At 50.0% G+C, this 115,343-nt stretch carries 105 protein-coding genes and 1 pseudogene (2 of these 106 cut by a window edge); 58 read left to right on the top strand and 48 right to left on the bottom strand.

What is annotated here, in order from left to right:
- From ABWW03_RS17455 to ABWW03_RS17440, 4 genes are all read left to right on the top strand, one after another.
- On the top strand, positions 1–931 hold the 3' end of the coding sequence (locus ABWW03_RS17455) for a TonB-dependent receptor domain-containing protein (protein WP_353410497.1). The gene continues 983 nt to the left of window position 1, outside the view; 931 of the gene's 1,914 nt are visible here — the last part of the coding sequence; its start codon lies off the left edge, out of view; it ends in the stop codon at positions 929–931.
- Between the two features lie 107 nt (positions 932–1,038).
- Complete coding sequence (locus ABWW03_RS17450) at positions 1,039–1,689, top strand: response regulator transcription factor (RefSeq protein ID WP_353410495.1); 651 nt, start codon at positions 1,039–1,041, stop codon at positions 1,687–1,689.
- A complete protein-coding gene (locus ABWW03_RS17445) occupies positions 1,682–3,058 on the top strand; it encodes an ATP-binding protein (protein ID WP_353410493.1) in 1,377 nt (458 codons plus the stop codon). Before ABWW03_RS17450 ends, ABWW03_RS17445 begins: the two co-directional genes overlap by 8 nt.
- A gap of 40 nt (positions 3,059–3,098) precedes the next feature.
- Positions 3,099–3,659 carry a hypothetical protein gene (locus ABWW03_RS17440; RefSeq protein ID WP_353410491.1) on the top strand — a complete coding sequence of 187 codons (561 nt, stop codon included), beginning with the start codon at positions 3,099–3,101 and terminating at the stop codon, positions 3,657–3,659.
- 60 nt (positions 3,660–3,719) lie between these two features.
- Here the strand turns inward: ABWW03_RS17440 and ABWW03_RS17435 are convergent, their stop codons facing one another.
- On the bottom strand, positions 3,720–4,400 hold the full coding sequence (locus ABWW03_RS17435) for a TetR/AcrR family transcriptional regulator (protein WP_353410489.1): 681 nt from the start codon (positions 4,398–4,400) through the stop codon (positions 3,720–3,722).
- Positions 4,401–4,496: 96 nt separating this feature from the next.
- On the opposite strand from ABWW03_RS17435, the gene ABWW03_RS17430 reads away from it, so the two are divergent.
- The 6 genes from ABWW03_RS17430 (at position 4,497) to ABWW03_RS17405 (ending at position 8,895) form a co-directional block, all read left to right on the top strand.
- Positions 4,497–5,288, top strand: coding sequence for an alpha/beta hydrolase (locus ABWW03_RS17430; protein WP_353410487.1), 792 nt, complete (start codon positions 4,497–4,499; stop codon positions 5,286–5,288).
- Between the two features lie 225 nt (positions 5,289–5,513).
- A complete protein-coding gene (locus ABWW03_RS17425; RefSeq protein WP_353410485.1) occupies positions 5,514–6,542 on the top strand; it encodes an AraC family transcriptional regulator in 1,029 nt (342 codons plus the stop codon).
- A 149-nt stretch (positions 6,543–6,691) separates the two neighbouring features.
- Entirely contained in the window at positions 6,692–7,291 is a 600-nt protein-coding gene (locus ABWW03_RS17420) for a hypothetical protein (protein WP_353410483.1), read from the top strand.
- A 235-nt stretch (positions 7,292–7,526) separates the two neighbouring features.
- A complete protein-coding gene (locus tag ABWW03_RS17415) occupies positions 7,527–7,997 on the top strand; it encodes a VOC family protein (protein WP_353410481.1) in 471 nt (156 codons plus the stop codon).
- Between the two features lie 29 nt (positions 7,998–8,026).
- Positions 8,027–8,314 carry a glutaredoxin family protein gene (locus ABWW03_RS17410; RefSeq protein WP_353410479.1) on the top strand — a complete coding sequence of 96 codons (288 nt, stop codon included), beginning with the start codon at positions 8,027–8,029 and terminating at the stop codon, positions 8,312–8,314.
- Between the two features lie 122 nt (positions 8,315–8,436).
- Positions 8,437–8,895 carry a methylglyoxal synthase gene (locus ABWW03_RS17405; RefSeq protein WP_353410477.1) on the top strand — a complete coding sequence of 153 codons (459 nt, stop codon included), beginning with the start codon at positions 8,437–8,439 and terminating at the stop codon, positions 8,893–8,895.
- 62 nt (positions 8,896–8,957) lie between these two features.
- Here the strand turns inward: ABWW03_RS17405 and ABWW03_RS17400 are convergent.
- A pseudogene (locus tag ABWW03_RS17400) lies at positions 8,958–9,086 on the bottom strand (RbsD/FucU domain-containing protein); the annotation flags it as partial.
- Between the two features lie 32 nt (positions 9,087–9,118).
- Positions 9,119–9,508 carry a winged helix-turn-helix transcriptional regulator gene (locus ABWW03_RS17395; protein ID WP_353410473.1) on the bottom strand — a complete coding sequence of 130 codons (390 nt, stop codon included), beginning with the start codon at positions 9,506–9,508 and terminating at the stop codon, positions 9,119–9,121.
- 139 nt (positions 9,509–9,647) lie between these two features.
- On the opposite strand from ABWW03_RS17395, the gene ABWW03_RS17390 reads away from it, so the two are divergent.
- Positions 9,648–10,265 (top strand): NADPH-dependent F420 reductase, encoded by a 618-nt coding sequence (locus ABWW03_RS17390; RefSeq protein ID WP_353410471.1) that lies wholly within the window; start codon positions 9,648–9,650, stop codon positions 10,263–10,265.
- Positions 10,266–10,680: 415 nt separating this feature from the next.
- Positions 10,681–11,553, top strand: a complete 873-nt coding sequence (locus ABWW03_RS17385) for an alpha/beta hydrolase (protein WP_353410469.1) — start codon at positions 10,681–10,683, stop codon at positions 11,551–11,553.
- Here ABWW03_RS17385 and ABWW03_RS17380 read toward each other — a convergent pair.
- Positions 11,550–11,903 carry a nuclear transport factor 2 family protein gene (locus tag ABWW03_RS17380; RefSeq protein ID WP_353410467.1) on the bottom strand — a complete coding sequence of 118 codons (354 nt, stop codon included), beginning with the start codon at positions 11,901–11,903 and terminating at the stop codon, positions 11,550–11,552. The two genes, ABWW03_RS17385 and ABWW03_RS17380, sit on opposite strands and share 4 nt — an antisense overlap.
- A gap of 715 nt (positions 11,904–12,618) precedes the next feature.
- Here ABWW03_RS17380 and ABWW03_RS17375 point away from each other — a divergent pair.
- From ABWW03_RS17375 to ABWW03_RS17360, 4 genes are all read left to right on the top strand, one after another.
- Entirely contained in the window at positions 12,619–13,944 is a 1,326-nt protein-coding gene (locus ABWW03_RS17375) for a hypothetical protein (protein WP_353410465.1), read from the top strand.
- Between the two features lie 646 nt (positions 13,945–14,590).
- Positions 14,591–17,284: a DNA mismatch repair protein MutS gene (gene mutS, locus ABWW03_RS17370; protein ID WP_353410463.1), complete on the top strand. Its 2,694-nt coding sequence runs from the start codon at positions 14,591–14,593 to the stop codon at positions 17,282–17,284.
- Positions 17,285–17,475: 191 nt separating this feature from the next.
- A complete protein-coding gene (gene fdxA, locus ABWW03_RS17365; RefSeq protein WP_166848450.1) occupies positions 17,476–17,799 on the top strand; it encodes a ferredoxin FdxA in 324 nt (107 codons plus the stop codon).
- A gap of 65 nt (positions 17,800–17,864) precedes the next feature.
- Positions 17,865–18,404, top strand: coding sequence for a histidine phosphatase family protein (locus ABWW03_RS17360; protein ID WP_353410460.1), 540 nt, complete (start codon positions 17,865–17,867; stop codon positions 18,402–18,404).
- A gap of 93 nt (positions 18,405–18,497) precedes the next feature.
- Here ABWW03_RS17360 and rpoS read toward each other — a convergent pair whose 3' ends face one another.
- The 12 genes from rpoS to tilS form a co-directional block, all read right to left on the bottom strand.
- Positions 18,498–19,451, bottom strand: coding sequence for an RNA polymerase sigma factor RpoS (rpoS, locus tag ABWW03_RS17355; RefSeq protein WP_353410458.1), 954 nt, complete (start codon positions 19,449–19,451; stop codon positions 18,498–18,500).
- Positions 19,452–19,599: 148 nt separating this feature from the next.
- On the bottom strand, positions 19,600–20,436 hold the full coding sequence (locus ABWW03_RS17350) for a peptidoglycan DD-metalloendopeptidase family protein (RefSeq protein ID WP_353410456.1): 837 nt from the start codon (positions 20,434–20,436) through the stop codon (positions 19,600–19,602).
- 198 nt (positions 20,437–20,634) lie between these two features.
- The gene (locus ABWW03_RS17345; RefSeq protein ID WP_353410454.1) at positions 20,635–21,588 is read right to left on the bottom strand and encodes a DUF368 domain-containing protein; all 954 of its coding nucleotides are present in this window, start codon (positions 21,586–21,588) and stop codon (positions 20,635–20,637) included.
- Positions 21,581–22,225 (bottom strand): protein-L-isoaspartate(D-aspartate) O-methyltransferase, encoded by a 645-nt coding sequence (locus ABWW03_RS17340; RefSeq protein ID WP_353410529.1) that lies wholly within the window; start codon positions 22,223–22,225, stop codon positions 21,581–21,583. Before ABWW03_RS17340 ends, ABWW03_RS17345 begins: the two co-directional genes overlap by 8 nt.
- A 128-nt stretch (positions 22,226–22,353) precedes the next feature.
- Positions 22,354–23,325, bottom strand: a complete 972-nt coding sequence (truD, locus tag ABWW03_RS17335; protein ID WP_353410452.1) for a tRNA pseudouridine(13) synthase TruD — start codon at positions 23,323–23,325, stop codon at positions 22,354–22,356.
- 47 nt (positions 23,326–23,372) lie between these two features.
- Positions 23,373–23,858 carry a 2-C-methyl-D-erythritol 2,4-cyclodiphosphate synthase gene (ispF, locus tag ABWW03_RS17330; RefSeq protein ID WP_353410527.1) on the bottom strand — a complete coding sequence of 162 codons (486 nt, stop codon included), beginning with the start codon at positions 23,856–23,858 and terminating at the stop codon, positions 23,373–23,375.
- 50 nt (positions 23,859–23,908) lie between these two features.
- Entirely contained in the window at positions 23,909–24,613 is a 705-nt protein-coding gene (ispD, locus tag ABWW03_RS17325; protein WP_353410450.1) for a 2-C-methyl-D-erythritol 4-phosphate cytidylyltransferase, read from the bottom strand.
- On the bottom strand, positions 24,610–24,900 hold the full coding sequence (gene ftsB, locus ABWW03_RS17320; RefSeq protein ID WP_353410448.1) for a cell division protein FtsB: 291 nt from the start codon (positions 24,898–24,900) through the stop codon (positions 24,610–24,612). Before ftsB ends, ispD begins: the two co-directional genes overlap by 4 nt.
- Before the next feature lie 156 nt (positions 24,901–25,056).
- Positions 25,057–26,346: a phosphopyruvate hydratase gene (gene eno / locus ABWW03_RS17315; RefSeq protein ID WP_353410446.1), complete on the bottom strand. Its 1,290-nt coding sequence runs from the start codon at positions 26,344–26,346 to the stop codon at positions 25,057–25,059.
- A gap of 63 nt (positions 26,347–26,409) precedes the next feature.
- Positions 26,410–27,267, bottom strand: coding sequence for a 3-deoxy-8-phosphooctulonate synthase (gene kdsA / locus ABWW03_RS17310; RefSeq protein ID WP_353410444.1), 858 nt, complete (start codon positions 27,265–27,267; stop codon positions 26,410–26,412).
- An 8-nt stretch (positions 27,268–27,275) separates the two neighbouring features.
- Entirely contained in the window at positions 27,276–28,907 is a 1,632-nt protein-coding gene (locus tag ABWW03_RS17305; RefSeq protein WP_353410442.1) for a CTP synthase, read from the bottom strand.
- 184 nt (positions 28,908–29,091) lie between these two features.
- Positions 29,092–30,510: a tRNA lysidine(34) synthetase TilS gene (tilS, locus tag ABWW03_RS17300; protein ID WP_353410440.1), complete on the bottom strand. Its 1,419-nt coding sequence runs from the start codon at positions 30,508–30,510 to the stop codon at positions 29,092–29,094.
- Between the two features lie 232 nt (positions 30,511–30,742).
- On the opposite strand from tilS, the gene ABWW03_RS17295 reads away from it, so the two are divergent.
- Positions 30,743–32,743, top strand: coding sequence for a S9 family peptidase (locus ABWW03_RS17295; RefSeq protein ID WP_353410438.1), 2,001 nt, complete (start codon positions 30,743–30,745; stop codon positions 32,741–32,743).
- Positions 32,743–33,240 carry a transcription elongation factor GreB gene (greB, locus tag ABWW03_RS17290; protein ID WP_353410436.1) on the top strand — a complete coding sequence of 166 codons (498 nt, stop codon included), beginning with the start codon at positions 32,743–32,745 and terminating at the stop codon, positions 33,238–33,240. Before ABWW03_RS17295 ends, greB begins: the two co-directional genes overlap by 1 nt.
- Before the next feature lie 82 nt (positions 33,241–33,322).
- Here the strand turns inward: greB and ABWW03_RS17285 are convergent, their stop codons facing one another.
- Both ABWW03_RS17285 and ABWW03_RS17280 read right to left on the bottom strand, forming a co-directional pair.
- Entirely contained in the window at positions 33,323–33,652 is a 330-nt protein-coding gene (locus ABWW03_RS17285; RefSeq protein WP_353410434.1) for a hypothetical protein, read from the bottom strand.
- Between the two features lie 192 nt (positions 33,653–33,844).
- A complete protein-coding gene (locus tag ABWW03_RS17280; protein WP_353410431.1) occupies positions 33,845–34,888 on the bottom strand; it encodes an HDOD domain-containing protein in 1,044 nt (347 codons plus the stop codon).
- Between the two features lie 282 nt (positions 34,889–35,170).
- Between ABWW03_RS17280 and ABWW03_RS17275 the strand changes: the two genes are divergently transcribed.
- Both ABWW03_RS17275 and ABWW03_RS17270 read left to right on the top strand, forming a co-directional pair.
- Positions 35,171–35,626 (top strand): MaoC/PaaZ C-terminal domain-containing protein, encoded by a 456-nt coding sequence (locus tag ABWW03_RS17275; protein ID WP_353410429.1) that lies wholly within the window; start codon positions 35,171–35,173, stop codon positions 35,624–35,626.
- A complete protein-coding gene (locus ABWW03_RS17270) occupies positions 35,619–36,116 on the top strand; it encodes a MaoC/PaaZ C-terminal domain-containing protein (RefSeq protein ID WP_353410427.1) in 498 nt (165 codons plus the stop codon). Before ABWW03_RS17275 ends, ABWW03_RS17270 begins: the two co-directional genes overlap by 8 nt.
- A gap of 189 nt (positions 36,117–36,305) precedes the next feature.
- Here the strand turns inward: ABWW03_RS17270 and ABWW03_RS17265 are convergent, their stop codons facing one another.
- Complete coding sequence (locus ABWW03_RS17265; protein WP_353410425.1) at positions 36,306–37,067, bottom strand: SDR family NAD(P)-dependent oxidoreductase; 762 nt, start codon at positions 37,065–37,067, stop codon at positions 36,306–36,308.
- Between the two features lie 253 nt (positions 37,068–37,320).
- Here ABWW03_RS17265 and ABWW03_RS17260 point away from each other — a divergent pair, with 253 nt between their 5' ends.
- The 4 genes from ABWW03_RS17260 (at position 37,321) to ABWW03_RS17245 (ending at position 40,676) form a co-directional block, all read left to right on the top strand.
- A complete protein-coding gene (locus ABWW03_RS17260) occupies positions 37,321–38,151 on the top strand; it encodes an enoyl-CoA hydratase family protein (RefSeq protein ID WP_353410423.1) in 831 nt (276 codons plus the stop codon).
- Positions 38,152–38,162: 11 nt separating this feature from the next.
- A complete protein-coding gene (locus ABWW03_RS17255; RefSeq protein WP_353410421.1) occupies positions 38,163–39,326 on the top strand; it encodes an acyl-CoA dehydrogenase family protein in 1,164 nt (387 codons plus the stop codon).
- Positions 39,327–39,357: 31 nt separating this feature from the next.
- Complete coding sequence (locus ABWW03_RS17250; protein WP_353410419.1) at positions 39,358–39,750, top strand: RidA family protein; 393 nt, start codon at positions 39,358–39,360, stop codon at positions 39,748–39,750.
- 191 nt (positions 39,751–39,941) lie between these two features.
- Positions 39,942–40,676 (top strand): tetratricopeptide repeat protein, encoded by a 735-nt coding sequence (locus tag ABWW03_RS17245; protein ID WP_353410417.1) that lies wholly within the window; start codon positions 39,942–39,944, stop codon positions 40,674–40,676.
- Positions 40,677–40,799: 123 nt separating this feature from the next.
- Here the strand turns inward: ABWW03_RS17245 and ABWW03_RS17240 are convergent, their stop codons facing one another.
- Together ABWW03_RS17240 and fldB are read right to left on the bottom strand one after the other, a co-directional pair.
- On the bottom strand, positions 40,800–42,191 hold the full coding sequence (locus ABWW03_RS17240) for an MATE family efflux transporter (RefSeq protein WP_353410415.1): 1,392 nt from the start codon (positions 42,189–42,191) through the stop codon (positions 40,800–40,802).
- 413 nt (positions 42,192–42,604) lie between these two features.
- Entirely contained in the window at positions 42,605–43,150 is a 546-nt protein-coding gene (gene fldB / locus ABWW03_RS17235; RefSeq protein ID WP_353410413.1) for a flavodoxin FldB, read from the bottom strand.
- Between the two features lie 308 nt (positions 43,151–43,458).
- On the opposite strand from fldB, the gene ABWW03_RS17230 reads away from it, so the two are divergent.
- Together ABWW03_RS17230 and ABWW03_RS17225 are read left to right on the top strand one after the other, a co-directional pair.
- Positions 43,459–44,163 (top strand): response regulator transcription factor, encoded by a 705-nt coding sequence (locus ABWW03_RS17230; protein ID WP_353410411.1) that lies wholly within the window; start codon positions 43,459–43,461, stop codon positions 44,161–44,163.
- 6 nt (positions 44,164–44,169) lie between these two features.
- A complete protein-coding gene (locus tag ABWW03_RS17225; protein ID WP_353410409.1) occupies positions 44,170–45,567 on the top strand; it encodes an ATP-binding protein in 1,398 nt (465 codons plus the stop codon).
- 79 nt (positions 45,568–45,646) lie between these two features.
- Here ABWW03_RS17225 and ABWW03_RS17220 read toward each other — a convergent pair whose 3' ends face one another.
- A complete protein-coding gene (locus ABWW03_RS17220) occupies positions 45,647–46,297 on the bottom strand; it encodes a transglutaminase-like domain-containing protein (RefSeq protein ID WP_353410407.1) in 651 nt (216 codons plus the stop codon).
- Between the two features lie 34 nt (positions 46,298–46,331).
- On the bottom strand, positions 46,332–47,294 hold the full coding sequence (locus ABWW03_RS17215; RefSeq protein WP_353410405.1) for a LysR family transcriptional regulator: 963 nt from the start codon (positions 47,292–47,294) through the stop codon (positions 46,332–46,334).
- A 108-nt stretch (positions 47,295–47,402) separates the two neighbouring features.
- Here ABWW03_RS17215 and ABWW03_RS17210 point away from each other — a divergent pair, with 108 nt between their 5' ends.
- Together ABWW03_RS17210 and ABWW03_RS17205 are read left to right on the top strand one after the other, a co-directional pair.
- Entirely contained in the window at positions 47,403–48,737 is a 1,335-nt protein-coding gene (locus tag ABWW03_RS17210) for an aspartate aminotransferase family protein (protein ID WP_353410403.1), read from the top strand.
- 60 nt (positions 48,738–48,797) lie between these two features.
- Positions 48,798–50,294 (top strand): CoA-acylating methylmalonate-semialdehyde dehydrogenase, encoded by a 1,497-nt coding sequence (locus tag ABWW03_RS17205; protein WP_353410402.1) that lies wholly within the window; start codon positions 48,798–48,800, stop codon positions 50,292–50,294.
- Between the two features lie 361 nt (positions 50,295–50,655).
- Here the strand turns inward: ABWW03_RS17205 and ABWW03_RS17200 are convergent, their stop codons facing one another.
- From ABWW03_RS17200 to ABWW03_RS17165, 8 genes are all read right to left on the bottom strand, one after another.
- Positions 50,656–51,357 carry an RDD family protein gene (locus tag ABWW03_RS17200; RefSeq protein WP_353410401.1) on the bottom strand — a complete coding sequence of 234 codons (702 nt, stop codon included), beginning with the start codon at positions 51,355–51,357 and terminating at the stop codon, positions 50,656–50,658.
- 60 nt (positions 51,358–51,417) lie between these two features.
- Positions 51,418–51,735, bottom strand: coding sequence for an antibiotic biosynthesis monooxygenase family protein (locus tag ABWW03_RS17195; protein WP_353410400.1), 318 nt, complete (start codon positions 51,733–51,735; stop codon positions 51,418–51,420).
- Between the two features lie 98 nt (positions 51,736–51,833).
- The gene (locus tag ABWW03_RS17190) at positions 51,834–52,334 is read right to left on the bottom strand and encodes a GNAT family N-acetyltransferase (RefSeq protein WP_353410399.1); all 501 of its coding nucleotides are present in this window, start codon (positions 52,332–52,334) and stop codon (positions 51,834–51,836) included.
- A 421-nt stretch (positions 52,335–52,755) separates the two neighbouring features.
- Positions 52,756–53,094 (bottom strand): acetyl-CoA carboxylase biotin carboxyl carrier protein subunit, encoded by a 339-nt coding sequence (locus tag ABWW03_RS17185; protein WP_353410398.1) that lies wholly within the window; start codon positions 53,092–53,094, stop codon positions 52,756–52,758.
- A gap of 35 nt (positions 53,095–53,129) precedes the next feature.
- Positions 53,130–53,573 carry a protein tyrosine phosphatase family protein gene (locus tag ABWW03_RS17180; RefSeq protein ID WP_353410397.1) on the bottom strand — a complete coding sequence of 148 codons (444 nt, stop codon included), beginning with the start codon at positions 53,571–53,573 and terminating at the stop codon, positions 53,130–53,132.
- Between the two features lie 40 nt (positions 53,574–53,613).
- Positions 53,614–54,402, bottom strand: a complete 789-nt coding sequence (locus ABWW03_RS17175) for an MBL fold metallo-hydrolase (RefSeq protein WP_353410395.1) — start codon at positions 54,400–54,402, stop codon at positions 53,614–53,616.
- 584 nt (positions 54,403–54,986) lie between these two features.
- Positions 54,987–56,222, bottom strand: coding sequence for a dipeptidase (locus ABWW03_RS17170; RefSeq protein ID WP_353410393.1), 1,236 nt, complete (start codon positions 56,220–56,222; stop codon positions 54,987–54,989).
- A 245-nt stretch (positions 56,223–56,467) separates the two neighbouring features.
- Positions 56,468–57,274: a universal stress protein gene (locus ABWW03_RS17165; RefSeq protein WP_353410391.1), complete on the bottom strand. Its 807-nt coding sequence runs from the start codon at positions 57,272–57,274 to the stop codon at positions 56,468–56,470.
- Positions 57,275–57,587: 313 nt separating this feature from the next.
- Between ABWW03_RS17165 and ABWW03_RS17160 the strand changes: the two genes are divergently transcribed.
- Together ABWW03_RS17160 and fnr are read left to right on the top strand one after the other, a co-directional pair.
- Positions 57,588–58,883: a hypothetical protein gene (locus ABWW03_RS17160; protein WP_353410389.1), complete on the top strand. Its 1,296-nt coding sequence runs from the start codon at positions 57,588–57,590 to the stop codon at positions 58,881–58,883.
- 159 nt (positions 58,884–59,042) lie between these two features.
- The gene (gene fnr / locus ABWW03_RS17155) at positions 59,043–59,789 is read left to right on the top strand and encodes a fumarate/nitrate reduction transcriptional regulator Fnr (protein WP_353410387.1); all 747 of its coding nucleotides are present in this window, start codon (positions 59,043–59,045) and stop codon (positions 59,787–59,789) included.
- Positions 59,790–59,876: 87 nt separating this feature from the next.
- Here fnr and ABWW03_RS17150 read toward each other — a convergent pair whose 3' ends face one another.
- From ABWW03_RS17150 to ABWW03_RS17110, 9 genes are all read right to left on the bottom strand, one after another.
- Positions 59,877–60,596, bottom strand: a complete 720-nt coding sequence (locus ABWW03_RS17150; protein WP_353410385.1) for an OmpW/AlkL family protein — start codon at positions 60,594–60,596, stop codon at positions 59,877–59,879.
- A 198-nt stretch (positions 60,597–60,794) separates the two neighbouring features.
- Complete coding sequence (gene msrB / locus ABWW03_RS17145) at positions 60,795–61,385, bottom strand: peptide-methionine (R)-S-oxide reductase MsrB (protein ID WP_353410383.1); 591 nt, start codon at positions 61,383–61,385, stop codon at positions 60,795–60,797.
- Positions 61,386–61,501: 116 nt separating this feature from the next.
- Positions 61,502–62,368 carry a carbon-nitrogen hydrolase family protein gene (locus ABWW03_RS17140; protein WP_353410381.1) on the bottom strand — a complete coding sequence of 289 codons (867 nt, stop codon included), beginning with the start codon at positions 62,366–62,368 and terminating at the stop codon, positions 61,502–61,504.
- Position 62,369: 1 nt separating this feature from the next.
- Positions 62,370–66,638, bottom strand: coding sequence for a YhdP family phospholipid transporter (locus ABWW03_RS17135; RefSeq protein WP_353410379.1), 4,269 nt, complete (start codon positions 66,636–66,638; stop codon positions 62,370–62,372).
- A 3-nt stretch (positions 66,639–66,641) separates the two neighbouring features.
- Positions 66,642–68,120, bottom strand: coding sequence for a ribonuclease G (gene rng, locus ABWW03_RS17130; RefSeq protein ID WP_353410377.1), 1,479 nt, complete (start codon positions 68,118–68,120; stop codon positions 66,642–66,644).
- Positions 68,121–68,197: 77 nt separating this feature from the next.
- Entirely contained in the window at positions 68,198–68,800 is a 603-nt protein-coding gene (locus tag ABWW03_RS17125) for a Maf family protein (RefSeq protein ID WP_353410375.1), read from the bottom strand.
- A 92-nt stretch (positions 68,801–68,892) separates the two neighbouring features.
- Positions 68,893–69,384, bottom strand: a complete 492-nt coding sequence (gene mreD, locus ABWW03_RS17120) for a rod shape-determining protein MreD (protein WP_353410373.1) — start codon at positions 69,382–69,384, stop codon at positions 68,893–68,895.
- Positions 69,384–70,283 (bottom strand): rod shape-determining protein MreC, encoded by a 900-nt coding sequence (gene mreC, locus ABWW03_RS17115; protein WP_435372766.1) that lies wholly within the window; start codon positions 70,281–70,283, stop codon positions 69,384–69,386. Before mreC ends, mreD begins: the two co-directional genes overlap by 1 nt.
- Before the next feature lie 69 nt (positions 70,284–70,352).
- The gene (locus ABWW03_RS17110; protein WP_166848583.1) at positions 70,353–71,387 is read right to left on the bottom strand and encodes a rod shape-determining protein; all 1,035 of its coding nucleotides are present in this window, start codon (positions 71,385–71,387) and stop codon (positions 70,353–70,355) included.
- A gap of 617 nt (positions 71,388–72,004) precedes the next feature.
- On the opposite strand from ABWW03_RS17110, the gene gatC reads away from it, so the two are divergent.
- The 5 genes from gatC to cysZ all read left to right on the top strand — a co-directional run bounded on the left by gatC (position 72,005) and on the right by cysZ (position 76,480).
- A complete protein-coding gene (gatC, locus tag ABWW03_RS17105; RefSeq protein WP_353410371.1) occupies positions 72,005–72,286 on the top strand; it encodes an Asp-tRNA(Asn)/Glu-tRNA(Gln) amidotransferase subunit GatC in 282 nt (93 codons plus the stop codon).
- A gap of 30 nt (positions 72,287–72,316) precedes the next feature.
- Positions 72,317–73,771, top strand: a complete 1,455-nt coding sequence (gene gatA, locus ABWW03_RS17100) for an Asp-tRNA(Asn)/Glu-tRNA(Gln) amidotransferase subunit GatA (protein ID WP_353410369.1) — start codon at positions 72,317–72,319, stop codon at positions 73,769–73,771.
- A 12-nt stretch (positions 73,772–73,783) separates the two neighbouring features.
- A complete protein-coding gene (gene gatB, locus ABWW03_RS17095; protein WP_353410367.1) occupies positions 73,784–75,238 on the top strand; it encodes an Asp-tRNA(Asn)/Glu-tRNA(Gln) amidotransferase subunit GatB in 1,455 nt (484 codons plus the stop codon).
- Between the two features lie 91 nt (positions 75,239–75,329).
- Positions 75,330–75,626 carry a PA4642 family protein gene (locus tag ABWW03_RS17090; RefSeq protein WP_353410365.1) on the top strand — a complete coding sequence of 99 codons (297 nt, stop codon included), beginning with the start codon at positions 75,330–75,332 and terminating at the stop codon, positions 75,624–75,626.
- A gap of 59 nt (positions 75,627–75,685) precedes the next feature.
- Positions 75,686–76,480, top strand: a complete 795-nt coding sequence (gene cysZ, locus ABWW03_RS17085) for a sulfate transporter CysZ (RefSeq protein WP_353410363.1) — start codon at positions 75,686–75,688, stop codon at positions 76,478–76,480.
- Positions 76,481–76,771: 291 nt separating this feature from the next.
- Here the strand turns inward: cysZ and ABWW03_RS17080 are convergent, their stop codons facing one another.
- Entirely contained in the window at positions 76,772–78,205 is a 1,434-nt protein-coding gene (locus ABWW03_RS17080) for an FAD-binding oxidoreductase (protein WP_353410361.1), read from the bottom strand.
- Positions 78,206–78,823: 618 nt separating this feature from the next.
- On the opposite strand from ABWW03_RS17080, the gene ABWW03_RS17075 reads away from it, so the two are divergent.
- The 4 genes from ABWW03_RS17075 to sthA all read left to right on the top strand — a co-directional run bounded on the left by ABWW03_RS17075 (position 78,824) and on the right by sthA (position 84,044).
- Entirely contained in the window at positions 78,824–80,098 is a 1,275-nt protein-coding gene (locus ABWW03_RS17075) for a TonB family protein (RefSeq protein WP_353410359.1), read from the top strand.
- A gap of 68 nt (positions 80,099–80,166) precedes the next feature.
- Entirely contained in the window at positions 80,167–81,588 is a 1,422-nt protein-coding gene (locus ABWW03_RS17070; protein ID WP_353410357.1) for a protein adenylyltransferase SelO family protein, read from the top strand.
- Positions 81,589–81,774: 186 nt separating this feature from the next.
- Complete coding sequence (locus ABWW03_RS17065) at positions 81,775–82,656, top strand: HDOD domain-containing protein (protein ID WP_353410355.1); 882 nt, start codon at positions 81,775–81,777, stop codon at positions 82,654–82,656.
- A complete protein-coding gene (gene sthA, locus ABWW03_RS17060; RefSeq protein WP_353410353.1) occupies positions 82,653–84,044 on the top strand; it encodes a Si-specific NAD(P)(+) transhydrogenase in 1,392 nt (463 codons plus the stop codon). The genes ABWW03_RS17065 and sthA overlap by 4 nt, the downstream gene beginning before the upstream one ends.
- Before the next feature lie 144 nt (positions 84,045–84,188).
- Here the strand turns inward: sthA and ABWW03_RS17055 are convergent, their stop codons facing one another.
- Both ABWW03_RS17055 and ABWW03_RS17050 read right to left on the bottom strand, forming a co-directional pair.
- Positions 84,189–85,031, bottom strand: a complete 843-nt coding sequence (locus ABWW03_RS17055; RefSeq protein WP_353410351.1) for an alpha/beta hydrolase family protein — start codon at positions 85,029–85,031, stop codon at positions 84,189–84,191.
- 99 nt (positions 85,032–85,130) lie between these two features.
- Positions 85,131–86,309, bottom strand: a complete 1,179-nt coding sequence (locus ABWW03_RS17050) for a thiolase family protein (protein ID WP_353410349.1) — start codon at positions 86,307–86,309, stop codon at positions 85,131–85,133.
- Positions 86,310–86,832: 523 nt separating this feature from the next.
- Here ABWW03_RS17050 and ABWW03_RS17045 point away from each other — a divergent pair.
- The 3 genes from ABWW03_RS17045 to glpK all read left to right on the top strand — a co-directional run bounded on the left by ABWW03_RS17045 (position 86,833) and on the right by glpK (position 91,046).
- On the top strand, positions 86,833–87,429 hold the full coding sequence (locus ABWW03_RS17045; protein ID WP_353410347.1) for a LemA family protein: 597 nt from the start codon (positions 86,833–86,835) through the stop codon (positions 87,427–87,429).
- 87 nt (positions 87,430–87,516) lie between these two features.
- A complete protein-coding gene (locus ABWW03_RS17040; RefSeq protein WP_353410344.1) occupies positions 87,517–89,496 on the top strand; it encodes a M48 family metallopeptidase in 1,980 nt (659 codons plus the stop codon).
- Between the two features lie 68 nt (positions 89,497–89,564).
- Positions 89,565–91,046: a glycerol kinase GlpK gene (gene glpK / locus ABWW03_RS17035; protein ID WP_353410342.1), complete on the top strand. Its 1,482-nt coding sequence runs from the start codon at positions 89,565–89,567 to the stop codon at positions 91,044–91,046.
- A gap of 25 nt (positions 91,047–91,071) precedes the next feature.
- Here glpK and ABWW03_RS17030 read toward each other — a convergent pair whose 3' ends face one another.
- Entirely contained in the window at positions 91,072–92,055 is a 984-nt protein-coding gene (locus ABWW03_RS17030) for a pyridoxamine 5'-phosphate oxidase family protein (RefSeq protein ID WP_353410339.1), read from the bottom strand.
- 149 nt (positions 92,056–92,204) lie between these two features.
- On the opposite strand from ABWW03_RS17030, the gene ABWW03_RS17025 reads away from it, so the two are divergent.
- A complete protein-coding gene (locus ABWW03_RS17025; protein ID WP_353410337.1) occupies positions 92,205–93,236 on the top strand; it encodes an AraC family transcriptional regulator ligand-binding domain-containing protein in 1,032 nt (343 codons plus the stop codon).
- A gap of 51 nt (positions 93,237–93,287) precedes the next feature.
- Here the strand turns inward: ABWW03_RS17025 and ABWW03_RS17020 are convergent, their stop codons facing one another.
- On the bottom strand, positions 93,288–93,905 hold the full coding sequence (locus tag ABWW03_RS17020; RefSeq protein WP_353410335.1) for a Yip1 family protein: 618 nt from the start codon (positions 93,903–93,905) through the stop codon (positions 93,288–93,290).
- A gap of 285 nt (positions 93,906–94,190) precedes the next feature.
- On the opposite strand from ABWW03_RS17020, the gene cysK reads away from it, so the two are divergent.
- The 4 genes from cysK to ABWW03_RS17000 all read left to right on the top strand — a co-directional run bounded on the left by cysK (position 94,191) and on the right by ABWW03_RS17000 (position 97,897).
- Entirely contained in the window at positions 94,191–95,159 is a 969-nt protein-coding gene (gene cysK / locus ABWW03_RS17015) for a cysteine synthase A (RefSeq protein WP_353410333.1), read from the top strand.
- Positions 95,160–95,437: 278 nt separating this feature from the next.
- Positions 95,438–96,715 (top strand): diguanylate cyclase, encoded by a 1,278-nt coding sequence (locus ABWW03_RS17010; RefSeq protein WP_353410331.1) that lies wholly within the window; start codon positions 95,438–95,440, stop codon positions 96,713–96,715.
- 116 nt (positions 96,716–96,831) lie between these two features.
- Entirely contained in the window at positions 96,832–97,149 is a 318-nt protein-coding gene (locus tag ABWW03_RS17005; protein WP_353410329.1) for a hypothetical protein, read from the top strand.
- Between the two features lie 67 nt (positions 97,150–97,216).
- Positions 97,217–97,897 carry a helix-turn-helix transcriptional regulator gene (locus ABWW03_RS17000; RefSeq protein ID WP_353410327.1) on the top strand — a complete coding sequence of 227 codons (681 nt, stop codon included), beginning with the start codon at positions 97,217–97,219 and terminating at the stop codon, positions 97,895–97,897.
- A 110-nt stretch (positions 97,898–98,007) separates the two neighbouring features.
- Here ABWW03_RS17000 and ABWW03_RS16995 read toward each other — a convergent pair whose 3' ends face one another.
- Entirely contained in the window at positions 98,008–98,217 is a 210-nt protein-coding gene (locus tag ABWW03_RS16995; protein WP_353410325.1) for a hypothetical protein, read from the bottom strand.
- A gap of 17 nt (positions 98,218–98,234) precedes the next feature.
- A complete protein-coding gene (locus ABWW03_RS16990) occupies positions 98,235–98,690 on the bottom strand; it encodes a helix-turn-helix domain-containing protein (protein ID WP_353410323.1) in 456 nt (151 codons plus the stop codon).
- 300 nt (positions 98,691–98,990) lie between these two features.
- Between ABWW03_RS16990 and ABWW03_RS16985 the strand changes: the two genes are divergently transcribed.
- Genes ABWW03_RS16985 through ABWW03_RS16975 form a run of 3 tightly spaced genes read left to right on the top strand, consistent with a single transcriptional unit; the run spans position 98,991 to position 104,296 of the window.
- The gene (locus ABWW03_RS16985) at positions 98,991–99,746 is read left to right on the top strand and encodes a hypothetical protein (protein WP_353410321.1); all 756 of its coding nucleotides are present in this window, start codon (positions 98,991–98,993) and stop codon (positions 99,744–99,746) included.
- Positions 99,743–101,182, top strand: coding sequence for a Y-family DNA polymerase (locus ABWW03_RS16980; RefSeq protein ID WP_353410319.1), 1,440 nt, complete (start codon positions 99,743–99,745; stop codon positions 101,180–101,182). Before ABWW03_RS16985 ends, ABWW03_RS16980 begins: the two co-directional genes overlap by 4 nt.
- Before the next feature lie 33 nt (positions 101,183–101,215).
- Entirely contained in the window at positions 101,216–104,296 is a 3,081-nt protein-coding gene (locus ABWW03_RS16975; protein WP_353410317.1) for an error-prone DNA polymerase, read from the top strand.
- Between the two features lie 47 nt (positions 104,297–104,343).
- Here ABWW03_RS16975 and ABWW03_RS16970 read toward each other — a convergent pair whose 3' ends face one another.
- Entirely contained in the window at positions 104,344–104,985 is a 642-nt protein-coding gene (locus ABWW03_RS16970) for a TetR/AcrR family transcriptional regulator (RefSeq protein WP_353410315.1), read from the bottom strand.
- Between the two features lie 345 nt (positions 104,986–105,330).
- On the opposite strand from ABWW03_RS16970, the gene ABWW03_RS16965 reads away from it, so the two are divergent.
- From ABWW03_RS16965 to ABWW03_RS16930, 8 genes are all read left to right on the top strand, one after another.
- Entirely contained in the window at positions 105,331–106,185 is an 855-nt protein-coding gene (locus ABWW03_RS16965; protein WP_353410313.1) for a 3-keto-5-aminohexanoate cleavage protein, read from the top strand.
- A 43-nt stretch (positions 106,186–106,228) separates the two neighbouring features.
- Positions 106,229–107,104 carry an SDR family oxidoreductase gene (locus ABWW03_RS16960; protein ID WP_353410311.1) on the top strand — a complete coding sequence of 292 codons (876 nt, stop codon included), beginning with the start codon at positions 106,229–106,231 and terminating at the stop codon, positions 107,102–107,104.
- 35 nt (positions 107,105–107,139) lie between these two features.
- Positions 107,140–108,753, top strand: coding sequence for an acyl-CoA carboxylase subunit beta (locus tag ABWW03_RS16955; protein WP_353410309.1), 1,614 nt, complete (start codon positions 107,140–107,142; stop codon positions 108,751–108,753).
- Positions 108,754–108,772: 19 nt separating this feature from the next.
- A complete protein-coding gene (locus ABWW03_RS16950; RefSeq protein ID WP_353410307.1) occupies positions 108,773–109,930 on the top strand; it encodes an acyl-CoA dehydrogenase family protein in 1,158 nt (385 codons plus the stop codon).
- Between the two features lie 12 nt (positions 109,931–109,942).
- Positions 109,943–110,755 carry an enoyl-CoA hydratase/isomerase family protein gene (locus ABWW03_RS16945; RefSeq protein WP_353410305.1) on the top strand — a complete coding sequence of 271 codons (813 nt, stop codon included), beginning with the start codon at positions 109,943–109,945 and terminating at the stop codon, positions 110,753–110,755.
- 36 nt (positions 110,756–110,791) lie between these two features.
- The gene (locus tag ABWW03_RS16940) at positions 110,792–112,798 is read left to right on the top strand and encodes an acetyl/propionyl/methylcrotonyl-CoA carboxylase subunit alpha (RefSeq protein WP_353410303.1); all 2,007 of its coding nucleotides are present in this window, start codon (positions 110,792–110,794) and stop codon (positions 112,796–112,798) included.
- A gap of 18 nt (positions 112,799–112,816) precedes the next feature.
- Entirely contained in the window at positions 112,817–113,641 is an 825-nt protein-coding gene (locus ABWW03_RS16935) for an SDR family oxidoreductase (RefSeq protein ID WP_353410301.1), read from the top strand.
- 168 nt (positions 113,642–113,809) lie between these two features.
- Positions 113,810–115,343, top strand: the 5' portion of a protein-coding gene (locus tag ABWW03_RS16930) for an AMP-binding protein (protein ID WP_353410299.1). 50 nt of this gene lie beyond the right edge of the window; the window shows 1,534 of its 1,584 coding nt (coding positions 1–1,534); the start codon lies at positions 113,810–113,812; its stop codon lies off the right edge, out of view.

Genomic DNA, 115,343 nt, shown 5'->3' with positions numbered 1-115,343 from the left:
AGTTGAGTACCGCGATGATCGGGGCTATTACATCAACCCGAACATCGAAGAAGATGCCAAAATCTACGGCCTATATATTCAAGACTTGTTCGACGTGAACGAAGTGCTCAGTGTCAGTTACGGTGTGCGTTACGACCGTTACACACTGGATGATGTAGACCAGCAACGTTTTTCCTCGAGCGGCTTCAGTCCCAACGCCAATGCCGAATATAAATTCACCGAACAATGGTCTGTTCGACTGGGTTATTCGACCGCCTTGCGTGGCCAGAAAATCAAAGAAGCCTATTTGATTGGCTTTCGCGCCAACCATCCGGATTTGAAAGAAGAAAAAGCCAACAACACAGAACTGTCTGTTAACTATCAAGGTGACAGTGTTCGTGGCAGCGTTGAAATTTACCGCAGCGAAATCAAAGATGTTGTGGGCACCGTTGGCACCCGTGCAACCGGAAGATTTTTCGGCAATGCAGGTGATCTACTCACCAAAGGCTTTGGCATCAATATTGCCAAACACTGGGAGCGCGGTGAAGTCAGCATCAGCTATTCTCACAACAAACCAGAACTGGACGGCCAGCCACTGGACGATGGCAATCTCGGTATCGGAACGGCCTTCGGAGACGCGTTGGTGGTCAACGCCAATTACCGTTTCCCGGAACAGAATCTGGAGCTCGGCTGGAGCGGACGCTTTGTTCAGGAAATGGATGACGTACAAGAAAACTATATCCCAAAACCTGCCTTCAACACACAAGATGTTTACCTGGAATGGTTGCCCATGGGCACCGAGCAATTGTCAATTAACTTGACAGTAAGCAACGCGTTCGACAGGTATTATCTTGATCACGGTACTTATGGATATGACCCGGATTCACAGCGCACTATCGGGCTGCCAGAACCGGGGCGGGATGTGCGCCTGACCCTGGGGTGGAAATTTTAGATTCTCCTCCATTGAGATATTCGCCCGGCATTGCCCGGGCTTTTTTGCGTTTAGCCTGCCCATTTAATCACCTTATTTAATTAACAGCACGAGTATCGATCAACACCATGTCTCGACGCATTCTAATCATAGAAGACGACCTCCAAGTTAACCAACTCCTGCAAGACATGCTGAACCAACAACAGTTCCAAACACAGGCCTGTTTTGATGGGCGGCAAGGGCTGAACACCATTCGAAAACAGGTTTTTGATTTGATTCTACTGGATGTCATGCTGCCTAACATCACAGGGCTGGAAGTATTGAATCAGCTGCGAAAACTATGCGAGACACCGGTAATCCTGTTGACGGCCCTCGGCGCAGAACAAGATCGTATCGAAGGTTTCAAAAGTGGCGCCGACGATTATCTGACCAAACCTTTCAGCACCGCCGAGTTGTTGTTGCGAATCGAAGCGATACTTCGCCGTACCCAAGTTCAACAAAACCAAACACACAAGAACGCACTGAATGCTGAGCAACTTGATACGCTCTCACTCACACCGGTGGAACAACGGATCGTCAATTTCTTTCTGGAGAATGGCGAACAAACACTGAGCAAACCTCTTTTGTATCGTCAGGTCCTGCAAAAAAGCTTTAACCAATACGATCGATCATTGGATATGCACATCAGTAAAATTCGGAAAAAGCTTCAAACTCTGGGCACTTGCCCGCTGGCGATTCAAACCGTACACGGCAAAGGTTATAGGTTACACCGTGTATAAATTAAGACTCTTCGGAAAACTGAACCTCTGCATTGCTTTGTGCGTCACCGTATTCTACTGGCTACTCACGGAATGGAATGAACGGGTAGAAACACAGTTCAGCTATATTGCCGGCGAACACATCCAGCAATTGCACGATTACGCCGTCCAGGTTGAAGACATGATTTCAGCCGGTCAGTTCAATGAACTGCAACAATGGAAAGATGAACTCAGCTTACGCGAAAATACGCTGGTGGCGGTCATTCAAATTGATATTGATGACATCGTCAGCACAGAATGGGACAGTACGCCATACGATGGAGCGTATGTCGGGCGTCCCATTCAATACCCGATTCACCTCTACCATGCAGAAAACCCTTTAATGGATATCCCACTGAGTATTGAGGGTTACCATCTTTTAATTCGCCTTCCTCAAAGAATGCGTCCCGGGGCCTTTTGGAACGAGCTGTATTTTGCCAGCCAAACACTGTTGCCCATACTCTTTGCGATGCTGCTCAGCTATTTATTGTACCGCTACCTGCTTTCCCCCTTGAGAAAACTGGAATCCGCCACACGACGATATGCAGATGGCGACTTCAGTACCAAAATCTACCCGGATATGGCTCGCCGTCAGGATGAAATTTCCGATCTCGCCGCCAGTTTTGATGATATGGGCAGCAAACTCGCCGCTGCAATTTCACAGCAGCGCCAGCTCATTCAGGATATCTCCCATGAACTTCGCACACCATTAACTCGCATGCAGCTCAGCTTGGACGGTGACAAGACCGAAGAAGTACTCACCCGTGTGACCTTGGAAGTTGCCGGAATGCGCAATCTGGTGGAAAGTACGTTAACACTGGCTTGGCTGGAAAATGAAAAGCCCCAACTGAATAAAGACTGTGTCGAACTGGCCCCCTTGATCGAAAGTATTGTGGAGGATGCTCGATTTGAATTCCCACATCACTCGATCCACTGTAAGTTGGATGATATTCAAACGCTGCAAAACAGCAGTCATCTGGCCTTATCTCAATCCATCGAGAACATCGTTCGAAACGCCTGCAAATACACCCCCGAAGGAAAGGATGTTCTGGTGGCACTACAGCAACAACAAAACGATGTGTGTATTGAGGTCGCCGATCAAGGCCCTGGAGTTGACGAAGAGCACCTAGACAATATCTTCAAGCCCTTTTTTCGCCTGGAAAAATCCCGCGATCGACTACAAGGCGGCTTCGGTCTCGGACTCGCGCTTTCCAAGCGCCAGGTTGAAGCCTGCGGAGGGCGCATTTCTGCACACAATAAACCCCCTCAGGGTTTGGTCATTAGAATTGAACTGAGTAATTGTAAAAAACGTAAAAGCCTTAGCAAGGCCGACCACGAAAACTTAAAATAAAAGCGTTATTAATCCGCAAGTTACTAAGCCGAAAAACGCAATGAAATCCAAACATCGACTGGTCTGGATGAAGTGGCATGCCTATCTGGCGTGTTTTTTCCTTCCCCTTGCCCTGCTTTATACACTCACCGGCACCCTCTATATGTTGGATATTCATGGCGGTAACCGTGACGAAATTCAGATTGAGTTGACTCACGTACAACACTGGCCTGAAAACGAAATGGCCGCCTATCAATTGGCGAGCGAACGATTGCCAGACATCTACGGAAATATTTCAGGAAAGTACTTTCGCTTTGACGGCGGCCATAGCTGGTACAGCTTTAACCGAGAAGTCCTATTGTTGACCGAGAAGAAAACCTTGGAAATTCACGTCCACGGACTGTGGAAAAAACTCATCATGATTCACAAAGGTCATGCCCATATTGGCTTTTGGCTTGTTGGCATTGCCTTGGGGTTCAGCCTGTTGTTCAGCCTGCTGAGTGGTGTGGTGCTGGCCTACAGTAATCCTCGTTATCGGCCGTTTGCCAATCGTTGTATGGCACTTGGCAGTCTACTGTTGCTCATTCTGTATCTTGCGCCCATTCATCAATCTGCACTTTAGAGGTTACTAATCAGCAAACCCAACCGGACTGCCTCCGATTGAGCACGGTCTTGACGCTCATTAACCCCGTTCAAGCAAGCTGGCCGAAACCGATTTAAACATAAAACTGGCGCTTTGCAGCACCGACTCCAGCGGCATTTCAAAATTACTGAGTAGCCAATGCACCAGAATGGCATTCACACCACCAACCAGACCGATCGCCACAAGCTCAGCGTCATCAACACCCAAATGCTTATCCGGATAATAGTGCTGTAACAGCTCAATAAACATGATCGCGAAACCGTGGGTAGTGCTCGCCACCAGATCATCCATTTCAGGACTGACACCGCTGGTTTCGATATACAAAATACGGGCAATCTTGGGATTCTCACGCATGTCTTGGTAAAAAGCCCGCAGGCCCAGTTCAACCCTCAGCGCCAGCTGATCCGTCTCACCGTTCATAACAGCTTCCGAAATCAGAGCCATTATTCGCTCAGAGTGTTCTTGGTAGATCGTTTGGAGCAACGCTTCGCGGTTTGCAAAACTCTGGTAAAAGTAGCGCTCCGTCAGGCCCGCTTGATTGCAGATCATTTTGCAAGAGCAACTCGCATAGCCCTTGCTACCCATCACATCAATGCCCGCTTTCATCAGCTGTGTCCGGCGCAGAGCCTTTCTCTCACTGGTGTTGAGGCCCTTATAGGAGCGTTCAGCAGCGATCTCGCCTTGCTCTTTCTCTGCCTTATCTTGGCTTTTTCCTTGCATCTTTACACTCTCAATGGAATCCATCCATGTTGACATGCCACCATGTCAAAAGTAAAGTGACACGAATTCATGTCAAAATAAAAAGGTCAATCGCTCATGAAGCAAGAGCAGGAAAAACACATTGTTTTGATCCATGGCACTTGGGGTAACGCCAGCAACTGGGACGAAATGAAAGCAGAATTGGACAAACGAGGTTTTACGGTGCACACCCCGACCTTGCGCCATCACGAACTGGGCTTTCTGGAATGCGCCCTAGAGATTGGCTCCGTTTCTCTGCAGGATTACGTAGATGACGTCGTCGCGTATATTGAAGCCCTTGATGATGCGCCGATCATTGCCGGCTTATCCATGGGGGGCCTGCTTTGTCAGTTGGTTGCTGCGCGATGCAAGCACCGTGGTGTTGTGTGTTTCTCTCCCGCTCCGGCCTGGGGTATGTTTAATCTGTACCCTTCCATGGTTCGCACCTTCCACTACTACACTAATCAATGGGCCTTCTGGCGAAAACCTCTCTATCCATCCTGGGAAGAGTTTCGGTGGGGGGTTGTAAATGAACAGACTGAAGAAAAAGCCAAAGACTATTTCCTGGCCTGCGTTCCCGAATCTGGAAAGGCTTATTTTGAGATGGGGTTCTGGTTTTTCGATCGCAAACGCCGCAGCCATGTCAACGTCGATGCAATCCAATCTCCGGTTCTGATCTTCATCGGAAAAAAAGATCGCGTTGTCGCTCCCAGAATCGGCCGCTTAACCGCCAAACGCTACGGCGAGCGAGCCACCCTAATCGAGCTGGCACATGCCGATCACTGCATGGTCATCGGTGAACAGTTACAGAATGTGATGCCAGAGTTTGAACGCTGGCTTGAGAATAATCGTATCTACAGCGATCACTAACAAAAAACAAAAATCCATCAACATTACAGACGCCCGCCAGCAGTTCTTGTTCACCAATACAACGGGTCAGGCTTATTCACCGGAGGGACGAATCTTTTCAGTGCAAACAACAGTCATCCCTATCACCTGCCCCTACCTCTCTTATCATGTAGAATCGAACCATGAGCAACCTGAAACGCTCATTCGCTTCAGGCAATCAATGGGTCAGGAAATAGAAACACGGATATGAACAATACTTTGCAGCCAACTGTTTCCGGCAGTGCCCTCCAGTCGATACTCACTGCCTTCCAACAAATGAATTTGGACGTGAAGGAAATCAAGGCTCGCGCTGGCATAGATCAGTTTGATTTGGCAGATCCGCACCTCAGGGTATCTTGTCACTATGCCAGCCGCTGCTATCAAATCGCCCAGCAGCTTTGGAAAGGTGAACACTTTGGCTTGCAGCATGGCCGCATGTATCAACCCTTCAGCCTGGGGATCATTGGCCACTTGTTAGCTACCGCCGACAACTGTCAGCAGGCCCTGAATTGCTACGAGCGTTATCAACGTGCTTTTGGCGAGGGGCTTATCTTTGAATCCAGGCCTTACGATATTGACCAATGCCGCTCGAATTTATATCTCATCGAGTTGGATATACATCCAAAGCTGAGTGGCTCAGTCGATTCTTTGATGATTGATTCGTTTTTTGTCGCGCTCAAAAACTGCGCCAGCTTGCTTACCGGTATTGCCAAGCCACTTGCCTATGTCGAATTGCGCCGGGAGCCTCCAGTTGACCCGGAAACCTATACATCCGCCTTACAGTGCCCGGTCTATTTTTCTCAGAAACAGGATCGAATCTTTATATCATCCGAATTGATGGAACAGCCCTTGTTATCGGCCAATTCATCTCTCTTTATTGCTCTGGAAGACCAGATGCTAAAGAGCAATCTGCACGGTGAAGGATCATTCGCCGAAACAGTGCGTACTGCAATATTAAAGAGCATCGATGGCCGAAAAATCACACTGGCTCGCATCGCTGAACAATTGGCCATGACACCTCGAACCTTGCAGCGCAGACTCAAGCAATCTGAGCATCGATTTCAGGATCTTCTCGACAAGGTACGACTTGATTTTTCTGTCAAAGAGGTTCGCGAAAATAAAATCAGCCATGAAGAGCTCGCCTATCTTCTTGGCTACTCTGAGCCAAGTACATTTCGTAAAGCCTTCAAACAGTGGACGGGAAAAACGCCAAGGGAGTATCAACAGCAGCATTAGGCTCAGCATATGTCGTCATTTCTCATCAACTGACATTATTTCTCATATTCTCTCAAGTCTGACAGATCCATAATTCAGTCGTTCATTGATATCGGAGTGCGCCCTGAATGCTCAGACTCTCATTACCATTATGCCATCGACTCTCAGCTATGGTACTAGGTATCTTTATACTGCTTCACCTGGCCAATCACGCCCTCATCTTCGCCGGTGCTCAGGTGCACATCAACGCGATGAACACGCTCCGAGGTATCTATCAACATCCTGTTATGGAGTGGCCACTGCTGTTTTTCTGTGGGTTTCAAATCATCAGCGGGCTGGTCCTCGTTTACATACGAAGGGGGCAGCGACGTTCCATGCTGGATCGCGCACAGGCCTTGTCAGGCGTATATATGGCGTTCTTCCTGAGCAATCATCTGGTCGCTGTTCTCTACGGCCGAATCGCTCTGGAACTGGACACCAACCTCTATTTCGGTATTGCAGGCATTCATAGCTCACCTTACTTCCTGTTCTTCATTCCTTATTATTTTCTTGCGGTACTGGCGATATTCATTCATATCAGCGCAGCCGTTCACTGGCTTCTGAGAAATCGTTTCGAGAGAGTCATCAGAAATCGTATTTCCATGACCATGATCGCAGCGGGCGGTATTTTCGCGACCCTATTACTTTTAGCATTCGCAGGCGTAAACCAGGATATTTCCATTCCCGAAGAATATCTGGCGCCCTATACCCAGGCTCCCACACAAACCTGAGCCCGATACCAAGCATCCCAATTTAGGCTTTCAATCCGCTTTCTGTTTGCCGACTACCCAACTTAACATTGCCGCTTAACTCAATTCCTCCACGAGAGACACCAGGTTCCTTTAGAAGATATAACTCGAGACACTAAGCTAATTCCCAAGTAAACGCCTGTTGTTATGATTTTGTGATGATTTCATTGGCACTTCCGCCAAGAATGCTTCTTTTCTTCCAATGAGGAACAAGAGAATGCCTATTTTGCGCTCATTATTCGCAGTTATTGTTATGAGTTTTTCCCTGCAGGTCGCCGCTCAACAAACCGCTGTTACGGGTGTCGATCATGTTGGCCTGGTCGTCAAAGACATCGAAGCCAGTAAATCTGTGTTCGTGGATGTATTAGGTTTTTCAGAACGTGGAAGTGACCCCAGTTATCCGGCCTATTTTCTCTCGAATGGCAAGACGACCATCACCCTGTGGCGTGCAAGCCACCCGGAGAAAGCTACCCCCTTCAATCGTAAAACCAATGTCGGCCTGCATCACCTGGCATTAGGAATCAGCAGTGAAGCTGAACTTAATCGCCTCTATAAAGCTTTGAAGGACTTCCCCGGCGTGAATATCGAGTTCGCACCTGAGCTGGCTTATGGTGGCCCCAGCAAACACATGATGTTCTACGAGCCCAGCGGTAATCGCATTGAGCTGGTCCATCGCCCTCAAAAGTAATCCCTATCGAGATTTAACGAGCAGCTACCATGTCCAGAATGTCGACAAGCCGAACCCTTACTTTGTATCAAAGCAGTCTCTGCCCATATTGCATCAAGACTCGAAAAGCCATGAAAAAACTGGATTTAAACATTCCAATGAAAGACGTAGGCTTCTCGGGGAAAATTCGCCAGGAACTCATCAAAGGCGGTGGTAAACCCCAGGTGCCCTGCCTGCGAATTGAGATCAAAAATCAGCCTACACAATGGCTGTATGAATCGACGGATATCATTCGCTATTTGGAAGCCTATAAGTGTACTGATCACCGCGTGGTTTGAGGCCACGCATCGGTTTGGGGCCGGGTGATATTCGCAGATATTTCCTGATCCCAATGCTGAAAGCGTTAAGTTATCAGGTACAATCGGAGGATCAACCTAAGCTGCACAGAGCAAGCCCTGTAATGAACTACAAGACCGTACAGACTCCAGCGAAAAAAGCCATCGCCTTGGTTGCCCACGACAACCTGAAATCCTCTCTTATCGATTGGTGCAAGAAACACGAAACATCACTTGCCCAGCACCGAATTTGCGCCACGGGCACGTCGGGCCAACTTATCGAAAAACACTGTAAATTAAACATTGAAAAGCTGATCAGTGGTCCGCTCGGGGGCGATCAGCAAATTGGTGCGAAAATCAGCGAAGGTGAAATCGATATGCTGGTGTTTTTCTGGGATCCTTTTGAGCCTATGCCCCACGACCCAGATGTGAAAGCCCTATTGCGCATCGCGGCCGTGTGGAATATTCCAGTTGCTTGTAACTTTGCCAGTGCCGACATGATGATGGCGTCCAGCTTGTTGGACCAGTCTTTTTCCAAGCGCGTGCCGGATTATGAGCGCTACATACAAGACCGCAGCCAGTAAATTCAACACTCAACTCAGGCCAGAAACGCTCTCTGGCCTGAGAGACAGATGAAGAAAAAACCCTAAACCGGTGTCACGCCCTTTTTCAGCAGAATATTTCCGTATTTACGGGTATCGCCCGTCATGACCACCGCAAATGCCTTCTCCGCACGCTGATAGAATTCAAAACGTTCCGCAAAAGTCATGTCGGGATTGAGCTCGCTGTGGCGCTTACGCTACAGGTTTAACAAGCCCCGGACTGATCATAAGCATCACGATGACTTTCAATTTCGGGCAAGTGACTTTCAGACCAGGATTTTGCCATTTTAACAATAGGGACCAACGACTCCCCCAATGGGCTCAAAGAGTATTCGACTCGTAACACCCGCTCATCGTCATAAGCACAGCGAACGACAAGACCATCACGCTCGAGTTTTCGCAGTGACTGGCTCAGCATTTTTTGAGAAATTCCCTCACAGACTCGTTTGAGCTCGCCAAACCTCAAAATACGCTGATCCAAAGCCCCCACAATCAGAGACACCCATTTTTCACCAATCAAGGCAAGTACTTCCCGCGATGGGCAAATCGCCGCGTACACATTAGGCGCGAGATTTTGCTCGCTTTCCTCTGACATGGTTACCTCCAGGTACCTAATTGATTTAAGACTTCCTAGCTCATAGTCTTACCAGTATACATTGGTTACTAGTAATTTATAGATACTAGCAGCACAGGTATACCAACCGATTATTGAAAACCGCAAAAGGTAAAGACGAATGAACACAATCTCTATATATGGTTTCGGCAGTGTTGGGCAGAAACTCGCTAAATTATTCAGCGATGCCGGCAGAACAGTCATTATCTGCTCTAAAGATGGCAGCAGTGGCCGCGAGGAATACCAAACAGCCAGTTTTGCTGAAGGCGCCAAATTGGCGGATGCTGTAGCACTTGCCATTCCCTTTACTGCCGCTCAGGAGCTGCTTATTAAGCACGCCGATGAACTGACTGGAACAACCATCATCGAGTGCACCAACCCTCTGAACGAAGATTGGTCTCCTCTGTTGCTGGGAGAAAATACATCCGGTGCCGAAGAAATCGCCAACGCACTGCCAAATGCAAAGGTCGTTAAAGCCTTCAACACCATCTTTGCCGATGTGATGCCAAAGGAACGACACGACCGTGCTGGTCAGGCGATTACCGCATTTGTGTGTGGCAGTGATGACCATTCTAAAAACGATGTCCTCAAATTGGTTGTCGATTGCGGTTTCGCTCCCGTAAACGCAGGAAGCCTCAAAAGCGCACGCTATCTCGAAGCCATGGCTCACCTCAACATTGAAATTGCTGTCGGGCAAGGCGGCAGCACCAATGCTGCTTTTCTGTACCACCAAGCTTAACGGCTGTCAGACTGCAAGACTGAAAGACACCAGAGGCTCGTCCTTCTTTTGCGAGGACGAGCTTATCTTTTCCAGCAAGCACCGAGGACAAGATGCACCATGTGAATCAACCCCAACAAAAGATACCAGTACGCTGGAAGCAATGGCTCATGATCAGTTTGTACATCTGGCCATTGTCCTACGTCATTCCCGCCTATTTGAGACGGTTGATAAACCCTCAATGTCTTTGGTCAGATTTTCTGGTTCAGGGACTGGCGACCGCCATCGTGGTATTTATGCTTGTGTTTATCTTGCTGCCTTTATCGCAACGTAAGCTATCACACTGGATTTATTCAAACAGGCCCGATAAATCTTAATCCCAACAACACCGTGTTCTTCAGCAATATCACACTCGGCTTTATAAAGGTAAGACCCGATGAACATAGAAAAGAAAAAAATACACTTTAACATTGCAAATGAAACCATCATTGGTCACCTGTACATTCCACAGGGCGGGAAGCAGCCCTACCCTGCGGCTGTTGTCGTCGGCCCGATGACCAGTGTTAAGGAACAAGTTGCTGGGTATTACGCACAAAAAGCGGCAATGAAAGGGCTAGTAACATTAGCCATTGATCACCGACACTACGGAGAGAGCTCGGGCGAGCCCAGACAATACGAATACTACAAACACAAAATTGACGATGTCGTCGAGGCCGTGAATTTCCTCGCTCATCAAGAGGAAGTGGACACTGAAAATATTGGCCTTATTGGTGTCTGTCTTGGTTGTGGTTACGCCAGCTGGGCCAGCATCAAGACAGAAAAAGTAAACTGGTTGAAACTGGTTGTCGGGTACTATCGATCGCCAAAGACAATGAAACTGAACTCCCCACAAGACTATGAGGGCAAAATTGATCAGGGCGTAAAAGCCAGAATTGCTTATGAGGAAAAACAAGAAACCATCATGATTCCGGCCGCTGCCCTGGAAGGTGATGCCGCCATGTCATCAAGTAATCTGGTCGACTACTATGGTAACCGTGCCAAGGTAGACAACTACATCAATGCCTTTGCCGTGATGTCGAGAGAACATTTTGTCCCCTTTGACGTTCAAGAGGCTGCACCGCAACTCAACGTTCCCGTAGTCATGATTCACTCCAAGCAAGCGCTTTCTCCGACCCTTGCTCAAGAATACTTTGATAAAATCAGAAGCCCCAAACAGATGCATTGGCTGGAGGGGAAAAGTCAGGATGACTTCTATGACAACCCTGACTTGGTGGATGCTGCTCTCACGGTGCAAATGGAAAAGACTTAGCCGGTGATTTCAGCGTTACCGACATTATAAAAAGAGCGGATGGATTTTATTATGTCGCCTTCCAGCTCATACCATTCGCAAACCGTCATCTCTAGACCTGTATTTGCATTACTTTGTTCAAACTGGACACAAACACTGTTGCCATCATTGATCTGCTTGATGACGGTTAGGGTATTACCCAAAAAATCCTGTTTATTTTTAGCCACAATCTCCAGATAACGCGCTTTTCCATCAATCAGACCAAATGGGCTAGTATGAGTAAAATCATCCGCGATGGGGAGGTTGTCTAGATCCCCCGAGCGCCAACACTCAAACCATTGTTCAACAGCGGGACTCTTTAGTTTTATCATACGACCTATCCTATTTGGTATAATATTCGACAACAACAGCATACCATCACTGCAATGGCACGGCCGATTCGAATAGTCTAAAAGCTTTTTGAGCCTGACCAAATTGTCCTTTTGGCGTTACACATACTTACAGGCACCAAATGATTATTCTAGGCATCCGCTGCGCCTTGTCAGATAACCTCTAAACAACTGTGCCCCTAAGCTCGCGTGCCAAATAGCTTGCTTTTATTCTGTGATTGACTCATTTCGTTTGAAAATTGACATACCCTTCTCTTTACAAAATTTAAAGACCGCACAAATTTCACTTTAATTAAACATAGAAGCATATCGAGTAAGTCTGCAACAATTAAGTATTCTAAAATTTTTCGCACACCGTCAATGCATCCAAGAATATTTCCATTTTCTCAACGCGCCTTCTCTGAAAATGTGCCGCCTTAACCGACCGAGAAACTGAAGCGTAGAAACATTATTGGCGCATCGGTCATCATTTTATTTGTCATACTTTCCGGCCAAAGGTTTTGCAACTAAATTGAAAGCCAGTTACATTCATTATCTACTAGCACAATAAACACTCCTTCTTTACAGTTTGGAAATTTATTATTGAAATTTGAATCTACTTTAGAGGAAAGTTAAATCTTGCTATTACCATTATGGTGTGAATCTTAAACCTTCATTCACTTATGTGATCCGATAGGTCTGCGGGATAAGGAAAATCATGACAAAGAAGAAACAAGCTTTATTACTGATTCATGGCATTGGTGATCAAAAGCCGATGGATACTCTACGGGGGTTTGTGAATGCTGTCTGGTCTACCAATACGGAGGTACACCACCCGCACATTCCCAATTCTAGCTTATATTGGAGCAAACCTGATCGATTATCTGGCAGCTTTGAGCTCAGGAGGCTAACAACGCCCTCAAATAGAAGTGGAATTAGAACTGATTTCTTTGAATTCTATTGGGCTCACTTGATACAAGGAACGAACACCTCTCATGTAATCAGCTGGGCAAAAATGCTTTTGTTCAGGTTACCTTCCACTGTACCAGAGCGACTTCATCAGCTTTACTGGGGATTGTGGGTAATCATACTGATTTTTCTATTCTGTTTCATAAGAGCAATATATTTGGGCACTAGTACAGCAGATCAAGGGCTTCAGGCTGTTGTATTTGCAATGTTAAGTGTCTTAATTCTGCCCGCCACAGGGTGGGCCATTAGGGAAATACTTGGCGATGCAGCACGCTATTTATACCCTGCACCCACTAACATTCATACACGCTCTCAGATAAGAAATGCGGGTGTAGAGCTTATAAAATCATTGCATGACAGAGATTATGAGCGAATCATTATTGTTGGGCACAGTTTAGGCTCAGTAATTGGATACGACATTTTGACTCATGCTTGGGCGCAAGTTCATGACCAAATTCACCTAGAAAATAAACATAAGACATGTGCCCTAAAAGCCCTCGAAGAGGCCCTTCAGAATAATACAAGTGAAAATCTGGAAAATACTGAAAAGTTACAAAGAGATTATCTAAAAGAGCTTTCGGATAACGGCTGCCCCTGGAAAATTTCAGACTTTATTACTTTAGGAAGCCCCTTGGCACACGCAGAAATTCTTCTTGCAAATAATGAAGAGGAGTTTAAATTAAGAAAAACAAACCGCGAGCTTCCAACTTGCCCTCCCGAACCTGAAACTAGAACAACTAGAAAAGGAAAAAGTGAACACTTCTCGTTCGAAAAGAAGTACAAACGAGATGGCAACTCAGAAATCAAATGTGAAATACCTCACCACGCAGCCTTGTTCTCACCAACAGTATGGAAAAATATCTATTTTGACAGCCCCTGGCTTCTTAAGGGAGACTTTATAGCTGGCAAACTAGCTCCTGTACTAGGAAGAGCAATACAAGATTTTAAAGTCTCGACTACGCAAAAAAATGGATTTTTATCGCATACATTATACTGGTCACTCGGAGAAAATGAAGAGCAGGAAGGCAAAACCCCTCCGCATATTCAGCGTTTACGACAGGCAATAGACTTATAGCCACATAAATAATTTCATGTTTCCAACTGAACTGTAACTCATATGTCGTGCTGCATGAAAATCTCATCCAGCAAGGGGTTCTAATTCTGGGGAAAGGTCAAAGGTATAAGTCGATCATCTTAGTTATGGTGAGAGCCTGTGCTTGTTTGTTAAGCACAGGCTCTCGAGCCCTTTTTTCCCTCAGCGCCATGGCTTTGTCACGCTCAGTTTTGGGGCATATACCATTCTTTCGTTTGATTTTGAGCCGCTCAACCTCCACGCGTGCCCCAACCAAGGACATTTCCGGAAATGTTATTGGCCTTCCTCACTATCAATAGCCGTGGGGCTTCTATATCGATACCATAACGTCTTAGTTCCACCCTTGCTACAAATCACTCTAAGGCCTGAGTTTTCTCCCACATCGACCAAAGGTTTACACTCGGGCTTCATAGCTTCTATAGCCTTAACCGATAGTGGTTTACAAGCACTTTTGGTATGCTGCACTGCTTGCGATTTGCTGCTTTTTCTTCGTCGTGCAAAACCACAACACACAATACAAAAGTACTATTTCTGGCACTTTTGCTTCGTGTTTCCCAGCCTCGAAAAAGAAATTCAAAACAGCCAAAACTCATAACTTATTGATTTTTATAGACTAAAAGCCATTTTAATGACCAAAAGCACTTCAAAATCCAGCTCCGCCAAAACCACTCACACACCCATGATGCAGCAGTACCTTAAGATCAAGGCAGAGCATCCCAATGAGTTGGTGTTTTACCGCATGGGGGATTTCTACGAGCTGTTTTATGACGATGCCAAGAAAGCGGCGCGTTTGCTGGATGTAACGCTCACCGCGAGGGGGAAATCCGGCGGAGACCCCATTCCCATGGCTGGGATTCCGTTCCATGCGGCGGACAATTACCTGGCGAAAATCGTGCGGGCGGGTGAGTCCGTCGCTATCTGTGAACAGATTGGCGACCCTGCAACCAGCAAGGGGCCTGTTGAGCGTAAAGTCGTCCGTGTTGTAACTCCCGGTACCATCAGTGATGAAGCGCTGCTGGATGGCAGCCAGGACAATCTGTTGGTCGCGATTCATTCCGAGCCCAGTGAGGACCGCAGTGCTTTTCATTACGGCATTGCGGCTCTGGATATTGGCGCCGGGCGCTTTTGGATATTGCAGGTTGAGGGCGATGATGCCTTACAAGGTGAAATTCAACGCCTGAATCCGGCAGAACTCCTGGTGGCGGAGGAGTTGGCCGATAACCCCATGTGGGCTCAACGGCCAGGTTTGCGTCGACGCGCGCCCTGGGAATTTGAACTGGAAACCGCCGAGCGTCTATTGAGCCAGCAGTTTGAAACCAAAGATCTCAGCGGTTTTGGTTGCGCGCATCTACCACTCGCTATCGCGGCGGCGGGCTGTTTGTTTGCCTATGCCCAGGAAACCCAGCGCACTGCACTGCCCCATATTCGTTCTATTCGCGCAGAAGACCGCGATCAAGCCGTCGCGATGGATGCTTCCACACGTAAAAACCTGGAACTGGATTGCAACCTCAATGGCGAACAGGACAACACACTGTATGAGGTACTGAATCAAACGGGGACCTCCATGGGCGGCCGCTTGCTGCGCCGCTGGCTGCATCGTCCACTTCGCGATTTGGATACCCTGCAACAACGCCAGGAAGTGATTGCTCAACTGCAAAACGGTTATCGCTACGAGTTGTTGCAACAACAGTTAAAAAATATCGGTGATCTGGAACGAATTTTAGGCCGCCTTGCCCTGCGCTCGGCTCGCCCGCGAGACCTGTCCAGATTACTGAGTTCACTCGCCTGCTATCCGCAAATCCAACAACAGATCGCTGAGTTGGATACGTCACGAATGAAGAGCCTGGCCACACAAATTTCAGAATTCCCCGAACTGGTCAGTCTGTTGGATAAAGCCATCGAAGAGAACCCACCCGTGGTGATTCGAGATGGCGGCGTCATTGCAGAGGGCTATGATGCTGAACTCGATGAACTGCGCAACATCAGCAACAATGCCGGACAGTTTCTGATCGACCTGGAAACCCAGGAGCGCGAGCGCACCGGCATTGCAACGTTGAAAGTCGGTTATAACCGAGTGCACGGCTACTTTATTGAAATTTCAAAAGCGCAGGCTGAATCGGCGCCTGCTGAATACATTCGCCGACAAACCCTGAAGAATGCTGAACGTTTCATTACCCCTGAATTAAAAGAATTTGAAGACAAAGCGTTGTCCGCGAAATCCCGCGCGCTGTCACGTGAGAAAGCCCTATACGAAGAATTGGTTGAAATCATCAATAAGGATTTGCTGCCTCTGCAAGATTCAGCCGCCGCCGTTGCCGAATTGGATGTGCTCAATAATTTGGCCGAGCGTGCCGACCAATTGAGTTTGGTTCGGCCAACATTAAAAGAAGAAAGCGGCATTGAAATCGAACAAGGTCGTCATCCTGTAGTGGAACAAGTGCTGGACGGCCCGTTCGTTCCAAACGATGTTAACTTTCACGATGATCGTCGCATGTTGATTGTCACCGGCCCGAACATGGGCGGTAAATCGACGTATATGCGTCAGACCGCTTTGATTGTTTTGCTCGCGCAAATTGGCAGTTTTGTGCCCGCACAAGCCGCCAATATTGGTTTGGTTGATAAAATTTTTACGCGTATTGGCTCTTCAGATGATCTCGCTGGTGGCCGCTCAACCTTTATGGTTGAAATGACCGAAACCGCCAATATTCTCCATAACGCCAGCGAACACAGTCTGGTGTTAATGGATGAAATCGGACGAGGCACGTCAACCTTCGACGGCCTGTCCCTGGCCTGGGCCTGTGCCCAACACCTTGCCAGTAAAGTACGCGCCTTTACTCTGTTTGCGACACATTACTTCGAAGTGACTCAGCTGCCTGAGACCTTAGCCAGCGTGGCAAATGTGCATTTGTCTGCAACCGAACACAACGACAATATTATTTTCCTGCACAACATTGAAGAAGGCCCGGCAAGTCAAAGCTATGGTATTCAAGTAGCCAAGCTGGCGGGCATTCCCACCGACGTGCTTAGCGAAGCGAAAGCGCAATTGGCTGCCCTGGAAGCCGACGCCAATCATCAATTGCAGACCATGACGAGCGACGACACCCCGGCTCAAGAAAACAGTACGGTCATAGTCGATCAGCCGAACTCGGTCACTGAAGATCTACCGGGCGCGGTAACACCTTCAGTCGACCCGAATCCTCAGCAGTCGGATATGTTTGCCAGTAATCACGCCGCAGTTGACGCTTTGTCCACTCTAGACCCGGATGATTTGACCCCACGTCAGGCCCTTGAAGCGCTGTACCGTTTGAAATCGATGATGTAGAAGCGGGGACTAAATCTAAGTGATTCTTAGTTCGCGAAATTTTATGCTGTTCTGAATCAAGTAGATCAAATGTGTCTATAATTAGACCGAATTGAACCAACAAAGCGGCACAAAATACTGCTAAAATGCGCGCCGATTTGTAAAAAGGCCGACAAGAGCCGGATTAGCCTAAGCATAATTAAGGAGCTAGCATGACATTTATCGTTGCCGACAACTGTGTAAAGTGTAAACACACAGATTGCGTTGAAGTCTGCCCGGTAGACTGTTTTTATGAAGGCCCAAATTTTTTGGTCATTCACCCCGACGAGTGTATTGATTGCGCTCTGTGTGAGCCCGAGTGCCCTGTAGATGCCATCTTCTCAGAAGATGAAGTCCCAGAGGGTCAAGAGGTGTACGTTGAGCTGAACGCGGAATTGGCCGAAGTCTGGCCGAACATTACCGAGAAAAAGGACGCTCCAGCCGACGCTGAAGAATGGGATGGCGTCGAAAACAAACTACAATATCTCGAACGCTAAGAGATGATATAAAAGGGCCAGAACCCCACAGGTTCCGGCCCTTTTTTTATGCCTGTTGAAAGCCTATGAGCAAGATCATATTAGTGCGCCACGGCCAAGCAGCTGCCAGCTGGGGCGAAGAAACCGATCCAGGGCTCAGTGAGACCGGTCGACTACAAGCCGCCAGCATTCAGGAGGCCTTAACTCCTTTTGTGGGTGCGGCGATTCTGAGTAGCCCCAAGGCTCGCGCGCAGGAAACAGCCTGTATTGCCCTGCCCGGTATCCAGCCGAGTATCGATACTCGTTTCACTGAAATTCCTTCCGGCGATCGAAGCCTGGCCGATAGAGGCCTGTGGCTACGCCAGGTATTCAGACAACATTGGTCCGAACAGGAACGTCAGGTTAAGGGCTGGCGAGAAGGCATTCTCAACGCGCTGTACGAGCAACCAGACAGCATAATTTTTTGCCATTTTGTGGTGATCAATGCCGTCGTCTCTGTCGCGCGTAACGACGACCGAGTCATGCAGTGCCGGCCAGATTATTGCTCGATGTGGGAATTTGAAGTAACCGATCAATCCATCCGTCTGCTCAAGGGCGGCAAAGAGGATGAAAGCCTGGTCTTGTAAAGTGGGGTATCCATGTCATCACCCAATGGTCACCCATAAAAAAAGCCGCTTCAAAAGCGGCTTTTCAAACCTAGGAGTCGTCAAGCAGCGAGGTTAGCCCAGAGAGCCAAACAACGCTTCAGAGTTCAAACCTTGCTGCTCCAAAATACCGCGTAAGCGCTTCAGTGCTTCAACCTGAATTTGACGGACACGTTCACGGGTCAATCCAATCTCGCGCCCAACTTCTTCCAGTGTGCTGGTTTCATGGCCACGCAGTCCGAAACGACGTGCAACCACTTCACGTTGCTTTTCAGTCAATTCGTCCAACCAGGAATCCAGATTCTGATGCAGGTCGCTGTTTTGCAATAATGTCGATGGATCCGATACGTGTTGGTCGGGAATCGTTTCCGACAAGGTCTTTTCTGAACTTGGCCCCACTGGGTTATCAATGGAGGTGACGCGCTCATTCAAACCCAGCATTTTTTCAACATCGGCTACCGGCTTATCCAGCAGCTTAGCGATTTCTTCCGGGCTTGGCTCGTGATCCAACTTCTGAGTTAATTCACGGGCCGCACGTAGGTATACATTCAATTCTTTGACCACATGAATCGGCAAACGAATGGTTCGCGTCTGATTCATAATGGCACGTTCAATAGTCTGGCGTATCCACCAGGTGGCGTAGGTGGAGAAGCGGAATCCACGTTCCGGGTCAAATTTTTCGACCGCTCGAATCAGCCCCAAATTGCCCTCTTCGATTAAATCCAACAGTGCCAGGCCACGACTTACATAACGACGAGCGATCTTCACTACCAAGCGTAAATTACTCTCAATCATACGCTTACGCGCTGCCTCATCGCCCTTTAGAGCCAAACGTGAGAAGTATACTTCTTCTTCTGCACTAAGCAGGGGGGAGAAACCAATCTCATTGAGATACAACTGGGTAGCGTCAAACGACTTACTGTCGCGCTCATCTGGTGGAAGGGTGGTTAATGCCTCTCCACCATCAGCTTTTACAATAGGATCCGACTCTGCTTTACCAACATGTGTTTCTTGATTCTGGACTGCCATGTCGATACCTGTACCTTATTTCAAATTAGTGTTTGTGGAATCTGGCTTCCACACCTAAGACTCGCATGCACCCACCCTTCCTGGGTCGCTAGCAATGCCTGTGGTGTCTCAATCGGCAACGCTGGTCTTAACTCTCCACATCAACCCATTAACGTTTGGGTAAGTAACTTAAGGGGTTGACCGATTTGCCGTTTTTTCGAATCTCGAAGTGCAACTTCATTCGATTAGCACCACTTGATCCTATGTCGGCAATTCTCTGCCCGCCTTTAACGATATCGCCTTCCTTTACACGCAACTTATTATTATGGGCGTAGGCACTAAGGTATTGTTCATTGTGTTTGATGATCAATAACAAGCCATAACCCCGCAATCCATTGCCGGCGTATACAACGCGTCCAGAAGCGGCAGAGACAACAGGCTCTCCCAAATTACCGGCAATATCAATACCCTTGTTCAGCCCGTTCGGCCCGCTAAAGCGCGCGAGTAAGCGCCCCTTAGCGGGCCAACGCCAGGAAATTCCAGCTTGGCTCTGAGTTTGGCTTTTCTTAGGAGACCCGGGCCGTGTGTTTGTTTTTGAACGCGGCTTGCTTGTGGCGCCTGAAGCCACTTTGGGAGCCGATTTAGTTTTCGTCTTCGGTTTTTTAGGTTTACTGCTGCTGGATTTAGGAACTGCTTTGGGGGCGCTTTTGCTGGTTTTCGCAAGCTGACGAGGCGTTTTGCGACTGGAATTGCTGGTCCAAAGGGACAGCTTTTGACCGGGGAAAATGGTGTAAGGGCTTGATAAACCGTTACGTTGAGCTAAAGTTTTGACATCCACCCCATAGCGCCACGCGATCGCGTAGAGGGTTTCGCCTTGGCTGACGACATGGTGTCCAATCTTTTGGCTCGGAGGTTGTTTTCTTTCTTGAACAGGGGCAATATGCCCGCCTGTTGAGCAGGCAAGCAAAAGCAGAGTGATCAATATATTGAACAGCCCTAACTTCATGGCTCTCCCCCGTTTCATACTAAAGTTGTGATTTAAGTCACTACTACAGTCAGAACTCTAGCAAATTATTATGATTTTCTGTGATTAAACAGAACAATCAATAACAAAACAATCTAAAAACACCCTAGCAAAAGTCGTTAATTTCAGGAACTAAAGTCGTTTTTCCGAGATACATCGTTTTAGTGATCGTTTTCTCGATCAGAAATTTTGCTCTTTATTTCCCCATTTCTCCAAAAGTATCACTAAGAGCAAGCCTATGGCGCAAAAACAACCCGCCAATAGGGAATGTGATGGCATGCCTGTCAGCAACTCAAATTGACCAGGCAACACATTCTCCTGAAGCAGTGGCACCTCAATCCCTTTGCTATTGATTCGAGCGCTGATGACCTGCTTCCAGGGCCAGATTAAATTTAATGATCCGAACAGAAAACCGGTCAAGCTGGCCATGGTCAGTGCACGAAAGCGGTGCAATAAAAACGACAACACGTGGGAAAAAGCGACAAGTCCTATCGCTGCACCAGCGGCGACATAGAGTAGATTGAGAATCTCAAGGTTCTTAATGGAATCAATAACTGGCTGGTACAAACCCAACATCAACAAAATAAAACCACCGGAGATGCCCGGTAAAATCATTGCGCAAATGGCCAGGGCGCCGCCTCCGAACAAGACCAGCGGCGACACTTCCAACTCACTAAACCCCAATTTGGATACCGCATAGGCCGCAAACGCACCTAAAACCAATGCCCCCATGGTCGCTAAACTGTGTTCCGATATCTGTCGCCAGAGCAGGACCGCCGATGCCAGGATCAAACCGAAGAAGAAAGACCAGATAAAGATAGGATAGTGAGCCAGGGCTGCACTGATCAGTTTGGCCAGTGAGAATACGCTGAGCAAGATTCCGCCAAATACCGCCGCCAGAAAAGGGCCATTCACTTCTCGCCAGACAGCTAAGGGGCCTTCTTTAAACAGGGTCAGTACCAGGCCGGGCTTGATGGAGCGAAGGGAATCAATTAACTCAGTGTAGATGCCACTGATAAACGCTACCGTACCGCCAGATACCCCCGGTACCACATCTGCCGCGCCCATTGCCATGCCTTTGGCAACCAGACCGACGTATTGTTTAGTATTGCGTCGATGGCCGAACTCAGGCATCGATCGTTCCAGACTTCAGGGGCACGAATTTAACCGGCTCAAGTATCTGGGTAATAAAGTTATCACTGTCGCCATCGCGCATGACTAGATGCAACTCCTGTTGCTCCCCCCCGATCGGAATCACCAGCACCCCATTGGGCGCCAACTGAGCCAGAAGTTCTTTGGGCATAATCTGAGGTGCAGCGGCACTGAGTATGGCATTAAACGGACCCACTTCAGGCCAACCAAAGCCGCCATCCGTGTGCTTGAAACGTACATTGCGCAATCCCAGATCACGCAATCGTTGCTTGGCTTTGTCCTGCAGGGGCTTAATGCGTTCTACGCTGTAAACCTGTTTCACGAGTTGCGCTAGAACGCTGGTTTGAAAACCGGAGCCGGTGCCAACTTCAAGCACTTTATCCAAACTGCCAGCGGCGCCGAGCAGTATTTCAGTCATGCGGGCAACGATATAAGGCTGGGACAGGGTTTGCCCAAATCCGATGGGCAAGGCCGTGTCTTCGTAAGCTCGGTGTGAGAGCGCTTCATCCAGAAAGATATGGCGCGGGGTATTGCGCATTACATCCAACACTTCCCAATTGGAGACGCCCTGGTCCATCAGTCTTTGCACCAAACGCTCTCGGGTACGCTGGGAGGTCATCCCCAAGCCTTGCAGTAAATTCTGGTTCACACACTGTCCTTAATTAACACTCTTACCACGCCCTCGCTGTTCTCTCACAACTCTCACCAACAGCTGGCGGCTAAACCCCGCAATATACCATAGTTGCCCTACTCTTCGACTATTTCGGGCTGCTCCAAATGACATAATTCGCGCAATAATGACGTCGCATAAGCACCGGGCGGCAGCCTGAACTGCAACTCCAGATCTCCATCCTGCCACTGCCATTTCAAATCGATGGCTCGCAGAGCCAAAGCTCGCCGGTCCTGGCGCAGGCCCAGGTGCTCCAGGCGTTCACACCAGTTCCCCATAGAGGCGAGCACCCGTTCTTCCAATGCCAGCACCTCAGCCGTGGATTCCAGGCGTCCGCGCCCCCACATCGGCCCAGAGGCCTTACCGTCAAGTAAGCATTCGCCTGCCAAGATGCTCTGCCAGCTGCCGTTCTGAACACGTTCGCTCAAAACGCGATTGAAGAGGTAGGAACGTGCCGCCGACACGATGAATTTCTTTTGTTGACGATTGCGAATGCTGACGCCTTCATCAAACCACTGGGCAGCACGTTGGAGGTTTCCGCCATCGGCGCCAAAGCGCTGCTCACCAAAATAATTGGGCACACCTTGAGCAAGCAAAGACAAACGAGCTTCCAGTGCCTCCAACTCGGCATCGGGTTGACGCAAGCGGATTACAAAACGGTTATCAGCATGATCGCCCCGGCGTAATTTGCTGCGACCACGGGTGACCGTCAGCACCTCGGTGCCCTGGATGTCGAGATTTCGCCAATCCGGTTCAATGCCTTTAGGCATGTACAGACTAAACCACTGCTCTGTCACCGCACGGCGATCTTTCAGCCCGGCGTAGCCCACATCCATATTCTGGATACCCGCGGCTTTGGCGAGCTGTTTGGCAATCCAGGCCGTGTTGTTATTGGTTTTGCGAACATACAGATAGACATGCTCCCCCTCACCTTCTGGCTCTCGAGGCAGCCGCTCATAGACTTGAAAGTCTTCAAATTCACAGCGAAAGCCGGCGCTCCCCAAAGGCTCACCATAGGCATACGAAAAATTTACATTCAGTTCGGTCACGTTGTTCGATCCAGTAGGACTCTGTTTCCAAAGGCTGGGGTTGGCGGTTACGCCTTTTCAATCAGGACGACGGCATAAGCGGCGATACCTTCCTTGCGTCCAGCAAAGCCCAACTTTTCAGTAGTGGTTGCTTTCACATTGATGGCCCCAGGGTCGCAGGCACAATCCGCACTAATGCGTTCGCGCATGGCAGAAATATGGGGAGCCATTTTGGGCGCTTCAGCCACAATAGTCATGTCGGCATTGACCAGCTGATACTGTAACTCGGACAATTTCTGGACCACTAATCTCAGCAACTCTCGACTATCAATGCCTTTGTACTGCGTATCGGTATCCGGAAAGTGCTTGCCAATATCCCCGAGCCCTGCCGCGCCTAAAAGCGCATCACAGAGGGCATGCAATAAAACGTCACCATCAGAATGTGCTTTCAGACCACGCTCATGATCAATGCTGACCCCGCCAATCATGATATGCGTTTTGAACGGCTCGTTCGCTTCAAAGGCGTGGACATCATACCCCTGTCCAACTCGTATTGCTGTCGCCACACTGGCTCCTTTCTTATTTTCCAGAAGAGGCCTCTGATTTAAAGAGGCGGTCGCTGGCGCCCCAGAATAAATTCTGCCAAAGGCAAATCTTCAGCACGTGTAATCTTGATATTGTCACTCGGGCCATTAATCACTTTAGCGGAGTACCCCGCCCATTCTATGGCACTGGCTTCATCGGTAATGTTCGCGCCGGCCTCTAATGCACCTTGTAAACTGTCTCGCAATCGCCCGAAGCGAAACATCTGTGGTGTCTGAGCCTGCCATAACTGACGGCGATCAACCGTCTCACGAATCTCATTGCCCTGCACCACTTTTTTAATCGTGTCATTCACTGGATTGGCCAGGATACCCCCGGTCACGTCTTCGCTCAGCTGGCGAATCATCTGATCCAGGCTTTGCGCTCGCAAACACGGGCGAGCGGCATCGTGCACCAGCACCCAGTCCTGCTCAGCCGCCACATGTCCAATGGCATTCAAGGCATTCAAAACCGAATCGGCTCGCTCTCGACCGCCCGGTAAGGATTTGATTTTGGGGTGATGGCTGATCGTCAATTCAGACCAGTAGGCATCGTGTTCAGCCAAGGGCACATACACCGCTTCAATCATTTCATGGGAAAGCAGATGCGCCAGGGAATGCTCAATAACGGTTTTAGACTGCAAAGACAGGTACTGCTTGGGACGATCGCTGGCCATGCGCGAACCTATCCCGGCGGCGGGCACCACCGCCCAATATCGGGTGCTCATGAATCCTTGGGCTCCACAACCATATAGAAGGTTTCGCCTTCCTTGATCATGCCCATATCGCGGCGGGCTTTTTCTTCGATCGCTTCATTGCCTTTACGCAGCGCTTCCACTTCGACTTCCAGCAATTTATTGCGTTGCTTGAGGCGTTCATTGGTCTGCTCCTGCTGCTCAAGTTCACGCTCCAGTCGAGCGATATGCGCCAGGCTTCCCTCGCCCACCCACAAGCGGTACTGCAGCCCCAAAAAGAGCAGCAATAGCAGTAGGCTTATCCATTTAACGGCATTCACAATTGAGGTACCTGATGGTGTTCAAGGGTTTCCAGGGAACAGTTAATTGGCATTAAGGGTAAACAGTTTTGCACAAACTGTGAATAGCCATAAAACACAATCGGCCAGCCCGCGTATGCGAGCTGGCCGATGGAGAGCGAAAATAGAACTTTACGCTTAGGCTTTGAATTCTGCGCGGCCGCGATACGGCGCCTGCTCAGCCAATTCAGCCTCGATGCGCAATAAGCGGTTGTACTTCGACACGCGATCAGAACGACACAGAGAACCGGTTTTGATCTGGCCAGCAGCCGTGGCAACCGCCAGGTCTGCAATCGTGGTGTCTTCGGTTTCACCGGAACGGTGGGAAATCACTGCAGTGTAACCTGCATCTTTCGCCATTTTGATGGCGTCCAGCGTTTCACTCAGAGAGCCGATCTGATTGAATTTGATCAGAATGGAGTTTGCGATGGACTTGTCGATGCCTTCTTTCAGAATCTTGGTGTTGGTCACGAACAAGTCATCACCCACCAGCTGAACACGCTCGCCCAGTTTTTCGGTTTGGTATTTCCAACCGTCCCAGTCAGATTCATCCTGACCGTCTTCGATGGAAATGATCGGGTAGTCATCACACAGGCCCGCCAGATAGTCACTGAAACCAGCCGCATCGTAGACTTTACCTTCACCGGAAAGATCGTATTTACCATCTTTGTAAAATTCAGAAGCCGCGCAATCGAGAGCCAGAGTCACGTCTTCACCCAGCTTATAACCAGCGGCTTCGGTCGCTTCTTTAATTACCGCCAGAGCATCGGCATTCGAGGCCAGGTTCGGCGCGAAACCACCTTCATCACCTACGGCAGTATTCAGGCCTTTTGCGCTCAATACTTTTTTCAGTTGGTGGAAAATTTCAGCACCCACCTGCAACGCTTCGGTGAAGGTTTTGGCCGCAACAGGCTGCACCATAAATTCCTGAATATCCACATTGTTATCGGCGTGCTCACCACCGTTGATAATGTTCATCATTGGCACAGGCATGCTGTATTGACCCGGCGTACCATTAACGTCGGCAATGTGCTGATACAGTGGAATATTTTTATCCGCAGCTGCCGCTTTCGCCGCTGCCAGAGAAACAGCCAGAATGGCGTTTGCGCCAAAATTGGCTTTGTTGTCGGTGCCATCGGCGTTAATCATCGCCTCATCCAGACCACGCTGATCAGCAACGTCCATACCAAGCAGCAAATCTTTAATCGGGCCGTTCACATTGGCAACCGCTTTCAAAACACCTTTACCCAGGTAACGACCTTTGTCGCCATCACGAAGTTCCAGAGCTTCACGGGTTCCGGTTGAGGCACCAGAAGGTGCACAGGCGCTACCCACAACGCCACTCTCCAGAACAACATCGGCATTCACCGTTGGGTTGCCTCGGCTATCCAGTACTTCAAAGGCTTTAATATCAACAATCTTAGTCATAGCTAAAGATGCTCCTGCTATAGGTGTGTATCAGTTTTAAACGAATAAGTATTTGTGCTTGCTCTACTGGATATCCAGCGTCGGCAAAGATTTCACCAAGTCATCAACGGCTTTCATCTGGGCCAGGAATGGCTCCAGCTTGTCCAGCGGCAAGGCGGACGGGCCATCACATTTGGCTTGATCGGGATTCGGATGCGCTTCAAGGAACAGGCCACCCAGTTCCAATGACATGCCAGCACGGCCAAGTTGAGCAACTTGAGCACGACGACCGCCAGAAGCGGCGCCCATTGGGTCACGACACTGCAACGCATGTGTCACATCAAAAATGATGGGGGCACCATTGCTCACTTCTTTCATGGTTTCAAAACCCAACATGTCGACAACCAGATTATCGTAACCGTGACAGGCGCCACGCTCACATAACATAACCTGCTCGTTGCCACACTCACGGAATTTTTCCACGATATTTTTCATCTGTGGCGGGCTCAGGAATTGTGGTTTTTTCACATTAATTACAGCGCCGGTTTTGGCCATGGCCTCGACCAGATCAGTCTGGCGAGCCAAAAACGCAGGCAGCTGAATCACATCACAAACTTCAGCTACAGGGACAGCCTGGTGCACTTCGTGTACATCGGTAATCACCGGTACATTAAAAGTCTGTTTGATGTCGGCAAAAATCTTCAAGCCTTCTTCCAGGCCCGGGCCACGGAAAGAATGAATAGAAGAGCGATTGGCCTTATCAAAGGACGCTTTGAAAACGTAGGGAACGCCCAGCTTTTGACATACCGTCACATAGTGCTCAGCGATACTCATAGCGAGATCGCGGGACTCAAGAACGTTCATTCCGCCAAATAACACGAAGGGCAAATCGTTGGCCACTTTAATGCCGTGGCCTGGCAACTCAATCACTTGCTGCTGCATAGCTAACCTTATTTATTGCCTGCCGCTTTATTGGCCGCCTGAATATAACTGGTGAACAAGGGGTGGCCATCGCGAGGTGTCGAGGTGAATTCAGGGTGGAACTGACACGCCACAAACCAGGGATGATCTTCGATCTCAACCACTTCGACTAATTCATCATCCGCAGACCAACCACCAATTTTCAGGCCGGCGTTCTGCAAGCGCTCTACGTAATTATTGTTTACTTCAAAGCGGTGACGATGACGCTCTACAACCAACTCGCTGCCGTAAATCTCAGCCACTTTTGACGATTTTTCCAGGCGGCATTCCTGACCACCCAGACGCATGGTACCGCCCAAATCGGAATTTTCATCACGACGCTCGACAGAACCTTCTTCGTTAATCCATTCGGTAATCAGACCCACCACAGGATCTGGAGTGCTGGGATCAAACTCGGTGCTGTTGGCTTTTTTCAGGCCCAGAACATTACGAGCAAACTCAATCACCACCGATTGCATACCCAGGCAAATCCCCAGATAAGGAATGTTGTTTTCACGTGCATGGCGTACCGCCATCAATTTGCCTTCCAGGCCGCGCTCGCCAAAGCCGCCGGGCACCAGAATCGCATCGGCACCATCCAGCAGGCCCAAGCCTTGCTCTTCAACGTCTTCGGCGTTGATGTAATTCACATGCACTTTGGTGCGAGTGTGGATACCAGCGTGTTCGAGAGACTCATTCAACGACTTATAGGCATCCAGCAGATCCATATATTTGCCCACCATCGCAACGGTAACACGGCGCTCGGGGTTCAACTTGCCATCGACCACTTTATCCCACTCGGATAAATCGGCTTCTGGCTGATCCGCCAAACCAAATTTTTCCAGAATAATATTGTCCAGCCCCTGGGATTTTAATAAGCCTGGGATGCTGTAGATTGTATCGGCGTCGGGCAGAGGTACAACCGCGCGTTCTTCCACATTCGTGAACAACGCAATCTTGCGGCAGGAATCCTGATCAATCATCTGTTCGGAACGGCACAGCAATACATCAGGCTGCAAGCCAATGGTGCGTAGTTCTTTTACCGAGTGCTGGGTAGGCTTGGTTTTGGTTTCGCCAGCCGTCGCAATATAAGGCACCAATGTCAGGTGTACGAGCTGCGCACGATTACTGCCCAACTCAACCTTCAACTGGCGTACCGCTTCCAGAAATGGCTGGGATTCGATGTCACCCACGGTACCACCAATTTCCACCAAAGCGACATCGACGTCTTTACCGCCTTCCATCACCCGACGCTTGATTTCATCGGTGATATGGGGAATAACCTGAACCGTCCCGCCTTGATAGTCGCCGCGACGTTCTTTTTTCAGAACCGTCTCGTACACGCGGCCAGTGGTGAAATTATTACGCTTGCTCATACGCCCGCGAATAAAACGCTCATAGTGGCCCAGGTCGAGATCCGTCTCGGCACCGTCTTCCGTCACGTAAACCTCACCGTGCTGGAAGGGGCTCATTGTGCCCGGGTCTACGTTGATGTAAGGATCCAACTTGAGAATGGTCACGCTCAGGCCACGAGCTTCGAGAATGGCAGCCAGAGACGCCGAGGCAATGCCCTTACCTAATGAAGAGACAACCCCGCCAGTAACAAATATAAAACGCGTCATGCAAAAGCCCTGATGTTTGCAGTCAGTATTGAAGTAGTGGATGGAGAATCGCTTTTAAAACGGCAATAGACATGAGTCCCCGGTGATTTGGCCAGGGTCAATACATGTTTATTTCGGGTTTCAAGAACGCTCTCAAGATGGGACGCCAGATTACCAGAAAAGACCGGTAGACTCAATTGATGACTTAGGGGGATTTAGGGGCATTATTGCGTCCGTGATGGCGCCAGCTCAGCTGGCAATAACGTGCCCCTGGCACCCCGCGACAATGGTCAATGCCTGCCTTCTCGATCCACAAATCACCGACCGCCAGAAGCTGGCCATCGTAGGCGATAAACGGTATATGCTTGCGCAACCAGGGCTCCAGACCCTGCTCCTGCAGGAGTTTCTTGGTGCTCTGGGAGTGCTGACGCCAGGTGGGTTGAGCTCGCTTAAAGGCCTCACGCCCTCTCAGCTCCAGTTCCGGTGCCAACCAAACACCCGGCTCGGTCTGGTCCACCTCATGGGCGAGCAATTCCCAACCATTCCCCTGCCTCAGCGCTTGACCCGATTGCCAGACCTCGGGCCACCCTTCGGACAAAGCCTGTTGTGGCCAGCAGAATAGGCGGCCCTTATGGGCAGCAAAGCTGCAGGCACCGGTATGCACCATCGCCTCACTGTCCTCACGAACCGCCCCCAGAATCTGAGTCCTCAACTCCGCAAGCTGGGCCCGACTGGGCATGGCCAGCCCAAGGCGGGATAAGGCTGAGCGGATCAATCCTATCTGAGAATGTTCCGGGAAGGTCCGCAATGTTGACAGACACAAGCTGCTGCCCAAACGCTCCGAGCGCCAGTCACAGCGATCCAACTCCTGTGCTTGATACGTTGCAAGTTGCTCCTCATTTTGCCGACAGAGATCCGCCGTCGCCGCCCAACGTTCGGCAAAGCCCGGCCAACGTGTTTCCAAAAGCGGCAAGATGTCCTGGCGCAGATAATTGCGTTCGATCCGAATATCTTGATTGCTGGGATCGTCCACCCAGCTTAGGGACACCTCCTCGGCACAGCGTTGCAGCTGTTCGCGCTTGAGATCCAACATTGGTCGAACAAGCTGCCCCTTTGCCAGCGCACGGCAGGCAGGCATACCCGAAAGCCCTTTTGGCCCAGCCCCACGCATTAACCTGAGCAATAAGGTTTCCGCCTGATCGTTTTGGTGATGCGCCTGGAGCAACACATCCCCCTCACCCATCAATCGTTCAAACGCTAGGTAACGACCTTTTCTCGCCGCCGCTTCCAGCCCCCCGGCGTCATTGGGAAGGGCTTTGTCCACAGTCAGTGTGGCACTGTGAAATTCCACGCCCAACGACTCGGCCTGCTCTTTACAGTGCGCCTGCCATTCATCAGCCTGCACCGACAAACCATGATTGACGTGCACGGCCTTAAGCCGTCTGTTACCCAACGCTCCAGCGCTCCAGAGATACGCCATAGCATGCAACAAGACAGTGGAATCCAAACCACCAGAATACGCCACAATCAGTGAGCCATGATTACCCCACCCATCCGGCAGTAAGGCCCGAATGCGGAGCAGGCAATGATCGGCAATAGATTGTAGTTCAGAGCTCTTTGGCATATACAATTGCTGTTAAAAGTGTATTTAAAATCGAGGCACCCTCTACAGGGAACCTCGTGCAGGCATTAAACCCTAAAGCCCTATGACAAGGCAAAAGCGAACAGTGATAAAGCCTGAATGACGAGGTACAATTTTATCCATTCCGTGCTTGATCAGATCCATTATTTGGCACTCTGCGATTTAGAAATGCGCAAACCAACAACGCCCATATTGAGAATACAATAGAAACCTTATGACAAGTTCAAACCATAAAACCGCCGCCCCCTCTGGCAGCTGGGCCTCCCCAATTTCTGCATCACTGCTCGTGGCTGACAGCGTTCGCCTCAGCGAGCCCCGTATTTATCAGGACTATAATTATTGGCTTGAAGGCCGCCCCCAGGAGAAAGGACGTTCTGTGCTGGTTCGTGCTCCCCAGAACAATCCCGCGCAACGTGAAGATTTGAGTCCTCAGCCCTACAGTGTTCGCTCGAGCTGCCACGAATACGGAGGCGCCAGCTATTGCCTCACTGAAGATGCTGCCTTTTTTGTCAACGCGAAAGATCAGGACATTTATCGTTTAAACTTGGGCGATAAAACTATCACGAGAATAACGGAGCTTGAACACGTTCGCTTTGCCGACCTGATTTGGGACGCAAGCCGACAGCGCCTGATAGCCGTTGCTGAAGATCACGCCGCTTGTGCCGAAGGAAATGAACCCACTAATATGATTGTGGGCATCCGTTTTCATCAAGCCTCAAAAGCTACGCTTGAGACGCTCTTCAGTGGTGCGGATTTTTATTCAAATCCATGCCTGAGTCCCGACGGGAAACGTCTGAGCTACCTTTGCTGGCACCATCCCAATATGCCTTGGGACGCGACAGAATGTTATGTCGTGCAGCTCGATGCCCAAGGAAATGCCGGCAATCAACAGAGAATGTCGGCGCTCGCATCTTCAGATTTACACGCTCGACAGGAATCCATTTTCCAACCCAGCTTCGGGCCTGATGGCAATCTGTATTTCGTTTCCGATTGCAACGATTGGTGGAACCTTTATCGCTATTGCTTCGAGCAACAGAGCCTGGAAGCCCTGCAACCAATGAATGCTGAATTTGCTACTCCTCAATGGGTATTCGGCATGAGCTGTTATGGCTTTTTAGACAACGAGACCCTGGCCTGTTGCTACACACAGAATGGCCGTTGGCAATTCGCCGAGCTGGACATCGAGCAAAAAACACTGCGCCCCATCGAAAGCCCATACGATGACATTTCCATGATCCAATGCGCGGAAGGACGTGCATTGTTTTTTGCAGCCAACAGCCAATCGGCCAGCCAACTTTGCCAATGGCACAAGCAAAACATCACTTCGGTTTGCAGCAGCAGTAGCATCGAACTGAATCCAGACTACATCTCAACACCACAGCCCTTGAGCTTCGCCGCAGGTGGTGAAACCGCTCACGGTTTTTATTACGCCCCCTGCAACCCGCAATATCAAGCAATGCCTGGTGAGAAAGCACCGCTAATCGTGTTGTGTCATGGCGGCCCAACCGGCGCCACTGAAACCGCACTGAGTGTAAAAATTCAGTTTTGGACCAGCCGCGGCTTTGCCGTGTTTGATATCAACTATCGTGGCAGCACGGGTTACGGGCGACCGTATCGTGACAGCCTCAAAGGACAGTGGGGCATTAAGGATGTAGAAGACGTTTGCGCCGGCGCACAATATCTGGTCGACAAAGGTCTGGCCGATCCCCAACGTCTCTGCATCAAAGGTGGCAGCGCAGGCGGTTACACAGTGCTCGCGGCCCTGACCTTTTCCAATACCTTTGCTGCTGGTGCCAGCCACTATGGCATTGGCGACCTGGAAACTCTCGCGCGAGACACCCACAAATTCGAGGCGCGCTATCTCGATTCCATTGTTGGCCCATACCCTGATGCTCAAGAGATATACCAGCAGCGCTCACCAATTCATCATGTCGAAAAGTTGAATTGCCCGGCCATTTTTTTCCAAGGACTGGAAGACAAAGTCGTCCCGCCCAATCAAGCAGAAGCGATGCTCAAAGCACTGGACAATAAAAAAGTGCCCGTCGCCTATGTGCCATTTGAGGGCGAAGGTCATGGTTTTCGAGGTGCCGAGGCAATTGTGGCATCGCTCGAAGGCGAGTTGTATTTCTACAGCCGTCTGTTCGACTTTGACGCCCATGAACTCCAACCAGCATCCATCAACGCAGTGAACATTTTAAATCTGGAGGCCTGTTGATGGGTCGTTGGCGTCCCCCTAGTCGCAAAGGCTCTCCGTATATTACTCGCGAAGGTGCCGATGCCTTGCAAGCCGAACTCAGTCATCTGTGGAAAGTCGAACGCCCGGAGGTCACCAATGTGGTTCATGAAGCCGCGAAGAATGGTGATCGTTCAGAGAACGGTGATTACATCTACGGCAAACGTCGTCTTCGTGAAATTGATCGACGCGTCCGATTCCTAAGTAAACGTCTCGACGAACTGACCATTGTTGACCGAGCCCCCGCCGAGCGGGACAAGGTGTTTTTCGGGGCTTGGGTCACCTTAGAAGATGAAGAAGGCGAAGAGCAACGATTTCGCATCGTTGGCCCCGACGAATTCAATGTCGCCGAAAGCAAGCTGAGTATGGACTCACCACTTGCCAAAGCAATGCTGGGCAAGACATTAGATGATGAAGTGATTCTGCGAAAGCCCGAAGGCGAAGAAGTTTTTTATATTGTTGCAATCGATTACGAATAATAACCAGACTGAGTCATCGTTAAGACGCTCCAGGTTTCTGGGTACACTGGAGCGCCTTAAAAGCTAAGACAATCGATTCACTTTATTGGCTGCTTTGTGATTTGGAAGTTTTGCTTTTGGATTTTTTCTTAGCCTTAGCTTTGGTTTTAGCTTTTGCTTTGGATGCACTGGATTTCGCTTTTTTCTCTGCAGATTTACTTTTTGCAGAAAGTGAATTCTTGGCTTTCCCAGCGCTGACTCGACAGTATCCTTTTACTTTTTTTCCGTCCTTTCGCTGATATCCGTCCACCCAGCTACAGCTGCCGCTTTTGCCGCAGGCCGATTGGCTCTGGCCTTTACAATCCTTGCTGTAACCCAAAGAGCTGAGCGACAGCGCCAGCACCGCCAATAGTGTTGTCATCAATGTTTTCATATTTTCTTTCCTATGAGTATCGTTTCCTGGTGGCCGCTACCCTTTTAGAATGGAGGATACCGGTGAGCAAAGCTCATCTTATATAGCACTTGAAGCGATGCTAGAGCCATTAGTCTTAACTGCCACTGAATCATACCTATGGCGGTATAAACGACGAGAAAATCGAATGTGTTATAAGACAGGAAAATGAAATCAGAATGCGCTCTCGGACAACTGGCCCAACAGCCCCGAAGGTAGACTGTCGCTTTCACACAACTGATCCCAGAGAGTATCGGCCAGTAAACCCTGCTGTTCTAAAGCGTACAATCGACTGATGTAAACCGCTTCTTGCAGGAGTGCAACGTAGGCACACGGCTCGATCATCTCGCCCTTACTTGAAACTTTCACTGAATCACTGAAGTCCATTAAGCGTTGTCCCAACGCCGAGGGCATTGGCCAGTCTGAAACAATTTCAGCGCTCAACTCATTGCCAAAAATCAGGCAAGCTCGAGCAATCAAAATATTGTTTGGAGTGCGTTTTTGTTCGCGCCAGTATTTTACAAACTCATTGTAGAGCGTTGTGTAGCCGAGGCCCTGGCAGAGCCCAAGCAAATAGGCCACAAAGGTATCCAAACCACGAACCTGCGCCAGCGCTTCGGCTGCCAGTGCAGTACGCAGACTATACTGCCAAATATCACCGCCAGTATTTTCCCGGTGAGCATCCGCGCGTTTAGCGATCGGTTTAACCAATGCGGCGCACACAACTCGACGCAGGCCTTCGATACCCAGGCTGACCACCGCTTGCTCAATCGTCAGCGCCTCTCCCCCACCGGGCCGATAAAAACTGCTATTGGCGATCTGCAGAACCGAGGCCAGCAAAGCCGCATCCTGCTTGATTAACTCAATGCAATCGCGAGCCGTCGCTTCTGAATCACGCAGGGTGCGCATCAATTTGGGCAAGACAGCAGGCAAACGAGGTACGGCTGCTTGACGATATTGCTCATCCAGCAGCTTTTGCTTTAACGGGCCAGGTATCGCAGGAGACACATCACTCGATGAGTCGATTTTCAGCCAAGCGCACAAAAACTGCCGCTCAGCTTCAGCATGGGTAAAGCCAGGCAGGCCATTGTCTTCACACCGAAGGGGTAAACATGTCGTTAAGGACGGGCCATTTTCTTCAGGCATCGTAAGACGGTCGACGGGTGCGGCGTCTTCTCTCTCATGAAATAATGTACTCAGCTTTGCCCAAAGTCCCATCACATCTCCATTATGCCGACGTCAGATCTGCTGACATCCAGGTGTCCCTCAGCCACCCATCTCATCCGTTAAGTGTGTATTTTGCTGAGAAAATCCCTTTTCAGGTTCAATTGACCAATTGTCGGCCGCCCCGATATAGTAAGCGCCAAACAATCATATATGCAGAACATGTGCACTTCAGGCTAGTCCATAATTGAGTAATTCGCAAAGCGTCCCCCTTAAACCATGGGACTCACAGCCAATCCACACCTGAACACAGTCTGCCAACACCGAGAGCAAAGCATGCAATATTGGCAAGATATTCCCATTGGCCAACGCTACCGAGCCGGACCAATCACCCTCCTCAAAAAGGACATTCTGGAGTTCGCAGCAGAATTTGATCCACAACCTTTCCACCTCAGCAGCGAAGCCGCCGACGAATCCATCTTCGGTGGCTTATGCGCAAGTGGCTGGCAAGTTTGCGCACTGATGATGCGTTTATTAGCGGATACCTTGAACCAGGAAAAAATCATGGCTTTAGGGTCGCCAGGGGTCGAACAATTACGTTGGTTGAAGCCGGTTTTTGCCGACGATCAACTCTACGCTGATATTACGGTCGACAGTAAAATCAAACATCAGGAATACGGCGACCTCCTATGTAACATCAGTGTTTACAATCAGGATGAAAAGTGTGTGATGAATTTAAGCAGCCCGATCATGGTTGCTTATCAGGATCAGGACGAGGTGCACAATGACTGAACAAATGGTCTTTCGCAGCCGCTGGTTTGAAGATATCCCCGTCGGTGAATTTCACGTTTTTGGCAGCCACACCTTTGGCGAAAAAGAAATTATCGATTTCGGAAAACGCTACGCCCCTCAACCCTACCACACAGACCCGGAAGCGGCTTTGGATACACGTTATCGTGGCCTTGTCGCTTCGGGTTGGCACATCAGCGCTATTTGGATGAAGCTGATGGTAAATTACATGGAACGTTATGCAACGGCTGTGCGAGATGGTCGTCGTAACGGCGCTGGCGTCGGCTTCCAGAATATGAAGTGGTTAAAGCCGGTACGACCTGGACACACTCTCACATACACCTATGAAATCACCGATAAGCTGGACAAAATTGTACGCGGTCAGTGGGGCATTATTCGCAGCCGCAATGAGGCCTACAACCAATATGGGGAGTTGGTGTTTACCTTTGAAATTGATATTTTGGCGGAGTTAAATCCAGAGAATCGCGATTGAGCGCTTAGTGTCAAACCCATCTTCATGCCGAGAGGAGCCCACGGGGAATGATACCTACCCTTTGTAGCTCTTCTCGGGCATCTCCGCCCCCAAAGCCTTTCTCAGCATAAAGCGCCAGGGCAGATATTAATGCAAACAAACCGTTAACTAACACGGGAAATTAAAAGGGCTTATATTCCCGCTCGGGCACTACATCACCTCGCCACCGGCGACCGCAATCGCTTGCCCGGTGATCGATCCACTGCCATCCTGGCATAACCACAATACGGTATCCGCCACTTCCTCGGGTTGAATCAAACGGCCTTGAGGGTTGCTCTTAGCCAGCTCCGCTCGGGCTTCTGCTTCACTGCGACCGGTTTTATCCATAATGGTCTGGATGGAATCGCGCACCAATTCCGTTTCCGTGTAACCCGGACACACCGCATTTACGGTAATGCCATGCTGCGCCGTTTCCAGGGCCAACGCTCGTGTTAAACCCAAAACCCCGTGTTTAGCCGCAACATAGGCCGAAACGTACCCGTAGCCTTTTAACGCGGCGGTACTGGCGATATTAATAATGCGACCCGATTTGGCTGGACGCATGTCCGCTATCGCTTCTTGACAACAGTAAAAAACGCTGTCGAGGTTCACCCCCATCATTTGACGCCAGGTTTCATTATCCATTTTGTGAAACGGCGCGGTGGCGGCCTGTCCCGCGTTATTGACCAGTATATCGATCGGACCAAAGCCTTCGCGGGCTTTGGCAAAACCTTGGGCAACAGCCTCTGGGTCCATCACATCCACCGCCACGCATTGAACTTTGCTCAAACCCTCGGCTTTCTTTTCCAGCCCCGCGAGACTGCGTCCCATAATCGTCAACCTGGCCCCTTGGGCAGCCAAAGCATCAACAATAGCGGCACCAATCCCCTTGGATGCACCTGTCACTACAATATGTTTATTGTCCAAACTCATTTCCGTTTCTACTGTGTTGGCGCCGCGAATCTGCCTACATAGGCAACGGCAGAGGTAAACAAACCACTGTTTAGGAGCATATGAGCCCAATTTGACCCATTTATTGACATATTCAACCAATCTTGCCCCAAGCTCTTGATTAAAACCATACAAACTATTACTTTACTTGTAAATATCTTTCATATTAATTTATTTTGCCGGTAGCTATACCGCAAAAGAATAAACAACAAGCGAGTAGAACAAGGGGCCCATCATGATTCGAGACGCCAACCGCTTTGATCCCAGCCAATATCAGCCCGAGCATTTCCTTTGGAGCTACAGCGAAGGCGTGGCCACCATTACCCTGAATATTCCGGACCGCAAGAACCCACTAACTTTCCAATCCTATGCCGAGTTACGTGATCTGTTTCGTGATCTGGTGTACGTCGATGACGTGAAAGCCGTTGTCATGACCGGCGCCGGTGAGAATTTCTGTTCCGGTGGGGATGTGCACGACATCATTGGGCCTCTGACCCAAATGGATATGCGCGGCCTACTGGACTTTACTCGCATGACCGGTGACCTCGTAAAAGCCATGCGCGCTTGCCCGCAGCCCATCATTTCTGCCATTGACGGCATTTGTGTAGGCGCTGGCGCAATCATTGCCATGTCTTCAGATTTTCGTTACGGCACCGAACGCACGAAAACCGGATTTCTATTTACCCGCGTCGGCCTGGCCGGTTGTGATATGGGTGCCTGTGCCATTCTGCCACGCATCATTGGTCAGGGGCGTGCCGCCGATTTGCTGTATACCGGCCGTATGATGAGCGCCGAAGAAGGCGAACGTTGGGGGTTCTTTAATCGCCTGGTGGCACCTGAAGAGGTACTGCAAACCGCCGAAGATATGGCCCACACGCTTTTGCAGGGCCCCACTTTCGCCCACGGCATTACCAAAACCATGTTGCATCAGGAATGGAACATGAGCATCGATCAAGCCATTGAGGCCGAAGCACAAGCCCAGGCGATTTGCATGCAAACCGAAGACTTTACCCGCGCCTACAACGCCTTCGTCGCAAAAGAAAAACCCGTATTCGAAGGTAACTGAGGAGAGGCATTATGAGTGATAAATCCTATTTGAGTTGGCCTTTTCTGGAGCCTAAACATCGCGAACTGGCCGAGACTCTCGACGCCTGGGCCGCTGAGAATATCGACAGTAACCCGCATCCGGGGCCCGATGTAGACGATGAGTGTAAAGCACTGGTTCAAAAACTCGCTGAAGGAGGCTGGCTGAACTATGCCGTCGCCCTGCGCAGCGAAGGCCAAAAGCTTGATGTACGCTCCCTGTGTTTGATTCGAGAAACTCTCGGTCGTTATTCCGGCCTCGCCGACTTCGCCTTCGCCATGCAAGGCCTGGGCAGTGGTTCTATCAGCTTGTTTGGCAGTGACGCGCTGCAACAGGAATACCTGAGCGCTGTTCGTGAGGGTCGTAAGATTGCCGCCTTCGCTTTAACCGAACCCGATGCCGGTTCCGACGTTGCTGCGATGAGCACCGGCGCGGAGGATGCGGGTGATCACTACATTGTAAACGGCGAGAAAACGTTCATTTCTAATGGCGGCATCGCGGACTATTACGTGTTGTTTGCACGTACCGGAGACGCAGGCGCCAAAGGCATCAGTGCCATGATTCTGGACGCGGACACCGAAGGTCTGGAAATTGCTGAACGCATTCAAGTCTGCGCCCCCCATCCCTTGGCGCGCCTGACAATGACGAACTGCAAAATCCCCAAGAGCAAGCTCCTGGGCAATGAAGGCGAAGGTTTCAAGATTTCCATGGCGACACTGGATGTCTTCCGCTCCACCGTCGGCGCCGCCTCGCTCGGCTTCGCTCGCCGCGCATTGGATGAAGCCATTGATCGCACCACCAGCCGGGAATTGTTTGGTGCCCCTATGGCCGATTTGCAGTTGGTACAAACTCAATTGGCGGAGATGGCGTTGGATATTGATGCCTCGGCGCTGCTGATTTACCGCGCAGCCTGGACCAAAGATTGCGTCGCTGAACGCGTTACCCGTGAGGCGGCCATGGCCAAACTTTATGCCACGGAAGCTTCCCAAAAAGCCATCGACACCGCCGTGCAACTGTTTGGTGGTCTGGGCGTGACGGTAGGCATGCCCGTCGAAGAGTTGTACCGCGAAGTACGCGCCTTGCGCATTTACGAAGGTGCATCCGAAGTGCAAAAACTCATCATTGCCAAACAAACACTCATGAACGAAGGCCATTAAGGCTCGCACTATTTTATAAGCAGGTATCAGTATGGAATTTTTACAGCCAGAAAATTGGGTTAAACCGAAAGGTTATGCCAACGGCGTTGCGGCCCAGGGTCGTATGGTGTTCACGGGTGGTTTAATCGGCTGGGATGAAAACGAGCAGTTTCCCAGCGGCGATTTCGCCGAACAGGTGCACCAAACGTTCAAAAACATTGTGGCAGTACTTGCCGAAGCCGGTGCCAAACCCAGCGACATTACCCGTTTAACTTGGTACATCACCGACAAGAAAGCCTACCTGGCGTCGCTGAAGGACATCGGAGCCGCGTATCGCGAATGCTTTGGTCGCCATTTTCCAGCCATGGCCGTGGTTCAAGTGGTTGCATTGATGGAAGACGAAGCGATGGTCGAAATCGAAGCCACCGCGGTTATCGAAGAGTAAGCACTTGCCCTGCAGCTTGAATGGAACTCAGGCTGCTTTTTATTTCCGGATCCAGTTCCCATTTTTTTCATCCCCTGTCTTCACAACGGTAAATCCCTACATTTTGAGGTGAATATCCTACCGACGTTCGATAGAATTCCTGCGCCTACTGATTTTTAATGGCGTTTTGCAAACGAAGGAGTGTTTCAAGCATGGTGTTTCTCATTTTATCGGTCCTTATTCAATTTGCGTTTGTTGTGCATATTGTTAAAACCGGACGCAGTACAACCTGGATATGGATCGTCTTGGTGTTACCCGTGGCGGGCATGCTCGCCTACTTAGTTCTTGAAGTGCTCCCTGATCTGGGGAATACCCGCCAGGGTCGCAAAGCCAGCCGTAAGGTCAAAGAAGCGCTCAATCCCAACAAGAGCATTAATGAGGCCTCCGCACGTTATCAACAATCGGATACCGTCGAGAACGCCATGAATCTGGCCAATGCCTGTCTGGAGAAAGGACTCCATGATGAAGCCAGGCAGTTGTTTGAAAAATGTCTGAATGGCCCTCTGTCCGACGACCCCAATATAATGTTCGGTTTGGCCACCGCTGAATTCGGCCTCGGTAATGCCGAACGATCCAAACAGATTCTCGATGAACTGATTGAAAAGAATCCGGAATTCAAACATCAGGACGCCCACCTGCTGTATGCTCGATCGCTGGATAAACTGGATAAAATCGCCGATGCCCAGCACGAATACGAAACGCTCTACAATTATTACAGCGGCCCCGACGCAGCCTATTATTTCGCGAAATTTTTATCCGCCAATCATTCCTACGAAAGAGCCCAGGAGATTTTTGCTGAAATTGTCAACTCTGCACAGACACAGAGTCGACACTATCGAGATTTGCACCAAAAGATCATTAACAAGGCCAAAGCTGAATTGACATAAACCGGCATAAACCATCAGCTGAAAAAATATCGCTGATCAAAATACCATTAAAATCCGGTTCCGTACTGCTTTCGGGATCATCATCGTCAGTCAATGCCCACAATTCAGCGCCAGGCGGAAATTTTAATCCGGCAGCAGCTCAGGCGAGGTAGGTTCGACCAAACGCCTCAACATAATTTGTAAGCGTATATTCAACAGAATTGCACTGACGATAATGCCCGCCAGGAAGCCAGACCAATAACCGTAAATGCCATAGTTCTCGCCCCAATAATCCGTGGCACCTAAACTGTAACCCAAAGGGAAGCCCAGGCACCAATAGCCAAACACTTGAAACATCATCGGCACTTTGGTGTCTTCAAATCCCCTGAGTATTTGTGCAACACTCACCTGCGCCGAATCGATCAACAAAAACATAGGCGCAAATACCAACATCGCCAGTGACAAATTCGCAATGCCACTGTCTTGCGTAAACAGCGAAATGACCATTCCCGGCTGCCAAGCAATCAGCAAACCAAACACAAAGGCATAGGACAGGCAGATGCTTAAACCGACTTTTGCCTGCCGCGCAGCCAGCAGTGGTTTTCCAGAACCAATGCTGCTGGATAAACGAATCGAAGTTGCCTGCCCCAATCCTAAACTGAGCATCAACACCAAGGCCACGATTTGCAAAGTAATCTGGTGCGCACCCAGAGGATCAGTCCCCAGTGGCGCAATCAGCAAGGCTGTCACGCTGAAAAAACCTTCTTCGGCAAGCAGCGACAAACTGATCGGCAAGCCCAACATAAAAATGGCCCGCCAACGCGGCAAATCCAAACGCGGTAAGCTTCGGAACACCTTCATCGCTTTGAATTCAGGCACAGTTTCAATATACGCCACGCCCATCATTGCCCAGAGAAAATAAATACTCAGGGTGGTCAGCGCGCAGCCCACCGCCCCCATAGCCGGCATGCCGAATTTACCAAACACAAAGATGTAATCCAGTACGGCGTTCAATGCCAGCACAATTAAGCTGGAGCCCAGTGAAAAACGAATATCGCCACAGCCTTCACACAAACACAACATCACCCAAATGACGCCGCTGGCAGGCATGCCCCAGGCAATAATTGAGAGATAAGACTGTGCAATCTCGGTCACCTCGGAGCTGGTGCCCAGATGAGACAGCAGCGGCACGATGGACCAGATCAGTAACATGGCCAGCGTACCGATGCCCAGCGCCATCAGTATCGCCTGTTGGGCTTCATGGCGAATTTCAGACGGTTTGCCTGCGCCTTTCAAGCGAGCAAAACGTGGCGTGGTTGCGCTGATCCAGCCTCCCATAAACAGCTCGATAACCAACCAGATGTTGGCACCCACGGCAAGGCCAGCCAGTTCCGTACTGCTGACCTGGCCAGCCATCATGGTATCCACGACTTCCAGGCCAACCATAGCGACATGAGCAATCATTAAAGGAATGCCCAAGCGCATTATATGCAGGGCTTCACGCCCAAAAAATGAGAAAGATTTATTCACAAACATAGTTCAAGGCTCGTTATAAACGATAGGGCGAAGACGGAGCATCAATGCTCGGCCTTCTAATGTTGTAGCGCTTGAAAAAGTAAGCTATTCAGGAGGCCAGCAATCTATTTCCAGATTACGGCGGGTATGAGCAAACCCGGCCCACATAGCAGCGGCGCTACGCAGATAGAAATTGTGGCAGGCAGCCACTTGTTTCACCGGAATTAGCATGGGAATACGCCTCAGAGGCAAATTTGAATTATTGTTTAAATCTTAGCGACACCAATCTGTATTAGCAAGCCAGATTCCTTTCAGAGTTCCATCTTATAAAGCCATAGCAACTCTATGACTCTATTATGATTCGTTTTCAGAAAGGCTTAACAGGCGCTCATGTACCAACGGTGGATATAAACAGACAGAACGCGTTTCCAAGCTCAGTCGTCCAAGGATTCGACGGGAATCTCCAGCTCAAACTCAGCCACAATCTGCTCGCACCATCGATTCAAACGCGCAGCGGTCATCTCTTCCTGCTGGTCTTCATCAATGGCCAGCCCCATAAACAAATTCTGTTCAGGGAGTAAGGCTTTGGACGCCTCAAAGTCATAACCTTCTGTTGGCCAGTACCCAATGATCTGAGCGCCCTTGGATTTGACGACATCGTGCAACATGCCCATCGCATCCAGAAAGTAATCCCCGTAGCCAAATTGATCGCCCAGGCCAAACAGAGCAACACACTTATTGCTGAAGTCGACCTCGGACACATCATCCCAGAATTCCTCCCAGTCTGACTGAATCTGCCCGAAGTCCCAGGTTGGGATTCCCAGAACAATGCGCTCGTAATCGGCAAACTCCAGCTGGGTGACATCGGCAATATCCATAACATCCACAAACTCCTCGCCCAAACGCTGCTGGATACGGTATGCCACGGCCTCGGTATTACCTTCATCACTGCCGAAAAATAAGCCAATTGCTGCCGTCATGTATGTCTATCTCCTGGGTTTACCCTGCTGGAAGCCCGAACGGACCCCAATAATCGAGCTGCGGATTTTGGCAGCTAAAAGCATTAGGTGCAAACCCCTCTCAATTGGCTCTGAAATGCCGCCAGGTTTTGGCAAAAATAGACCCTCTAAAACTGTATACAATGTGCCAGAATACAAGCCCCATGCGGCTTGTAGCTCTATGACCTTACAATGTTAAGAGCTATGTTAAGAAGAGTAATAGGCACTGACGGCACAGAACGAGTCAGGCAAACTAGCGCCCTGTGATTAGATCGATAGCGGAAAACCCTATGGCAAAACTGTTACTTGTGGACGATGATCAGGAGCTTTGCGCCCTATTAGGTGAGTTTTTATCCACCGAAGGCTTTGAAACCACCATGGTGCATGACGGACAAGCGGCTTTGGACGCGACGGCCGAAGGTAGCTTTGACTTGATCGTTCTCGATGTAATGCTGCCGATATATACGGGCTTCGAGGTTCTGCGCAAGCTGCGTGATTACTGTCAAACCCCAGTATTAATGCTGACCGCCAAGGGTGAAGATGTGGATCGCATTGTGGGCCTGGAAATGGGCGCTGATGATTATCTGCCCAAACCCTGCAATCCCCGCGAACTGGTCGCCCGTATTCGCGCGATTTTGCGTCGTGTCGACCAGACCCAGCCCGAACAGCCCAGTGACCATCTTGTCGTCGATCAATTAGAGCTGCAAATCAGCGCTCACTCTGCCAGCTACAGCAACAAACCACTTACCCTGACCGGTGCCGAATTTACCGTTCTGGAACTGTTGATGCGCTCCTCCGGGCAGGTCATCAGTAAAGAAGCCCTGACCGAACAGGCCCTGGGCCGAAAACTCACCCCCTATGACCGCAGCATTGATGTCCATGTAAGTAATCTGCGCAAGAAGCTCGCTGAAAAAGGCGCTTCCAAAGAGCTGATCATCAATATCCGTGGCGCTGGCTATATGCTGACCGTCAGCGGCAAGCTCAGCAACGCCTGATTCGTCATGACCAAAGTCTACGTTAAACTGTTTATCGGTTTTTGGTGCATCACCATTTTAATGATTGTGGGCACCGGTCTGGCCACGCATTGGCTGGATTTACGCCCTGACAAGCACCTCTCTTCCAATTCCGATATTGAACAAACAACCGCCGCTGCGCGATTACTGCGCGAGGTGGTCCGCGAGGCGGTAAACTACAGCCTTGACGATATCCGTTCGGGCATGGAGTCCATGCAGGACAACGCCACTCGCCTGGTATTCGTTGTTGATCAATACGGTGAAGATTTACTGCACCGGCCCATCCCCGCAGGGGGCCAACGCATTTTGAATCAACTGAGTCCGGAACAGCCCTTTGCCCATTTCAGCAAAGACGGGAGTTCCTATGTTGGTCGCCAGGTGTTGTTGCCCGACGGTGACTGGGTAAAAATCATTACCTACGATACACCGGATGATACTGGCCTGTGGTGGCAACTGTATTTTTACAACATCTGGCTACCCCTGCTGATTTCCATTCTGATTTCCGGTACGGCTTGTTTTATTCTCGCCAAGCGCATGAGCCGCGGTATCGACATTATGCGTCAGGCAACACGCCGCATCGCCGCAGGTGATTTGAGCGTTCGCATCTCCCAGGAATTCACGACCTGTAAAGTGAAGAACCGCGATGAAATCGCTGAGCTCAGTCTCGAATTTGACCATATGACTGCCCGCTTGGATAAATCCATGCAGGAGCAGCAACGCCTGATCAAAGACGTGTCCCACGAGTTGCGCTCACCCTTGGCACGCTTACAGTTTGCGTTGGCCATCGCCCAATCTCGTTGCTGTGGCTCAGACATCGATAAAGAGCTGGTGAAAATTAAAGAATCGGCCGATTACCTGAATGAAATCATTTCCGACATCCTCTCGATGCCGATGACCGATACAGCGGCCTGGGAATTGTGCGACACCATTGACTTGAAAATTCTGCTGGAAACCCTGGTCGAAGAATATCGCTGCGGCGCCAGTGAAAAAGGCGTAACCCTCGCCTTGGAAACCCCCATTCAGGACGCCTTAGTTGCCACACACGGCAACAGCCTGATTGGTGTTTTTGAAAATATTGTGCGGAATGCCTTGCACTACACACCCAAAGATACCACCGTTTCCGTCGAGCTTGATGACACGAACAACAAGCACTATAAAATTACTGTTCGCGATCAAGGCCGTGGCGTTCCTGCCGGAAATCTGGACGACATCTTTAAACCATTCTTCCGCACGGATGAAGCCCGTGCTCGCAGCAGCGGCGGCTATGGCTTGGGCCTCGCCATCAGTAAACGCACTGTTGAACTGCACGATGGCTCGATTCGTGCGTACAACCATGCCAATGGCGGACTGTGTATTGAAGTTCGCTTAAAACGTGGAAAGTTTTAAGGCTTAGCGAAAGATGCAAGCACACACAAAAAAGGCCGCTATATGCGGCCTTTTTTGTGTGTCTTATCCCAGCGTTACCTCACTGCACTTCTAAGGCCACTTCCTCGTCAAAGCTCAATCCGTATAGCGCACTCATTTTGGGATAGTATTTATGGAAGTCAGCAATTAACTCATCATAAGGCAGGTCTGCATATTCGCCGCGCTCATTGAGATATTCCATGTGCCGGTTCCCCGCTTGATCAAACTCATGGTACAGAGAATCATCCACGCCATTAAATTCAAGGGGCTTCAAGCCAAACTTGGTGCACAATTCAATATTGAATGCCGGCGTTGCTTTCACCCACTTGCCTTGCAAATAAATCGAGGTATAACCGTGCCAATAAAACACATCGGTTTCCATCGCTTGTCGCATTTTTTCGGTCGACAAATGATTGGTGACATCCGCAAAGCCCAATCGCGCAGGCACGCCAATGGCACGACAACACGCCGCTAACAAAATAGCTTTAGGCACACACCAACCTCGTTGCACCTCCAAAAGGTGACTGGCTTTAAACCCCTGTTCTTTCAAGTCCGCCGTGAAGGGGTCATAAAAAATTTGATCGCGCACGGCATAGTACAACGACAATACCTTTGACAATTCGTCTTCCCCACTCATGTGTTGATCAACAAAAGCCAATACATCCGGGTGATTGCTCTCAATAAACTCAGTCGCTTGTAAATACTCTTGCATAGTCGCCGTCTTATCTTTTCAAGGTTAATACGAATTATTCAAATGGATGCTCAGCTGCGAGGCATTCAATAAAACCTTGCAGAATACGCGAGGGCTTGGGTGATACTCGACTGATGGCCAGAAACTGACACAAATATTGAAATTCGTCACAGGCGAGCGCACGCATCTCGCCTCGCCTGACCCAAGGAGCGGCATAGTGTTCTGGCAAATACCCGAGGTAACAATTTGATAGCACCAGATGCACAATCGCTTCCTGATCATAGGCCGTTGCACTGCGCTGCATGGACAGTCGCTGCCCCACTTCCATATTCGGAGAGTGGTAACCCAAACCAGCATAGGGATATTGCAACACCTCACTATTGCGAATCACAGTGTCATCTTGATCAAACAATGGATGATTTTTGCCACAGTACAAGTACATCTGCTCATCGAACAAAGGCACATAATTCAAACTGCTGGACTCACGGTGGGCAGGAATTACGCCTAATTGAAAACGCCCTTCCATCACACCTTTTTCGATGACATTGATCGGTTCAACGTGTAACTCAAGTGCAACTTCCGGGGCCATCGAAACATAGCGGGCGATAGCCTTATCAATATGGCAAGCAGGGTTTCCAGCCGTTTTGTCGAACAAAGCGATACTGAGCTTGCCAGTCAAACTCTGCTGAATGCCATTCACTTCATTGCGAAAGCTCTCGATGGAGCCCAGTAAATTCAGAGTCGCGCGATATATGTTGCTTCCCTCCTCGGTCAGCGCGAACCCTCCACGCCCCCGTTTCGCCAGATTCATTCCCAGACGTATCTCAAGGTCTTTCAGGTGACGAGAAATCGTCGAGCGCCCGATATTAAGTTCCAGTTCTGCCGCACTGAGCCCGCCCGCCTCCACGACGCTTTTAAACACCCTGAGTAAGCGCAGGTCGATATCGCTCAATTGCCCCAAAGGGCTGGCCTTTGGGGCCTTTGTAGCACGTGCACTGGGGTTAACTTTATGTTTCATAAACATCACACTAAAGGTTCAATATGTAGCATTTATACAACATTAGTAAGTCACTACACTAGCGCCAATTTCAATAATTACCCTCTGTTCAAGATTGAGATGTGAACCATGAGCCATAAAGACCCCAAAGCCGGTTTGAGCCAGGCCCAGCTGGATGCCCACTGGATGCCCTTCACAGCGAACCGCCAATTCAAACAAGACCCTCGCCTAATCGTGTCGGCTGAAGGCAACTATTACTATGACAGCGAAGGCCGCAAGATCTTTGATGGTCTTTCCGGGCTATGGACTTCCGGCCTAGGCCACAGTCGACAGGAAATTACTGATGCGGTCTCCCAGCAGGTTAAACAGCTGGATTATTCCCCCGCCTTCCAATTCGGTCACCCGAAAGCATTTGAACTGGCCCACCGTATCGGTGAGTTTATGCCAGACGGCATCAACCGCGTCTTTTTCACCGGTTCCGGTTCTGAATCCACCGAAACAGCACTAAAAATTGCTCGGGCTTATTGGCGAAAACGCGGCCAAGCCAGCAAGACCAAATTAATCGGTCGCGCCAAGGGCTATCACGGCGTGAACTGGGGTGGTATCAGTGTCGGTGGTATAGGTGCCAACCGCGCCCTGTATGGCACAGCAGTCGATGCCGACCACTTGTCGCACACCATGACAGTCGAAAATCGCTTTAATAAAGGGCAACCCGAACAAGGCGCCCATCTGGCAGATGAGTTAATCGAAATGATCGCCCTGCATGATGCCAGTAACATCGCCGCGGTTATTGTGGAACCGTTAGCAGGTTCTGCGGGTGTCATTCCACCACCACAGGGCTATCTGCAGCGCTTAAGAGAAATCTGCGACCAGCATGACATCTTGCTGATTTTCGATGAAGTTATTACTGGCTTCGGCCGCATGGGAGCGAACACTGGCGCTGAAGCGTTTGGGGTCAAACCCGACATCATCAATATGGCGAAGCAACTCACCAATGGCGCCATCCCAATGGGTGCCGTTGCCGTAAAGCAGGAAATCTACGATTGCTTTATGGAGACCGCTGGTGCCGAGTACATCCTCGAACTGCCTCACGGTTACACCTATTCTGCTCATCCCGTTGCTTGTGCCGCCGCTCTGGCCGCTTTGGATGTCCTGGAAAAAGAACAGCTGCCCCAGCGTGTTGCCAGCCTGTCGCCCTTATTGGAAGAAGCTATTCATGGTTTGAAAGGCTGCCAATACGTCAGCGACATTCGCAATTACGGTTTTGCTGCCGGCCTGACCTTTGAAGCCGCTCCCGGTGAACCCTTGTTACGCCCCTACCAGGTCGCCATGAGCATGTGGGAAAAAGGTTTCTACGTACGCTACGGCGGCGACACCATTCAATTGGGCTTGCCGTTTACGACCGAAGCCGAAGAGATCGACAGCTTAGTGAATGCACTGGGCGAATCAATTCATGCGCTGTAAAACCGTTACGAATTTCGGGTTTGTGCTTAAGCAAACCTTTTAGCTAATTTGGAAGAGACTATGAACACTGTTGGACATTTTATTAACGGCGAATACATTGCCGATACCGAACGCTGCCAGGATGTTTTCAATCCGGCGACAGGCAAAGTCAGCAAGCAAGTTGCCCTGGCGAGCCAGGCTACTGTGCGGCAAGCCATTGATGCAGCACAAGCAGCTTACCCGGCTTGGAGAAATACGCCACCTCTCAAGCGTGCGCGCGTTATGTTCAAGTACAAAGAGTTATTGGAAGCGAATGCCGACAAAATTGTCGCGGCGATTACCGAAGAACACGGCAAAGTATTGAACGATGCTCACGGAGAATTTATCCGTGGCGTCGAAGTGGTGGAGTACGCTTGCGGCGCGCCTGAGTTACTAAAGGGTGAACACAGCAAAAACGTTGGCCCGGCAATTGATTCCTGGAGTGAATTTCAACCGCTGGGTGTGGTTGCGGGGATTACCCCCTTTAACTTTCCAGCCATGGTGCCAATGTGGATGTTCCCAATGGCGATTGCCTGTGGCAACACCTTCATCCTGAAGCCCTCTGAACGCGACCCCAGTTGTGCCATCTTGCTCGCCGAACTGCTGAAAGAAGCCGGCTTGCCCGACGGTGTTTTCAACGTGGTCAATGGTGATAAAGAAGCTGTCGACAGTCTTTTGGAAGCCCCAGAAGTACATGCCGTTTCTTTTGTCGGTTCAACGCCAATCGCAGAATATATTTACAACAAAGGCAATAGTGCGGGCAAACGCGTTCAGGCCTTGGGCGGAGCGAAAAACCACGCCATTGTCATGCCAGATGCTGATCTCGATAACGCGGTGAATGCTCTGATGGGCGCGGCTTACGGTTCATGTGGTGAACGTTGCATGGCCATCTCGGTAGCTGTAGCGGTCGGTAATGACACCGGTGATGCTCTGGTAGCCAAACTGAAGCAACAACTGGACACTCTGAAAGTCGGTCCGGGTACCGACAACAGCAACGATATGGGCCCCCTCATCACCAAACAACATTTTGAAAAAGTAAAAGGCTACATTGATGCCGGTGAAGCCGCTGGCGCCACTGTCGTAGCCGATGGACGAGGCCTGGTGGTTGAAGGCAATGAAGATGGATATTTCCTGGGCGGCACATTGTTCGATCACGTCAGTGCCGACATGAGCATTTACACGGACGAAATCTTCGGCCCGGTGCTTTGTGTGGTTCGTGTCGAAAACATGCAAGAGGCCATGGATTTGATCGATGCCCATGAATTTGGCAACGGCACCTGCATCTTTACGCGTGATGGCGAAGCGGCGCGCTATTTCACCGACAATATCAAAGTCGGCATGGTCGGTGTAAATGTTCCTTTGCCCGTACCCGTAGCATGCCACAGCTTTGGCGGTTGGAAACGTTCCCTATTCGGAGACCTTCACGCTTATGGCCCTGACGCCGTACGCTTCTACACCAAGCGCAAAACAGTGACCCAACGTTGGCCGAGTGGTGGGGTTCGCGAGACGGCTCAATTCTCTTTCCCTAGCAATCAGTAAGCACGGACAGCTCCTCAAAAGAGATCAGGTCAACCTAAGAGGTCAAAGCACATGCTTTGGCCTCTTAGGTTTTGCGAGAACACACCTTCAACCTGAGATCTCATTCTTTACGAGTTCTGCCCTGTGAACGAGGCTTAAATAACGCCATCCAGAATAGCCCTTCAAATACCAAACCTATCATGAGGAACAGCAAGGAGAAGGGACGTAAAGCGACAGCCGAATAAAAGAACAATGCACCCAGAATACAAACGAACATGATGATATAACGATATTCAGACAAGGCGGCGGCCCCTTAGAAACTTTCTCGAATGCATCAAGACTAATCAAAATATTCCAGCCCGCCAAGCACACTTATATATCTTTACTCACGGAGTATTCTACGACAGCCAGGCATGCGTCCGATCCAACAGCGGCTTACCAGTACAAACAGCGCCACCCAAAAACTGGTCGACAACAGGAAATTGAGCATTTCCTCCCGTAAAGAGCAGCGATTGTCATCCAGACAAGCATCACTGAACGAAAAATACGTAGAAATCGACAGAACGATAAACAGCAATAAAATGTAGACAAACATCATGGCAATACGTCGCCAAGCGGGTGGGTAATCGTATAACTCCGTTTGTTCTGATCGTTCACTAAGACGATAAGAAGCCTTCGAAACACCTTTAGGAGTCAGTACCACAATCGACGACACCAACATATCGTGAACAGCCTGATACCGACGGCTGCTCAACACTGTAATGAGGGATAAAAACCCAAATACGATTTTTGTGGCGCTACGCCAGTATGCCTGCAACAGGCTAAGCTTTTCATCCTCAGCGAGCTTTCGAACCTTTATTTTTAATAGGTGCTGTCCCAATGTCGCACCGCTGAAGGCAAGCAAAAAAGGCTCAATCGAAAGGCAAATACCGATCACTAAAAGGCTCTCAAGCTTTCCCGATGATAGAGTAAGCGAACGAATCAGCAGTAAAGTAAGCGCAAAATAAAAGGCCATAAAGACACTGTCGAACAACAGTGCCGCAATGCGCTTGGAAAGTGGTGCAAAAGCTGTGGGAGTTTCCACTGAGACTTGTCCTTAAGCGAAGAAAACGGATCGCTCTACACTAAGCTTCCGAAGAGTGAGTTATATACCATAATCACGCTCCACCTTGGCAATTCGAGTTTTAAAGCTTGAGTACCACTGCTTATGTCCCAGACGCTGGGCCTCAAGATGCTCGGCATTTTGTTTCCAACGTTTGATGGAATCCAAATCCATCCAATAGGATACGGTAATTCCCAGTTCCTCTCTTGCGGATTCAACACCCAGAAAGCCCTCTTGTTGCTTCGCTAACTCCAGCATTCTGTCTGCCATATTTCCGTAACCTTGATCACCTTCGGTTCGAACAGAACTGAAAACAACGGCATAGTATGGCGGCTCGGGGGTTGTCGCGATCAGAGACATAGTCACTCCTTAGGGCTATAGGATAGTTCGGCCACCTGGATAAAAGCGACCTTCACGGTATAGCTTATTTCTTATAAAAACGGCATTTAAAAACGACGCTACAACAAGGTTTTTCGCAAACCCACACAATCAAGACTTTTGCCCTGAATATCAACAAACCCAGGCAAAGACTCAAACTGAACAAAGCCCTGCTTTTGCAGAACTCTCAAGGATGCAGGGTTATTCTCCAGCACTCGAGCCTGCAGCTCGTTCAGCTTATAAGTATTTTTAGCTTCAGATATTAAATGCGATAGGCACATGCCGGCCAGACCTTTGGAACCATGATTTTCCGCAACTCGATACCCAACTTGTGCCGTATGACCGGATATCGCTTTCAGGTTTCCTCTGGCGAGAACTTCACTTCCTTCGAGCAAAAGCACCGAATAGGAACGCCTCTGCTTCGCAGCCTCCAAATAGTCACTGATATGCGTCGCAATGCCATCAGGCGAATAAAAGGCTTCAACACGTGGTTCAATCAACGATTCGAACCACTCTTTATTAAGCTGTTCAAACTGGAACAAGGCCGGTATATGATCAAGGGATAGTACTTCAAACCTCATTGCCAGATCCTTCAAGACAACTTAATTCACAATTTATTAGGGAAGTTGAGCTTACTACGCCCCGTTGCTTTACTCAAACTCAGCGCACAGTACTCTCTCTGGCGACGAATAGGAGCCATGACTGGCAGACTACTCCTAAACTTACGGATTTCAAGTGTTAAAGCGACCGGGTCAGTTGTGGGGTGTTGTTTTTTTAGATGGGTAGAATCCATATACAATAAGGATGACACCGACCAAAAGAAAATAAGAAAAATAACGGTCATCTCCTTCTGACGAAACGGTGCGATAAAAGGTATCTTGACCAGTGCCTGAAAACCAGCCAGACATGTATTCCGTTAGATTCAGTGTTGCACTTATCAAGAACGGGAAAACATCAAAAGCAACACATATACAACCAAGCAGAAGGGATGCTTTTTTCACCTTACTCAAGCACTCTTTGACCTGGGCGGGTAAGCTTCACTAAAGCTTGTTCTGGAGCAATGGGATTCCCTGTAACATACAACTCTTCAACAACACCACTACAAGGACTGACAAGCTCATAAATATACATCGACATTTCAAGTTCAAGCAGAACCTCTCCGGCGGCAACTTGATCCCCAACAGACACTAGGACATGGCAGGTTGGACTGTGAGTTGCTTCATCGAAGTCGGGCGCGTTTACAAGGCCGTCCTCAGGCCAAACGTCATCTTCAGAAGTGATTTGAATGTCTTCTTCAGGACCCAAAGCATCGCTAAGCCATTTAAACAATCGTTCTCTCATCTAGGCAACTCCTGAAAACTCCATTGAAGATTGACTCACAATTGACCCGGCGCCCGGCTGATAAACGCCTTCCAGACATCATCCATTTGCGGAAGCCACTGCTCCAAGATCGGTGTTGTGGCTTGAGCTGGAGTAAACCCTCTGCTGTCTTGCAGGTAACGAAAAAGAAACGCCGACACCCTGGCATTGACGATATAGTGAACCCAGACCTTTTTGTTTCGAAGAGCATCCATATAGGATGAAAATTCGGTGTAGTGGCATTCTTTTGGGGAATCAAAAGGCACGGGAATATGAATGTAGCTCATCCCTAATGCAGTAATGACAGCGCCTTCGTCTGAAATGGATTTTTCATGATCAGGCATGGCCAAATTAATAACAACCTCATATCCAGCGTCTGAAATGTGCTGGAATTCATCTCGAGAAGGCTGACCCGAAGACGATATACGATCGGTAATCTGGTGAACATTAAATATCGTCATGGGTCAGAATCCTTATAAAAGCCTTATTCGACACGATTGATTATGGGGCTGTCTCGCGGTCGACAATCGCGACGGTTCTCTCAATAAATCGCACAAACGCCTTTTCAGGCAAAAACGGAGAAGCCTTCTCGACATTGAAAGCCTCAACCATAGCAAGAATCCGTTTGTTTTTCTGCATCTGCGCCTCACTCATCCCCTGCTTGCGAAGCTCCCGAACCAGATCTACCCATTTCAGAGTATTTTCCCTAAACTCGCGCAATGAAGGCTTATACGCTGGGCTCCCATGTCCCGGCACAATGAGACTACGCTCATCGCCCAGTTCCAGAATACGATCTACCGCAGCATTTAATCCAGAGACCCCGCCGGCATAAAACGTTGGATGCCAACTTCGGTCATAAATATCACCCGTGAATATCGTATTGCTGGCTTTGTGGTAGAAAACAGTATCCCCTGTTGTGTGGGAAACAAGCTGAACCCTCTCAAAGCCTTCAACACCAACAGCGTCATCGACAAGCATTGCACCATTTTCCATAAAGTAGCTGTTTCCACCATTGTGATCATTGTGAAAATGGGTGTTTAGAATGAACGCAATGGGTTTATCGGAGATCGATTGAATCAACTTGTCCAGCTCAGGCAAACGCCCTTTACCCGGCATAGGATCAATCAAAACCAGTGTGTCTTCAAGCTGGATCAAGCCCATATTGGCGCTCAAACCACCTGCGTTTAACACATGAAGGTCGTCAGAAACTTTATGTACGCTGATACCCCCCGCAAAAACTACCGAAACGGGAAACATCAAAAACAGAGCGATCATTATTTTTGTTTTCATAATACGGAACTCCTTTCTTTGTAAGATGGGTACGCAAATGCAGGCAAACGCTAACACCCTCCCCCAATACAACAACGGGATTTCGATGAGACGTTGTAAAATCGAGTCGACTGATAAAATCCAACAAAGCAATGAAGCCCAAGCTTGAATTCGAGAATGCTGCCGACAGCTCAAGAGAATAAGGATCAGAAATTTGATCGTAATGCGTTTTTATTTATATGCGCATTTGATCAACCATCACGATCAAAGAACTCATCTTTTACAAAAATAAAATCCGAGTTATCAAACTGATAGCAGGCAAGCTTATAGAGATAAGAAAACCAATGAAGACAATACCCAAACTTTTTGGGTGAGAACAATATAAAGCACATGGGAAGCATGGCGGCAGTAATCGTCAGTTCCGCCAAGAACGGCTGGCATTCTCCACCACCTCTCCAGCCTTATTCCAGTAGTGGCCTACCTTGCATTCCCTGGCAATGTGGACTCTCTATTCTTCACTGAAATAACGCTCGAGCTAAACCAGCAGCCCGACAAACAACACCGGGCCACGGGCAGTTACTTGACTACCAACGTCTCGTGAACAGTTAGTGTTTATCCCCATATTCTTCAACGGCCTGCCAAACTCGCATTAGGTTCCCACCCAAGATTTTGCGAACATCGCCTTCGCTATACCCTCTATTGAGCAAACCCTGCACTAGGGCCGGGTAGCTGGCCACGTCTTTCAGGTTCTCAGGAAGCGAATCTCCAACACCATCGTAATCTGAGCCAACACCCACATGATCGATACCGATCAGTTTCACCGCGTAGTCAAAATGTTCCAAAACCTGATCCAGGCTGGCGTACGGGTACGGATTGTCTTTTTTATACATCTCTTCAAAATTTTTCATATCCTCTTTGCTGGCTTTAGGATGAGTCTTCTTGTATTCAGTCAATGCCGCCTTGCGCTTATTGTTATAGCCGTTAGCGTCTTCATGAATAAAAGCAGAGCCGAAATTAATCTGGATTACGCCGCCGTTTTTCTTTAACGCCTTGAGCATTTTGTCATCCATGTTGCGCTCCCAACCCGGTGTAAAATGCCTGAGGGAAGAATGGGATGCAATCACGGGGACTTGACTCACTGCCATCACATCGTAAAAAGCCTGATCAGACACATGCGAGATATCGACCATCATGCCGATATTGTTCATTTCCGTGATTAATTGCTTACCAAAGTCACTTAAACCCTGATGAGGCTTGTCTTCTGAGTAGGAGGAATCACTGATGTGATTACTTTTGGAATGAGCAAGAGTGATGTAACGAATCCCACGATCGTAAAAATACTTCAGGTTTTCGATGTTACCTTCTAATGGGGTCCCGTTTTCCATCCCCATTGGCAGGGAAATTTTTCCAGCCTTTTGGTTCTCCAGCATCTCTTTGCTGCTGTAGGCCAGAGCGAATTTCTCTGGGGCGCGTCCAACGATCGCTTCAACTCGGTCAATCAAGCGATCGGCCAAGGCTACACTGCCGCCCTTCTTCTCATATTCAGCCGGAATGTAGATGGACATAAATGCACCATCCAGGCCACCTCGGCTGGCTCTGGGGTAATCAAAATCCCCGTCTTTAGTGGCTCGGCTTACATCTGCATAATTGTCTTCGATGCGATAAGGCACATCAATATGGGTATCGACAATGAGCGCGTCCTGAGCCAGCCGAATCGCTTTGGGGCTCACCTCGATTTTCGTCGCTGAATACGCCGATGATGCAAAGCCCAGGCTGGCCACAGCCAGGCATAACAATGGGAGGGTATTGTTCGATTTATTGATACGTAGGAGGTTCGCCATAAAGCAGCCCTTATCGATATTATTGAGATCGGAAAATATATAACGGGCAATACTACGAAGTTCGAGAGCAAGAAGCAAAACGCCAGCAGTATCCGTGTCACGGAATCACAAACTTCCTATAGAAACGGCAAATAAAACCGGAAAATAGGACAGGCAAAAAAATGGGGGCACGAAGCCCCCTAAGATCTCTAGCCGAGTGATAAACCGGTTCGAGCGTGTCGAATTTCTCTTTAAGTAATGGCCGCTTAGTTCAAGGCCATCACATCTTTTTCCAATTGTGTCAGCACCCGCTCAGAGGTGTTCCCCCGCATCGCAGCCAATAAGCCTTTACGCGCCAAAGTGCCGATTAATACTATGTCCGCACCCAGTTCTTTTGCCGCCTCTGAAATCACGTCTTCAGGCGCACCTTGACGAATGTGAACATGATCAGAACCCATATCCAGTTTGCGCAGCAGACTGCCACGGTCTGGAATGTTCATCGTATCGTCGTAGGCATTAACCACATGCAGGTCAGCGCCATAGAGATCCGCCGTCCAGCGCCCGCGGGAGACAATCTTTTCATTCAACGCCTGGTAGCGCTCATCTTTCGCCTGAGCATTGATCGCCGCCAGAACCGTCTTACGGTGGTACTCCGCACCAGGACGTACAATCAGTACTGGGCATTTGGCGTTGCGCAGTAACGCCCATTTGGAATCACTGAAACGAATCCCCTTCTCACCGTCCCCGTAATCCGGGATCACGATCATGTCGGTCTGGAAATGCTTACCAGATGACAACAAGGCTTTTTGCCAATCGTGTGCCCAACAAATCTCTGCAGTGTACTCCAAGCCTTCTTTTTCCATGCGCTTGGCCAGCGCAGAGAAGTTGGAAACATCACTGTACATATCCGGATTGCGATGGCTGGTATCAACCGAGTGGCCATCAACACCAATAAAAATGTGGATGGCCGGTGCGCTGTCGCGCATTTTGGCGGTGATGATGGCACGCTCCAGCGCAGGATGCTCATCGCGCGTTGGATCGATAACAACCAATAAGTTTTCTTGTGTACTCATAATGTCAGTGCCTTCTTTATATACTCGACTAAGATGCCGCTAATATAATTCAGAAACGGTTACTGACTTATGATTTGCCTCAATAGTTGTTTGATCTGATCGCCCAACGTTTCTATTGGCGTGAAAACCTCATCGCTAATCGTTCAGTTCATGCTACTCAATTCGGTCTGGGGGCACTTGATCTTCATCAATTACCAAGCCCTTATATAAACCCCAAAATACCGCCGAATTCCCCACGTTTGATCCATATCAACACCTGCTGCATAAACCATGGCTACACTGCCTGCATCATAAACTCGGGATAGCTGACACCGTGAACAATCCAAATGCCCTGGCCGATCAACACTTTGATTTAGCCGCCCAGCAACATCCGCATTTACTGCGCAGCGCCAGTTACAACTATCCACATAGGCGTGCCTTTCAGGTAGAGAGCGGAACCAACACCCAGTCCGCCAGCCAGCGCCCGAGCATTTCTCCTCTGGCCATCTGGATTAACCTGCCGGCCCGTCGCTTCGATACCGCTTTGGGCCGGGATTTTCTCGACAGCCTGATTACCGAAATCACCCTGCGAAAAGAAGCCTTCGGGCGCCGGCCGATTACTCAGCTGTTATTACGCCACCCGTTTTTACACTACCAGGGCGCTGACATCACCGAGCTGATGCATCTGGTCGCGAGTAATTTTCGCCTGAACCACAGGGACAACTCGCCCATCGAATACTGTGCAGAGTTGTCATTGGAGGAAGCAGAAGGGGCAAACCTGGCGCTCCTCAAAGGTCTGGGATTTAACGAATTTCTAGTGAGCTTGCCACCTACACTCGGCAAAGCCGACCACGAGGCACTGCAGACCAGTTGGCAACATGCACGTGAGTTCGCCGCCGACAGCCTTGGAGTACGCTTACCTTATGGTTACCCTGAACAGGATTTGCACAGCGTGCGTACTCTGTTGGACCAGGTATTGACCTTGAAACCCAACAGAATATTGCTCACACCCGCCAGCGAGCTGGATCGTTGGAATCTACAGGAAAACGTTCAAGAACACGGCAGCCACAGCGCCAGCCAGTTTGCCTTGCTCTACAATGCCCTGCGTCATGCAGGTTACCGTGTGCTGGGCAATGATTGTTTTGTATTGGGGCGTGATTCCCTCGCTATCGCCCAGAACCAGAACCGCCTGCGTCGCACCGCCGTTGCATATAACTCGGTAAATGCCGCCGATTTACTCGGCCTTGGACCTGCCGCAGGCTGCCAATTGGGCAGTCGCTACGAAAGCAATCTGGAAGCCATTCAGCCTTATATCCAGCACTTGCAACAGGGCAAGCTGGCCGTGGAGAAAGTGCTCCAGCTTGGCGATACAGCCAAAGCCTGCCGAGTCGTCGCTGATCAATTATTATGCTATCACCGCCTGGACATTGACTATATCGAGAATCGCTACGATATCGCCCTGTCGTCACTCGCGGAAAATATCAGCTGGGAACTCAATGCCGAGGCTAATATGGAACTCATGAGAATTCATAACGGCCTGCTGCAGCTCAGTGACGACGGTATTATGCGCCTACTGTTTATCACCGACACCTTTATCGCCGGTTTGCTTAGAACCCAGGAAAAGGAATAAGAAAATTAAGGGCCATGCTTAATTATTAGTTGTTCTGACCATAGAAGCCCTAGCAATACCATGGATAAGTAGTAAAATTAAGAACTCGCTAATATGCCTTTGACGTTTTAAGGCAGAAAATGCTGAGAATGACAGAGACTCTAGCCAACAGTGAATGTAATGACCTCTAATATCATCAGTAAATCGACACGCTGCCACCACAACCCTCAGGTTTCCTGTGGTGACTGTCGCTTGAACAGCATCTGCCTGCCCATCAGTGTGCATGTGGACGAGCTGGATAAGCTGGATGACATTATCCAGCGCGGTCGCCCGCTCCACAAAGGCGATTACCTCTATCACGCCAACGACCCTTTTACCTCGGTATACGCCGTGCGCTCTGGAACGATCAAATCCATACGCATCACTAACGATGGCGAGGAACAGGTCACCGGCTTCCACCTGCCGGGTGAAATTCTGGGTATGGATGGCATCGCGCAGAATGTACACACCAATTCTGCGATCGCACTGGAAACCACCGCGGTCTGTGAAATTCCCTTTGCCCGCATGGAAGAACTCAGCATCAAGATTCCAAGCCTTCAGCGCCATTTTTTCCAGCTGATGAGTCAGGAGATAACCGCGGATCAACAGTTGATCACGCTATTGAGTAAAAACAGTGCGGAAGAACGCGTGGCTTCTATGTTGCTGAGCATCTCTACCCGAAATCATCGCCGTCATTTGTCGGCAACGTTGTTTCGCCTGGCCATGTCTCGCGCAGATATGGGTAACTATCTGGGCCTTACCGTAGAAACCGTAAGCCGGGTATTAAGCCGCTTCCAAAAGCAGGAGGTTTTGTCGGTGGATAAAAAGGAAATTGAAATTCTTGATATGGACGGATTGCGCAAAGCGGCTCGCGCAGATGTTTGTTGAGATAGCGTCACACTTACCTGCTTTGAACGCCTGCGATAAATCGCCAGCGTCAATAAAAAGCCCGCCATTTGGCGGGCTTTTTATATCTTAGAATTTATAGCCGATCATGACAGAGTAAACCATCGGATCAATATCCACGTCGGTGGTAATACGTGCACCTTGTGGCAGACCCAAAGCATTGTTGCCATCTTTAACCGTCAGGGTCGCTTCGGTGTCGATATCAATGTAGCGAACAGAAGCGTTCAGCAATAGATTGTTGCCCAGGTCAAAATCGAACCCGACTTGTGCAGCCAATCCCCAGGAATCGTCCAAATCCACATCCAAATCGCCGGCACCGGCTTCCAGGTTTGCACCGCCTTCTTCGTCAAAGAAGAAGGTGTAGTTCAAGCCAAGACCCACATAGGGTTTGAAGGCGCTTTCGGAGTTAAAGTAGTAAATCGCACTCAACGTCGGTGGCAGTTGTTTAGTGTCCGCAACCGAACCAACACCACGAGTATTCAAGAAGCTACCTTTACCAGAAGCATCATGGGAGAACGGCGTCGCCGCCAACAATTCAACGCCCCAAGACTTATCCAACATATAGGTGAAGGTCAGACCCAGCTGAGTATCGTTGTCTACATCAACACCAGAATCTGCACCCAAAGAACCGCCATTAACAAAAACCTGTGTGCTGTCACCGTCTGGGGCAACAGTGGTTACACCCGCTCGCGCAATAAAGTCACCAGCTTCATAAGCCTGTGCTTGAGTGCCAACAACGCAGGCCGCAATGGCCGCTGCTAAAGTCAATGGTTTCAGGGTAGCTTTCATAATTACTCTCTCTTCCTCAACAGGGGCTTGTTGTACTAAGGCCCGTTTATTTGTTGAGGCTATTGAACAATATTGCCTTGTCCAAAGACTTGATCCAGATTAACTAAAAACAGCTTTTCGCAAACTTAAGAAAAAAGGCCTATAAAAAAGGCCTTACATATTTGCGCTAGATCAAGTCGAGAGTTTGGGGAGGGGAGTTTACTCTGCTTTGCTACCTTGGATATTGGACGGTAAAGCTGGCGAACTATTTTTCTCTCCATCCGGAACAAAGCGCAAGGCCAAGGAATTAATACAGTAACGCTTGCCCGTAGGCGCTGGGCCGTCATTAAATACATGACCTAAATGCTCACCGCATTTACTGAGAATTTCAGTGCGTCGCATTCCCCAACTGTAATCGGTTTTCAAAACAATATTGTCTTTATTGGCTTCCCAGAAACTGGGCCAACCTGTGCCGGAATCGTATTTGTGTTCAGAGCGAAATACAGGCAACTGGCAGGCCGCGCTGACAAAGGTGCCCTTTTTACCCTTACCCATTTTTTCATTAGTAAAACGTCGTTCGGTATCGCTTTCCCACAGAATTTTGTATTGCTCACGGGGAAGAATTCGCTTCCAGACGGATTTCGGTACCTGGGTCAGGTCTTCTCCGTTGTCGATCATTTGCTGCAAGCTTGTTTCCTTGTTGGTGCTCACAGTAGGTTCCGCAATGGACTGATCGCCATTGGCCTCGTTGCAAGCCATCAATGCACCCGCCAGCAGCGGTATTAATACGGCAATAGATAAATGTTTCATGGTTAAGCCTCCCTATTTCGATGGTACTAGCCTAACAAAAGGCCACAAGCGCGACTTTGCAAAAGGTGGACAAGAAGTTCACAAATGTATCGCAGACTCCAGTTGATACAGCAGTATCAGCGTAATCGGCGATTGTTAAGCGCCGGCAGCGCCTGTCTCACATCCAACAGGCGTTGGCGCTCCACGGTGCATATTAGATGCCCTTCGCCACGTTTGAGCGACGCCAGGGCTTTTCCCCACGGGTCAATGACACAACTGTGCCCCCAGGTCGATCGTCGCTGACTGTGATCGCCTCCCTGGGCTGCACCTGCCAGATAGCACTGATTTTCAACGGCTCGAGCTTTCAGCAATAATTCCCAATGCGCTTCGCCGGTCGTAAAGGTAAATGCCGCAGGGACAAGCACCAACTCACAACCCATATCAGCCAATTGCCGAAAGTACTCTGGGAAGCGCAGATCATAGCAAATTGCTACCCCAATATTACCCCAGGGGCTGGGGAAACACTGCGGCACAACACCAGGGGCAAACGTGTCCGATTCTCGATATTGCCCTTGGGCATCGTTTACCTGAGCGTCAAACAAATGCACCTTGTCATAACGCCCGACTTCCAAGCCCTGATCATCGTACACAAAACAGGCCGCGTATACCCGAGCCTGCATCTCATCAAGTGCAGGGGCTCCTGTGTACGGATTGGCGCCAGTACATGGAATTGAGCCCGCCACCAGGTAAACCCCATAGCAGGAGGCCATAGAAGAAAGGAATGTTCGCAAAGGGCCGTGTTCGTCGGCTTCCGCCTGCCCAGCAGCCAACTGATCGCCACCACCAAAAATGGCAAACATTTCCGGCAGAACCACCAACTCAGCCCCCGCTTCCGCGCAGGCTTTAATTTGTCTCTCCGCCGATATCAGATTGTCATCCAACGATTTGGCGGACACCATTTGTACCAAGCCAAGCGTCAAATGCTGCCAGTTGTTTTGAGTCATATTATTCCGGGTCGTTTTCGGATGGTTCGACTGCCTGAGCACCTTCTGTGTCTCCAGAAGCATTATTTTCGAGTTCGATACCCTGCTTGCTGTCCACTTGAGGCACAGGCTCGAGCTCGGCAGTTGAGCGGGAGGTATCTGTTTCACTCACCGAGGGTTCTTCATGTTGGCGCTCGGCTTCTTCAGCAACTTTTTCCCCCGCATCTTTTGCCGCCTTGGAATCAAATAAACGCTCGAAATTCACCTGCGGATCCGCCCAGCTGCCCGTCATGGAATAGCTGACACTGGCAACTTTGTCGACTTGATTGGAAAACAATTTGCTGGCCAGATAAACACCCGCCGCCGCCGGCCAGCTAACCAACAGCCCCGTCGCCAGGGCGACATTATTGCCCACAGGAAGCGTCGCAACCAAACGGGTATCCAGACTCTCATCTTCCCAATCAATTTTTCCCGCAAACTGCAAACGACTGCTGGGGCCTTTAACAATGATCGGTTCTTGAATCAGCAACTCCTGTTGCTGAAAGTCAATATGGCCATGGACCGAATCGAACACCATACCTTCTTTGTACAGGTCGGCAAAGTCCAGCCTCAAACGACGTACCCAGGTATCAAAGTTCAAAACACTCAACAAACGCAGAACAGCGTTTCCACCTGCTCCAGCCGATTGAAAAAAGCGCCCTTTCTGAATGTCCAAATCCAAGCTGCCTGCGATCACACTGGAGTCAAAATTCATGGGACTGCCAGGCCAATTCATGGCCAGCTGGAACTCGGCACGCTCCGATTCCAAGATGCTGGGCATCTGCCACTGCTGACTCAAGGTATTAATATCTTTGAATTGAATTCGCGCCAGTAATGTACTGCGAGACACATCCCCTGCTAACCAATGCAAACTCGCACCCGGGTCTATCGCGGCCATATCATCAGCGCGTTCATTGTCCTCGATATTCCCAGATACACGAATGTCGCCCAGCTCGCCAAATATGCGATCAAGTAAAAGGCCATCGTCCTCACCTGGCTGTATCTGAAATCGCCAGTTACCCAGATCACGACGGCCATAACTGAGCGTTTCAATATGTACCAAGGTGTGGGGGAAGTTGCTGAAATTCCACTTCTCTGCAATTTCCTCTTCAGGAAGCGTGTCATTGGACAGTTCCGACTCAGGCGTTTCTTCTGAGTCATCAATTTCCGGCAACTTCAAGTAGCGTAAACGAACATCCAGTGGGCGCTCGCTTTCATAATACTCAATACTGCCCGCAACCATGTCGCTATCGGCGTTGAGCAAAATGCCTTGTTGAGTTTGGCTGGCCTGCAGTTCGATATTGGGCACGGAAAAACCCGACAGATGCAAGCTATCAACCGTAATGTCCAGTGTGAATGGCATCGATTCCTGCTCAGGCAACTGGCTTCGACCCTGTTCAGGTGCACGCAAATCGGCGTACCGATCACGGGCAGTTTGATAACGATCGACAATATCCAGCCAGGGCTCAATATCCAGCTCAGATAAATGACCAGCGATGATCGCCTGGCCCGCTCGGGTCTCCGGAAGTTCACCGCTCAGACCCAGAGCAAAACTTTCACCGTCTGAATGTTGCCGAACCATCAACATGACATTGTCTTCGCGAGGCTCTGTAAGCGCTGGGGTTTGATGCGTTGACGTTTCTTGTGCTGAATCTTCTGAGGCTGTCGCTGGTGCTTGCAGCGCATACTGCAAAAATATCTGTTCCTGGACGTCTTCACCAACCGGCTTGTCACCCTCAATCGGAATTCGAATACGCGTCGGTCGAGACTGCTCCGCTGCCTTCCCATAGGGCGCGGGAAGGTTGATTGCAATTCCTCGCATATCCGTTTGCAAATTCAAACGGTTGGCATCCTGGTTATCTGAGCGTCTTAAATAGGTGCTGGGTAAATACAGCTGCCCTTGAACCTTTGTCTGGCCTTCGGCCATCAGCAAACCCGGTTCATTGATCCATTGGGCCAGTGGCGCCATGGCCAATTGGGTGTCGAATTCCAGTACAGAAGACTCAGCGCTGCTGCGTAAACGAGCCAGGATTTCCTGCCCCCAAAGCTCAGCCCGTAAATTTTTTCCGTGCAAGCCACGCTGAATGTCGTACTTCAGTTCAGCATCGACGTGTTCAAAATGCAGCGCGACATCGGGAATGTACAATTCGGCCTCGCTGAGGTGGGCGGAAATATTGTATTGAGACCCTTTGCGCTCCTCAAGCGACAACGGAATTTTCAAATCCACGTCGCCCTTAAGCTTGCCCGGTAATTCCCATTGCTGAAAGCTCTCAGCCTGTTCACGCGCAATGGGGCTGTTTAATAAAAAGTCGAACCCGTGCTGGCCACTGCCTTTAAAGTTTGCCGAGACACTCAGTCTGTCACCATCCGCTTCGGGGTTGTCTTCTAAGTCAACGGCAATATCACTGAGCTGCAAGCCCAGGCTTTTACCCTGTTCAGCTCGAGCCTGCAAAAAGCGACCGTCAACTTCCAAACGTGCATCAACGTCGCTGACGCGTGGCCAGCCTGGCATATAATCCAAAGCCGCATCTTTCAAATCCAGTGCCAGCTGCGTGGTGTACGTACTGGTCAGAGACGCAGTCAAACCACCACGATAAATAAAGGCACCATTTTGCAACGTGCCATCACCATTGGCATCGGCAAGAAATTGTTTTAATGAATCCGGTACAACCGTTGGTAGATACTTGGGATAGTTACTGATCTTGTCATTTTTTAAACCAATCAACAGTGTCAAGTCGCTGGGTACGGTATTCGCAAACCAAGGCGTAAACAGGTTCATATAACCGCGTACCTGCGTGTCCCCCTGCTGCATGCTCAGCATGCCACTGTTGACGTAAATGCTGTTGTTTTCGCGACTCAACACCCATTGCACCTGACCGCGCATCGTTTCGAATGTCTGCGCCTCGTCGTAGACGGTGGTATAGTGCATCGAAAAACCGTTCTGGGAGTCGATGTCGACAAAGCCACGTTTTGCACTGGTTTCAACAAAGCCATCGACACCACTGACTGCAGGTGCCCCTTCCCAGGCGCCCGCCGAGATCTGTTCCAGATTCGCTTGCAGCAGGAAATCCTCAGCGGTATTTTTCCCCAGACGAACATACAGATTATTGATATGACCACTGGGCTTCAAGCTGGCCAACACCTGCTTTAACTCACCTTCTGGCAGCCACTCATGGGTTTCTGCCAAGGCATACCAGTAACCGATATCAATGCGAGGGCTGCGCAGCGCCAGTGGCGTATTCGCGCCAAACTCAACCGAGATGTCCACGGGTTGGGGAAGTTCAAAGTCCGCAAACTTTCCGTGAATATTCTGAAGGGACAGCTGCCAATCCCCATTACTGCTGCGTACACCGGATACATCCATTTTGGCAACTTCCGGCAAAGGTAAATGCCCACCATCGGCCTGCACATGGCCACGCAATTCCATAAAGCTGCCTGGCAACTTCACCGTCCAGAGTTTGCCGGTCAGAGCAACATCCTGCAGTTGTTCACGCTGGGGAAAATTCTCCCAGGCTTCGCGACGAAACTGTTCTGCAAGCTCAGAAATTTTTACGTGATTCAATTCAAGGTAGGCACTGGCGAGAAACGTTTCACGATCACGCGGGTCACCCTCACCTTCAAAGATGAAATTCATCAGTGGCCGATCACCACTGTTGAGTTGAGCTTTTAGTCGATGGAAACTCTGGGTATTTTCCATGACCACTTCAGGCAACTGCCAGGTGCTGGGTTCGCCGCTCAATGGGTAAAATTCCAGATTCACTGCCGCCAGTTCCACTCGGCCACGCAGTAACAGGAGTTCCCAGGGACTCAGGGTGTCACTGTCTTCACTGATATCGCCGGGCAGAACACCACGCAGATACACCTGACCATCGTTGTATTGCTGCAGGGAAACACTGAGTTCATCAATGCGAAAATCCGACCAGGCCAAACGCCAGTTAAACAGGGAAAGCAGAAGATCAAATTGAGTATAAAGAGACTCGACCGCCAGAACCTGCTCACCGCGCTTGTTGCTGAAACGCAGATCTTCAATATTCACTTCGGGGCGCAGGCCAATCCACTGCCCTTCAATATGGCCGATAGCGACGTGCACACCCAGTTGCTCGCCCAGCAAGTCAGCGATATCGTCGCGATAATCGTTCGCCATAGGCAATAAGAAACGCCCAGCTTGAACCAACAAGGCCAAACTGATGACGAGTGCCGCGCAAATACCCCAAAAGCGGCGGGCGAAACTACGGGTCCAGGATGTTTTCAAACTTTAAACCAAAATAATATCGTACTGTTCCTGGTGATAAATGGCTTCTACCTTGAACTTGATCGTTCGGCCAATAAATTCTTCCAGATCCGCTACATTGGACGACTCTTCATCCAAAAGTCGATCAATCACCAATTGCGAGGCCAGCACCACAATTTCTTCAGTATTGTAGGCTCGTACCTCGCGCAGAATTTCCCGGAAGATTTCGTAACATACGGTTTCGGGAGATTTCAAGGTGCCGCGCCCTTCACAAACCGGACAGGCAACACATAAACTTTGACCTAGGGATTCGCGGGTACGCTTGCGCGTCATTTCCACCAACCCCAATTCCGATACGCCGGTTAAACTGGTTTTGGTGTTATCCCGTTCCAGCATTTTCTCCAAAGTGCGCAGTACCTGGCGCTGATGCTCGGAATCGTTCATATCAATAAAGTCGATAATGATGATACCGCCCAAATTGCGCAGGCGAAGCTGTCGAGCAATGGCGGTAGCCGCTTCCAGATTGGTTTTGAAAATGGTTTCTTCGAGATTGCGATGTCCCACAAAAGCGCCGGTGTTCACATCAATGGTCACCATTGCTTCGGTTTGTTCGATGATTAAGTAGCCTCCGGATTTGAGAGCCACCTTCTCACCAAGGGCTCGCTGGATTTCCTCTTCGACACTGTAGAGATCAAACAGCGGACGCTCACCTGGATAATGCTCAATCTTATCGTGGATTTCGGGAGCGTAATCCTCAGCAAAGTCACGCATCTTGCCGTAGACCTCACGAGAATCAATACGCAACTTTTCCAGATCGGGCTTCACCAAATCACGTAAAGTACGCATAAACAGTGGCAAATCTTCATGAACTGCAGCGGGCGCCTTATGATGTTTGATTTTCTTACTGAGATCCTGCCAGAGGCGATAGAGGAAAATAATATCGGCAGCAATTTCTTCTTTGTTCACGCCTTCAGCAACGGTGCGAACAATAAATCCGCCTTCCTCTTCCTGCCGAATATCAGCATCAACTTCCTGGACAAGATTCTTTAAACGTTCGCGCTCACCTTCATCTTCGATGCGCGTGGAAATTCCGGTATGGCGAGTGAAAGGCATGTACACCAGAAAGCGCGCGGATACAGAAAGGTGAGTTGTTAAGCGAGCGCCTTTGCTGCTGATCGGGTCTTTGGTAACTTGAACGATCAGCTCTTGCCCTTCACGAACCAGAGAACGGATGTCGGCCACTTCCGCGCCGCGCTCTTCCATACCTTCTTCATCTAACGGTGCAATATCCGCAGCATGAATAAAACCGGCACGTTCCAGACCGATATCCACAAAGGCTGCCTGCATACCCGGCAACACACGAACCACTTTGCCTTTGTATATATTGCCGACATAGCCTTTGGCCTGGGTACGCTCAATGTGAACTTCCTGCACAAAGCCGTTTTCGACCAGGGCCACGCGGGTTTCAGTCGGCGATACATTGACCAGTAATTCTTCGCTCACAAGCTTTCCTTATTCATCGATTCTCAAGTGCGCTATTGTCTTTGTTCGTCCAGGCCAGCTGTTGCAGGCCATGCGATTCACTGGGTTTGCCAAAACGCCACCCCCGCATTTTGCAAAAGACTGGCCGTTTCACACAGCGGCAACCCAACAACATTGCTATAGCTACCTTCAATACTTTCCACAAAAACAGCGCCCAAGCCCTGGATGCCATAAGCACCCGCTTTATCTCTCGGTTCGCCGCTGTCCCAATAACGCAGGATTTCCTGCTCGCTCAGGGCACGAAAGCGCACCTGGGTTTTGACCTCAATATAGTCACATTTATCCCCCGACAGCACACAAACGCCTGTTGCAACGGTATGAACACGCGCAGACATGCGCTGCAACATCAACACGGCGTCGTCGCGATCCCGAGGTTTGATGAGAACCTCACCATTCAAATCACCAATAGTGTCTGCCGCCAGAATAACAGGGGATGCTCTTAACACATCTGAATTGAGGGAAGACTGCACAGCACGTGCCTTGGATTCCGCCATTCTGCGTAAATAAGCCATCGTGTGTTCGTCAGGGATAGGACTTTCATCAATATCAGCAGTTTGAACGCTGAAATCCACGCCAATTTGGCGCAACAGCTCCGCCCGGCGTGGCGATTGAGACGCCAGAATTAAGGATTTTGAGCTCATGATGTGACTTCAGCTGCCTCTGTCAAACCGGGCCCAGAGGCCTGTGTTAATGGGTAGCCCAGTATAACAGCGAACGGGAAAATGCACGTAGACTACACCCCAACCCGCAATACCCAACACAGCTTGTCCAAACCATGGCACAGCAGCGGCCAGAGCAGTGCCGAGATCAGCGCCGGAGCCCAGAAATAGGAAAATAATGCCTCACGCCCAAGCAACATGGAGACCCAATAGAGGAACAACTCATGCATAAATACCAGCAGAAATACCCACATCACCTGTTGCAGGGTGCCGTAGGTACGCAAGCGATGGATGGTGAGTTGAGTAATATAGATTGTGACGACCAAAGCCAGGGCATGCTGCCCCAACAAACTGCCTTGCACAATGTCCTGGACCAGACCAAGCAGAAAAGCCATCCCGACACCCAATAACTGGGGGAAACGCAGCACCCAATAGATTGCCAGCAAACACAGCAGCTCCGGTCGCAGCCAGCGCCAATCAATCGGCAAGGGATAAACCATTAACACCAAGGCGCTGAGAAAGCTGAAACCAATAAACCAGCTGTTGCCGACTTTACTGCCTTCCATCAGGGGCGGCCTTCATTACGCTGGCCACTGAACGCCAGCAATACATGTCGACTGCGATTGAGCTGGGCTTTGGGGCGGGCAATAACGGTCGCAAATGCTCGTCCGGGATCGTGCAGAATCGACACCACTTCCGCGACCGGGTAACCAACCGGGAAACGTTGCCCCAGCCCCGAGCTGACCAGCAGATCGCCGACTTTGACATCGATGGTATTAGAGACATGGCGAAGCTTGAGTTCGTACAAATCTCCCGAGCCTTCGGCCACGGCACGCACACCATTACGATTGATTTGCACTGACAAGGCATGACTGGCATCGGTAATCAGCAAGACACGGCTGAAATAAGGGTTCACCTCAATGACCTGCCCCATCAAGCCGTAAGCATCCAACAGGGGCTGACCTACAAACACGCCGTGCTCGCTGCCTTTGTTGACCACCACAACCTGCTCGGTTGGGTCTGGAGAGACACCAATCAATTCAGCAATCAAAACACGATCCTGAACCAGTTCGGCCGAGTTCATCAACTGACGCAGACGAGCATTGTCCGCCGCGAGGGTGGCGTATTGCTGCAGCTTGCGCTGAAGAATCAATCGTTCGCCCTTCAGAGAACGGTTTTCTTCCAACAACTCTTCACGGGAAACCAAGGAGTCGTCCAGCCAATTATTAAAGCGATTGGGCAAATCGGTAATCCAGTAAAAGCCCAATGCAAAGCCATCCAATTTGTCTTTAACCGGTTGCATGGAGGGACTGAAAAAACGACTGGCAATAATGAGGGCGACGGCGATTAGCGCCAGCACAAATGCACGCAATGCCTTGGATGGGCCTTTATTAAATAGCGGTTTTATGGCCGTATTCCTATGTCGATAGCCTGGGCAACAAACATCGTGCCGGGCGATAAACACATAGAGTTCAATGCGATGAACCCTAAATCAAAAAGCCCGACACAATGTCGGGCTCAGTATTCTAACAGCTTAGCTGGAGAGCAAGTCGATGTTTCGGCTGTCCATCAGCTCCATGGCCTTACCGCCACCACGGGCGACACAGGTCAGCGGATCTTCCGCCACAATAACCGGCAAGCCAGTCTCTTCAGCCAGCAGGCGATCCAAATCACGCAACAAAGCACCGCCGCCGGTTAAGACAATACCACTCTCGGCAATATCTGAAGCCAGTTCGGGTGGGGATTGTTCCAGAGCCGATTTCACCGACTGTACAATACCCGCCAGTGTTTCCTGCAAGGCTTCAAGAATTTCATCGCTGTTTAGCGTAAAACTGCGTGGCACACCTTCGGCCAGATTGCGACCGCGAACATCAATTTCACGCACTTCGCTGCCGGCGTAGGCGCAACCCACTTCCTGTTTAATGCGTTCCGCTGTGGCATCACCAATTACGCTGCCGTAGTTACGACGCACATAATTCACGATAGCTTCGTCAAAACGGTCACCGCCTACTCGAACCGAGTCGGAGTAAACCACACCGTTTAAGGAAATGATGGCAATCTCCGTGGTTCCACCACCGATATCCACCACCATGGAGCCACTGGCTTCTTCCACTTTCAAACCGGCGCCGATAGCGGCAGCCATAGGTTCCTCTATTAAGCGAACTTCACGAGCACCTGCGCCCAGGGCCGATTCGCGAATGGCACGCTTTTCAACTTCGGTCGACAAACAAGGCACACAGACCAACACCCTTGGGCTCGGCTGAAACCAGTTGTTCTCATGAACTTTTTTGATGAAGTGCTGGAGCATTTTTTCCGTTACCTGGAAGTCGGCAATCACACCATCTTTCAAGGGACGGATAGCGGTGATGTTCCCAGGAGTACGCCCAAGCATACGTTTTGCTTCAACCCCGACAGCCTCTACGATCTTCTGCCCATTGTGCTGACGAATGGCCACTACCGAAGGCTCATCCAATACTATTCCCCGATCACGCACATAGATGAGGGTATTCGCTGTTCCCAAATCGATGGATAAATCGTTTGAGAACATTCCGCGAAGGCCTTTTAACATGGGTTGTTTACACCTTTTATAGTCTTAAAATTCTTTGTTATCTGCAGATTGAGTCTGCCAGCACCCAGTAGTTCCCAACTTGTTTTCAGACTGCTAAACAGCTCACACAGCCGTCAGGAACCCCAGATGTTCTTGTATTCTTTTTCCACGCACAGTATGGGCGCTCTACATTGCACTTTTGCGGACTCAAAGAGACTTTTTAGCCAAGCGATCAACGAGGACAGAATGGGTGGCAATCAACCCTTCTAAACTTGACCAACCAAGCGTTCGATAGACTCTCTTTTTACTACCCACCAATGGCTGAGGTAGACGACGCCCACAGTTGCCGCACTCTATCAATCGTCTGGGTGTAGGGCAAGAAACAATTGGCTGACAGGGGTTATTTCTCAGCAGGAAGCCGCAAATTGAGTATTTTTTCGCCCTCTTCGTCGCAACATATGAAATAGGCGATATGTCGACTCGCACTAACTTACGATCAGCCTCCCACAAATTAGGCCACAGGGCTCGGTAATTACGGTTCAATCTGGCACAATAGGGGGTTTTGCGGGGCCGACCTTGCGATAGCGGATAACGGCCCCATTAAGCGTATTCTTAGCCAATGAATTGGGAGTCCTTGCGTGGATCAATCAGACATTGCCAAACTGGCCAACCTTGCTCGTTTGGATATCAACGAAACAACAGCCGCCGAGGTAGCCGACAGCATTAACGGCATCTTAGGCCTGGTCGACCAGTTACAAAATGCCGACACCGACGGCATTGCCCCCATGGCCCACCCCCAGGACGCCCAGCAACGTCTGCGCAAAGATGAGGTGAGCGAAGAAAATGTACGCGAGCAATTCCAGGCGATTGCACCGGAAGCCGAGCAAGGTCTGTACCTTGTACCCAAGGTTATCGATTAATTAGCGCCGCTTCTGATATTAGGATTCAATATGCATCAATTGACCATTCGCGAGCTGGCCAAAGGCCTGCGCGACAAGACTTTCAGCAGTGTCGAGTTGACTCAACATTATCTGGACCGCATCCAGCAGCTCGACCCTGCCTACAACAGCTTTATTACTGTCACCTCTGAAGAGGCTCTGAGCCAAGCCCAAGCCGCCGACGAGCGACTGGCCCAAGGTGACGACTCTGTACTGTGCGGCATTCCGATGGCACACAAGGACATCTTCTGTACCAACGGCGTAAAAACCTCCTGCGGTTCAAAAATGCTGGATAATTTTGTACCGCCTTACAACGCAACCGTGGTGGACAATTTTAATCGCCTGGGCGCCGTGAGCCTGGGTAAAACCAATATGGACGAGTTCGCGATGGGCTCAACCAATGAGTCCAGTTTCTACGGTGCCGTGAAAAATCCCTGGGACACCAATCGTGTACCCGGCGGCTCTTCTGGAGGTTCCGCCGCGGCCGTTGCAGCACTGCTGACACCGGCCGCTACCGCAACAGATACCGGCGGCTCAATCCGCCAGCCCGCCTCTTTGTGTGGTGTAACCGGCCTGAAGCCAACCTACGGCCGTGTGTCTCGCTGGGGCATGATCGCCTTTGCCTCCAGCCTGGACCAGGGTGGCCCGATTGCCCGCAACGCAGAAGATTGCGCCATCATGATGCAAGCTATGGCGAGTTTCGATAATAAAGATTCCACTTGCATGGATCACCCAATCGAAGACTACAGCGCCCTACTCAACAAGCCTTTGGAAGGCTTGCGCATCGGCGTCCCGAAAGAATATTTCGGTGAAGGTTTGAACGCTGATGTCGCCAGTACCATTCAAGCGGCCATCAAACAGTTTGAAGCGATGGGCGCCACCATCAAAGACATCACACTGCCCCACAACGCGCTGGCCGTCCCCGCTTATTATGTGATTGCCCCCGCCGAATGCTCTGCCAACCTGTCCCGCTTTGACGGTGTGCGCTACGGCCATCGCTGCGAACAACCGGCTGACCTGATGGATCTTTACAAACGCTCCCGCAGCGAAGGTTTTGGCGACGAGGTAAAACGTCGTATTCTGGTCGGTACTTACGCCCTGTCGGCAGGGTATTACGACGCTTACTACAGCAAAGCACAAAAAGTACGCCGCTTGATCAAGCAGGACTTTATGAACGCTTTCGACGAGGTGGATGTCATTATGGGGCCAACGGCCACTTCCACCGCCTTTGAGCTGGGCAGCTTGAACAAAGATCCGGTGTCCATGTATCTGGAAGATATCTACACCACAGCAACCAACTTGGCAGGCTTGCCAGGCATTTCAATCCCTTGTGGTTTTGTGAACGGTTTGCCCGTTGGCCTACAGGTTACCGCCAACTACTGGCGCGAAGGCCAACTTCTGAATCTGGCCCACCAGTATCAACAGCAAACTGATTTCCACCGCCAAACTGCCCCCGATGTGGCTTAAGGAGTTGACATAATGCAATGGGAAACCGTAATTGGCCTGGAAGTGCATGTGCAGCTGGCCACCCAAACCAAGATTTTTTCCGGTGCCAGTACTGCCTTCGGTGCTGAACCCAACACTCAGGCCTGCGCTATCGATCTCGCCATGCCGGGCACTCTGCCCGTGGTGAATGAGCAAGCGTATCGCTACGCTATTATGTTTGGCTTGGCCATTGACGCCGACATTGGAAAGCGTTCTTTCTTTGAACGTAAAAACTATTTCTACCCCGACCTGCCAAAAGGTTATCAGACCACCCAACTGGAACAGCCTATTGTGGGCGCTGGACAAGTGGAACTGACACTGGGAGAAGGCCGCACAAAAACCGTTCGCATCCACCACGCGCATCTGGAAGAAGATGCTGGTAAGTCTTTGCACGAAGATTTCCATGGTATGAGCGGTATTGATTTGAACCGTGCCGGTACCCCATTGATTGAAGTGGTAACCGAACCGGATATGCGCAACGCCGAAGAAGCTGTGGCCTTTGCCAAAAAGCTGCACTCGATTGTGACCTCTCTCGGCATTTGTGACGGCGAAATGTCCCAAGGCTCCATGCGTTTCGATGTTAACGTATCTGTGCGCCCGAAAGGTGAAGAGACACTTGGCACCCGCACCGAAACCAAAAACCTCAACTCCTTCAAATTTATGGAAGAAGCCATTCTTCTGGAAGTTGAGCGCCAGATCGATGTCCTCGAAAACGGCGGCGAGATCGTACAGGAAACCCGCCTGTACAATGGCGACACCAAGGTCGCCCGCTCCATGCGCTCCAAGGAAGAAGCCAATGACTATCGCTACTTCCCCTGCCCGGACCTGCTACCGGTAGAACTGGACGATGACTACATCGATTCCATTCGCCAGGACATGCCGGAGTTACCTGAAGCCCGTCGTGAACGCTTCCAGGCAGAGTATCAGTTGTCGGATTACGACGCTGATATCCTGAGCGGCGACATGGCCATGGCCAGCTACTTTGAAGCGGCAACCCAAGCCTGTGACGACGCCAAACTGGTGGCCAACTGGGTTATGGGCGACCTTGCCAGCAAACTCAATGCAGAAGAGCTGAGCATTGCCCAGAGCAAAGTGAACGCGGAACAATTGGCTGGCATTATCAGTCGCATTAAAGACGACAGCATTTCCAGCAAAATCGCCAAAGATGTGTTTGACGCGATCTGGAACGGTGAGGGTGACAGCGCCGACGCCGTGATTGAAGCAAAAGGCTTGAAACAGGTGTCCGATACTGGCGCTTTGGAACAAATGGCTGACGAGGTCATCGCTAACAGTCAGAAACAGGTCGACAACTATCGCAATGCCGATCCGGATAAGCGCCCGAAAATGCTCGGCTACTTTGTGGGCCAAATTATGAAGGCGTCCAAAGGCCAAGCCAATCCGAAAGCCATTAACGAGATTCTGTTGAAAAAGCTGAACGCGCTGCTGTAATTATTCGTGAACAAGTGCCGCAGCTGACACAGTGCGGCCTTATGAATGCACCTAGCCAAGATATAAGCCGTTATACATTAAGAGAAATAGCATGAGTTTAAAAAAAGACAAACAAAAAGTACTGGGCGAAGTTTTTGACGATGATCGTATTCGCACCTTTTTCGATTTCGAAGCCCCCGCTGGCATTGATGCGGACTTTTATGTGCTGGAAAAAGCCTATCGCGGTATGAAGTCTGAAAATTTTGCCACCTTCCTGGATATGTTTGTGGCCGACGGCCGCAACATCAACGCCGTAAACGGCGAGGGCGACAGCCTGCTGCAATTGATCGCCGAGCACAAACAAAGTGCCGAATATATAAGCAGCTTAAAAGCCCACGGCGCTGCCTGAATCCCAACAGCCGGTTTTCGCCGTCTAACAGGACACCAAGACCACAGGATTTCAGCTTTATGAATTCACCCGCTCCCGTTGCAACCGGCACGAACAATGTCCACAGCGGCGCCCGCTATCTTCTCAACGGCGCCCGTCTGATGCTGCACCCCAAACTGCGGATTTTTGTCCTGATCCCGATTCTGGTCAATGTATTGATTTTTATCATGACCACCACCGCCCTGTTTGCACAGTTTTCCGCCGCAACCGAATGGCTAACTGGCTTTCTGCCCGACTGGCTAAGCTTTTTGGCAAACATTCTGGTCGGCATTGCGGTCGTCATGGTATTGCTGCTTTACGGATACAGTTTCAGCCTACTGACCAATATTATCGCCGCTCCGTTTTATGGAGTACTCGCAGAGAAAGTTGAAGAGCTGGTGACGGGAGAGTCCATCCAGGGCGAACCTCTGTCCCAGATGATTCCTCGAACCATCTGGCGTGAGATGGGCAAACTCTGGTATTTCGTCACACGGGGCCTGGCTGTCATGCTGTGTCTCCTGGCCTTGTCCTTTATTCCACTGCTTAACCTGCTGGTGCCCGTTCTCAGCTTTGCCTGGGCGATCTGGACCATTTCTGTGCAGTATGTGGATTACCCTGCCGATAACCACAAAGTGGCTTTTAAAGACTTGCGCGGTCAGCTCTGGGAAAACAAATTCAGCACATACGGCTTGGGTGGTCTCGGCACCTTGGGCGCCATGATCCCTTTACTGAATATCATTGTCTTACCTGCGGCGGTCTGCGGCGGCACCCTGTACTGGGTAAGGGAATTGCGTGAAAACCCAATGCCGGAATTGCCAGACATCAATACGCTGTAAGGCCCGTTATATCTTATGTAAACCATGAGCATTGGGTGTCGCCAGAGCAAAGCGCCGCACATTCGCTGTTGCAGAATGCGCCATCACCCCCGCATTCACTGCGCGGCATGATAAGCCGCAACAGAAATGGAATTCTCGATAGACGTTTCCCCCCAGGATCGGGAGAGGCATTTTGCTCAACTGCTGTGGTCGCGAAGAAAGTGATGAACCTTATCAGCACCCAAACGTTGCTTGTCATCACTGACTTCGATATTCACGAACAGAAACCTTGATACCAATTGCGAATGAACATCAGCTCTGGAAGATTTTTCCAGGGTTCATAATATTATCCGGATCGAATACTTTTTTGATGCCCTGCATTAACGCAACATCAGCTTTGCTGCGGGTGTATTGGATATAATCTCGCTTCACAAGGCCAACACCGTGCTCAGCAGAAATAGAACCCTCATATTTCTCTACGATTTCAAACACCTGCTTATTGACCGCCTGACATTTGCCAAAGAACTCGTCTTTTTCCATGCCTTCAGGTTTCAGGATATTCAAATGCAGATTGCCGTCTCCGATATGCCCCCACCATACCAATGTAAAATCGGGATAAGCCTGGCTCACAACCGTATCGATGTCTTCCAGAAAACCGGGCACCTGAGACGTAGTGACCGAAATATCGTTTTTGTATGGCGTAAACGGCGCACAACACTCACCGAGATTCTCTCGCAAGGCCCATAGATTTTCCGCCTGACTTTCGCTCTGGGAAATCACACCATCAACCACCCAACCCTGCTCCATACAGAACTCAAATACTTCCATGGCAGTGTCAGCATCTTGCTCAGATTGATTTTCATATTCAATCAGCACATAAAACGGGGTTTCGGTTTCAAAAGGGCGCTGCAGGCCGTGAGCCGTTGTCAAACGGCAACCGGATTCGGAAAAGAATTCAAAGGCGGTTAACGGCATACGATTCTGGAAAGCGCGTAAAATTTCCATGATGGCGCCCATTTCGGGCACCCCCAATACCAACACGGAAAGATCCTTCGGCGGTTGAGTTAAACGCATAGTGGCCTCAACAATCAGCCCCAATGTTCCCTCAGAACCCGCAAACAAATGACGCAAATCATAGCCGGTATTGTTTTTTAACAAGTTCTTATTCAAATCGATTAATTCACCCGTGCCGGTTACCACTTTCATACCGGCCACCCAGTCTCGGGTCATCCCATATTTAATCACCTTAATACCACCGGCATTGGTGGCAATATTACCGGCAATTTGGCTGGAACCTGCCGAGGCAAAATCCACCGGGTAATACAGCCCCTGTTCTTCGGCAAAATCCTGTAACTGCTGGGTAATGACACCAGGCTGGCAAACGACGGTACGGTCGACCGGGTTAAAATCAGACATCTGGTTCATATAATCGAAAGAGACAACGATCTCTCCCTGACTGGCAACAGCGCCGCCACTCAGGCCCGTGCGCCCACCGGAAGGCACCAGGGCAATTTTTTCTTCACGGGCAAATACCACCAATTGCTGAACCTGTTCCACCGTTTTTGGAAAAACAATCGCCAGAGGGTTTACCTGATACAGCTTGGTCCAATCACAACCGTGGCCCTGCAGGGATTCCTCATCAATTCGAACTTTATCGGGATCGATAAACTCACCCAACTGTTTGGCCACTTGCTGTCGGCGTTCTTGACTGGGCTCGGTAATAAAATCGCTGGCGATACTGGACATAAAAGACTCACTGCTATGGTAATACACGGCGGGCCCTATTCATTGGGCTTATATACCGCATGCTATTGGCGTTTCGTTCGGCGAATGGTTCGCTGAGGGGCGGATATTTTCCCTTTCCAGCGACCACAAGGCAAGTGCCAAACACCAGAAGCATCAACAAAGCTGTCGGTTTGCCTGCCCCCGCAAATGGCACGCAAAGCATCCACAGTCATCGAACATCGCACAAACTGGCGCCCGTGACTGAGGTTGATGCCAAGCTAAGCGTTAATTATGTAGAGGCCTTGGGAATATCAACACAATTGGCGGCCACGCAAAATCCGGGATATCAGAACCCGCAAGCAGAGGCAAAACCACAGCAAGGTTGTGGCTTTTTCAATAAGGTTTACTGAGTGCAACCGAGCCTGCGTCCAGCCTGAGCCACCGGTCGAAATCCGCTTTGCGGCTAAGCCCCTGGCTGTTTTTGCCAATAAAAACATGCGATATTTCCTTGAATACCTGACAAAAACCAGTAGAGTTTGTCGCCTAAAGAAAGCTACATCGCATTAATTTGAAGATCGTATGATACCTGCAGCAGCTAACACTGCTGACGTTGTACTCAATAATAAAATGGATTCTAAAGTGACCAGTTTATCGCCTTCATACCTGCTACGCCGAATCGGCGTCTACGCAGCAACCCCTATCCTTTGCTTGGGAATGAGCATTCACAGCTCTGCCGACCAGCTCCTCAACGGCATCGCAAGCTACAACAAATTGGGCAAAGAGCGATTTTTAGCGGGTCTCTACCTCACTGGAACCAGCAATGATCCGGTAGCGATTCTGAATTCCACCGAACCCCAGAAAATGGAAATGCGGGTTACGGCCAAGCGTCTTTCCTCACGCAGCCTGACTAAGCTGTGGATCGAGAGCATGGCGATCAATAATCCACCCTCGGTGCTGACTGAACAGGCGAATGCCATGGTGGAGTTTTCCAAGCTCGTCAAGCGTACCTTGCGCACGGGTGACCATCTGATTATTCACCGCAAAGGCACCGGCACCACCGAAATCAGCCTGAACGGTATCAAACTGGGTGAAATTACCCAGGAAGGTTTCTTTAAAACCCTGCTCAACAGCTGGTTGGGTTCCGTGCCTTTCTCCAGCAGTTTCAAGTCTCAATTGTTGGTCAATGGCACGATTGGCGAAGACTTGAACGCTCGCTTTGTTACCATCATCCCCGATGCGGCTCGTACCGAGCGATTGGCCCAGGCGATCAATCAAACCGCCACCGAAGACAGCGCCCAGACCGTCAGCACACAGCAAACCAGTGCCGCTGTTCCAGCAGCGCAACCGTCTGCACCCGAGCCGCAAGCTGAACAGCCCGAAGCCCGTACGGCAGCCAGCGATATTGCCGCCAACACCCAGACTGAAGCCGTTATTGAGCAACCTCTTATTGCAAAACCCAATATCCAGTTGGCCAATGCACAACCTGTTGAAGAAACGCCAGAACCTGAACCCGCACCTGAGCAACAGGAGCAGGCCGCGATCATCAGTGCCGATGAGCTCGACGAAGAAGAGCTGGACGAAGGCGAAGACATTTCTGCCGAGTTAACCGCTGAGGCACTGCTTAATCGTCAGTTGTACCACTCAAAATTGGTCAAGTGGGCGTACCAGCATGTGAAGTATCCCAAGCGCGCCATTGTTCGCGAACAACAGGGCAGCGTACAACTGGAACTGGTGGTCGATCGCAACGGCGATGTGCGTGACATTCAAATTCTTGAGGCTTCAAAATACGCCACCTTAAACCGCGCATCTCAAAGGGCCATTGAAGACGCCTCTCCGTTCCCACCTATGCCGGAAACCATGTCGCAGGAAGAATTCCGCTTCACTCTGCCGATTGTTTATCGCCTTCCTGATTAGACAGGCAACGCGAAACCGAGCGCATTGTGATTTAATAGGGCCTGTTGTTTATCTCCAGGCCCTTTTTCATGCTCGATCATCTTCAACAACATTTCGCAAATCTTGGTAACGAATTTGCTCGCCCGGTAAAAGCGGCGCCTCTTAAGGAAGGCCAGCTCCGTCATGTCAATTGGCGACTTGCGGAGGCGCTCGGCATGAGCGCGATTCTCGAAGATCAGACGGCCTTGCAACAGCTTGCTTCTGGTCATGGTCAAGGGCTTGCCATGAAATATTCTGGCCACCAGTTCGGCGTATTTAACCCGCAGCTGGGTGATGGTCGAGGCTTATTACTGGGCGAATGGAAAGATTCTCGGGGTGAACTCTGGGACTGGCATTTAAAAGGTGCGGGCAGAACACCCTTTTCACGCTTTGGCGATGGCCGAGCGGTCTGGCGCTCTAGCGTGCGCGAGCACATCATCGGTGAAAGCCTCAACGCCCTTGGCATTGCAAGCAGTCGTAGCCTCTGTCTGCTCAGTAGCAATGAAGAAGTGATGCGGGAAACACCTGAATACGCCGCCAGTATTATTCGCATTGCTAAAACACACATTCGCTTTGGCTCCTTTGAAGAATTTTTTTACCAGAGAAAATATCAACAGCTGCGCGAGTTGGCGGATTATTGCATCGAACGCTACCTACCTCACAACAGCCCCGGGGATTACCAATCCCTACTGGATATGGCCGTGATCAACACCGCTGATATGATTGCGGCTTGGCAAGTGTACGGTTTCAATCATGGCGTAATGAACACGGACAATATGTCCATCATCGGCGAAACGTTTGACTTCGGCCCCTATGCGTTCCTCGATGACTATGAGCCCGAATTTATTTGCAATCATTCCGACACCCACGGCCGCTATCGTTTTTCCCAACAACCCTCTATCGGCCTCTGGAACTTGAATGCGCTGGCCCATGCTCTATCCATTCTGCTCGACCAGGACCAACTTAAAAGCAGTTTAATGAACTATCAAAAACAATTGGCCAACACCTACCAAAGCGGATTGAATCGCCGATTGGGCATCCAGGGATTAAACGAAGATGATGTTGCCCTCAGCCAACGCTGGTTGAGCCTGTTGGCTGCCCATAATCTGGACTACAACTTGAGCTTTCGAGCATTGGCCGACGTATTGCGTGGCATTGGATGGCAAGACAGCTTCACCGTTTTGGCCGATTCAGAGGACGGAAAAATCTGGCTTTGCGATTATCACACTCGTATCGAAAACCAATCTCCAGAGCAAACCGCCGCGCAAATGGATGATTGCAATCCTCTTTATCTGCCGCGCAGTCATCATCTGCAACAGGTCATAGAAGCATCCATGCAAGGTGACGACTTACCCCTTGAGCGCTTGTTCGATTGCGTCTCGTCCCCTTTTGCAAAACAGCAGAACGATTATGGCTTTGATCTCGCACCTGCGAGCGATGAAAAAGGTATCTGCCTGAGCTGCTCAAGTTAACATGACTTAAACGTCCCTCCCCCCGGCAGCACCGCTCTGCAGAGCAAAATTATTCTCCATTTCACCTTAAGCTGCGGATAAATTGGCCGATACAAGGCTCATACGCTGCAATTCCTTTGAAAAGACTGGTTTTTTGCACCTGCCTTTTCTGAAGACTGGACTACACTTAAACACGAGCTATCGTTTATGCCCAGCAATGCCAACTCTATGTCACAGGTTACCGAAATGGATGTAAAGACTCAGATTTTGACGCCACTGCTCGAAACTCTGATTAAAGAGGAAAATATCGAGGTCCCGATGTTGCCCGAAGTGGCCAACAAAGCCGTCACCCTCGCCCAAGACCCCGAATCCGATGCTAATCAAATGGCCCAGTTAATTACTGGTGATCAGTCTCTTGCCGCCCATGTTATGCGTATTGCCAATTCTGCCGCGTACACCCCTAATGCGTCACTGGTCTCTTTACAACAGGCCATCGCACGCTTGGGAATGGGTTTAATCAGCGAAATCGCGGTTGCCGCGTCAATAGGCACAAAAATGTTTCATACCCCAGGGTATGAGCAGCACATTGCCTATATTTGGAAACACGCCCTCGCCTCAGCTTTGTGGGCCAAGGAAATTTCACGCACTTGCCGCCGCAATGTGGAAAGCAGTTTTTTGTGCGGCTTATTGCATTCAATCGGTCGTCCGGTTGCGGTACAGGCCATTCTGGATTTAAGCCAGAAAAAAGGATTGGAAATTCAGGAAGCCGAGGTGTTCAAAGTCGAAGATCTCTATCATCAGAAAATTGCCATGCAGGTTCTGACAACCTGGGGCATGCCCGAACTGATCAAAGAAGTGGTGAACTTTTATCACGATTATCACGCTGCTCCGAATGCTACCGGACAAATTGCCAATGCCCGAGCAGCCGCAGCTTTTGCCACACATATGTTGCGCCCGGAAGATATGGGCAAAGGTCAACTGGTCGAACTGGAAGTACTGGGTGATCTCAATTTATACGCCGACGAAGTGGAAGACCTGCTGGACAAAACGGATGTTGTGAAAGCCAGTGTGGAGGAGATGTCCCTATGAGTATGGCCTACGACTATGACATGCTGGTCGTCGGTAGTGGTCCTGCCGGACAGAAGGCAGCTGTTCAGGGAGCCAAAGCCGGCAAGCGTGTGGCTTTGGTTGAACGCGATAATTTATTCGGCGGTGCCTGTGTGCACCGCGGTACCATTCCGTCGAAAACCTTGCGCGAAAATGCATTGCGAATCAGCCATATGAGGCAGAACGCTTCTCTGGCCGATTTCAAGTTGACGGAAGATCTGGAAATGTCAGCCCTGATTACACGTTTAAATGACGTGCTCGTGGCACACGATATGTACATGTCCCGGCAAATTGATCGCAATGGTATTGAGCGTATCAAAGGTCGGGCCAGTTTCATCGACAGTGAAACCATACGCATCGATCGAGTTCAGGCCGAGCCGTTAACGGTTCGTTGTGAGACCATTATTCTGGCAACGGGTTCTTACCCTCGCAATCCGCCGAATATGCCCATCGATCATGAAAATGTGCTCGACAGCGATTCTATTTTATCGCTGCTCTATTTGCCCAAAAGTCTGACCGTGTTAGGCGGTGGTGTTATCGCCAGTGAATATGCTTCGATCTTCCAGGCACTGGGCGTGCAAGTCACCATGATTGACAAGTACCCTAAACCTCTCGGTTTCCTCGACCACGATTTATGCGATACCTTTGTGGACGTATTTGAAGGTATGGGAGGCACCTGGCTGGGTGAACGCGAAGTGGAACATGTCAGCTGGGATGGTATTTCCGAAGTGACCACTGAGTGTAACGATGGCACCATCGTACGCAGTCAGAAGTTGCTTTGCGCTGCGGGTCGTATCGCCAATGTTAAAAATTTGAATATTGAAAATGCAGGCTTGAGCCTGAACGATCGAGGATTGATTTCCGTCGATGAAGACATGCGCACCAGCGTGCCTAATATTTTTGCCGCAGGTGACATTATTGGCCCGCCCTCATTGGCTTCATCATCAATGGAACAGGGTCGACGTGCCGCCAGTCGCGCCATGGATATCGAAGTCAGCAATATGCACGATATGATTCCATCAGGCATCTACGCCATTCCAGAATTGTCCGCCGTTGGCTTAAATGAAGAACAGGCAACCAAAAAGTATGGTGGCTCTGTTGTTGGTCGCGCGGATTTTGATGAAATTGCCCGAGGTCAAATTTCCGGCAATACCCAGGGAATGTTAAAACTTATTTGCGACGATAAAGGTGAAAAAATCGTCGGGACAATGATTGTTGGAGAAGGCGCCACGGAACTGGTTCATATTGGTATGATGGCCATCATGAACGAAATGAAAGTGGATGCTTTGGTCGACAGCATATTCAATTTCCCGACCCTTGCCGAAGCTTATCGTGTTGCCGCACTGGATGCGATTTCAAGACGCCCCTAAGCAGGTGAGGTAAGGCTTAATGCCTCAAATCACCTGCGGCCTCATTCGTGTTGCGAAGCTCGCATTGCTTTGCTTATAAACCTTCAGCTCACGTTCTTTTCCCGCCGTTGCCATCTGCTCAGAGCATGAGTCCCTTCGTTTATATCACCCTAAATAATCCAGAACCTTTGGCCAAAGTGTTGCTTCTGAACGCTGATGGAATAAACCATTGTGCCCAATGGCTGGCAAGCCCTCTTCGGCAGGATTGAGAATGTCCAGAGAGACCTGAGCCTGGGTGAAAAAGCCCGTCAAATGACGGATGTTTACTTCCGGCGCCAATGCATCATCGGAAAACCCCAACGCCCATAAACGACATTGAATATTCTCGTATCCATCACGGTCCAGCTTGAATTCCGGCGACAGAAGGTAGTCCGGCTCTCGCATCCATTGCGCCCATCGCTTAATAAATCGACTCGGCATGCGAATGTTGCCAAGCCCGAGAGCGGAAATTGGGAACGGGTCTTTCAGAGCACCTAACAATGGAATGAATACGTAACCCAGGAGCAGAAGTTTCAAACGCTCCGCTCCCGTCCAGCGCTTCCAATAAGGCGCCGAGGCCGCAACAAAGAGAATCGAACTAAGCTTGCTTGACGATGGTGCCAAACCCAGCAGCTGACCACCAATACTGTGGCCAATAAAATGTACGGGTAAGTTAGTACTCAGAGCTTGCTGAATAATGGCTTCGATGTCTCGTTGCCCCCAATGTTCAATCGCGGCATCACTTGCTAAAACCGCATCCTGTTCACCTGTACCGCGATAATCAAAGCTCAAGCAATCGTAACCTCGCTGACATAGATAGCCCGCCAAACGTTGATAGTATTGCTGGGACACGCCAAGCGCACTGGCAAAAATGACGACGGCCTTGGGAGCTTCACTTTGAAAATGGCAATATTTCAAACGATAGCCATCCGAGCAATCCAGAGATTTATGTTCTATTTTGGGTTCCATTGTGTTCACCGTAACAAAGCCTGATTATGTTCCCGAATACAAAAAAGGGCGGCTAAAATAGCCACCCTTTTGAAACAAAACGCCACAACGCGTGTTTGCTTACAGTCGCTCAATGGCAACCGCTGTTGCTTCGCCACCACCGATACACAAGCTGGCAACGCCCTTGTTTTTACCGTAGGTCTCCAAAGCGGCCAACAAGGTCACCACGATACGTGCACCAGAAGTACCCAGTGGGTGACCCAGAGCGGTGGCACCACCGTGAACATTCACCTTGCCGTGATCCAGATCCAGTTCCTTCATCGCGGCCATTGCAACAACGGCAAAGGCCTCGTTGATTTCAAACAGATCCACGTCGCCTTTCGACCAACCGGCCTTATCCAACACCTTTTTCATGGCACCGACAGGCGCAGTGGTAAACCACTCTGGCTCATGGGCGTTTTGCGTGTGGGCGCGAATGGCCGCCAATGGCTTCAAGCCGCGCTTTTCTGCTTCGGACTGACGCATCAGTACCAGCGCCGCCGCTCCGTCTGAAATGGAGCTGGCATTCGCCGCAGTAACGGTGCCATCTTTTGCGAAGGCCGGACGCAGAGTCGGGATCTTCTCTGGTTTTGCATTGCCTGGTTGCTCGTCAATTTCCACAACCGTTTCGCTGCGACGGGTTTTCACGGTTACCGGCGTGATTTCGCGAGTAAATTTACCTTCGGCAATTGCCGCATTGGCACGTCGCAGGGATTCGATAGCGTAGGCATCCTGCTCTTCGCGACTGAAGGTGTACTTACCGGCGCAAGCTTCGGCAAACTCCCCCATCAGATTGCCCTGATAAGCATCACGCAGACCGTCCAGGAACATATGGTCTTTCACTTCACCATCACCCAGGCGATAACCGGAACGGGCCTGTGGCAGAATGTACGGAGCATTACTCATGCTTTCCATACCACCAGCCACCACAATATCGGCATCTCCCAGAGCGATAGCGTCGTGCGCCATCATCAGGGTTTTCATACCGGAACCACAAACCTTGTTCACGGTTGTACATGGTACATGGTTGGGTACACCGGCACCTAAAGAGGCTTGACGCGCAGGCGCCTGGCCAAGGCCAGCAGGTAGTACACACCCCATCAAAACTTCGCTCACATCGGCGGCATCGACCTTGGCTTCAGCCAGGGCACCGGCGATGGCTTTTGCCCCCAGTTCCGGGGCACTCATAGCACTTAAAGAACCTTGCATGCCACCCATCGGGGTGCGTGACATACCTACAATTACTACTGGATCTGACATTGTTGACTCCAACTCTGTTAAACACTGCCCCCTGCTCTGGTCATCTCGGCCAGTGGGACAATGGCGGTGCATCCAAGGTGCGGGCTTTTGATTGTTGGTGTTTTGGGCTGCCGGCTACCTTGGGTGACAGAATGGCCACATAAGGGCCCCTAGTCCGTACTATGGACGATCTGCTGACGATTCAGCCAGATCTGGCTTTACGTTAACGTAAAGCAGACCGGGATTATAACCAAGGCCGGCCCTTCGCTCTACTGCCCACGGGGACATCTCGGACATCAAATCCGCGATACCGATGATTTTTTAAGCAATTTCAAATATTAACAAGAGACAATTTCATCTCTCCAATGAGCGATGCTAGACTGGCACGCAATTTCAAAGGTGGCGATCGGGGACTGTTTGCCCTCATTTCACTCCCCTGCTGGCAATCAAGTGAGTAACCAAGAGCCCCAGCCTCGTCTAATAGATACAAAAGCGGCTGAAACAGACGCTAAAAGACTTTCTGACCATTAATTAGGGACCTTATATGGATATCTCAACCATTATCTTTTTAGTTGTTATCGCTGGCCTGATTTTCTATGTCATCGGTATTTACAATAATCTGGTAAGCCTGAAAAATCGCTATGAAAACGGCTTTTCCCAAATCGAGGTTCAACTGAAACGCCGTTATGACTTGATCCCCAATCTGGTCGAAACAGCCAAAGCCTACATGAAACACGAAAGCGAAACTCTGGAAGCTGTGATCAAAGCCCGTAACGAGGCCATGGGAGGCCTGCAGGCGGCGTCAGCGAATCCGGGTGATGTTGCTGCCATGGGCAACCTGGCAGGTGCTGAAGGCGCTCTGAGTGGCGCTCTGGGCAAATTGAGCGTGGTGATGGAAGCCTATCCCGATTTGAAAGCCAATGAAAACATGATGCAGGTGTCAGAAGAGCTGACCAGTACTGAAAACAAAGTGGCTTTTGCACGCCAGGCCTTCAACGATGCCGTTACCGCTTACAACACCTATAAGCAGACCTTCCCGCCGGTTATGTTGGCTGCCACCTTTGGTCATGGCCCCGACGCCAGCTTGTTGGAATTCGAAGACAGTGCCGAAATCCAGGCCGCACCGAAAGTTTCATTCTAATCGATCCGGGCCGCCGTTCGCGGCCCGTCTTTCTCTCGCAAGCCAAACCCCTTACCCAAACCACTATCAACACTGAAAAGCCTGACAATGAACTTTTTTGAGCATCAAGATCGTGCCCGCCGCAACACCAAGAAACTGGTGTTGTTATTGTTACTCGCCGTGTTGAGCCTGATCGCCATCACCATCGTTCTGGTCGTCTTCCTACTGAGCTACGGCAAGCTGCAAACCGATGAAAGCATCGCTCAGCATATGTTGAATACGGCAAATCTCGAATTAATCGTAAGTGTCGGTTTAGGGGTTCTAGCCGTCGTTAGCCTCGGCAGTTTATATAAACTCAGCCAGCTGGGTGCCGGAGGTAAAGTGGTCGCCGAAGCCATGGGTGGACGCTTGCTCAATATCCAAACCCGCGATGCTGATGAGCGTAAAATTCTCAATGTGGTTGAAGAAATGGCCATTGCGGGTGGCACCGCTGTGCCGCCCGTTTATCTGATTGACGATGACAGCATTAACGCCTTTGCTGCTGGCTATAAAGGGCAAGATGCGGTGATTGGCATTACCCGCGGCTGTATTCGATTACTCAACCGCGAAGAACTTCAAGGCGTAATCGCCCACGAATTCAGCCACATATTGCACGGCGATATGCGCCTTAATATTCGCTTGGTAGGCATACTGCACGGCATTCTGTTAATCGGTATTGCCGGGTACTATTTAATGCGTACAGCAGCTTTCAGTGGCGGCAGCGATCGACGCAATAATGGCCTGCCCTTTCTCGCTCTGGGTTTGGGCTTAATGGTAATCGGTTATTCCGGCACTTTTTTCGGTAATCTGATTAAAGCCGCCGTGAGTCGTCAAAGAGAATATTTAGCCGACTCCTCGGCGGTGCAATATACTCGTAACCCATTCGGTATTTCCGGCGCCCTGAAAAAAATTGCCGCCCACAGCCAGGGTTCACTGCTGCAAAACGAACACGCACCAGAATTCAGTCATATGTTTTTTGGTCAGGGTGTGAAGATGGCTTTCGGCGGAATGATGGCCACTCACCCACCGTTGGAAGATCGTATTCGCCGTGTTGAACCTAATTGGGATGGCAGCCTGCCAACGCTGGACGATGGCTATAATACAGCGGATGATGATACCGCGGACCAATACGGCACAGACGATGATAAACGCAAAGCCATGTTAGGCGCCGCAGTTGCTGTGGGGGCGGCCATCGGTCAGGGACACCAGACTTCCGCAACGTCAACTCAATCCACCATGGCCGAAGCCAGTGCCATGGATTGTATTGGCGTGCTGACAGAAGAGCATGTTGCTGAAGCCCAGAACACTCTGGCGGAAATACCCGACGCAATTCGCGAAGCTGCTCATGAACCTTTTTCTGCCCGGGCGCTGGTCTACGGATTGTTACTGGATGCTAACGAGCAAGTGCAGGCTGCGCAGTTGCAGCAATTGAAAGAAAAAGCACACCCGGCCAGCTATAAAGCATTGGAAAACATTCTGTCAGAGTTGCCACGGATTGGGCGTCAGTTACACCTGCCCATTCTGGATTTATGCTTACCCGCCTTGAAACAACAATCACCCCAGCAATATCAGATTTTCAAGCGCAATATGATCATTCTTATTCGCGCAGACAAACACGTGGATATTTTTGAATGGGCACTGTATCGAATTGTCTGTCATGGTTTGGAACCTCAGCGTGACAGTTTAAGCCGTTATAAATTAAAACAAACCCAAGGCGCTTGCCAATTGCTCATCAGTGTTATGGCCCGTGCCGGACATGACGACGAACAGGAATCACTGCGCGCTTATGCTGCGGCCGCCAAGGAGCTGGACATCCCTGCAGTCGGTCTCTTACCCGAAGAGCAGATTAATTTGCAGCTTCTGGACAAAGCCCTGGAACAGTTGAATTTGTTGCGCCCACTGGATAAGCCACGTTTATTGAAAGCCATGGCCGCCAGTATCAATCACGATGGCGAAGTCACGGCCACAGAAGCTGAATTGTTCCGCGCCATCGCCGACAGCCTCGACTGCCCCATTCCACCGCTATTGAAAGGGCAAAAACTGGTTTAAGCTCTGGTCTCAATGTGGCGCTCGTATAATGCGCCCGGTGGAATATCGATAATAACAAGGAGCACACAGTGTCAAATTATATTCTCTCCATTGACCAAGGCACGACCTCGTCTCGTGCCATCGTGTTTGATATAAAAGGCCAAGCGGTCGCCACCGGCCAGGAAGAATTCACACAACACTACCCGAACAATGGCTGGGTTGAGCATGATGCCAATGACATCTGGCAAAGTACCCTGCGCAGTTGCCAGCAAGCCATCGCGCAGGCAAACATTGGCAGTGACGACATTCTTGGAATAGGCATTACCAATCAGCGCGAAACCACCATTTTGTGGGATCGTGACAGCGGAGAAGCCATCGCCAATGCCATCGTCTGGCAAGATCGTCGCACCAGTGACTACTGTCAGCAGTTACGCAATCAGGGCCATGAACAAAGCATTCGGGAAAAAACCGGTTTACTGCTCGACCCGTATTTTTCAGCCAGTAAAATTCGCTGGTTGCTCGACAGCATTCCCGGCGCCCGCGCCAAAGCCGATGCCGGCCAACTCGCTTTTGGTACTGTAGACAGCTTTTTATTGTGGAAACTCACCGGAGGCAAGCAACACTGCACTGATGCCACCAACGCCTCTCGCACCATGCTGTTTAACATTCATGAACAGTGTTGGGATACCGATTTATTGCAGCTGTTTGATATTCCCGAAAGCCTGTTGCCGGAAGTGAAAGACTGTGCCGCCGAATTTGGTCTCAGTGACAGTCAACTGTTCGGTCGAGAAATCCCCATTCTCGGTATTGCCGGCGATCAGCAGGCTGCCCTGATTGGCCAAGCCTGTTTCGAAGCGGGCATGGCCAAAAGTACCTATGGTACCGGTTGCTTTTTCATGCTCAACACCGGCAAACAGGCCCTCGATTCCCACAATCGCTTATTAACAACAGTTGCCTACCGCTTAAAGGGTAAAACCCATTACGCATTGGAGGGCAGTATTTTCATCGCCGGTGCCGCCATTCAATGGTTGCGTGATGGTTTGCATTTGATCAGCGATGCTGCTGAAACCGAAGCACTCGCCAAACAAACGGACAGTGATCACGGAGTTTACCTGGTTCCGGCTTTTACCGGTCTGGGGGCCCCCTACTGGGATCCGGAAGCGCGTGGCGCTCTGTTCGGCTTGACTCGAGACACCGGCATTAAAGAGCTGGTAACTGCCGGTCTGGAATCAGTCTGTTATCAAACCAAAGATCTGCAAAAAGCCATGGAAGCTGACGGCCAAAGACCCGTAAATTTACGCGTCGACGGTGGCATGACAAAAAATAACTGGGTGCTGCAAAAACTGGCTGATATTCTCGGTGCGACCATTGACCGCCCGAGCTGTGTTGAAACCACAGCTCTGGGCGCAGCTTATTTGGTTGCTCTGCAAGCGGGTGTTTTTTCTTCTACCGATGACATTCGACAGTTGTGGCAACTCGACAGACGTTTCGACCCACAACTGAGTAAACATGAGCGTGATCGCCGCTATCAAGGCTGGCAGGACGCCGTCAGTCGTGTTCGAAGCAACTGAACTCCCTGATTCCATCAGAAACTCGTTAATAAAGTGAGCGCATATCTTTTTTCACCACACCGTCAATAATGATATGCGCTAACTTGCCTTTTAAGCCCGTACCATTGGTGTGTTCCGAAAACGCTTTGGAAAAACTTTTTACTGCTGGCGTGATCAACTCACCACATTGTATGTCCTTTTGCAGCTTCTCAAGCACCTCACTCGCTATTATTGAATATTCACAGTGATGAATGAGAATGCCCAATTTAGGGGGATTGTTGTTTACACTTGCCTGCTCTCGATATTCGGGCCGAGTACAGAGACTGGCCTTACCCAAAACCCGCATAAGGAAACCTCCCGAAGGTAAAAACATCAACAACTCAACATCGTCATCCTGCAGAATATTCCTCAAACTGACGGCCACTTTGTTACCCGGTCTTTCCGGTATAAATAAGGTATTTGGTGCTACGCTACTCACGAATCCAGGCTCATCTCCTCTCGGAGATAATTCGACCTGCCCTTGACTGTTTTTTGTTTTTAAAAAAAGGGACGCACTGTGTTGCAGAAAGGTCTCAACCGAAATATTGGAAAAATCATGTTGTTCAGATATCCGTTTTTCCCATAATCCGGCTCTAGCGGCCGCCCTTGCACAATGCAAATAGGCAGTGCGCATATTAAGCAAAACACCTTCTTTTACATCATTCACTTCTCCATTGAGACGCAGACCATGACCAACACCCGGCATAAGAAAATACAAACTCACACTCGAATCCGCCATACCACCACTCCTCATCTCCTCACCAGACAGTAAGATTGTTGTCCTATTCAGTACACGCAAAGATTGAATCGAGCAAAGTTTGATGGATTGATTTTTATCAGAACTTGCCAGAACATAGAGCTTGGAATGTTCGATGATTTCCAAGCATACTTGATCCAACTCTGCTTGCAGGCGCTTACTCATAATTGACGGAGGATGCGGTATAATTTTCCTCAACGCTGCTTCATTATTTACGGTATATTGCTCATCCATAATTGGCCTCTGGTTCACATCAAATCGGCTGTTGGCGATAACGACTACAGAGACTAACGCAGAGGACGCCTATGCCACTATAACCATCGGTTGCAGTAGACTGGCATTTGGTTTCAATGGAAAAAGAACACAAGCACGAGACGCTTTGTATGGCAGAAAACAGTACGGAACATATTGAACAAACCGTATCCGCCATCGCCGTTATTGACTTGGCGCAAGAGTTATTTTTGCGCGACTGTCTGCAAGACATCCATTTGAAAGAACTTGGACCTGAGTTTCAGAGGGTTCATCAACAATGGCAATCTGGGCACAACCTACAGGAAAAACGCCTGCCCGAAACACTCATGCGGCAGCTCTGGCAACTCGCCGAAAAACACTCAGACCAGACCTGTTTGGGATTGCATATTGGCGCCAAGGTTAACTCACAAGCTAAAGGCATCCTCGCCAATTGGCTCGCCCAATGCGAGAGTTTGTCGGATGCTTTCGAGGTATTCAGTCAACATATTCATCTCTTGAACCCGGCTGAACGCTGGCGTAAAACAATCGATAAGCAATCCGTCAAACTCAGTTTTTCTTTTCAACAGCCTGACTATCCCCTGATGGCGATTGATCGCAGTCTTGCCGCGTTATTGGCTTGGGGCGCCTATTACTCAAAGCGCCACCTGGCAGCCTTGGCTGTCCACTTGAAAAGGCCACGCCCGCAAAACATCGAGCCCTATACACGTTATCTAGGCTCGCAGGTTTCATTTTCCCAGAACGAAGATGCAATCTACTTCAGCCACAACGATTTTCAACAAGCGATCGATACGGCTAACCCTTATTTAAAAGCGTTGATTGCGACACAGGCATCCAAAATCGAACGACACCCCGCATCTAACCGCCTCTGGAAAGAGCGAGTATTAGCCTTACTGAGAGACAATCTCAAATCATTTGCTCACATTGAGGTGGTTTGCACGGAGTTGCAGCTCAGTCGCACGTCCTTATATCGCAAATTGAAGATAGAAGGGTGTAGCTTCTCAAGCCTATTGAAACAGGAACGTATTCGATACCTGATAAAAGCCCAAACACATCAATGGTCAGCAGCTGACACAGCGGAACAGCTGGGATTTGAAGACATCGCGTCCTTTTACCGCTTCAAACGTCAACACCAATCCAGCCTTAATCCTGAACGACAAGCATAAAAAAGGGCGGTCAAAACCGCCCTTTAATATTCTCTGTTCTAGCTAAACACGCTAATCGACATATACCGGACCGATTCCCAGTCCCCAGATAATCACGGAGCCAACACGTACCATCACCAGCATTACCAGCCCGACGGTAACCACAGAAGAGGCATACATAAAGGCGCGTTCTTTATCGATGTTCATCAGAATCGGAATGCCTTCGTATACGAGATACACCGCATAGGCACCGGCGAGAATATGCACAACCGAGTAGATCACTGGGTCAGGATACAGGCCAACAATGCCTGCCAGGAACACCGGCGTGGTGATATAGACTGCAAGGGCGGTGCCCTCATAGTGACGGCGATCAGCCTCATCGGCTACGCCATAGGTTTTTGACATCCAGTTAATGAATTCGCCCAGTACAAATACACCCGCCAACATCGCAACATAGGTAAGAAGACATAACCAGAGCGCGCTCTCCCCGGTCAGTTTCACGGCATCCCCGTCACCAATACTCCAACCAACCTGGGTTACCCCGTAGTACATCGATAAACATGGGATCAATGCCAGTATCGGCACGTGACTGAAAAATACCTGCGCAAATGAGTGACGTTCATTACGAATGGCTTTCCATTCGCTATCCGGGTGAAGCAAGATTCCAAGAGTATGTTCCAAAATGGCCATACAGCACTCCTTAATCATTCTATTATTCTTGTAGGGCTCGATTAAGAGTATCAAAGACTTCTGGCCATCATACAAATAGGGATTTGAAATTAAAAACGGATCCAATATTATATTTTATTATTATGGGTATAGATTTCATGAATGATCTATAACTAATAAGTGAGGGATTTAGCTTGCACCCCCTCTGGAAATTGGATTGAATAAAACTATCAAAATTAACCACATAAGTTGTCATTCTTCTGGGTATCTGAAGGCTGGAACGTGGGTCTCGAAAAGGGCATAACTATGCAAGATATATTCAGTGATAACTCAAAAACCATCGGCAACACACCACTTGTGCGCCTAAATCGTATTACTGACAAAGAAGTTTATGTGAAACTCGAGTCGCGAAACCCGGCATTTTCCGTGAAATGCCGGATCGGCGCGAACATGATTTGGAGTGCTGAAGAAAGCGGCACGCTCAAGCCCAATATGACCGTCGTGGAGCCAACCAGCGGCAATACGGGCATTGCCCTCGCCTTTGTCTGTGCTGCCCGAGGCTACTCCCTAACCCTCACTATGCCTGACACCATGAGCCTGGAACGCCGTAAGCTCATTAAGGCCCTCGGTGCCAATCTGGTTCTGACCCCTGGTGCCAAAGGCATGAAAGGCGCGATCGAGAAAGCCGAGGAAATATGTCAGAGCGATCCTGCGAATACCTGGATGCCCCAGCAGTTTGAAAATCCAGCCAACCCGCAAATCCACGAAAAAACCACCGGCCCAGAAATCTGGAAAGACACCTACGGAAAAGTGGATATTATTTGTGCAGGCGTCGGCACGGGCGGCACCATCACCGGCATCAGCCGCTACATTAAAAATACGGCGGGCAAGGCCATCACCAGTGTGGCTGTTGAACCGGAAAGCTCTCCCATTATCAGTCAAACCCTGGCCGGTGAAGAACCGACACCATCACCACATAAAATCCAGGGTATTGGTGCCGGTTTCATTCCCGGAAATCTGGATCTCTCAATGATTGATGAAGTCGAAACCGTCAGCAATGAAGAAGCCATGACGAATGCCCATCGCTTGATGAAAGAGGAAGGCATACTGGCCGGCATTTCCTGTGGGGCGGCTCTCACTGCCGCTCTGAGACAAGCTGAAAAGCCCGAAAATGACGGCAAAGTAATCGTCGCTATTTTACCGGATTCCGGTGAGCGCTATTTGTCTAGTCCACTGTTTGATGGTGAATTTGCCGAGCGAGAACTCGAACAATAACCCTCTGGCTCCCAAGCTCAGCTTGGGAGCCAAGCCTCTGAAAAAACAGGATTATCTTCCCCTTTTACACCGTACGTCAGAAAGCTCTCCCCCATTTCCCCCCAACAAGTCAAGACAAACCCGGCAACTGTGCTGAATGCCAAATTTTGTGCTATAGAATCTGTTGATTAAGCCGACACATAAGAATCAAACCGAAAAACGAAAGATCGGACGGTTGCCATGGATAGCGCCGTAAGAAAATCAGGTTTCAGGGAGGGGTGTACAAATAGAGAACAACAATGAAAAAAATTCTAATTATCGAAGACAGTAACACCGTCATGAAAGTGTTGCGTTACTTCGTCAATTTAGAATCAGATTTTATTGGCTTATACGCTCAAAGTTATAGCGAAGCCAAAGCCATCGTAGAACGCGAAAGTGAGCAAATTTTCGCCGCATTGGTCGATCTGCATCTACCCGACGCTGAAGACGGTGAAGTCGTTGACTATACACTCAGTAAAAAAATTCCCACCATCGTTTTAACATCCAGTTTTAATGAAGAACGCCGCAAGCATTTATTCAGCAAAGGCATCATCGATTACGTCACGAAGGAAGGTCAATTTTCCTATCGCTATGCCATTGGCCTGCTCAATCGTATCTGGCGAAATCAACAGGTTAAAGTCCTCGTTGCCGAGGACTCCAACACCTCCAGGCGTTACATCAGCGATTTATTGCGTTTGTATCTTTTTCAGGTGTACACCGCCGTCGATGGTCAGGATGCCATCGATATTCTTATGCAGCAAAACGACATCAAGATGCTGATTACGGATTACCATATGCCCAATATGGACGGTGTCAGCCTGGTCAGAAACCTGCGAAATAAATACGAGAAATCAGACCTGGTGATTATTGGTCTATCCGGCCAGGGAGAGGAAGCGCTGTCGGCTAAGTTTATTAAAAACGGAGCCAACGACTTTCTGCACAAACCCTTTAACCGGGAAGAGTTTCAATGCCGCGTGATGCACAACATCGAAGCCATGGAGCACCTAGAACAGGCTCGCAATGTTGCCAACCGTGACTTTCTGACTGGCGCCTATAATCGACGTTATTTTTTCACCAATGCCAGCTGTGTTCACAAACAGGCCAAGACGGAAAACACACCTCTCGCAGTGGCCGTCCTCGACATCGATTTCTTCAAAAAGATTAATGACAACTACGGTCACGACGTTGGCGATGGCGTTTTGAAATTCTTTTCCAAAGCCTTAAATGAGGCACTGGAACGTTTTCTGGTCGCCCGAGCTGGCGGAGAAGAATTTTTCGTCCTGATGCCAGGCCTCAACAATCAACAGGCCTGCACGCTGATGGATAAGGTTCGCGACTTGATCTCCAAAAGCGCGATTGAAATCGGCCAGAACACCTTGACGATCAGCTTTAGTACCGGCATATCCAATCTCTATATGGACAGCATTGATGCTCAATTAAAAGTGGCCGACCAAGCCTTGTACCGGGCTAAGGAGTCCGGGCGAAATTGTGTCATCGGTGATGTCATCGAACATGAAGCCATGCTCGAGAGCCATTGATATTTTGCCCTTTTTAAGCCCCTACTGACAGAGCTTGTCAGCCTCCCAACGTTAGAATTCATTTCAGTTTATAGAGCTTTGTCTATTCACTTAATGGATTCAAATTTGGAGGCGGTATGCAAAATTCTGTGATTGAACTGGTAACGTTTCGTTGCAAAGACGGCGTCAGCTCAGACATCATAACCAAGACAGCCGATGCAATGGAGGCTTTTTTACATTCCCAAAACGGTTTCATCTATCGTTCCCTGAGCCGTGATGAAGATGATGTCTGGCATGATATTATCTATTGGAAAGATCAAGATGCCGCCAAGCAAGCCGGTGAAAACTTTATGCGCGATGCCCAATGCCAGGATATGATGGCCCACATCGATTCGAAGAGCGTGCGCATGCGACATATGCAGGCCTGCAGTGAAATCATGTCCGATGCGTCATAAACAGACAGTGTCACGCACTTCATAAACAGCCATCGCTGCAGTATTTTTTAACCCTAAGCTACGATTTATGAACAAAGCCGAGCGTCTATTAAAACTACTGACCTTGTTACAGAGCCGGCGGCGTGCCATTACCGCTGCTCAGATGGCCGATAAACTGAACGTCTCCGAACGCACAATTTATCGCGATATACAGGCACTCGAGCTTTCCGGTGTTCCTATCAGTGGCGAAGCCGGTGTGGGTTATATGCTGCAGGCTGGCAGTACCCTGGCACCACTTATGTTTAATGAATCTGAATTGGAGGCCCTGATCCTCGGTGTCCGTATGGTCCAGGCCTGGGGTGATCAGGGACTGGCCGATTCGGCCGATTCGGCCTTGGATAAAATTCGAGCCATTCTACCCGACCGCCAACATTATCTGCACAGCATCGCCGAAGAAACATTGATTGTCCCTGACCTTGAACGAGATCAAAGTACTCGTTACAGCCAGGAACTTCGCTTGGCCATCAAGCAGCAGGAAAAAATCAATATCGCTTATCAGGATGAAAAGCAACAAAGCAGCACCCGCACGATTTGGCCTCTCGGCCTGGTCTACTGGGGTAAGGTGTGGACACTGGTGAGCTGGTGTGAATTACGCGAAGACTACCGCAGCTTTCGCATTGACCGCATTCAAGCGTTGAAAAACACTGGCGATCATTTTGAAACCTCCGATGAAATCAGCTTAAAAAAATATATGGCACCTTATCGTTGAGAACGACCTTATAGACAAGGCTTTATGGTGCAAGATCTTATAGCACAAGATAGTGTCAACCTATTCATTTTTGCCTGAAGCGGTATTGTCGCCTCGATGCCGAAGATACATCAACACATCACGATGATGACCACACTGAAAAGAGTAAAGGCCCACAAGGGAATGTACAACTGGGCATACCACCGCCCCGAAAAAACATCACTGGCTACAGAGGCAAGAAACAGCAGAACAACCGTTAGAAAACGAGATTCCACAAACTCACTGTACACGGGGCCGCCCGGTTGTATGTGCCCTCCATAGTGTTTGATTTGCCAAGCCATAACTGCCCACACCATCCTTACTCTGGTGCTTCATACCAGATACCGTAACGATCCCCTTGCCAACGTAACAACTGGAACAGGTAGGCCGTGGCCAGCATTATCAATCCCCCAGCTAACGCCGCCTCATGCCAGAACCCCAGCAAGCAAAATAAAAAACCTGCTATATGGGCCAAGCACGGTATTCTCAAAGCAGTATCACGCCGGGGACGCGCCTGCAAAAAATGAAACATAAACCATATTTTCAAAAACAGGGGCAGCTGCGCCCATTGTTCAGATTGCCTATTCATGTCAAATGTCTCCTGCTGTAAGTCATCGATGCTTAAATCCAATGCAGCGGCCAGGCATTTTTGTGACTCCAAACTGGCCTGCTGGCCACTTTCTATACGCTGGATCGTTCGAGCACTCAGACCGGAGATCTCGGCCAACTGCTCCTGGGTGAGATGACGACTGAGGCGTATTTCTTTAAGAATCATCTATTTGAGTCCTTACTGCATTGGATGAGACTAAATTATGCCCGGCAAGCCTGCTCGAACACGACAAATAGCCGCCAAGGCCCTGACAGGGCAATTTATCCTATGGTGCCAGCCTGCTTGCCATTTTTCACAGACTAAAATACTGTATATAAATACAGTGTTTTAGCTGATTGACCCCTGGCACCCCACAAACCTACGTCTGGATGCTAATAGGGTTTTACGGTCTCACGGCCCCATGGAATGCCGTCATATGAGAAGTTCGTAGGGAGTTGCCTCACAAACACCACGGTAAGCAGTACAGTGAACAGCAAACATTCATCACCATTACAGTCGCCCTTGCTACAAAAGCTACAGCGCCAACGGCAAATTTGGCGAGCCAGTGAGCAGGCCCCAGAATTATCCGGGGCTGCACAGGGGCTCGAACCTTGTCAGCACCCAGAGCTGGACCACGCCTTGGGCGGCGGTCTGCCCAAACAAGGCTTATTATTAATCAACAGTGATTTTGCACTGGGAGAGTTGCGTTTCCTGCAGCACTATCTGCGAAAACGTATGCAGGATCGCTTATTGGCCATCATAGCTCCCCCTTATGAACTCAGCAGCGACGCGCTGATCGCCATGGGCCTCAATGTACAACAGTTGCTATTGATTCATAACACTGAACGGGACGAAAGCCTGTGGAGCGCAGAACAATGCTTGCAAAGTGGTCGCTGCGCGATGGTCTTGTTATGGGAAGAAGCACTGACCCACGCCGGCCAAGGGCGAATACCCAGAAGCATAAACATGGCCGAATCCAAGCGTTTGAAGTTGGCGGCTGAAAAGGGCTCCAGCACCATGATTGTGTTTCGCAAGCCCGCAAGTCCCAACCTGGCTGCCGATATCAACATGGAACTGGAAGCCAAACCCCGAGGGCTGTGTGTTCATATTCCCAAACGCCAACGCGGCTGGCCCTTGCGTAATATCTCCGTGGATTTCAGCCACGACTGGCCTGAACTCTGTGTTCCCAAGCGCCCTCAAAATGTCATCCCGCTGCAAGCTTATCAAAAGCAGGCTCGATGATGCGCTGGTTGTATCTGCATTTTCATCAACTGCAACTCGATCATCTTTATCAGGAAGAAGCATTCCACACATCAGAGGATATCAACGATACCGAAGCCATCATTATTGTCGATGGCCAAGGCAATGAAGTGTGCCAGGCTTGCCCTTCCGCCCAGCAACACGGTATCCGCCTGGGGATGGGGCTGGCAGCCGCTATTGCCATGCATTCGAAGTTACAGGTATTGGATTACCGCCCTCTACTCGAACGTGAGCTGCTTCAACAAGTTGCTGAACAGCTCTACCCTGTCACCGCCAATTTGGTTTTGCAGCCCCCCCAAGGCTTGCTATTGGAAATTCACAGCATGTTGCGTTATCACCAGGGCTTGGAGAATTACTGGCAACAGATACGGAAGCAACTGGGTTCCTTGAATTATTTCTATGCCAATGCGCATTCACCTTGGGCGGCCCAACTCCTGGCCTGCAACGGCTATCGACAAGTGCTTCAGGATGGTCCAGAAGGACAACAAACTTTGCAGCAAAATCTGGAACACATTCCCTGCAGCCGCCTGCCTCTGAAAAAAAGTACTTTGGACCGCTTGGAAAGCCTCGGGATACATCATCTGGATCGACTGAGAAAACTGCCCCTGCAAGAAATCAGTCGACGTTTTGATGAGGAATTATTGCTCTATATTGGTCGCTTAAACAATGAGTTGCGCACACCATTGGCTTATTATCAGCCCAGAGAAGTTTTTGAACGGCAATTGCAGCTGTTTTACGAAATTGACGACAGTGAAAACCTACAGAAACCGATCAAGCCGCTGTTGCTGCAATTGCAACATTTTTTGCAGCAACGGGACTTACAGGCTCGCCGGATAGACATTCATTTAAAGTTGCGCGAAGCCGCACCTCTCACCCTCAATTTGCACGCCAGTCAAGGAGAGGAAAAAGCGGAACGTTGGCAAGCGCTACTGGCATTACGTCTGGAACGATTGCAGTTACCTGCGCCCGTTGAAGCCATTACAGTATCCTGCGAGCAACACCAGCGTCGGGGCCAGGAACATGCCGAACTGTTCAGCCAACATCAGGGGCAATTATCCCAGGAGCAGCTACTGGACAGCTTGCAAGCACGTTTGGGCAAACAGCGTATCCGGTTTTTACAGCCAGCCAACAGTCATATCCCCGAGCACAGCAACCACGTGTCCAGCCAGGAGGAGCAACATCGTGATCAATTGCCTCCGCCCGAGGGCCTGAGACCCAGTTTTTTATTATCCGCCCCACAACCTCTCAAAGACGATGTGTTGTTGTTTTACGGCCCCGAGCGGATTCAATACCCCGGCTGGGAGAATCATACAGCGGTTGAACGCGATTATTTTATTGCCCGAAACTCACAAGGGCGTTGGTTATGGCTATTTAAAACCCCAGCTAAACATTGGTACGTGCATGGGTATTTTGCTTAAGACAATCTATCTGAAAAATTTCAGAGGTGGCGAATGTCCTACGCCGAACTGATGTGTCAGTCCAATTTCAGCTTTCTGGAGGGAGCTTCTCATCCGGAAGAACTGGTGCGTCGTGCCGCCTTTTTAAATTATGAAGCCATCGCCATCACTGATGAATGCTCACTGGCAGGCGTGGTGCGTGCCCATCACTGTATTGAACAGGAAAAGCTCAAACTGAATTTAATTATTGGCAGTGTTTTCCGCTACCAAGAAGAATTGGAATTCGTTTTACTCTGTCCGGATCAAGCCGCCTACAGTGAACTGTGTCGCCTGATTACCCAGGCCCGGAGACGGGCAAGCAAAGGGCAATATCAACTGGACCCCTGGGACTTACGCAGTCTGCAACATTGTTATGTGCTGTGGCTGCCCCTCGCCGCCAACCCTAAACGTAACCTCCACCGAGACCGCCAGCATCAACACTACAATCAGCACTGGGGTGAATGGCTAAAACAAACTCAGGGTGAACGTTTATGGCTAGCGTACCGCCGTCATTTACAGGGCGGGGAACATCATGTTTTATCTTATTGGAATCATCTTGCCGAAGAGCTGGACATCCCCTCTTGTGCCTGCGGTGGTGCACTGATGCACAGCCCCGAACGACAAGCCTTGCAACATATTCTGAGCTCAATCAAGGTGGCAAAACCCGTTGCCGAGTTAGGGCGTCACCTAAGCAGCAATAAAGAAGCCTGCCTGCGTTCTGTTGAAAAATTGAAAAAACTCTTTCCAGCTGATCACTTAATGGCCAGCACTCGCATTGCCAGGCGCTGCCACTTTTCATTAAGGAAATTAAAATACCAAAACCCCAGCGAGCTGGTACCGAAAGGAATGAGCGCTATTGAACATCTTCGTCAGCTTGTAACAGCGGGAGGTAAAAAGCGCTTCCCTCAAGGCATCCCCGACGACATTCAAAGCACCATAGAAAAAGAACTTCGATTGATTGAAGAACAAGCTTATGAATATTTTTTTCTGACGATTTACGACATTGTTCAATTTGCCAAACATCAGAAAATCCTCTATCAAGGGCGCGGCTCTGCTGCCAATTCCATTGTCTGTTATTGCCTGGAAATCACTGCCGTTAACCCGGCCAAGATATCCGTCTTATTTGAACGTTTTATTTCTAAAGAACGTAATGAGCCACCTGATATCGATGTTGACTTCGAAAGCCAGCGACGCGAAGAAGTGATTCAATATATCTACCAGAAATACGGCCGAAAGCGAGCAGCGCTGGCCGCTACCGTCATCACCTATCGTTTAAAAAGTGCCCTGAGAGAAGTCGGCAAGGCCCTGGGTTTTGCTGAAAGCCGAATGGATTACTTTATTAAAAACATCAACCGCCGAGACGGTACCCCCTGGCCTGAACAATTGCAGGACTTAGGCCTGGATCTGAAAAGTCAGCGCAGCCAACAACTCATCAAGTATGTTGAAGCGTTACGTGGTTTTCCCCGCCACCTATCACAACATGTGGGCGGCTTTGTTATCGCCGCGGGTCCGTTACATCATTTGGTCCCGGTTGAGAATGCCGCCATGGATGAACGCACTGTTATTCAGTGGGATAAAGACGATCTGGAATCATTGGGTTTATTAAAAGTGGATATTTTATCCCTGGGTATGCTGAGTGCAATTCGACGAAGTTTTGATCTTATTGAACAACGTTACCAGCACCGTTACAGCATCGCCGAAATCGGTCAGTTACAGGAAGACCCACAGGTATACGATCTGATCCAACAGGCCGACACGGTGGGTATTTTTCAAATCGAGTCTCGCGCCCAAATGAGCATGCTGCCTCGCCTGAAGCCTCGTTGTTATTACGATCTGGTGGTACAAATTGCCATCGTTCGCCCTGGACCAATTCAGGGCGATATGGTGCATCCCTACTTAAAACGCCGTAACGGAGAGGAAGAAGCCGACTATCCTTCCGAAGCTCTGCGCTCTGTTTTGGAACGTACTTACGGCGTTCCTATTTTTCAAGAGCAGGTGATTCAGGTGGCGATGGTCGCCGCGGGTTTCAGTGGCGGCGAAGCAGACCAATTACGACGCGCTATGGCCAGCTGGAAAAAAACCGGACAGCTCCACGGCTTTCGTCAAAAGCTCATCGATGGCATGAACGAACGAGGTTACGACAGCGAATACGCCGAACGCATCTTTCAGCAAATACTGGGGTTTGGTGAATACGGATTTCCGGAATCCCACTCGGCCAGCTTCGCCATTTTGGCGTACACATCCGCGTGGTTGAAATATTACTTCCCCGCCGAGTTTTGTTGCGCCCTGCTCAATAGCCAACCGATGGGCTTTTACAGCCCAGCTCAGCTGATACAGGATGCTCGTCGTCATGGCGTCAAAGTACTGCCCGTATGTGTTCAGGCATCCAACTGGGAACACAGCATGGAAGGTGATGCGTTGCGCTTAGGTCTAAAGCAAGTGAAAGGGCTGAACCAAGAGACAGCCGAACGTATCGAACGGTATCGCCCTCGCACGATGCAGGACCTGCAAAACCTTTCCTTGAACCGGCAGGCCATGGAAGCCCTGGCCAGCGCCAATGCTCTACGTCGTTTCAGCAAGCACCGGTTCCAGGCGCGCTGGGATAATGCCGTCGCTCACAGCACAGACAATTTGGTATTCGACGTCGACACACACCATCAACTGAGCTTTCAACCCAGCGCCGAAGAGAATCTTTTAGAAGATTACCGCAGTCTCGGTTTAAGCCTGGAGCAACACCCCATTACTCTATTGCGCCAACGAGGTTTTTTTCAGCAATACCCCAATGCTCAAAGCCTGAGTGATTGTCGCAATGGGCAAATCGTGCAAACGATTGGATTGGTCACCAGCCGGCAAAGCCCTGGCACCGCATCTGGGGTCACCTTCGTGACACTGGAAGATGAGTTCGGACAAATGAACATCATCGTCTGGGCCGCAACAGCCCGAGCTCAAAAGAAACCTTTTCTGCAGGCAAAGATTCTTGAGGTTAAAGGGATTGTGGAACAGGCCGCCGGGGTAACGCACATAGTGGCCGGTAAATTAATCGACCATACCGATTTACTCGGTCGACTTCGCAGTACATCCCGAGATTTCCATTAGCGAGTGATCATCCTCAGAGCAGAACATCACTGCCGCCCGGAACAGGCTTATTTAGGCAAAGCGGCCGTCAGACAAACTTGCTCGACCAATTCATCCAGCGAGTAATTCCCATCCAGATGAAACCAATGCCCTGTTTCAGCTAAGGCACCACGCAGAAAATGGCGCAGGAAAAAAGGTTCGACGGCAATCAGGCCTTGAGCTTTTGCTTCGGCATAAACACTGCGGTGAAAGCTTTCATATTCATCCCGCAATTTGAGCACTTCTTTTTGACTGGCTTCCGACAGGTAACGCCACTCCGAGGACAGTAAGGTAAAACCAACACCGGTAAACCCGTGGATCGCCTCCAGCTCACAACGCACCAACGCTCGAAACTTCTTCACTACGTCCTGTTCACCTTCGACAGCCTTATGCATACGCGCCAAAGCCAATGAAATAGCCTCACTCATCACCGCCAATAAAATACTCTCTTTATTAGGGAAGTGATGAAAAATGCTGCCGGACAGAATACCCACTTCAGCGGCGATATCGCGCACTGTCGTGCGAGCGAACCCTTTCTGTTTAAACAGGCTGGCCGAGGCCCCCAGCAAACGTCCTTTGGCAGACTCTGGATCGGTAATAACCCCGTCGGCTACTAAAACGGGAACTTCAGGCAATTGATTCAAAGCACCATGCACAATAATAAGCCTCACCTTTCCTATTTAACGGTTCATGGCAGACAATCCATCGTCCGATACCCGCTCAAAAGAATAACCCGCCTTCAGAGCGAAAGCCGCACATTATAAGGATAAGCCCGCCAGCCGAAAGGGCTAGAGCCCACGGCAGCCAATGAATTGGCCAATTAACCCACACCAGCTGCCCAGAGCGACAAAAGCCCGTGAACAACCGATTTTGCCATTAAAATTTCAAGCTACCTTATTGACAACCAAGCACACGCTTGGTTAATGTTGTCATTATCAATACCAAGCGCTTGCTTGGCAAGTAAAAACTTAAGTAAGTGACCACCTCCTAACAAAAGACAATAGCGGGAGCCAACCATGTCTAATAAGGCCGTAATTACCTGTTCTCTCACCGGCGTATTAACCGACCCCAAGCAACATCCAGTGCCAGTCACCATCAAGGAGATGGCCGATTCAGCCCGCGACGCTTACAACGCCGGCGCCAGCTGTATGCATGTTCACTTCCGTAAGCAGGAAGAAGGCCAGGGGCATATGCCAAGCTGGGAACCCGAAGTGGCCTGCGCAATCTCCGACGCCATTCGTGAAGCTTGTCCCGATGTAATTCTGAATTTCTCCACCGGTGTTCCCGGCCGTAAACAGGAAGGGCCTATGGCGTGTCTACGCGCAGGCAAGCCGGAAATAGCTGCGATGAACTCGGGCAGCCTGAACTACCTGAAGACCCGTTCCAACGGCACCTGGGCCTGGCCACCCATGTTGTTTGATAACCCGGTAGAAAAAATTCAGGAAATGCTCGATTGTATGAAAGAAAGTGGCACCCGCCCGGAATTCGAATGTTTTGACGTCGGTATTGTACGTTCCGTCAATATGTTCCAGGACGTAGGCATGGTCGACAAAGCACACTATAACTTTGTTATGGGCGTCGCCTCAGGTATGCCTTGTGATCCAGAACTGTTGGAATTGCTGGTGAAATACATGAAACCGGGTTCACAGTGGCAAACCACCTTGATCGGCCGCCAGGAAATCTGGGACGCTCACCGTAAAACCGCCGAATTGGGCGGCAATTTACGTACCGGCGTGGAAGACACCTTTTATCTGCCCGATGGCAGCAAAACCACCGGCAATGGTCAGTTGATCGAAGCCTTAGCCAATATCGCCAGAGAAGCGGGACGCGAAGTTGCCAGTCCACAAGAAGCCCGCGAATTATTCCTATAAGCCTCTGCCAAACACGACAGGAATTTCAGAGTAGGAATTGACTATGAGTTATCAATCAACATTAGCCGCCGGCAGCTTCGCCGGCAAAACTATTATCATCACCGGTGGTGGCAGCGGAATTGGTCGCTGCACAGCCCATGAACTTTCCAGTTTGGGAGCCAAAGTCATTTTACTTGGCCGCTCAATGGAAAAACTGGCAACCACTGCGGCAGAAATTAAAGCGGATGGCGGACAAGCCGAATGCCACAGCATCGACATTCGGGACGAAGAAAAAGTCACGGAAGTAATCGCCAATATTCTCAAAGAAAATAAACGCATTCACGGCCTCGTCAATAACGCTGGCGGTCAGTTTCCATCGCCCTTGGAAGCCATCAGCCAAAAGGGCTTTGAAACCGTTGTCCGATCCAACCTGATCGGTGGTTTCCTGATGGCCCGCGAGCTCTACAAGCAACATTTTCAGGAACACGGCGGCAACATTGTGAATATCACCGCTGATAACCTCAATGGTATGCCGGGTATGGGCCACTCCGGTGCAGCCCGCGCAGGTATGGAAAACTTCACTAAAACCGCCGCTTGGGAATGGGGGCGTTATGGAGTTCGCGTGAACGCTGTTGCCCCGGGATGGGTCGCCTCATCCGGTTTCGACACCTATCCGGACTGGATGAAAGAAGGCATTCGCAATCTTAAAAACCATGTCCCTTTGGGCCGTATCGCCAGTGAAGCCGAAATTGCCTCAGTGTTGTGTTTCTTACTCAGTGATGGCGCAAATTTTATCTCGGGACAAACTCTGCGAGTAGACGGCGCCGCCAGCATGGGCTCAGCCCCGGCCCTCTTCCCACTGCCACCCGGAAAAGTGGAAAACACCGAAACCTACAATGGCTTTCATCGTGCTGAACTGCCTGACGTACTGAAAAACTAGGCCAGTTAACGGACCCGGATTTAGAGAACAAACTTATGCCTATTATTGAATCCCAGATCGATCCTCATTCAGAGGAATTCGCCCGGAATCAGGAAGCCATGCAAGCTTCTATGGATGTTGTACGTGAAATCGAAGACAAGGTTTATCAAACTGAATTGTCGAAAAAAGAACGTTACGCCAAACGTAAAATGATCCTACCACGTGAGCGACTGGCCAAGCTACTGGACCCCGGCGCCCCCTATCTTGAACTGTCTTCATTGGCCGGTTACAAAATGTATGATGACCAAGACGGTACGGGTGCAGGCGCCGGTTCAATTTGTGGCATTGGTTATGTTTCCGGTGTCCGCTGCATGGTGCGCGTCGATAACTTTGCCGTTAAGGGCGGCACTATCACTCCGATTGGTCTGGAAAAAGCACTGCGCATGCAGCAAATTTCCTTCGAGAACAAATTACCCAGCGTTACCCTGGCACAAAGTGGTGGCGCGAACCTGACCTACGCCGCTGACACCTTTGCACACGGCGGCCGTGGCTTTGCCAATCAAGCTCGTAAATCTGCCGCAGGCATTCCCCAAGTGACCGTGGTACACGGCAGCGCCACGGCGGGTGGAGCTTATCAACCGGGCCTATCTGATTACACCATCATGGTTCGTAATCAAGCCACTATGTACCTTGCCGGGCCACCACTGCTGAAAGCCGCAACCGGTGAAATTGCGACCGATGAGGAATTAGGTGGTGCAGAAATGCACACCGGTATTCCAGGGACCGGGGAATACCTGGCCGAAGACGACGCCGATGGCATTCGTATTGCTCGGGAAGTGATGGCCACCCTGCCCTGGAATCAACAATTACCGGTGAATCATAAACCTGATTTCAAAGAGCCTTTATACGGTCCCGACGAACTTTTAGGCGTTGTCCCCGCCGATTCAAAAAAACCCTACGATGTCCGCGAAATCATCGCTCGATTGTCTGACGGTTCGGAATTCTTAGATTTCAAAGTGGAATACGACCAGCAAACCGTTTGCGGTCATATGTGGATCGAAGGTCAAACCGTCGGCGTGATCGGCAATAACGGCCCTATTACAGCAAACGGTGCCACTAAAGCCGCACAATTTATTCAGCTCTGTGAGCAAAGCAATATCCCTATTCTGTTCCTGCACAACACCACCGGTTTTATGGTCGGCACCGAATCCGAGCAAGCCGGCATTATCAAACACGGTTCCAAACTCATTCAGGCCGTGGCCACCGCCAGTGTTCCGAAAATCAGTATCGTGGTTGGAGGGTCGTACGGTGCGGGCAACTACGCGATGTGTGGCCGAGGGTTTGATCCAACTTTCATTTTTGCCTGGCCGAACAGCAAAACCATGGTAATGGGCGGCGCTCAAGCTGGTCAGGTTCTGCGTATTGTTGCCGAAGCCAAAATGAAACAAGCCGGCCAGGTAGATGAAGCCATGCTCGATGGCCTGGAAAAGCAAACCACCGACATGCTGGAAGCACAATCAACTGCCCTGGCTTGCACCGCCCGCATGTGGGACGACGGCATTATCGATCCACGCGATACCCGCAAGGTACTGGCCTACACATTGGATATCTGCCGCGAAGCCGCTGTTCGTCCATTGAAAACAAATACTTTTGGCGTTGCTCGCCTCTAACACTTAAGGAATTGACACCATGCTGTATAACGAACAACACCATGAAATCATGCGTACAACCAAGGCGTTTGTTGAAAAAGAAATCAACCCTTATGTTGAAGAGTGGGAAGAAGCTGGCATTTTTCCCGCCAAAGAACTGTTCAAAAAAATGGGGGCTCTCGGCCTGTTAGGCATCGCCAAGCCCGAAGAGTTTGGCGGTATGGGACTGGACTACAGTTATCAGATTGCTTTCTCAGAAGCCCTGGGCTCAGCCCATTGCGGTGGCGTCCCTATGGGCATCGGTGTACAAACCGATATGGCGACCCCAGCATTGGCCAAGTTTGGCAGTGATGAGCTGCGTCACGAATTTCTGGCCCCAGCCATTGCGGGTGAAAAAGTCGTATCCATTGGCGTCAGCGAGCCCCATGCAGGTTCCGACGTTGCCAACATTAAAACAACAGCGCGCAAAGATGGTGACGATTACATCATCAACGGCACCAAAATGTGGATCACCAATTCCACTCAGGCCGATTTCATTTGCTTGTTGGCCAATACTTCTGACGATAAGCCCTACGTCAATAAATCCTTGATTGTGGTTCCCACCGATTTGCCAGGCATCAGCTTTTCAGATCGTTTGAATAAACTGGGCATGCGCTCTTCCGACACCGCGCAAATCTTTTTCGACAACGTGCGCGTCCCCCAACGTTACTTGATTGGCGAAGAAGGCCAGGGTTTTACCTATCAAATGTTGCAGTTCCAGGAAGAGCGTTTGTTCGCAGCCGCCAACGGCATTCTGGGTTTGGAACAGTGCATTGAAGAAACCATTAAATACACTCGAGAGCGTCAGATTTTTGGTAAGTCCGTCCTGGACAATCAAGTGGTTAACTATCGCATGGCCGAACTGCAAACCGAAATTGAAGCGTTGCGCGCGCTGACTTACAACGCGGTCGAAGGTTATATCAATGGTGAAGACGTCACACTGAAAGCGTCCATGGCCAAACTCAAGGTGGGTCGTTTGTCACGTGAAATAACCGATGCCTGTTTACAGTACTGGGGAGGCATGGGCTTCATGTGGGAAAATCGCATTGCTCGCTTCTATCGTGATACCCGCCTGGTGTCCATTGGCGGTGGTGCTGATGAAGTGATGCTTGGCATTATTACCAAGCTGATGGACATTTCACCGCGTCATAAAAAATAACAGGGGAAAATCATGAGTACTGAGCTGCCACAGTGCAAAGAACTGATTGTTGAGCAACAGGACCATGTCTTGTACCTGACCATCAATCGCCCCCAACGTCGCAACGCAATGACCTTGAATATGGTTTCAGAAATGATGGCCATCTTTGAGGCATTACTGCCACGCCGCGACATCCGTGCAGTGGTGTTTCGCGGCGCTGAAGGTCATTTCTGTGCAGGTGGCGACCTGAAAGATATGTCGGGCGCCAGCCAAGCTGCAGCAGAAGGCGACCCGGATGCCTATTTCCGATTGAATCGACAATTCGGAAAGATGATTACTCTGGCGAACCAAATCCCTCAGGTGTTAATCACCGCCTTGGAAGGCACGGTTATGGGCGGCGGTTTCGGTCTGGCCTGTATTTCCGACTGGGGCATTGCACACCCCAGTGCACGTTTTGCTCTTCCCGAAACCAGCATGGGATTACCGCCGGCACAAATTGCTCCCTTTGTCGCCGCACGGGTCGGTTTAACACAAGCCCGCCGCTTAGCGCTTTTCAATGTTCGCATTAAAGCAGATGAAGCCAGAGAACTCGGTATTGTCCACAGCGTGGCTGTGGATGACGAAGATTTTCAAGCTCAAATTCAGGCCGCTGTTGAACAAGTTAAGCAATGTGCACCGGAGGCCAATGCCGTGACTAAAGCTTTGCTGCTGCGAGTCGGTAATGAAGAGCTCGAACCTCTGCTTGATGATGCCGCCAGAAAATTCAGTGATGCTGTCACTCAGGGCGAAGGCCCCGAAGGCACCATGGCCTTTGTTGAGAAACGCAAGCCCGAGTGGGCTCAATAAGTGACGAGTAAAAAGTAACTTCGTAGAGTGAAGATTATGTCTGAACACAACGCAATTAATACCATTCTGGTAGCCAACCGAGGCGAAATTGCCTGTCGGGTAATCCGTACCGCCCAGTCATTGGGTTACCGTACTGTTGCCGTTTATTCTGAAGCCGACGCCAATGCCCTGCATGTGCATATGGCCGATAAGGCTGTTTGTATTGGCCCCGCTGAAGTCGGCCAATCCTATTTGAACATGCCCGCTATTCTCGATGCCGTAAAGCGCAGTGGCGCCGATGCTGTCCACCCTGGCTATGGTTTCATGTCGGAAAACGCCGACTTTGCCAACGCTTGCAGCGAAGCCGGTGTCACCTTTATTGGTCCACCAGTAAAAGCCATCGACATGATGGGCAATAAACGGCAGGCCAAACTGGCTATGCTGGATGCCGGCGTTCCTTGCATCCCGGGCTACAGCGGCAGCGACCAAAGTGATGAAGTCATGGTGCGCGAAGCCAATGAAATCGGTTACCCGGTCATGATCAAAGCCACAGCTGGCGGTGGTGGCCGTGGTATGCGCATCGCACACAGCGAAGCGGAAATGCGCGAGCTAATCAGCTCGGCGCGCTCGGAAGCTGAAAACGCGTTTGGCAACGGTGAAATCATTTTGGAAAAAGCCATTGTCGAACCTCGCCATATTGAAATCCAAGTATTTGCCGATCAGCATGGCAACTGTGTTTACTTGGGTGAACGCGACTGTTCAATTCAACGTCGACATCAAAAAGTCGTTGAAGAAGCCCCCTCCCCTTTTGTCACACCTGAGCTGCGTAAAGCCATGGGCGAAGCGGCCGTACGTACGGCGCAAGCCTGTGACTATGTCGGCGCAGGGACAGTAGAATTTTTGGTAGACCACGAACGTAATTTCTATTTCTTGGAAATGAACACTCGCTTGCAGGTCGAGCACCCAGTTACCGAATTAATTACCGGAACCGATTTAGTCGCCTGGCAAATCAAAGTAGCTGCCGGCGAAGCACTGCCAAAAGCACAAGATGACATTCAACTTCGCGGTCACGCCATGGAAGTGCGTCTTTACGCGGAAGATCCGCGTCAAAATTTCTTGCCCCAAACCGGTGATGTTCTTCTGTGGCGTCAGGCAGAAGGAGATGGTCTGCGCTGTGACCATATGTTGGCCGATGGCCAAGTGGTTTCACCGCACTATGACCCCATGCTCGCAAAGATGATCGCCTGGGGGGAAAATCGCGCCGATGCCACTCGCCGTTTAAAACGTATGCTGGAGGATTCTGTACTGCTTGGCGTTGAAAATAATCGTCATTTTCTCGCCCAAGTCATTGATCACAATGTATTTCAGCAGGGCGGCGCTACCACGGCCTTCCTGGCAGACCATTTTGCCGACGACCCAAGCATGCAAGCCCTGACAGCCAACGCCGACGATTGGGCATTGGCCTGCTTGATTCTAGCTGAACACAACAGCCAGCAACACCGCCAAGGAGCTCATTGGAGCAGCTTCAAACACCACAGCGGCAATTTTAAACTTCGCCATGCTGAGGAAGTGACCGAGGTGACACTGCGCTGCAATGTTCACGTTCAACAGTTGGGCGGCGACATTATTCTTCAACCCCCCGGTCAGGGCGCGACCACCGTCAACAACCTTCAGCTGCTGAAGCTCGAACATAACCGTGCGCTTTACCAACGCGATGGGGTCCAGCAAAGTTGCTGGTACACCATCAGTAATGAGAATTTGTACCTGAGTACAGAGCGAGGCGATCTGCATTTTGAGGATGTGTCTCGCCTACCGGCCTTGGGAGCCGATCAAGCGGGCTCTGGCCAGATTAAAGCCGTTATGGATGGCGCCATTGTGGAAGTTAAAGCCTCTGCCGGTGACGAGGTGAAAAAAGGTGACGTCATCCTGATCATGGAAGCCATGAAAATGGAACACCCCTTGAAAGCAGATGTTGACGGCGTTATCAGCAACATTAACGTTCAGGCCGGTGATCAAGTGAAATCCAAACAGCTGCTGGCCGAAGTACAGACCAACGACGAATAACAAGCTTGCGAGGAAACTATGTCAAATTTATCAGGTAAAACGCTCTTCATTACCGGTGCAAGCCGAGGTATTGGTCGAGAGATAGCACTGCGAGCGGCAAAGGATGGCGCCAATATTGTTATCGCCGCCAAAAGCGATGAACCTCACCCGAAACTACCGGGCACCATTCATACCGTGGCGGAAGAAGTGCGTGCTGCGGGAGGGCAGGCTTTGGCCCTAAAGGTGGATGTGCGCGATGAAGCCCTGATCAACGAAGCAATGGACAAAGCTGTCGCTGAATTTGGCGGCATTGATGCTCTGATCAACAATGCCAGTGCGATCAATCTAAGTAATGTTCAGGCCACGGAGTCCAAACGTTTTGATTTGATGCACAGCATCAATACCCGCGGTACTCTCCTATGCTCCAAAGCGGCCATTCCTCATCTGAAAAACTCAGACAATGGCCATATTATTACGCTTTCGCCACCACTGAATTTAAACAAACATTGGTTGGGTGGCCACATTCCCTATACCGTCACCAAATATTCAATGTCTTTGTTGACCCTCGGTTTAGCAGAAGAGTTACGTAACGATGGTGTTGCGGCCAACTGTCTGTGGCCGAAAACAACCATCGCGACTGCCGCAGTGGAATTCGCAATCGATAACTCCCTGTTGTCCAAGTCACGAACCCCGGAAATTATGGCAGACGCGGCGTATGAAATTCTCACCAGTGACAGCAAAACACTGAGCGGTGAAGCCTTGATCGACGAAGACATACTGCGCGAACGAGGATACACCGACTTCGACAAATATTTGAATGACCCAGAGTGTACTGATTTATTTATGGATTTATTTGTTGATTGATGAGATGAACCAACAATAAACACCCTAACAAAGAGTGAAAAACCCGGACTGCCCTACGGCACCCGGGTTTGTGAGTTTTGACGATATGCCGAGAGATACCTTTGCCCAGAGATGGTCAGAGGCCCCCAAGAAGCCGTAAATAGTTAATAATAACCGGAGCTAATTGCGATGACCGACAACAGCCTGAATCAAAATATCATTGAACGTGTAGCCATGGGAGATATGCTACGTCGCCGCAGCCGAGAGGACGGCGACAAGCTGGCTCTTGTCGATTTCCCTGGAGGACAAAGGCGAGAATACACATTCGCCCAGCTCAACAAGCGTGTCAATCAAATGGCCCACGGCCTGATTGCCAAAGGCATTCAGCAAGGCGAAAAACTGGCTTTGGCTTCAAGCAACTGCAGCGACATGTTTGTTACTTATTTTGCGTGCTATAAATTGGGCGTTGTCGTTGTCCCCCTCAACTTTATGCAGAACCCGGAGGATATTCGTTACAACCTGGAACACAGCGAATCGGTTGCCGTTGTGTATGAAGACATATTGGCGGGCGTCATTCGCCCTTGCATGACAGGCAATGACGACATTCGCTTGAACATTCAAATAGGCTCAGAGAAAGGCGATTCCGACATCAGCATGGATGCTCTCATCGAAGGCCAAAGTGAAGATGAGATTTTGGATCGCATCATCCGCGATCGCGATACCGCCCATATGATTTATACGTCGGGCACCACCTCACGTCCCAAAGCCGTCGAGACATCTCATTTATCCCTCGTCATCGCTGCACTGACTGGCGCACTGGAGCTCGACACCAAGAAGGAGGGTTGCATGTTGCTGATATTGCCGCTGTTCCATTGCGCCGCTTTGTCGATGTCGTTCCCGACCCTGCTCCGCACCGGCAGTATTATCATTCACAAATCCTTCGATGTGGAGGCGGTGCTCGACGCGATAGAGCGAGACAAGGTCGATAATGCGACACTCTTGCCAATGATGTGGAATGCCTTGACGGCTTCTCCAGGTGTAGAACAACGCGACCTGTCTTCCTTTGAACTGGGTATCTATGCAATGGCTCCAATGGATGCCAACAGCCTCAATCGCGTGCGCGAGGTCTTCGGTTGCAAGATGCACTTGGGAAGTGGTCAAACAGAGTTCGCACCGGCCGCCTGCCTGTTCATGGATAAAAGCCCAACGGAATTTGGCGAAGGCAACTACTGGGGCAAGCCCGTGAGCACCGTGGAGCAAGCCGTCATTGACGACCAGGGCAATGAATTACCACAAGGGGAGATTGGCGAAATCGTCTGGCGTGGTGCGCAAGCGATGAGTGGCTATTACAAAAACCCGGAAGCCTCGGCTGAGGCCAGCCAGTTCGGTTGGCATCACAGTGGTGACCTGGGCCTGATTGATAAAGAAGGCCAGTTGTTATTTGTTGACCGCAAGAAAGACACGATTAAATCGGGCGGTGAAAATGTCTCTTCTATGAAAGTTGAGCAGTCGCTGCTGTCTTATGGTGGTATTTTGCAGGCCGCTGCATTTGGTGTTCCTCACCCCCACTGGGGTGAAGCGGTTTGCGCCTGTGTGGTGCCCAGTAGCGACAAAGAGCTGGATGAAGAAGCCATTATCGAACACTGCAAGCTGGAGTTGGGAAATTTTGAAGTGCCAAAGAAGGTCGTCATCGCTGAGGCATTGCCTCTGACCGGTACCGGCA

Origin of the sequence: Pseudoteredinibacter isoporae, assembly GCF_040372805.1 — a bacterium.
Classification (GTDB): Bacteria; Pseudomonadota; Gammaproteobacteria; order Pseudomonadales; family Cellvibrionaceae; genus Pseudoteredinibacter; species Pseudoteredinibacter isoporae_A.
Note: the sequence above shows the minus strand (reverse complement) of the source record. Positions and strands in the feature narration are given on the sequence as shown.

What these genes read in the sequence shown, in the direction of transcription:
- ABWW03_RS17450 (WP_353410495.1), top strand. Translation starts at nt 1,039, where the DNA reads ATGTCTCGACGCATTCTAATCATAGAAGACGACCTCCAAGTTAACCAA.
- ABWW03_RS17440 (WP_353410491.1), top strand. Translation starts at nt 3,099, where the DNA reads ATGAAATCCAAACATCGACTGGTCTGGATGAAGTGGCATGCCTATCTG.
- ABWW03_RS17435 (WP_353410489.1), bottom strand. Translation starts at nt 4,400, where the DNA reads ATGCAAGGAAAAAGCCAAGATAAGGCAGAGAAAGAGCAAGGCGAGATC.
- ABWW03_RS17430 (WP_353410487.1), top strand. Translation starts at nt 4,497, where the DNA reads ATGAAGCAAGAGCAGGAAAAACACATTGTTTTGATCCATGGCACTTGG.
- ABWW03_RS17425 (WP_353410485.1), top strand. Translation starts at nt 5,514, where the DNA reads ATGAACAATACTTTGCAGCCAACTGTTTCCGGCAGTGCCCTCCAGTCG.
- ABWW03_RS17420 (WP_353410483.1), top strand. Translation starts at nt 6,692, where the DNA reads ATGGTACTAGGTATCTTTATACTGCTTCACCTGGCCAATCACGCCCTC.
- ABWW03_RS17415 (WP_353410481.1), top strand. Translation starts at nt 7,527, where the DNA reads ATGCCTATTTTGCGCTCATTATTCGCAGTTATTGTTATGAGTTTTTCC.
- ABWW03_RS17410 (WP_353410479.1), top strand. Translation starts at nt 8,027, where the DNA reads ATGTCCAGAATGTCGACAAGCCGAACCCTTACTTTGTATCAAAGCAGT.
- ABWW03_RS17405 (WP_353410477.1), top strand. Translation starts at nt 8,437, where the DNA reads ATGAACTACAAGACCGTACAGACTCCAGCGAAAAAAGCCATCGCCTTG.
- ABWW03_RS17395 (WP_353410473.1), bottom strand. Translation starts at nt 9,508, where the DNA reads ATGTCAGAGGAAAGCGAGCAAAATCTCGCGCCTAATGTGTACGCGGCG.
- ABWW03_RS17390 (WP_353410471.1), top strand. Translation starts at nt 9,648, where the DNA reads ATGAACACAATCTCTATATATGGTTTCGGCAGTGTTGGGCAGAAACTC.
- ABWW03_RS17385 (WP_353410469.1), top strand. Translation starts at nt 10,681, where the DNA reads ATGAACATAGAAAAGAAAAAAATACACTTTAACATTGCAAATGAAACC.
- ABWW03_RS17380 (WP_353410467.1), bottom strand. Translation starts at nt 11,903, where the DNA reads ATGATAAAACTAAAGAGTCCCGCTGTTGAACAATGGTTTGAGTGTTGG.
- ABWW03_RS17375 (WP_353410465.1), top strand. Translation starts at nt 12,619, where the DNA reads ATGACAAAGAAGAAACAAGCTTTATTACTGATTCATGGCATTGGTGAT.
- mutS (WP_353410463.1), top strand. Translation starts at nt 14,591, where the DNA reads ATGACCAAAAGCACTTCAAAATCCAGCTCCGCCAAAACCACTCACACA.
- fdxA (WP_166848450.1), top strand. Translation starts at nt 17,476, where the DNA reads ATGACATTTATCGTTGCCGACAACTGTGTAAAGTGTAAACACACAGAT.
- ABWW03_RS17360 (WP_353410460.1), top strand. Translation starts at nt 17,865, where the DNA reads ATGAGCAAGATCATATTAGTGCGCCACGGCCAAGCAGCTGCCAGCTGG.
- rpoS (WP_353410458.1), bottom strand. Translation starts at nt 19,451, where the DNA reads ATGGCAGTCCAGAATCAAGAAACACATGTTGGTAAAGCAGAGTCGGAT.
- ABWW03_RS17350 (WP_353410456.1), bottom strand. Translation starts at nt 20,436, where the DNA reads ATGAAGTTAGGGCTGTTCAATATATTGATCACTCTGCTTTTGCTTGCC.
- ABWW03_RS17345 (WP_353410454.1), bottom strand. Translation starts at nt 21,588, where the DNA reads ATGCCTGAGTTCGGCCATCGACGCAATACTAAACAATACGTCGGTCTG.
- ABWW03_RS17340 (WP_353410529.1), bottom strand. Translation starts at nt 22,225, where the DNA reads ATGACCTCCCAGCGTACCCGAGAGCGTTTGGTGCAAAGACTGATGGAC.
- ispD (WP_353410450.1), bottom strand. Translation starts at nt 24,613, where the DNA reads ATGAGCACCCGATATTGGGCGGTGGTGCCCGCCGCCGGGATAGGTTCG.
- eno (WP_353410446.1), bottom strand. Translation starts at nt 26,346, where the DNA reads ATGACTAAGATTGTTGATATTAAAGCCTTTGAAGTACTGGATAGCCGA.
- kdsA (WP_353410444.1), bottom strand. Translation starts at nt 27,267, where the DNA reads ATGCAGCAGCAAGTGATTGAGTTGCCAGGCCACGGCATTAAAGTGGCC.
- ABWW03_RS17305 (WP_353410442.1), bottom strand. Translation starts at nt 28,907, where the DNA reads ATGACGCGTTTTATATTTGTTACTGGCGGGGTTGTCTCTTCATTAGGT.
- tilS (WP_353410440.1), bottom strand. Translation starts at nt 30,510, where the DNA reads ATGCCAAAGAGCTCTGAACTACAATCTATTGCCGATCATTGCCTGCTC.
- ABWW03_RS17295 (WP_353410438.1), top strand. Translation starts at nt 30,743, where the DNA reads ATGACAAGTTCAAACCATAAAACCGCCGCCCCCTCTGGCAGCTGGGCC.
- greB (WP_353410436.1), top strand. Translation starts at nt 32,743, where the DNA reads ATGGGTCGTTGGCGTCCCCCTAGTCGCAAAGGCTCTCCGTATATTACT.
- ABWW03_RS17285 (WP_353410434.1), bottom strand. Translation starts at nt 33,652, where the DNA reads ATGAAAACATTGATGACAACACTATTGGCGGTGCTGGCGCTGTCGCTC.
- ABWW03_RS17280 (WP_353410431.1), bottom strand. Translation starts at nt 34,888, where the DNA reads ATGGGACTTTGGGCAAAGCTGAGTACATTATTTCATGAGAGAGAAGAC.
- ABWW03_RS17275 (WP_353410429.1), top strand. Translation starts at nt 35,171, where the DNA reads ATGCAATATTGGCAAGATATTCCCATTGGCCAACGCTACCGAGCCGGA.
- ABWW03_RS17270 (WP_353410427.1), top strand. Translation starts at nt 35,619, where the DNA reads ATGACTGAACAAATGGTCTTTCGCAGCCGCTGGTTTGAAGATATCCCC.
- ABWW03_RS17265 (WP_353410425.1), bottom strand. Translation starts at nt 37,067, where the DNA reads ATGAGTTTGGACAATAAACATATTGTAGTGACAGGTGCATCCAAGGGG.
- ABWW03_RS17260 (WP_353410423.1), top strand. Translation starts at nt 37,321, where the DNA reads ATGATTCGAGACGCCAACCGCTTTGATCCCAGCCAATATCAGCCCGAG.
- ABWW03_RS17255 (WP_353410421.1), top strand. Translation starts at nt 38,163, where the DNA reads ATGAGTGATAAATCCTATTTGAGTTGGCCTTTTCTGGAGCCTAAACAT.
- ABWW03_RS17250 (WP_353410419.1), top strand. Translation starts at nt 39,358, where the DNA reads ATGGAATTTTTACAGCCAGAAAATTGGGTTAAACCGAAAGGTTATGCC.
- ABWW03_RS17245 (WP_353410417.1), top strand. Translation starts at nt 39,942, where the DNA reads ATGGTGTTTCTCATTTTATCGGTCCTTATTCAATTTGCGTTTGTTGTG.
- ABWW03_RS17240 (WP_353410415.1), bottom strand. Translation starts at nt 42,191, where the DNA reads ATGTTTGTGAATAAATCTTTCTCATTTTTTGGGCGTGAAGCCCTGCAT.
- fldB (WP_353410413.1), bottom strand. Translation starts at nt 43,150, where the DNA reads ATGACGGCAGCAATTGGCTTATTTTTCGGCAGTGATGAAGGTAATACC.
- ABWW03_RS17230 (WP_353410411.1), top strand. Translation starts at nt 43,459, where the DNA reads ATGGCAAAACTGTTACTTGTGGACGATGATCAGGAGCTTTGCGCCCTA.
- ABWW03_RS17225 (WP_353410409.1), top strand. Translation starts at nt 44,170, where the DNA reads ATGACCAAAGTCTACGTTAAACTGTTTATCGGTTTTTGGTGCATCACC.
- ABWW03_RS17220 (WP_353410407.1), bottom strand. Translation starts at nt 46,297, where the DNA reads ATGCAAGAGTATTTACAAGCGACTGAGTTTATTGAGAGCAATCACCCG.
- ABWW03_RS17215 (WP_353410405.1), bottom strand. Translation starts at nt 47,294, where the DNA reads ATGAAACATAAAGTTAACCCCAGTGCACGTGCTACAAAGGCCCCAAAG.
- ABWW03_RS17210 (WP_353410403.1), top strand. Translation starts at nt 47,403, where the DNA reads ATGAGCCATAAAGACCCCAAAGCCGGTTTGAGCCAGGCCCAGCTGGAT.
- ABWW03_RS17205 (WP_353410402.1), top strand. Translation starts at nt 48,798, where the DNA reads ATGAACACTGTTGGACATTTTATTAACGGCGAATACATTGCCGATACC.
- ABWW03_RS17195 (WP_353410400.1), bottom strand. Translation starts at nt 51,735, where the DNA reads ATGTCTCTGATCGCGACAACCCCCGAGCCGCCATACTATGCCGTTGTT.
- ABWW03_RS17190 (WP_353410399.1), bottom strand. Translation starts at nt 52,334, where the DNA reads ATGAGGTTTGAAGTACTATCCCTTGATCATATACCGGCCTTGTTCCAG.
- ABWW03_RS17185 (WP_353410398.1), bottom strand. Translation starts at nt 53,094, where the DNA reads ATGAGAGAACGATTGTTTAAATGGCTTAGCGATGCTTTGGGTCCTGAA.
- ABWW03_RS17180 (WP_353410397.1), bottom strand. Translation starts at nt 53,573, where the DNA reads ATGACGATATTTAATGTTCACCAGATTACCGATCGTATATCGTCTTCG.
- ABWW03_RS17175 (WP_353410395.1), bottom strand. Translation starts at nt 54,402, where the DNA reads ATGAAAACAAAAATAATGATCGCTCTGTTTTTGATGTTTCCCGTTTCG.
- ABWW03_RS17170 (WP_353410393.1), bottom strand. Translation starts at nt 56,222, where the DNA reads ATGGCGAACCTCCTACGTATCAATAAATCGAACAATACCCTCCCATTG.
- ABWW03_RS17165 (WP_353410391.1), bottom strand. Translation starts at nt 57,274, where the DNA reads ATGAGTACACAAGAAAACTTATTGGTTGTTATCGATCCAACGCGCGAT.
- fnr (WP_353410387.1), top strand. Translation starts at nt 59,043, where the DNA reads ATGACCTCTAATATCATCAGTAAATCGACACGCTGCCACCACAACCCT.
- ABWW03_RS17150 (WP_353410385.1), bottom strand. Translation starts at nt 60,596, where the DNA reads ATGAAAGCTACCCTGAAACCATTGACTTTAGCAGCGGCCATTGCGGCC.
- msrB (WP_353410383.1), bottom strand. Translation starts at nt 61,385, where the DNA reads ATGAAACATTTATCTATTGCCGTATTAATACCGCTGCTGGCGGGTGCA.
- ABWW03_RS17140 (WP_353410381.1), bottom strand. Translation starts at nt 62,368, where the DNA reads ATGACTCAAAACAACTGGCAGCATTTGACGCTTGGCTTGGTACAAATG.
- ABWW03_RS17125 (WP_353410375.1), bottom strand. Translation starts at nt 68,800, where the DNA reads ATGAGCTCAAAATCCTTAATTCTGGCGTCTCAATCGCCACGCCGGGCG.
- mreD (WP_353410373.1), bottom strand. Translation starts at nt 69,384, where the DNA reads ATGGAAGGCAGTAAAGTCGGCAACAGCTGGTTTATTGGTTTCAGCTTT.
- ABWW03_RS17110 (WP_166848583.1), bottom strand. Translation starts at nt 71,387, where the DNA reads ATGTTAAAAGGCCTTCGCGGAATGTTCTCAAACGATTTATCCATCGAT.
- gatA (WP_353410369.1), top strand. Translation starts at nt 72,317, where the DNA reads ATGCATCAATTGACCATTCGCGAGCTGGCCAAAGGCCTGCGCGACAAG.
- gatB (WP_353410367.1), top strand. Translation starts at nt 73,784, where the DNA reads ATGCAATGGGAAACCGTAATTGGCCTGGAAGTGCATGTGCAGCTGGCC.
- ABWW03_RS17090 (WP_353410365.1), top strand. Translation starts at nt 75,330, where the DNA reads ATGAGTTTAAAAAAAGACAAACAAAAAGTACTGGGCGAAGTTTTTGAC.
- cysZ (WP_353410363.1), top strand. Translation starts at nt 75,686, where the DNA reads ATGAATTCACCCGCTCCCGTTGCAACCGGCACGAACAATGTCCACAGC.
- ABWW03_RS17080 (WP_353410361.1), bottom strand. Translation starts at nt 78,205, where the DNA reads ATGTCCAGTATCGCCAGCGATTTTATTACCGAGCCCAGTCAAGAACGC.
- ABWW03_RS17070 (WP_353410357.1), top strand. Translation starts at nt 80,167, where the DNA reads ATGCTCGATCATCTTCAACAACATTTCGCAAATCTTGGTAACGAATTT.
- ABWW03_RS17065 (WP_353410355.1), top strand. Translation starts at nt 81,775, where the DNA reads ATGCCCAGCAATGCCAACTCTATGTCACAGGTTACCGAAATGGATGTA.
- sthA (WP_353410353.1), top strand. Translation starts at nt 82,653, where the DNA reads ATGAGTATGGCCTACGACTATGACATGCTGGTCGTCGGTAGTGGTCCT.
- ABWW03_RS17055 (WP_353410351.1), bottom strand. Translation starts at nt 85,031, where the DNA reads ATGGAACCCAAAATAGAACATAAATCTCTGGATTGCTCGGATGGCTAT.
- ABWW03_RS17050 (WP_353410349.1), bottom strand. Translation starts at nt 86,309, where the DNA reads ATGTCAGATCCAGTAGTAATTGTAGGTATGTCACGCACCCCGATGGGT.
- ABWW03_RS17045 (WP_353410347.1), top strand. Translation starts at nt 86,833, where the DNA reads ATGGATATCTCAACCATTATCTTTTTAGTTGTTATCGCTGGCCTGATT.
- ABWW03_RS17040 (WP_353410344.1), top strand. Translation starts at nt 87,517, where the DNA reads ATGAACTTTTTTGAGCATCAAGATCGTGCCCGCCGCAACACCAAGAAA.
- ABWW03_RS17030 (WP_353410339.1), bottom strand. Translation starts at nt 92,055, where the DNA reads ATGGATGAGCAATATACCGTAAATAATGAAGCAGCGTTGAGGAAAATT.
- ABWW03_RS17025 (WP_353410337.1), top strand. Translation starts at nt 92,205, where the DNA reads ATGGCAGAAAACAGTACGGAACATATTGAACAAACCGTATCCGCCATC.
- ABWW03_RS17020 (WP_353410335.1), bottom strand. Translation starts at nt 93,905, where the DNA reads ATGGCCATTTTGGAACATACTCTTGGAATCTTGCTTCACCCGGATAGC.
- cysK (WP_353410333.1), top strand. Translation starts at nt 94,191, where the DNA reads ATGCAAGATATATTCAGTGATAACTCAAAAACCATCGGCAACACACCA.
- ABWW03_RS17010 (WP_353410331.1), top strand. Translation starts at nt 95,438, where the DNA reads ATGAAAAAAATTCTAATTATCGAAGACAGTAACACCGTCATGAAAGTG.
- ABWW03_RS17005 (WP_353410329.1), top strand. Translation starts at nt 96,832, where the DNA reads ATGCAAAATTCTGTGATTGAACTGGTAACGTTTCGTTGCAAAGACGGC.
- ABWW03_RS17000 (WP_353410327.1), top strand. Translation starts at nt 97,217, where the DNA reads ATGAACAAAGCCGAGCGTCTATTAAAACTACTGACCTTGTTACAGAGC.
- ABWW03_RS16995 (WP_353410325.1), bottom strand. Translation starts at nt 98,217, where the DNA reads ATGGCTTGGCAAATCAAACACTATGGAGGGCACATACAACCGGGCGGC.
- ABWW03_RS16990 (WP_353410323.1), bottom strand. Translation starts at nt 98,690, where the DNA reads ATGATTCTTAAAGAAATACGCCTCAGTCGTCATCTCACCCAGGAGCAG.
- ABWW03_RS16980 (WP_353410319.1), top strand. Translation starts at nt 99,743, where the DNA reads ATGATGCGCTGGTTGTATCTGCATTTTCATCAACTGCAACTCGATCAT.
- ABWW03_RS16975 (WP_353410317.1), top strand. Translation starts at nt 101,216, where the DNA reads ATGTCCTACGCCGAACTGATGTGTCAGTCCAATTTCAGCTTTCTGGAG.
- ABWW03_RS16965 (WP_353410313.1), top strand. Translation starts at nt 105,331, where the DNA reads ATGTCTAATAAGGCCGTAATTACCTGTTCTCTCACCGGCGTATTAACC.
- ABWW03_RS16960 (WP_353410311.1), top strand. Translation starts at nt 106,229, where the DNA reads ATGAGTTATCAATCAACATTAGCCGCCGGCAGCTTCGCCGGCAAAACT.
- ABWW03_RS16955 (WP_353410309.1), top strand. Translation starts at nt 107,140, where the DNA reads ATGCCTATTATTGAATCCCAGATCGATCCTCATTCAGAGGAATTCGCC.
- ABWW03_RS16950 (WP_353410307.1), top strand. Translation starts at nt 108,773, where the DNA reads ATGCTGTATAACGAACAACACCATGAAATCATGCGTACAACCAAGGCG.
- ABWW03_RS16945 (WP_353410305.1), top strand. Translation starts at nt 109,943, where the DNA reads ATGAGTACTGAGCTGCCACAGTGCAAAGAACTGATTGTTGAGCAACAG.
- ABWW03_RS16940 (WP_353410303.1), top strand. Translation starts at nt 110,792, where the DNA reads ATGTCTGAACACAACGCAATTAATACCATTCTGGTAGCCAACCGAGGC.
- ABWW03_RS16935 (WP_353410301.1), top strand. Translation starts at nt 112,817, where the DNA reads ATGTCAAATTTATCAGGTAAAACGCTCTTCATTACCGGTGCAAGCCGA.